Annotated in this window: 99 protein-coding genes, 1 tRNA gene and 1 pseudogene (2 of these 101 only partly in view); 54 read left to right on the top strand and 47 right to left on the bottom strand. The window is 37.5% G+C overall.

The window, feature by feature from the left end:
* The 8 genes from ileS to AAHF87_RS04240 all read left to right on the top strand — a co-directional run.
* A protein-coding gene (ileS, locus tag AAHF87_RS04275; protein ID WP_342147247.1) for an isoleucine--tRNA ligase crosses the window boundary here: on the top strand, positions 1–748 show its end. 2,096 nt of this gene lie to the left of the window's left edge; only the last 748 of its 2,844 coding nucleotides appear in the window; the start codon falls outside the window, past its left edge; its stop codon occupies positions 746–748.
* Between the two features lie 62 nt (positions 749–810).
* A complete protein-coding gene (gene lspA / locus AAHF87_RS04270; protein WP_342147246.1) occupies positions 811–1,374 on the top strand; it encodes a signal peptidase II in 564 nt (187 codons plus the stop codon).
* On the top strand, positions 1,374–2,810 hold the full coding sequence (locus AAHF87_RS04265) for an amino acid permease (RefSeq protein ID WP_342147244.1): 1,437 nt from the start codon (positions 1,374–1,376) through the stop codon (positions 2,808–2,810). Before lspA ends, AAHF87_RS04265 begins: the two co-directional genes overlap by 1 nt.
* A gap of 12 nt (positions 2,811–2,822) precedes the next feature.
* Positions 2,823–3,269, top strand: a complete 447-nt coding sequence (locus AAHF87_RS04260) for a lytic transglycosylase domain-containing protein (RefSeq protein ID WP_342147243.1) — start codon at positions 2,823–2,825, stop codon at positions 3,267–3,269.
* 21 nt (positions 3,270–3,290) lie between these two features.
* The gene (locus AAHF87_RS04255; RefSeq protein WP_342147242.1) at positions 3,291–4,637 is read left to right on the top strand and encodes a hypothetical protein; all 1,347 of its coding nucleotides are present in this window, start codon (positions 3,291–3,293) and stop codon (positions 4,635–4,637) included.
* 225 nt (positions 4,638–4,862) lie between these two features.
* Positions 4,863–5,852: a lipopolysaccharide heptosyltransferase I gene (gene waaC / locus AAHF87_RS04250; protein ID WP_342147241.1), complete on the top strand. Its 990-nt coding sequence runs from the start codon at positions 4,863–4,865 to the stop codon at positions 5,850–5,852.
* Between the two features lie 45 nt (positions 5,853–5,897).
* Complete coding sequence (locus tag AAHF87_RS04245) at positions 5,898–7,958, top strand: primosomal protein N' (RefSeq protein ID WP_342147239.1); 2,061 nt, start codon at positions 5,898–5,900, stop codon at positions 7,956–7,958.
* 72 nt (positions 7,959–8,030) lie between these two features.
* Complete coding sequence (locus tag AAHF87_RS04240; protein ID WP_342147238.1) at positions 8,031–9,422, top strand: L-serine ammonia-lyase; 1,392 nt, start codon at positions 8,031–8,033, stop codon at positions 9,420–9,422.
* An 81-nt stretch (positions 9,423–9,503) separates the two neighbouring features.
* Here AAHF87_RS04240 and AAHF87_RS04235 read toward each other — a convergent pair whose 3' ends face one another.
* From AAHF87_RS04235 to AAHF87_RS04220, 4 genes are all read right to left on the bottom strand, one after another.
* On the bottom strand, positions 9,504–11,525 hold the full coding sequence (locus AAHF87_RS04235) for an inverse autotransporter beta domain-containing protein (protein ID WP_342147236.1): 2,022 nt from the start codon (positions 11,523–11,525) through the stop codon (positions 9,504–9,506).
* A gap of 113 nt (positions 11,526–11,638) precedes the next feature.
* Positions 11,639–12,472 (bottom strand): CDP-diacylglycerol--serine O-phosphatidyltransferase, encoded by an 834-nt coding sequence (gene pssA / locus AAHF87_RS04230; RefSeq protein ID WP_342147234.1) that lies wholly within the window; start codon positions 12,470–12,472, stop codon positions 11,639–11,641.
* Positions 12,469–15,063 carry a DNA mismatch repair protein MutS gene (mutS, locus tag AAHF87_RS04225; protein WP_342147232.1) on the bottom strand — a complete coding sequence of 865 codons (2,595 nt, stop codon included), beginning with the start codon at positions 15,061–15,063 and terminating at the stop codon, positions 12,469–12,471. The genes pssA and mutS overlap by 4 nt, the downstream gene beginning before the upstream one ends.
* Positions 15,064–15,247: 184 nt before the next feature.
* Positions 15,248–15,613: a dihydroneopterin aldolase gene (locus AAHF87_RS04220; RefSeq protein WP_342147230.1), complete on the bottom strand. Its 366-nt coding sequence runs from the start codon at positions 15,611–15,613 to the stop codon at positions 15,248–15,250.
* A 90-nt stretch (positions 15,614–15,703) separates the two neighbouring features.
* On the opposite strand from AAHF87_RS04220, the gene AAHF87_RS04215 reads away from it, so the two are divergent.
* Positions 15,704–16,186: a PH domain-containing protein gene (locus AAHF87_RS04215; protein WP_342147229.1), complete on the top strand. Its 483-nt coding sequence runs from the start codon at positions 15,704–15,706 to the stop codon at positions 16,184–16,186.
* A gap of 70 nt (positions 16,187–16,256) precedes the next feature.
* Here AAHF87_RS04215 and gloB read toward each other — a convergent pair whose 3' ends face one another.
* From gloB to asd, 3 genes are all read right to left on the bottom strand, one after another.
* A complete protein-coding gene (gloB, locus tag AAHF87_RS04210) occupies positions 16,257–17,030 on the bottom strand; it encodes a hydroxyacylglutathione hydrolase (protein WP_342147227.1) in 774 nt (257 codons plus the stop codon).
* Positions 17,031–17,127: 97 nt separating this feature from the next.
* Complete coding sequence (locus AAHF87_RS04205) at positions 17,128–17,619, bottom strand: acyl-CoA thioesterase (protein WP_342147226.1); 492 nt, start codon at positions 17,617–17,619, stop codon at positions 17,128–17,130.
* 56 nt (positions 17,620–17,675) lie between these two features.
* The gene (gene asd, locus AAHF87_RS04200; protein ID WP_342147224.1) at positions 17,676–18,512 is read right to left on the bottom strand and encodes an archaetidylserine decarboxylase; all 837 of its coding nucleotides are present in this window, start codon (positions 18,510–18,512) and stop codon (positions 17,676–17,678) included.
* Between the two features lie 92 nt (positions 18,513–18,604).
* Between asd and AAHF87_RS04195 the strand changes: the two genes are divergently transcribed.
* The 5 genes from AAHF87_RS04195 to AAHF87_RS04175 all read left to right on the top strand — a co-directional run bounded on the left by AAHF87_RS04195 (position 18,605) and on the right by AAHF87_RS04175 (position 27,998).
* On the top strand, positions 18,605–20,188 hold the full coding sequence (locus AAHF87_RS04195) for an FAD-dependent monooxygenase (protein WP_342147222.1): 1,584 nt from the start codon (positions 18,605–18,607) through the stop codon (positions 20,186–20,188).
* Positions 20,189–20,317: 129 nt separating this feature from the next.
* The gene (locus AAHF87_RS04190; RefSeq protein ID WP_342147221.1) at positions 20,318–22,228 is read left to right on the top strand and encodes a glycoside hydrolase; all 1,911 of its coding nucleotides are present in this window, start codon (positions 20,318–20,320) and stop codon (positions 22,226–22,228) included.
* Between the two features lie 139 nt (positions 22,229–22,367).
* Positions 22,368–24,548 carry a hypothetical protein gene (locus AAHF87_RS04185; RefSeq protein ID WP_342147219.1) on the top strand — a complete coding sequence of 727 codons (2,181 nt, stop codon included), beginning with the start codon at positions 22,368–22,370 and terminating at the stop codon, positions 24,546–24,548.
* Between the two features lie 184 nt (positions 24,549–24,732).
* Entirely contained in the window at positions 24,733–26,544 is a 1,812-nt protein-coding gene (locus AAHF87_RS04180; RefSeq protein WP_342147218.1) for an SPFH domain-containing protein, read from the top strand.
* A 257-nt stretch (positions 26,545–26,801) separates the two neighbouring features.
* Complete coding sequence (locus tag AAHF87_RS04175; RefSeq protein ID WP_342147217.1) at positions 26,802–27,998, top strand: multifunctional CCA addition/repair protein; 1,197 nt, start codon at positions 26,802–26,804, stop codon at positions 27,996–27,998.
* Positions 27,999–28,027: 29 nt separating this feature from the next.
* Here the strand turns inward: AAHF87_RS04175 and aroC are convergent, their stop codons facing one another.
* Genes aroC through aroA form a run of 6 tightly spaced genes read right to left on the bottom strand, consistent with a single transcriptional unit; the run spans position 28,028 to position 34,356 of the window.
* Positions 28,028–29,101: a chorismate synthase gene (aroC, locus tag AAHF87_RS04170; protein WP_342147216.1), complete on the bottom strand. Its 1,074-nt coding sequence runs from the start codon at positions 29,099–29,101 to the stop codon at positions 28,028–28,030.
* 1 nt (position 29,102) lies between these two features.
* Positions 29,103–30,212: a 3-dehydroquinate synthase gene (gene aroB, locus AAHF87_RS04165; protein ID WP_342147215.1), complete on the bottom strand. Its 1,110-nt coding sequence runs from the start codon at positions 30,210–30,212 to the stop codon at positions 29,103–29,105.
* Positions 30,206–31,252 (bottom strand): 3-deoxy-7-phosphoheptulonate synthase, encoded by a 1,047-nt coding sequence (locus AAHF87_RS04160; RefSeq protein ID WP_342147214.1) that lies wholly within the window; start codon positions 31,250–31,252, stop codon positions 30,206–30,208. The genes aroB and AAHF87_RS04160 overlap by 7 nt, the downstream gene beginning before the upstream one ends.
* Complete coding sequence (aroE, locus tag AAHF87_RS04155; RefSeq protein WP_342147213.1) at positions 31,249–32,082, bottom strand: shikimate dehydrogenase; 834 nt, start codon at positions 32,080–32,082, stop codon at positions 31,249–31,251. The genes AAHF87_RS04160 and aroE overlap by 4 nt, the downstream gene beginning before the upstream one ends.
* The gene (locus AAHF87_RS04150) at positions 32,079–32,516 is read right to left on the bottom strand and encodes a type II 3-dehydroquinate dehydratase (protein ID WP_342147212.1); all 438 of its coding nucleotides are present in this window, start codon (positions 32,514–32,516) and stop codon (positions 32,079–32,081) included. Before AAHF87_RS04150 ends, aroE begins: the two co-directional genes overlap by 4 nt.
* Positions 32,509–34,356 (bottom strand): 3-phosphoshikimate 1-carboxyvinyltransferase, encoded by a 1,848-nt coding sequence (aroA, locus tag AAHF87_RS04145; protein ID WP_342147211.1) that lies wholly within the window; start codon positions 34,354–34,356, stop codon positions 32,509–32,511. The genes AAHF87_RS04150 and aroA overlap by 8 nt, the downstream gene beginning before the upstream one ends.
* A 76-nt stretch (positions 34,357–34,432) precedes the next feature.
* Between aroA and AAHF87_RS04140 the strand changes: the two genes are divergently transcribed.
* From AAHF87_RS04140 to rsmA, 13 genes are all read left to right on the top strand, one after another.
* On the top strand, positions 34,433–35,866 hold the full coding sequence (locus AAHF87_RS04140; RefSeq protein WP_342147209.1) for an anthranilate synthase component I family protein: 1,434 nt from the start codon (positions 34,433–34,435) through the stop codon (positions 35,864–35,866).
* A gap of 1 nt (position 35,867) precedes the next feature.
* Positions 35,868–36,488: an aminodeoxychorismate/anthranilate synthase component II gene (locus AAHF87_RS04135; RefSeq protein WP_342147207.1), complete on the top strand. Its 621-nt coding sequence runs from the start codon at positions 35,868–35,870 to the stop codon at positions 36,486–36,488.
* Positions 36,467–37,474, top strand: a complete 1,008-nt coding sequence (gene trpD / locus AAHF87_RS04130) for an anthranilate phosphoribosyltransferase (protein ID WP_342147205.1) — start codon at positions 36,467–36,469, stop codon at positions 37,472–37,474. The genes AAHF87_RS04135 and trpD overlap by 22 nt, the downstream gene beginning before the upstream one ends.
* Complete coding sequence (locus AAHF87_RS04125; protein ID WP_342147204.1) at positions 37,467–38,270, top strand: indole-3-glycerol phosphate synthase TrpC; 804 nt, start codon at positions 37,467–37,469, stop codon at positions 38,268–38,270. The genes trpD and AAHF87_RS04125 overlap by 8 nt, the downstream gene beginning before the upstream one ends.
* Entirely contained in the window at positions 38,263–38,898 is a 636-nt protein-coding gene (locus AAHF87_RS04120) for a phosphoribosylanthranilate isomerase (RefSeq protein ID WP_342147203.1), read from the top strand. Before AAHF87_RS04125 ends, AAHF87_RS04120 begins: the two co-directional genes overlap by 8 nt.
* The gene (gene trpB, locus AAHF87_RS04115; RefSeq protein ID WP_342147202.1) at positions 38,888–40,084 is read left to right on the top strand and encodes a tryptophan synthase subunit beta; all 1,197 of its coding nucleotides are present in this window, start codon (positions 38,888–38,890) and stop codon (positions 40,082–40,084) included. The genes AAHF87_RS04120 and trpB overlap by 11 nt, the downstream gene beginning before the upstream one ends.
* Positions 40,085–40,867, top strand: coding sequence for a tryptophan synthase subunit alpha (gene trpA, locus AAHF87_RS04110; RefSeq protein ID WP_342147201.1), 783 nt, complete (start codon positions 40,085–40,087; stop codon positions 40,865–40,867).
* A 57-nt stretch (positions 40,868–40,924) separates the two neighbouring features.
* A complete protein-coding gene (gene trpR, locus AAHF87_RS04105; RefSeq protein ID WP_342147200.1) occupies positions 40,925–41,215 on the top strand; it encodes a trp operon repressor in 291 nt (96 codons plus the stop codon).
* A 317-nt stretch (positions 41,216–41,532) separates the two neighbouring features.
* A complete protein-coding gene (locus AAHF87_RS04100; protein ID WP_342147199.1) occupies positions 41,533–42,576 on the top strand; it encodes an amino acid dehydrogenase in 1,044 nt (347 codons plus the stop codon).
* A 41-nt stretch (positions 42,577–42,617) separates the two neighbouring features.
* Positions 42,618–43,709: a pyruvate dehydrogenase (acetyl-transferring) E1 component subunit alpha gene (pdhA, locus tag AAHF87_RS04095; RefSeq protein ID WP_342147197.1), complete on the top strand. Its 1,092-nt coding sequence runs from the start codon at positions 42,618–42,620 to the stop codon at positions 43,707–43,709.
* Positions 43,702–44,685, top strand: a complete 984-nt coding sequence (locus AAHF87_RS04090; protein ID WP_342147195.1) for an alpha-ketoacid dehydrogenase subunit beta — start codon at positions 43,702–43,704, stop codon at positions 44,683–44,685. Before pdhA ends, AAHF87_RS04090 begins: the two co-directional genes overlap by 8 nt.
* Positions 44,682–45,845 carry a dihydrolipoamide acetyltransferase family protein gene (locus AAHF87_RS04085; RefSeq protein WP_342147194.1) on the top strand — a complete coding sequence of 388 codons (1,164 nt, stop codon included), beginning with the start codon at positions 44,682–44,684 and terminating at the stop codon, positions 45,843–45,845. Before AAHF87_RS04090 ends, AAHF87_RS04085 begins: the two co-directional genes overlap by 4 nt.
* An 8-nt stretch (positions 45,846–45,853) precedes the next feature.
* Entirely contained in the window at positions 45,854–46,663 is an 810-nt protein-coding gene (rsmA, locus tag AAHF87_RS04080) for a 16S rRNA (adenine(1518)-N(6)/adenine(1519)-N(6))-dimethyltransferase RsmA (protein WP_342147193.1), read from the top strand.
* Between the two features lie 143 nt (positions 46,664–46,806).
* Here rsmA and AAHF87_RS04075 read toward each other — a convergent pair whose 3' ends face one another.
* Together AAHF87_RS04075 and AAHF87_RS04070 are read right to left on the bottom strand one after the other, a co-directional pair.
* Positions 46,807–47,016, bottom strand: a complete 210-nt coding sequence (locus AAHF87_RS04075) for a CsbD family protein (RefSeq protein ID WP_342147192.1) — start codon at positions 47,014–47,016, stop codon at positions 46,807–46,809.
* A 145-nt stretch (positions 47,017–47,161) separates the two neighbouring features.
* Positions 47,162–47,917, bottom strand: coding sequence for an FKBP-type peptidyl-prolyl cis-trans isomerase (locus AAHF87_RS04070; RefSeq protein WP_342147191.1), 756 nt, complete (start codon positions 47,915–47,917; stop codon positions 47,162–47,164).
* Positions 47,918–48,009: 92 nt separating this feature from the next.
* Between AAHF87_RS04070 and mnmG the strand changes: the two genes are divergently transcribed.
* The 5 genes from mnmG (at position 48,010) to AAHF87_RS04045 (ending at position 55,272) form a co-directional block, all read left to right on the top strand.
* Positions 48,010–49,875 carry a tRNA uridine-5-carboxymethylaminomethyl(34) synthesis enzyme MnmG gene (gene mnmG / locus AAHF87_RS04065; RefSeq protein ID WP_342147190.1) on the top strand — a complete coding sequence of 622 codons (1,866 nt, stop codon included), beginning with the start codon at positions 48,010–48,012 and terminating at the stop codon, positions 49,873–49,875.
* A gap of 15 nt (positions 49,876–49,890) precedes the next feature.
* A complete protein-coding gene (gene mfd, locus AAHF87_RS04060) occupies positions 49,891–53,346 on the top strand; it encodes a transcription-repair coupling factor (RefSeq protein WP_342147188.1) in 3,456 nt (1,151 codons plus the stop codon).
* A 152-nt stretch (positions 53,347–53,498) separates the two neighbouring features.
* Positions 53,499–53,990: a hypothetical protein gene (locus AAHF87_RS04055; RefSeq protein ID WP_342147187.1), complete on the top strand. Its 492-nt coding sequence runs from the start codon at positions 53,499–53,501 to the stop codon at positions 53,988–53,990.
* Positions 53,991–54,085: 95 nt separating this feature from the next.
* Positions 54,086–54,562, top strand: coding sequence for a hypothetical protein (locus tag AAHF87_RS04050; protein WP_342147186.1), 477 nt, complete (start codon positions 54,086–54,088; stop codon positions 54,560–54,562).
* A 221-nt stretch (positions 54,563–54,783) separates the two neighbouring features.
* The gene (locus AAHF87_RS04045) at positions 54,784–55,272 is read left to right on the top strand and encodes a hypothetical protein (protein WP_342147185.1); all 489 of its coding nucleotides are present in this window, start codon (positions 54,784–54,786) and stop codon (positions 55,270–55,272) included.
* Between the two features lie 7 nt (positions 55,273–55,279).
* On the opposite strand, the gene AAHF87_RS04040 is transcribed toward AAHF87_RS04045, so the two are convergent.
* Genes AAHF87_RS04040 through djlA form a run of 5 tightly spaced genes read right to left on the bottom strand, consistent with a single transcriptional unit; the run spans position 55,280 to position 61,098 of the window.
* Positions 55,280–56,578 (bottom strand): peptidylprolyl isomerase, encoded by a 1,299-nt coding sequence (locus tag AAHF87_RS04040; RefSeq protein WP_342147184.1) that lies wholly within the window; start codon positions 56,576–56,578, stop codon positions 55,280–55,282.
* A 12-nt stretch (positions 56,579–56,590) separates the two neighbouring features.
* A complete protein-coding gene (locus AAHF87_RS04035) occupies positions 56,591–59,161 on the bottom strand; it encodes an LPS-assembly protein LptD (protein ID WP_342147183.1) in 2,571 nt (856 codons plus the stop codon).
* A 40-nt stretch (positions 59,162–59,201) separates the two neighbouring features.
* Positions 59,202–59,594, bottom strand: a complete 393-nt coding sequence (locus tag AAHF87_RS04030) for a hypothetical protein (protein ID WP_342147182.1) — start codon at positions 59,592–59,594, stop codon at positions 59,202–59,204.
* Between the two features lie 11 nt (positions 59,595–59,605).
* Entirely contained in the window at positions 59,606–60,271 is a 666-nt protein-coding gene (rpe, locus tag AAHF87_RS04025; protein ID WP_342147180.1) for a ribulose-phosphate 3-epimerase, read from the bottom strand.
* Complete coding sequence (djlA, locus tag AAHF87_RS04020) at positions 60,271–61,098, bottom strand: co-chaperone DjlA (RefSeq protein WP_342147179.1); 828 nt, start codon at positions 61,096–61,098, stop codon at positions 60,271–60,273. The genes rpe and djlA overlap by 1 nt, the downstream gene beginning before the upstream one ends.
* A gap of 136 nt (positions 61,099–61,234) precedes the next feature.
* Between djlA and waaA the strand changes: the two genes are divergently transcribed.
* Together waaA and AAHF87_RS04010 are read left to right on the top strand one after the other, a co-directional pair.
* A complete protein-coding gene (waaA, locus tag AAHF87_RS04015) occupies positions 61,235–62,503 on the top strand; it encodes a lipid IV(A) 3-deoxy-D-manno-octulosonic acid transferase (protein ID WP_342147178.1) in 1,269 nt (422 codons plus the stop codon).
* A 7-nt stretch (positions 62,504–62,510) separates the two neighbouring features.
* On the top strand, positions 62,511–63,164 hold the full coding sequence (locus AAHF87_RS04010; RefSeq protein WP_342147177.1) for a riboflavin synthase subunit alpha: 654 nt from the start codon (positions 62,511–62,513) through the stop codon (positions 63,162–63,164).
* 16 nt (positions 63,165–63,180) lie between these two features.
* Here AAHF87_RS04010 and AAHF87_RS04005 read toward each other — a convergent pair whose 3' ends face one another.
* Positions 63,181–63,843, bottom strand: a complete 663-nt coding sequence (locus tag AAHF87_RS04005; RefSeq protein WP_342147175.1) for an HAD family hydrolase — start codon at positions 63,841–63,843, stop codon at positions 63,181–63,183.
* 174 nt (positions 63,844–64,017) lie between these two features.
* Complete coding sequence (locus AAHF87_RS04000; RefSeq protein WP_342147174.1) at positions 64,018–64,989, bottom strand: hypothetical protein; 972 nt, start codon at positions 64,987–64,989, stop codon at positions 64,018–64,020.
* A gap of 77 nt (positions 64,990–65,066) precedes the next feature.
* Here AAHF87_RS04000 and phrB point away from each other — a divergent pair, with 77 nt between their 5' ends.
* Both phrB and AAHF87_RS03990 read left to right on the top strand, forming a co-directional pair.
* The gene (gene phrB, locus AAHF87_RS03995) at positions 65,067–66,488 is read left to right on the top strand and encodes a deoxyribodipyrimidine photo-lyase (protein ID WP_342147173.1); all 1,422 of its coding nucleotides are present in this window, start codon (positions 65,067–65,069) and stop codon (positions 66,486–66,488) included.
* Between the two features lie 58 nt (positions 66,489–66,546).
* Complete coding sequence (locus tag AAHF87_RS03990) at positions 66,547–66,894, top strand: hypothetical protein (protein ID WP_342147171.1); 348 nt, start codon at positions 66,547–66,549, stop codon at positions 66,892–66,894.
* Positions 66,895–66,904: 10 nt separating this feature from the next.
* Here the strand turns inward: AAHF87_RS03990 and AAHF87_RS03985 are convergent, their stop codons facing one another.
* Entirely contained in the window at positions 66,905–67,312 is a 408-nt protein-coding gene (locus AAHF87_RS03985; RefSeq protein ID WP_342147170.1) for a hypothetical protein, read from the bottom strand.
* A 285-nt stretch (positions 67,313–67,597) separates the two neighbouring features.
* On the opposite strand from AAHF87_RS03985, the gene AAHF87_RS03980 reads away from it, so the two are divergent.
* Positions 67,598–69,895 (top strand): hypothetical protein, encoded by a 2,298-nt coding sequence (locus tag AAHF87_RS03980; protein WP_342147168.1) that lies wholly within the window; start codon positions 67,598–67,600, stop codon positions 69,893–69,895.
* A gap of 374 nt (positions 69,896–70,269) precedes the next feature.
* Positions 70,270–71,010, top strand: a complete 741-nt coding sequence (locus tag AAHF87_RS03975) for an oxidative stress defense protein (protein ID WP_342147167.1) — start codon at positions 70,270–70,272, stop codon at positions 71,008–71,010.
* Positions 71,011–71,020: 10 nt separating this feature from the next.
* Here the strand turns inward: AAHF87_RS03975 and AAHF87_RS03970 are convergent.
* From AAHF87_RS03970 to dapB, 4 genes are all read right to left on the bottom strand, one after another.
* Positions 71,021–71,097 (bottom strand) — tRNA-Arg (locus AAHF87_RS03970).
* A gap of 84 nt (positions 71,098–71,181) precedes the next feature.
* Complete coding sequence (locus AAHF87_RS03965) at positions 71,182–72,489, bottom strand: hypothetical protein (protein ID WP_342147166.1); 1,308 nt, start codon at positions 72,487–72,489, stop codon at positions 71,182–71,184.
* Between the two features lie 118 nt (positions 72,490–72,607).
* A complete protein-coding gene (rsmG, locus tag AAHF87_RS03960) occupies positions 72,608–73,246 on the bottom strand; it encodes a 16S rRNA (guanine(527)-N(7))-methyltransferase RsmG (protein WP_342147164.1) in 639 nt (212 codons plus the stop codon).
* A 35-nt stretch (positions 73,247–73,281) separates the two neighbouring features.
* Positions 73,282–74,013 carry a 4-hydroxy-tetrahydrodipicolinate reductase gene (dapB, locus tag AAHF87_RS03955; RefSeq protein WP_342147162.1) on the bottom strand — a complete coding sequence of 244 codons (732 nt, stop codon included), beginning with the start codon at positions 74,011–74,013 and terminating at the stop codon, positions 73,282–73,284.
* A 176-nt stretch (positions 74,014–74,189) separates the two neighbouring features.
* On the opposite strand from dapB, the gene AAHF87_RS03950 reads away from it, so the two are divergent.
* Entirely contained in the window at positions 74,190–75,068 is an 879-nt protein-coding gene (locus AAHF87_RS03950; protein ID WP_342147161.1) for a DMT family transporter, read from the top strand.
* Between the two features lie 11 nt (positions 75,069–75,079).
* On the top strand, positions 75,080–77,719 hold the full coding sequence (pepN, locus tag AAHF87_RS03945) for an aminopeptidase N (protein WP_342147160.1): 2,640 nt from the start codon (positions 75,080–75,082) through the stop codon (positions 77,717–77,719).
* A gap of 30 nt (positions 77,720–77,749) precedes the next feature.
* On the opposite strand, the gene AAHF87_RS03940 is transcribed toward pepN, so the two are convergent.
* On the bottom strand, positions 77,750–78,652 hold the full coding sequence (locus tag AAHF87_RS03940; protein ID WP_342147159.1) for a DMT family transporter: 903 nt from the start codon (positions 78,650–78,652) through the stop codon (positions 77,750–77,752).
* A 216-nt stretch (positions 78,653–78,868) separates the two neighbouring features.
* On the opposite strand from AAHF87_RS03940, the gene AAHF87_RS03935 reads away from it, so the two are divergent.
* The 4 genes from AAHF87_RS03935 (at position 78,869) to AAHF87_RS03920 (ending at position 86,112) form a co-directional block, all read left to right on the top strand.
* A complete protein-coding gene (locus tag AAHF87_RS03935; RefSeq protein WP_342147872.1) occupies positions 78,869–80,380 on the top strand; it encodes an efflux transporter outer membrane subunit in 1,512 nt (503 codons plus the stop codon).
* 12 nt (positions 80,381–80,392) lie between these two features.
* Positions 80,393–81,544: an efflux RND transporter periplasmic adaptor subunit gene (locus AAHF87_RS03930; RefSeq protein WP_342147158.1), complete on the top strand. Its 1,152-nt coding sequence runs from the start codon at positions 80,393–80,395 to the stop codon at positions 81,542–81,544.
* A 34-nt stretch (positions 81,545–81,578) separates the two neighbouring features.
* Positions 81,579–84,662, top strand: a complete 3,084-nt coding sequence (locus AAHF87_RS03925) for an efflux RND transporter permease subunit (protein WP_342147157.1) — start codon at positions 81,579–81,581, stop codon at positions 84,660–84,662.
* A 73-nt stretch (positions 84,663–84,735) separates the two neighbouring features.
* Positions 84,736–86,112 carry an LbtU family siderophore porin gene (locus tag AAHF87_RS03920; protein WP_342147156.1) on the top strand — a complete coding sequence of 459 codons (1,377 nt, stop codon included), beginning with the start codon at positions 84,736–84,738 and terminating at the stop codon, positions 86,110–86,112.
* A 32-nt stretch (positions 86,113–86,144) separates the two neighbouring features.
* On the opposite strand, the gene AAHF87_RS03915 is transcribed toward AAHF87_RS03920, so the two are convergent.
* From AAHF87_RS03915 to AAHF87_RS03905, 3 genes are all read right to left on the bottom strand, one after another.
* Positions 86,145–86,708, bottom strand: coding sequence for a phospholipase D family protein (locus AAHF87_RS03915; RefSeq protein ID WP_342147154.1), 564 nt, complete (start codon positions 86,706–86,708; stop codon positions 86,145–86,147).
* Positions 86,709–86,776: 68 nt separating this feature from the next.
* A complete protein-coding gene (gene gmk, locus AAHF87_RS03910; protein ID WP_342147153.1) occupies positions 86,777–87,394 on the bottom strand; it encodes a guanylate kinase in 618 nt (205 codons plus the stop codon).
* 3 nt (positions 87,395–87,397) lie between these two features.
* Positions 87,398–88,264, bottom strand: a complete 867-nt coding sequence (locus AAHF87_RS03905) for a YicC/YloC family endoribonuclease (RefSeq protein ID WP_342147152.1) — start codon at positions 88,262–88,264, stop codon at positions 87,398–87,400.
* Positions 88,265–88,360: 96 nt separating this feature from the next.
* On the opposite strand from AAHF87_RS03905, the gene rph reads away from it, so the two are divergent.
* Both rph and AAHF87_RS03895 read left to right on the top strand, forming a co-directional pair.
* A complete protein-coding gene (gene rph, locus AAHF87_RS03900; protein ID WP_342147151.1) occupies positions 88,361–89,080 on the top strand; it encodes a ribonuclease PH in 720 nt (239 codons plus the stop codon).
* 348 nt (positions 89,081–89,428) lie between these two features.
* Positions 89,429–90,994 carry an APC family permease gene (locus AAHF87_RS03895; RefSeq protein WP_342147150.1) on the top strand — a complete coding sequence of 522 codons (1,566 nt, stop codon included), beginning with the start codon at positions 89,429–89,431 and terminating at the stop codon, positions 90,992–90,994.
* 6 nt (positions 90,995–91,000) lie between these two features.
* Here the strand turns inward: AAHF87_RS03895 and murB are convergent, their stop codons facing one another.
* The 7 genes from murB to cyoE all read right to left on the bottom strand — a co-directional run bounded on the left by murB (position 91,001) and on the right by cyoE (position 98,657).
* A complete protein-coding gene (murB, locus tag AAHF87_RS03890; protein WP_342147149.1) occupies positions 91,001–91,879 on the bottom strand; it encodes a UDP-N-acetylmuramate dehydrogenase in 879 nt (292 codons plus the stop codon).
* Positions 91,880–91,882: 3 nt separating this feature from the next.
* On the bottom strand, positions 91,883–93,298 hold the full coding sequence (gene murC, locus AAHF87_RS03885; protein WP_342147147.1) for a UDP-N-acetylmuramate--L-alanine ligase: 1,416 nt from the start codon (positions 93,296–93,298) through the stop codon (positions 91,883–91,885).
* A 131-nt stretch (positions 93,299–93,429) separates the two neighbouring features.
* Positions 93,430–94,578, bottom strand: coding sequence for a putative lipid II flippase FtsW (gene ftsW, locus AAHF87_RS03880; protein WP_342147146.1), 1,149 nt, complete (start codon positions 94,576–94,578; stop codon positions 93,430–93,432).
* 1 nt (position 94,579) lies between these two features.
* A complete protein-coding gene (gene murD / locus AAHF87_RS03875) occupies positions 94,580–95,935 on the bottom strand; it encodes a UDP-N-acetylmuramoyl-L-alanine--D-glutamate ligase (protein WP_342147144.1) in 1,356 nt (451 codons plus the stop codon).
* On the bottom strand, positions 95,922–97,007 hold the full coding sequence (gene mnmA / locus AAHF87_RS03870; protein ID WP_342147142.1) for a tRNA 2-thiouridine(34) synthase MnmA: 1,086 nt from the start codon (positions 97,005–97,007) through the stop codon (positions 95,922–95,924). The genes murD and mnmA overlap by 14 nt, the downstream gene beginning before the upstream one ends.
* 112 nt (positions 97,008–97,119) lie before the next feature.
* Positions 97,120–97,761 (bottom strand): SCO family protein, encoded by a 642-nt coding sequence (locus AAHF87_RS03865; RefSeq protein ID WP_342147140.1) that lies wholly within the window; start codon positions 97,759–97,761, stop codon positions 97,120–97,122.
* Positions 97,761–98,657, bottom strand: a complete 897-nt coding sequence (gene cyoE, locus AAHF87_RS03860; RefSeq protein WP_342147139.1) for a heme o synthase — start codon at positions 98,655–98,657, stop codon at positions 97,761–97,763. Before cyoE ends, AAHF87_RS03865 begins: the two co-directional genes overlap by 1 nt.
* Positions 98,658–98,974: 317 nt before the next feature.
* Here cyoE and AAHF87_RS03855 point away from each other — a divergent pair, with 317 nt between their 5' ends.
* From AAHF87_RS03855 to AAHF87_RS03840, 4 genes are all read left to right on the top strand, one after another.
* Positions 98,975–99,991 carry a hypothetical protein gene (locus AAHF87_RS03855; RefSeq protein WP_342147138.1) on the top strand — a complete coding sequence of 339 codons (1,017 nt, stop codon included), beginning with the start codon at positions 98,975–98,977 and terminating at the stop codon, positions 99,989–99,991.
* 57 nt (positions 99,992–100,048) lie between these two features.
* Positions 100,049–101,323, top strand: a complete 1,275-nt coding sequence (locus AAHF87_RS03850; RefSeq protein ID WP_342147136.1) for a hypothetical protein — start codon at positions 100,049–100,051, stop codon at positions 101,321–101,323.
* Between the two features lie 65 nt (positions 101,324–101,388).
* Positions 101,389–102,738: a hypothetical protein gene (locus tag AAHF87_RS03845; RefSeq protein WP_342147135.1), complete on the top strand. Its 1,350-nt coding sequence runs from the start codon at positions 101,389–101,391 to the stop codon at positions 102,736–102,738.
* A 39-nt stretch (positions 102,739–102,777) separates the two neighbouring features.
* A complete protein-coding gene (locus AAHF87_RS03840; RefSeq protein ID WP_342147134.1) occupies positions 102,778–103,218 on the top strand; it encodes a hypothetical protein in 441 nt (146 codons plus the stop codon).
* A gap of 10 nt (positions 103,219–103,228) precedes the next feature.
* On the opposite strand, the gene AAHF87_RS03835 is transcribed toward AAHF87_RS03840, so the two are convergent.
* The 8 genes and pseudogenes from AAHF87_RS03835 to AAHF87_RS03800 form a co-directional block, all read right to left on the bottom strand.
* A complete protein-coding gene (locus AAHF87_RS03835; protein ID WP_342147133.1) occupies positions 103,229–104,239 on the bottom strand; it encodes a COX15/CtaA family protein in 1,011 nt (336 codons plus the stop codon).
* 3 nt (positions 104,240–104,242) lie between these two features.
* On the bottom strand, positions 104,243–104,830 hold the full coding sequence (locus AAHF87_RS03830; protein ID WP_342147131.1) for a hypothetical protein: 588 nt from the start codon (positions 104,828–104,830) through the stop codon (positions 104,243–104,245).
* The gene (locus tag AAHF87_RS03825; protein ID WP_342147129.1) at positions 104,827–105,549 is read right to left on the bottom strand and encodes an SURF1 family protein; all 723 of its coding nucleotides are present in this window, start codon (positions 105,547–105,549) and stop codon (positions 104,827–104,829) included. The genes AAHF87_RS03830 and AAHF87_RS03825 overlap by 4 nt, the downstream gene beginning before the upstream one ends.
* 4 nt (positions 105,550–105,553) lie before the next feature.
* Positions 105,554–106,420 carry a cytochrome c oxidase subunit 3 gene (locus tag AAHF87_RS03820; RefSeq protein ID WP_342147127.1) on the bottom strand — a complete coding sequence of 289 codons (867 nt, stop codon included), beginning with the start codon at positions 106,418–106,420 and terminating at the stop codon, positions 105,554–105,556.
* 57 nt (positions 106,421–106,477) lie between these two features.
* Positions 106,478–107,056, bottom strand: a complete 579-nt coding sequence (locus tag AAHF87_RS03815) for a cytochrome c oxidase assembly protein (protein WP_342147126.1) — start codon at positions 107,054–107,056, stop codon at positions 106,478–106,480.
* A gap of 22 nt (positions 107,057–107,078) precedes the next feature.
* A complete protein-coding gene (ctaD, locus tag AAHF87_RS03810) occupies positions 107,079–108,662 on the bottom strand; it encodes a cytochrome c oxidase subunit I (protein WP_342147125.1) in 1,584 nt (527 codons plus the stop codon).
* Positions 108,663–108,672: 10 nt separating this feature from the next.
* A pseudogene (gene coxB / locus AAHF87_RS03805) lies at positions 108,673–109,449 on the bottom strand (cytochrome c oxidase subunit II); the annotation flags it as partial.
* A 211-nt stretch (positions 109,450–109,660) separates the two neighbouring features.
* Positions 109,661–111,199: a c-type cytochrome gene (locus AAHF87_RS03800; RefSeq protein ID WP_342147124.1), complete on the bottom strand. Its 1,539-nt coding sequence runs from the start codon at positions 111,197–111,199 to the stop codon at positions 109,661–109,663.
* Positions 111,200–111,490: 291 nt separating this feature from the next.
* Between AAHF87_RS03800 and AAHF87_RS03795 the strand changes: the two genes are divergently transcribed.
* From AAHF87_RS03795 to AAHF87_RS03785, 4 genes are all read left to right on the top strand, one after another.
* A complete protein-coding gene (locus AAHF87_RS03795; RefSeq protein ID WP_342147123.1) occupies positions 111,491–112,417 on the top strand; it encodes an L-threonylcarbamoyladenylate synthase in 927 nt (308 codons plus the stop codon).
* A gap of 125 nt (positions 112,418–112,542) precedes the next feature.
* Positions 112,543–112,695 (top strand): DUF5993 family protein, encoded by a 153-nt coding sequence (locus AAHF87_RS07290; RefSeq protein ID WP_425287994.1) that lies wholly within the window; start codon positions 112,543–112,545, stop codon positions 112,693–112,695.
* A 10-nt stretch (positions 112,696–112,705) separates the two neighbouring features.
* A complete protein-coding gene (locus AAHF87_RS03790; RefSeq protein ID WP_342147122.1) occupies positions 112,706–113,290 on the top strand; it encodes a disulfide bond formation protein B in 585 nt (194 codons plus the stop codon).
* A gap of 204 nt (positions 113,291–113,494) precedes the next feature.
* Entirely contained in the window at positions 113,495–114,412 is a 918-nt protein-coding gene (locus AAHF87_RS03785) for a LysR substrate-binding domain-containing protein (RefSeq protein ID WP_342147121.1), read from the top strand.
* 156 nt (positions 114,413–114,568) lie between these two features.
* On the opposite strand, the gene rho is transcribed toward AAHF87_RS03785, so the two are convergent.
* A protein-coding gene (rho, locus tag AAHF87_RS03780; RefSeq protein ID WP_342147119.1) for a transcription termination factor Rho crosses the window boundary here: on the bottom strand, positions 114,569–115,343 show its 3' portion. The gene runs 482 nt beyond the window's last position; the window shows 775 of its 1,257 coding nt (coding positions 483–1,257); its start codon lies beyond the right edge, outside the window; its stop codon occupies positions 114,569–114,571.

Here is a 115,343-nt window from a genome sequence, read left to right as displayed (position 1 = left end):
CTATGAGAATTTTCAATTTCATAGTATTTATCAGAAATTACAACATTTTTGTATTAGTGATTTAGGTGGATTTTACTTAGATATTATTAAAGATCGTCAATATACTTTACAAGAAAATAGTGTCGCACGACGCTCTGCGCAGACTGCACTTTTTTATATTGCAGAAGCTATGGTGCGTTGGTTAGCACCCATTTTAAGTTTTACGGCAGAAGAAATTTGGCAGTATCTTCCAGGAAAGCATGAAGAAAGCGTATTTTTAAATGAATGGTACTCTTTAGCTTTTTCGTTTGCAGAAGATCCATTACAAACAATTTATCAGCAAACTGATCGACAAACTTACTGGAATGAGATCATACAAATTCGCAATGAAGTTAACAAAGTTATTGAAAAAGCACGCATCAGTGGGGAATTAGGTTCTTCACTAGAAGCTGAAGTTGAACTTCATGTCAAAGAAAATTCTCAACTGTATAAAATACTTTCCGCTTTAAGGGATGAGCTTAGATTTGTATTGATAACTTCTGATGCAAAATTGCTGACTGGCGAGCCACCGAAAGAGGCTACATCGTTTACCATCCATGCCGAAGAATTAGGAATAAATGTCATTTCTACGGTAGGGAAAAAAACAAAATGTGCTCGTTGTTGGCATCGGCGTTCCGATGTAGGACAAGATCCAAAACATCCTGAGATTTGTCTACGCTGTGTCGAGAATCTCCCCGATGGTAAAGGCGAACAAAGAAACTATGCTTAAAACCCCAAATTTTTTCCAATTTATACTCACAGCAATGGGGTTTTTGGCAAGGCGCAGCGAGAATGAAGCAACCGGAGTGTATTATCATACATGAGGATTGCGAATTGAGCGGCAACACAGACAAAAATTCAAGTGCGAAGAGTATTATGCAAGCAAGAAAAGTTTCTCAGTTAGCCTGGCTGTGGTTAAGTGCATTTATTATTGCTCTCGATTACATGAGCAAGTTATGGATGGTGCATTGGTTAGATCAAACGAGCATTATTCCGGTATTTCCTTGCTTAAACTTTATTTTGACACACAATTTTGGCGCTGCGTTTAGTTTTTTAGGCCAAGCGGATGGTTGGCAACGATGGTTTTTTTCAGCAATTAGTGGCGTGGTTAGTATTTTCCTGGCGCGTTTGCTCTATCGAGGAGGCCTTAGCAATTGGGTAGCTTGTGCGATTGCATTAATAGTGGGTGGAGCCATAGGCAATTTATATGATCGGCTGAGTTTAGGTTACGTCATAGATTTTATTGATTTTTGTATTGGTTATTGGCATTTTGCTACCTTTAATTTGGCTGACACAGCCATTTCCATAGGTGCGGTTATGTGGATCATTGCCAGCTATAAATCCGGTAAAAAATAATGATAGGGGCTGTTAAAAATAGGATTATTAAAAAACCACTGGGTGTGTTTAGTTTAGCGATGATGAATGTGATTGCTGTTGACAGTTTGCGTTCATTACCTATCGCTGCTCAATTTGGTTATGCCTTAATATTTTTTTATTTACTTGCTGCATTGCTGTTTTTTATTCCGACGGCTTTAGTCACTGCTGAATTAGCCACTGCTTGGCCGAGTACAGGTGGTGCATATATATGGATTCGCACTGCATTTGGTGTGCGATGGGGTTGGTTTGCGATTTGGTTGCAATGGATATACAACGTCGTTTGGTATCCAACCATATTGTCTTTTGTAATAGCAGCATTTGCGTACTTAATTAATCCGCAATTGGTACAACATAAACTATATCTTTTAAGTACGATATTAATTATCTGGTGGCTGGTTACGGCGTTAAGTTGCTTAGGCTTACGTGTTTCGAATTGGCTGAGTAGTATTGGAGCTTTAGTGGGCACTTTAATTCCAATGCTCTTTATTATTGTTTTAGCAATCATTTGGATTAAAAGCTCGCGTCCGCTAGCAATACATTTTTCTTCATACTCGTTTTTTCCTAATCTGAATAATTTTAATAATTTGGCTTTCTTAACCACTATTATTTTTGGTCTGATGGGTTTAGAGATGTCTGCTGTGCATGCAGGGGATGTACATAATCCCCGAAAAGATTTTCCTCGAGCTCTATTTTGGTCAGCAAGTCTAATATTGATAAGCTTGATACTGGGCTCTCTCGCCATAGCGCTCATTGTTCCATCAAGTCAGCTTAGTGTATTGTCTGGTTTAACTGAGGCTTATGTTGCTTTTTTTAATAGTTATCATTTGTCTTTTTTTATACCGATCGTTATTTCTTTAATTATCATTGGAAGTTTGTGCAGTATTTCGACCTGGGTAATCGGTCCTACACGAGGCTTACTGATTGCCACTTCTGAGAGCCAAATAACCGGTTTGCATTGGTTGCTAAAGGTCAATCGGTTGGGTGCGCCCGTAAGCTTATTGCTAGTTCAGGGCCTTCTAGTTTCTTTATTAACGAGTCTTTTTATTCTAATTCCTAGTGTAAATGAGACTTATTGGTTATTGAGCGTGATGACAGCTCAATTGGCAGTGTTATTTTATATCTTTTTGTTTTTAACCGCGTTACGATTGCGCTATAAAGAGGCTCGCAGAAGTGATGCCTATCGTATTCCTGGGGGGGAATGGGGTATTTGGATAGTCTGTGGGGCGGGTTTAGTAGGCTGTTTGATTACATTTATACTCGGATTTATACCTCCTAGTGGTGTCAAAGTGAGTCAGCTATTAAAATTTGATATGATTTTGTTAGGGGGGCTTTTGTTATTTTGCTTGCCACCTATTATCTGCGCTAGGTGTGGTTTAGCTTTAAAGACTGAGAATAATAATCTTGCTAAAAGATAGACGAGGTTGCTTATGATAAGCGCATTAGAAATCCATGGCGTGCCTATCGAGTGTATTAATCAAGCGGCGATCACTTACCATGTTCCTGCCACTTTAATTCTTTCCGTTTTAGCGGTAGAAAATGGCAAGAAGGGTTCTGCTTCGCCGAATAGAAATGGTACTTTCGATTATGGTCCGATGCAAATTAATTCAATTTGGTTATCAAAAATTCGACGGTATGGTTATACTCAGCATCAGTTGCAATATGATCCTTGTATCAATGTAAACGTGGGGACTTGGATATTGAGCCAACAAATTGCAAATGATGCTTCAAGCCCTTGGCGAGGGGTTGGGAGTTATCACTCACATTCTCCTAACTTAAACCATAATTATCAAATCAAAGTTTCTGAAGTATATCTTTTATTAGCTAATTATTTATCCCACCCGAGTAACTCAATAGTACCTGCGACTAAGATTTAAATTTTTAACCTTAGATTAAATATGCAAAGGGTTTTTTATCTCTGTTTTTTGCTAAGCAATCTAATCATCGAAAAGATCAAAAAAAAAATAATCAACTTAGATAATGAACGTTTAGCGATTGGCCTTATTTCAATATTAGGTTTAGGCTTATTACTTCCTTTAATTATTATTGCACCGGGTTTATTTGAATCAGCATGGTTTTTAAATTTATTAACGGTTCCTGCTGAGTACGGGAGCTTCGTAGCCGATGGTGCCTATTTAGGTCGATTATGGAATCTGTTTACTGCGCTTCCCTGCGCCGATGGTGAGAAGACAAAGATTAGAAACTTTCTTAGTCGAGAAGTCATAATAAATCGGCAAATAGGCTATGCTGAAAAATTATTTACTCCTATTGGCATGTTGTTAGGGCTTAGTTTAGGAATTTTTTGTCTTTGTTTGCATGCAGTTATTCCTTTTTGGGAAACGTTTTCCTATTTCGCGTATATTTTGTTTATTTTAGGTTACACTTGTGCTTTGGGCGGTTTATTTAATCGTTTGGCAAGCTCGTTTGATGGAACGCGCTTAAAGCAGGAAAAGTTGGCGATTTTTATAGGAGTAGTTTTAGGTTTAATTATTGCCTTAAGTTTGTTTAGCGTATTAATACTGACTGGGACTATGCCTTTTGTTGCAGTAATAGGTATTAGTAAACCCTTTATTGATCTTTTGTTGTTACATAAATTTCTTTTTGCATTACCTTTCGTATTAAGCTTGACGAGTCTAACAACATCTTGTTTTGATTATTTTGCCAAAGCCTATTGCTTTTTGAAGTATATAGGTGGTACTCAAGATAAATCCATTAAGGAACGTATACAATCGCGTTATTATGAATATAAGACTGCTTTTTTAGGTATTAGTTTCGGTTGTTTGTTAGCCTTAGGTATCACCCTAGGTTTATGCTTGGCAGGAAGTTTAGTTGCAACACCTGTAGCCGTTGCGGCTACCATTTTTGCTACCATTATTATTTCTAATAATGTACTAGCGGCACTTTTTTCTAGATTGGGTCGCCTCATTGATGGAGTTAAACGTGTTTCTAGTATTCCAAATGCAGACTTTTGCCAAAAAGAGCTTTCACAAATAGAGGATGTGACTAGCTATATTAAAAATAGTTGCTGTACATCAAAAAGAAGATCATCGCTATTTTCATGCCACCTAGCTAGCCAACCAGCTAAAGATATTGATAACAAAATTAGATTTAAATTAAGGCGTACACAAAGTAGCCCCGCTTTTTTCTCTCTCTATAACTCAAGGCAGGAAACGGATGCTGATAATGAGTTGTTTTTTAACAATAGTTTATCGAATGCCGAGTCTTTGCCCATTTTAATAGCTTAAACTAAGACACAATTGTCAATTGTGCTAGGATGAGTGAAAAAGCGGTGCTTTTTGAGTACCGTAACAGAACATACTTACGGTATGTGAGTAACGAAACGCAGAAAAAAGATGCTTTTTCGCCATCATCGTGCAACTGTCAACATGCCCTTAAGGTTTAGTTGCTTGGGGTAGTCTATATTAAGGCATTCAAGGTGCTGGGTATCGCCATTTAATGAGAGTGAGTTTATGCGTGTTTTAATCATAAAAATGTCATCAATGGGCGATATTATTCATACATTACCCGCAGTTACCGACGCGGCTCAGGCTGTTTCGAATATTCAGTTTGATTGGGTAGTGGAAGAGGCTTTTACAGAAATTCCTAAGTGGCATACGCAAGTCCAACAAATCATTCCCATCGCTCTGCGGCGCTGGCGAAAAAATATTTGGCAAACGGCTCAAAATGGAGAAATAAAACAATTTTATAAACAACTATGTGCTCAACAATACGATGTTGTTTTAGATGCGCAAGGGTCTATCAAAAGTGCAATTACTGCGTGCCTAAGTCGAGGCTGTAGGCTTGGCATGGATAAGCATTCTGTTCGAGAAAGTTTAGCCCATCTGGCCTACCAACAAACCTTTTCTGTGCCCTGGCAGCAACATGCCATTGATCGTTTGCGTCAATTATTCGCCAAAGCCTTAAAATACCCTCTACCAGAAACGCAACCTGATTATGGTATTAATAAAGAAAGTTTAAGCCAAACTAAAATAGAATTACCTAAACATTATTTGATATTTATACCCAATACCAGTTGTTCCAATAAACTATGGTCTAATCATTCCTGGTCTTTGCTCATAGAAAAAGTGACTCGTCAGGGAGTAAGTATTTTTATTCCTTGGGGTAATGAAAATGAAAGAAAAAATGCTAAGCTACTGGCTAAGAAGAATCCTCTAGTACAGGTGTTGCCTTACTTAAGTCTGAATGAAATAGCGGCCGTTTTAAGTAAAGCTAAAGCAGTAGTCGCGGTAGATACAGGGCTGAGTCATTTGTCTGCAGCGTTGAAGATTCCTACGATAGTTTTATATGGCCCTACTAACGCTGCATTGATAGGAACCATAGGCCCTTCGCAATATCATATCAAAATGGCAACTAATGGAAATAGTAAGCAAGATGAAAATAATAATACGCTTGTCTTAAAAAAAATAACCGACAATTTGCGGCGTTTTTTAACACTTTAATTAAGCCTAAAAATTATAATTTTATTTAACCATGAGGATTATGAGTTGAGCGGTAACTCAGACAAAAATTCAAGTGCAAAAAATATCCTCAAAATTGCTATTCCGGCGCCCTTACATCAATATTTTGACTATTTGGCTCCATCCGACTTTCCATTAACACAATTAAAAAAGGGTTTACGTGTGCTGGTACCCTTTGGCAATCAGAAAAAAGTTGGTTTTTTAATGGAAGTAAGCGAAGTATCAGTCCGTCCGATATCTCAACTCAAACAAGCGCTTGCAATTCTTGATGAGCATCCACTTTTGCCTGATTCCATCCAAGAATTATTGGAATGGACCAGTCGTTATTATCATTGCCCTATTGGTGAAGTGTTTGCTAATGCTATGCCAAATGCATTACGCATAGCAAAAGACGCTAAACCTAAGAACTTTAAAAAACCGACTGAAGAAACTAAAGAAGATAAGCTCACTATTGTTGCTAAGAGTAATTTAAAATCGGAACAAATTCGATTGAACAGTCATCAGCAACAAGCTATAAAGACTATTGTTAATTCTTTAGATAAGTTTCAAGCTTTTCTCTTAAATGGCGTGACAGGAAGTGGAAAAACAGAAGTCTATTTGGAAATTATACAATCTGTATTTGATCGGGGGAAACAAGCATTAGTATTAGTTCCGGAAATCGGTTTAACACCGCAAATGTTGGCGCGGTTCCGCAATCGCTTTTCAGTTCCTTTGGTATTGTTTCATTCTAAATTAACCGATAAGCGGCGCTTAGAAAATTGGTTACTCGCTAAATCAGGTAAAGCATCGATTATCATTGGTACACGCTCTGCTTTATTTACACCTTTATTACGTCCGGGGGTTATCATCATCGATGAAGAACATGATAGTTCCTTTAAACAGCAAACAGGTTTGCGCTATCACGCGCGAGATTTAGCGTTAGTTCGCGGCCGTTTAGAACATATACCGGTAGTATTGGGTTCTGCTACGGCATCTTTAGAAAGCATTTTTAATGCTAAGCAAAATCGTTATCAAATATTACACTTACCGGTTAGAGCAGGGCTTGCCATTCAACCTAGCTTTCACTTCATTGACTTACGCCACCAAAAACTTGATCAAGGTTTTTCTCCAGTATTATTGCAAACCATGGAAAAACATTTGCAAAAGCAAGGCCAAGTACTTTTATTTTTAAATCGACGTGGTTTTTCACCAGTTACTATTTGTCATGATTGCGGTTGGACAGCCGATTGCCAGCGTTGCGAACAAAAAATGAATTTTCATAAAAAACCGGCACACTTACAATGCCATTATTGTGGCTATCGACGTCCTTTAGATGCTCGCTGTCCTGCATGCCAAGGCCAACAATTACTGGCTCTGGGTCAAGGTACACAACGTTTAGAACAAACCTTACAGAAATATTTTCCGGGTGTCGGCATAGTTCGAATTGATCGAGATAATACGCAACGTAAAGGAAGTTTAGATAAGTTATTAAAAAATATACATGAAGGTGAAAGCCAGATTTTGATTGGAACACAAATGTTGGCGAAAGGGCATCATTTTCCGAATGTTACTTTAGTGGGTATTTTAGAGGCAGATAGCGGGTTGTTTAGCGCAGATTTTCGTGCCTTGGAACGTACCGGCCAATTATTAACGCAAGTTGCAGGACGATCCGGCCGGGCCGATAAGCCTGGAGAGGTGTGGATACAAACCTATCATCCAGAGCATCCTTTGTTAAACCATTTGTTAGAACAAGGTTATCTTAGTTTTAGCGACATATTATTACAAGAAAGACAGACCTCTCTTTTACCTCCTTATAGTTATTTAGCACTTATGCATGCCGAAGCCTTAAGTTCAGCTTATCCATTTGATTTTTTAAATGAAGTAAAAAATCAGGCTGAATTGCTTGGGAAAGAAATCAGCTTATTAGGACCAGTCCCTTCTTTACACCCTCGTCGAGCGGGTTATTATCGTTGCCAATTATTGTTACAAGCAAAACGGCGTAACGCTTTGCAGCATTTATTAGAGCAGATTATTAAACCCATTAGCTTACTTGCCAGTAGTCGTCGAGTTCGTTGGTCGCTTGATGTCGACCCTATCGAGCTTTTTTGAGTGAAAAACTTCTTTTATACGGGGTAAAGGTCTAGAATGTAGGCAAATAATGAACTAAAAAATAATCTCTTTATGACTATTAGTGTGTTTGATTTGTTCTCCATCGGTATAGGTCCATCGAGCTCGCATACCGTAGGGCCTATGAAGGCTGCCTGCGCTTTTGTGGAAAAGCTAGCGCTAGATAATGAATTATTTAATCAAATTAGTCGTTTACAGATTGAGCTGTTTGGTTCGTTGGCCCTAACTGGCCGAGGTCATGGTACAGACATTGCGGTTTTAAATGGCTTAGCAGGGCAACTTCCTGAAACAGTTGATCCCGATGAGGTTGCGCCACGCGCCAAAACAATTATAGAAAGCTGTAAAATTCAGCTGGCAGATGGAAAAGTTATCTCATTTTCTGAAAAAACCGACCTATTATTTCTACAAAAAGAATTACTGCCATTGCATACCAATGGCATGCGTTTTAGTGCCTTTAATGCAGAAGGAGTTCTTTTAGGCAGTCAAATTTATTACTCCATCGGTGGAGGTTTTATTGTCACTGAACAAGCGTTTGGTCAGCATCAAAAAGATGCTGTTCCAGTACCTTATCCTTTTGCTACCGCCATAGAATTGTTCAACATCTGTGAAAAAAATAACTTAAGCATTTCAGAACTTATGTGGGCTAATGAACAGCAATTAGCGCCGGATAAAGAAATACGCGCTGATTTATTGAAAATAGCGGATATAATGCAAGCCTGCGTGGATAGTGGTTGTCATGCGCAGGGGATATTGCCGGGGGAACTAAACGTCAGACGTCGGGCACCTGAACTTTTCAGAAAAATGAGCGAAAAGACAGCTTCGAAATTAGCGACGTTTCCAGGCTCATTATTATGGCCAACTATTTACGCGATGGCAGTTAATGAAGAAAATGCTGCTGGAGGCCGCGTAGTGACAGCACCAACCAATGGCGCTGCCGGTATTATTCCGGCAGTATTAACCTATTATCGGCGTTTTTATGAAGATGTTAGTGAACTATCGATCACTGATTTTTTATTAACGGCTGGTGCTATCGCTTTACTTTATAAAATGAATGCATCGATATCCGGTGCAGAAGTTGGTTGTCAGGGTGAAGTTGGTGTGGCTTGTTCGATGGCCGCAGGAGCCCTGACTGCAGTATTAGGTGGTACGCTCGAGCAAATAGAAAATGCCGCGGAAATGGCGATGGAACATCATTTGGGATTAACCTGCGATCCAGTTGCAGGCCTAGTTCAAATTCCCTGTATCGAACGCAATGGTGTCGGTGCAGAAAAAGCCATTAAATTGGCTTATTTAGCGTTAATGGAAGATGGGAAAAATAAAAAAGTATCGTTAGATAAAGTCATCGAAACTATGTTTGCCACTGGAAAAGATATGATGGCGATTTACAAGGAAACCTCTTTAGGTGGTTTGGCAAAAACACTCGCTGTGAATATACCGGAATGTTAATGCTATTTTTCGCTTAACCGACCGGCTGTTATTAATGTAGATATTTTGGCAATATAAGCAGCCCAGGCAATTTCCGTCACATTAGCTACAAGTTACAGAGCTGCCATTTATACCACAAGAAGAATTAGTTATTGTAACGTTACTACTTGTAGGGGTTAATATACCGAAACTATCGCTATCCGATGTTACGTTTAAGGAGCTATTCTCAATACTAACTTCACCACCCGCACTACTATCTAAAGCATAAGCTGGGGTAGTGTCGATTATATTATTACTCTCTTGGATCACATTGATAGTTGATTGGTTGACCATTATGCTACTATTATTATTTACAGCTGTTAAGCCATTTATGCTTAACAGATTAGCAACGTTACTCTCTACTGTAATAGAGGATCTATTCATGGTTAGAGCTCCACTCACATCCGCGGCAGCACCTATTAAGCGTGCTTTAATTGTAGATAGTGGTGCATCAATAATTAGATTAAGATTGGAATCATTCATAGTTAGAGTTCCATGGTCCACTGTAACACCAACAGCATTTACCTCATTAATATCTGAACCAAGAAGATTAACCACGGAATGATTTACTGTTACTGTAGAGGATGACGATACAATACCTGCGAAAGGAGATCCGGGTGGCGGCTGAGTGAGCGTATTATTTAGAGTACTATCTTGAATAAGGATATTACTACTAGATAGTGCTAACATAGCTATACTGCTCGTATTAATCTCGCTTCCTATAACAGCCGCTTGGCTGCCATCAAATACTACTCCGTTATTAAAAGAATTATTCTGGCTACCAATTTGGCTGCCATTAATGCTAACATTTGTTGCATTAGTACTCTGTAAGCCAGTGCTTATCGTTGCAGCTGTTGGCAACAGGATAATATTGTTCAGCGCATTATTGCTATTGAGAATAAAGGCACCATTAAACGTAGAACGTGTTGTGCCTGTTGTAGGTTGTGTAAAATCGGCCGTGCGTGAAGAAACACTTTGACCGGATTGTAGAGTAACACCGCTTGTTCCGTTAACAACATTTAAAGCATTATAAGATCCACCATTAAAGTAAATTAGAGTATTGGGCAATAAGGTATTTAACATGCTAGCGCCCAGATCAGTGAGATCAGTGGGTCCACAAGGGTTTTCAAACGTACAATTTGTCAGCGTTAAACCTATTCCACCATTATTAGGCCCACCTGTTTCACTAAAAAAAGCAATGTTATTGCTTATTAGGAAAAAGTCACCCGGTATAAGTTGCGGGGTGCCAAATCGAGACGGAATGGCAGACCCATGACCTAGTTCCGCTAAATAACGCTGTACGGGGTCAGTCATCCGTTCTTCTATCGCAGGGTTACTACGATGGATATGCGTACCGCCAAACTCTATGCCTAAACCTACAGCGCCGGTACTATGGCTTGAATTATCGTAGGTATAACTGGCAAAAACTTTGAAGTTACGTGTTAGCCAATATTCCAGCCCAGCTGCTCCACCCCAGAGATTACTTGTATGTGATAGATTAAAAAAATAACTACCGACATAAGCTTTTAAAGAATTACCGGAAAAAAGCTGATAACCCAGGCTTATATCCGCACCGTTACTGGCATATTGCGATTTAGAGAAAAACTCAATAAATTCAGAATGGTTAGTTTCACGAACGACGGGGTATTCTATGTTTGTGTGGCGATCTCCCATTGGAAAATAAGCATTTAGATGGGCATCCCAACGTGAACCTAAGGCTTCTATACCCGGATTTGCTACCCATAAGCGCGCATTGTTATCAATGCGCGTATACCCGCCAAATAGGTATAAACCTAAGATAGCGGCATCATTTTTAATCCAGCGATACCCTAAACCTAAATCCGCATAATTTTGATTATCTGTACCGTAAGCAATAGCGGGGTCCAGATAAAAATTATGTCTAGTGTCACCTGCCATTGGCAACATCAGATCCGCTGTGCCCACTGTATAGTCACTCGCATAAACATTGGCTGATAAGCGGGGAGGTAAGGAGAAGGTGTTAGCATTAGCGGTTGCTGTCCAAACCCCTAAATTAATCAAAGCAGCTAGGTAAGAAAAAAATGTACGGTAACTGTAACGATGCATTTGACTTCCTTGTTAGCATACCATTCTGAATGGAGAGTTAGAGATAACGCTACACTTAACTAAGTGCCTAACTCTAGAATATTAATTCTTTGTAAAATTATACCGTAGTAAAGTTAGTTATTTTTTCGTAGCGATCGCTTTTTATGTAAGGTATACAGTGTCAAAATAGGACCGGAAAGGGCATAACAGAAAAAGATCAAAAATAATATTTTAGGTGGATCCAGTGAGATGCCAACAAAAGCTAATACCACTAATAAAATTGCTACAAAAGGTACGCGTCCTTTGAGATCAATTTCTTTAAAAGAGTAATAACGTACGTTACTGACCATTAAAATAGCAATGATGATCGCTAATATGGCTGTCATCATGCTAACACCATCACCCAAAATTTCTGAATCAACACATAACCATACCATACTGGCTAACACACCGGCTGCGGCAGGAATAGGTAGTCCTTGAAAATAACGTTTATCGGCCACGGATACCTGTGTATTGAAACGCGCTAAACGTAATGCCCCAGCAGCTGCAAATATGAATGCGGCTAACCAACCTAATTTACCTAATCCTTCTAAAGACCAACTATAAATAACCAGTGCGGGTGCGACGCCGAAAGAAACCATATCCGATAAACTATCTAACTCAGCACCAAAAGCACTTTGTGTATTGGTTAAGCGTGCAACACGACCGTCAAAAAAATCCATAATCATAGCCACAAAAATAGCTACCGCCGCATAATTAAAATAACCTTCCATGGCTGTGACAATGGCATAAAAACCTGCGAATAAACCGGCGATGGTAAATAAATTGGGTAGTAAATAAATCCCACGGCGACGGTAAGCTAATTTTTCACCTTCTTCATGGTCACCATTGTTGCTTGCTTTATCCTCAGAAGTAGCCAATTTTTCTTCAGTAGAATGGAAAAGTTTTGCGTCATTTAAATTATTCATACTGGAATTCCTTGCAAGGATTTTAGCCGATAAATGATCTCAAGCGCTTCTTTGGGAGCCAATTGATCTGGATCCACTTGTTCGAGTAGAGACATAATATCAGGATTGACAGGAAGTTTCTGCGAGTTGATGCGTGGATTTACCGGGTCGTGATTGGTATGTGCAGAGTTCTTTTCAAGTTCGTTAAGTTTTTCTCTGGCGCGCTGAATAACTGGTTTGGGGACGCCTGCTAATTGAGCTACTTGTAGTCCATAACTTTGATTCGCGGGTCCTTGCTTGACAGTATATAAAAATACGATGCTATCGTTGTGTTCTCTTGCATCGACATGACAGTTGCTTATGACAGTGTTTTCTTCGGTTAAGCTAGTCAGTTCGAAATAATGTGTCGCAAATAAGGTGTAGGCTTTAACTTGTTTTGCTAAATATTCAGCGCATGAAAAAGCTAAGGAGAGCCCGTCAAAAGTACTGGTGCCGCGTCCAATTTCGTCCATAATAATTAAGCTTTGCTCAGTTGCATTATGCAAAATAGCGGCAGTTTCTGTCATTTCTACCATAAAGGTTGAACGACCACTAGCAAGATCATCAGCAGCTCCGATTCGGGTGAAAATACGATCAATGGGACCTATCGTAGCGCTTTTTGCAGGAACAAAACAACCTATCATGGCTAATAGGCAAATTAAAGCCGTTTGCCGCATATAGGTCGATTTGCCGCCCATATTTGGACCGGTGATGATTAATAAGCGTTGCTCAGTAGTTAAGTGACAATTATTGGCTATAAAAGGCGTGTCTAAGCTTTGTTCGATAACTAAATGTCGGCCTTCTTCAATATGGATACCTGGATTCTTACTTAATAAAGGACAGGTTAAATTGAGCGTCGTCGCTCGTTCGGCAAAGCAAGTTAGCACATCTAACTCAGCTATGGCATTGATTGTTTTTTGTAGATCAGTTAAATAAATGCCTAGCTTGTCGAGTAATTCGTCATAAAGCTTTTTTTCCAAAGTTAATGCTTTAGAACGAGCGCTTAAGGCTTTATCCTCAAATTCCTTTAACTCAGGTGTAATAAAACGTTCTGCATTCGTTAGTGTTTGTCGACGAATATAATGTGGGGGCACATGTTTGGCTTGTCCACGACTTATTTCGATGTGATAACCGTGTACGCGATTAAAACCAACTTTCAGTGTGCTAATTCCGGAGTGCTCTCTTTCACGTTTTTCCAAATCAATCAGATATTGTCCAGCATGATCACTTAAGTTTTGTAACTCATCAAGTTCAGCATGATATCCTTTAGCGATCATGCCTCCTTCACGCGTAACCGCAGGAGGATTTTCAACAATAGCTTGCTGTAATAAACAAAATAATTGAGGAAAAGTTTTTATCTGTTGACTTAATAAAATCAATAATTCGGATTTTTTTTTAGAGGTTTGAGCATTTAAACAAGGAGCAAGTTTGTTATGAATGTCTGGTAAAATGGCTAAACTCAAACGTAATTGGCTTAAATCGCGCGGCCTTGCTGATTTTAATCCGACCCGTGTAACGATACGTTCAAGATCACCGAGTGATTTTAACAATGAGTGTAAACTGATATAGCCTGGTGTAGCTAGTAAATCTTTTATGGCTGTTTGCCGCGCTTCTATAGTGAATATCTTGCGTAAAGGACGATGCATCCATCGATTGAGTAGACGACTTCCCATGGGCGTTGCCGTTTTGTCTAGGATGGACATCACAGTATTGCTTTTCTTTCCCTGTAAATTGAGTGTTAACTCTAAATTACGTCGACTCGTGGCATCTAATACAATACTTTCTTCGCGTCTTTCTATGCGTATTGGTTGAATATGTTTTAGTTGAGCGCGCTGTGTGTCTTTGACATAATTTAATAAGCAGCCGGTCGCTTGTAGTGCCAAAGGCAAATCCTGGCAGCCAAAACCACTTAGATCGCGCACTTGAAATTGTTGGGTTATTAAATGAGTTGCAGTATTTAAATCAAATTCCCAGGGTGGTCTGCGGCGGACAGGTTTATAAGATTTCAATATTTGTGCGTTTTTATATTCTTCGCTGATTAACAGTTCAGAGGGGTGAAGTCTTGCTAATTCACTTACCAACGCTTCTTCACCAGTAATCTGTAGAATGTGTATTTGTCCGCTTCCCATATCAAAATAAGAAAGTCCAAATTGTTCATTGTGGTTATACAGTGCCAGTAATAAGCTTTGATTATCGTCTAATAATGCTTCGTCGCTGAGTGTGCCGGGTGTAATAATACGGGTTACCTGTCTTTCCATCGGACCTTTGGATAGATTCGGATCACCTATTTGTTCGCAAATAGCAATCGATTCACCCAGTTTCACTAGTTTGGTTAAATAGGTTTCGACGCTATGAAAAGGTACACCCGCCATGGGAATGTCTTGACTAGCGGATTGCCCTCTCTTAGTTAACGTAATATTTAATAATTTTGCAGCTTTGATCGCATCTTCATAAAATAATTCATAAAAATCACCCATGCGATAAAATAATAATTTGTCTTTATGCTGCGCTTTTAATTGCAGATATTGACGAATCATGGGCGTGTGCTGCGCTAAATCGATGCTATTTTTCATAAGTCCTCTTGCAAAACCTTTGCTTTTTATTGGATTGTTCCATTAATTCTAACTTTTGCAATGTTAATTATTCGAAAAAAAATTTTTAAAAACTGGAAATTAATAGCTTGAGAGAAATTCCTTAATTAATTAATAGTTTAACCAAAATATAAGTTTAATTATACCGTTGATTAAGCAAATAGAATTAGTCGCAGATTGAAAAACTAGATTGTTCTATTTTAGTTAATTGAGGGTTTTTAGTGATAGATAAGAAAATACTAATTTGATTATTCATTATTTTAGATAATTTTTCTTTAAGAAATTGATAAAGCTGGTAAGCTAAAGCTTCGATAAGTTTAAAGGAGTGATCATCACAGAACCGTTGCAATTCATCAGCAAGGATTGCATAGCAAACCGTATCATTTAATTGATCATTGATACAGGCGGGTGGGAGGCTATCAAAACCCAGCTTTATTTGTACTGCAACCCATTGAGGCAAGCTACGTTCTTCGATTGTATGGCCTAGTTTAACCAGTAAATTAAGTTTTTCTAGTATTAATTGTGAATTCATGTGCGAAAAGCATAGCAAACTCGTATAAGTTTGGCTACTATAACCTCATTCAGCTCATATATGAATTAAGCAAAATAATAAGAGGTCCTTATGAATTATATCGATAAAACACTCTTGCCGGAAGAAAAAGTTATATACCGAAGTCATCCACATTGGATCGTTGTTTTTAGATCGCTAGTGGGTTTGATTTTAATTGCCGCATTTTTGATGATGGGGGTTCGCCATACCCTATTGATCATTAGTCTTTTTTCTTTATTAGGTTTTGCGGCTTTCCTGTCTGGCCTGATCGTTTATTATTCTTCGGAATTTGGCATAACTAATAAACGTGTCATCATGAAATCAGGTTTTATAAGTCGCTATGCTTTTGAAAATTCGTTGGATCGGATTGAAGGGATAGAAATTAGCCAAAGTATTATGGGTCGTATTTTTGATTATGGGTCAATTCGCATTCGCGGAGTGAGTGGGACCAATGAGTTATTTTCTGCTGTACGTTATCCTTTTAGATTTCGGTATAAGGTATTAGAAGAAATTGAACGACAAAAAAAGCTCAATAGTTGCTTCGTACCTGAATAAGTGGCCGCGCAACTCGCAATCCGCATGTATCTTAAATACATTCCGTTGCTTCATTTTACTGTGAGTTAACTCATTTAAAATTATTTTTCCATTGACGCAGGTAAGCGAATATTTCAACCGGAGTTGCAAGTTTTTTTCCAGTTCTTTTTTCTATGCGCAACTTTATTTCTGAATTATCACAACGTAAAAAAGGATTACTCAAACGCTCTTCTGATAACAGACTAGGTACGCTCGCTAGGTTTTTTTGGCGCAATTCTCGCGTTTTTTCGAGGCGTTCTTTGATATGAGCATTATTGGGCTCTACTGCCTGTGCAAAATGTAGGTTTGCTAGCGTATATTCGTGACCGCAATAAATCTGAGTTTCACTCGGAAGCTGAGCCAATTTATTCAAAGAATTCAACATTTGTTCGGCAGTTCCTTCGAATAATCGACCGCAACCTGCGGTAAATAAGGTGTCCCCACAGAATAAAAGATGGTTTCCATAATAGGCGATATGTCCTAAGGTATGGCCAGGAATAGCAAGTACTTCGAAAGCAGGCCAATTTGGCAGCTCAATTTTATCACCTTCATCGACTGGGTTACTTACTCCAGCTATTTTTTCTTTTCGAGGTCCAAATACAGGAACATTATGTAGCTTTAAGATAGAACGAATGCCATTAGTATGATCCCAATGGTGGTGAGTGATGAAGAGAGCATCAAGTTTAAGATTTAACTGTTTTAGTTGCGTAAGAACGGGTTTAGCTTCACCTGGATCGACAATGATACAATGTTTGGTTTCCTCATTAATAAGACACCAAATATAATTATCTTTAAAAGCCAAAATAGGTGATATTTGTATCGTCATAATCTTTCCTTAAAATTCTTTTATTTTTGTTAATTGTCATCCTAGAACAGTTAACCGAAAGGTAGGTTCAAGAGGAATTAAATTATTGATTTAGTATTTATTTCTCAGTCAGCTTTCTTGATGCCTGATGTCGGCGCTCACGCCGCTTACCGGCTTCCTCGTAACGCCTTATTTCATCGCTTGTCTCAGGAATAACTTTAGGGACATGCGCAGGACGACCATGCTCATCTGTGCCTACAAAAGTAAAATAGGCAGACACTATATGTCGCCGTATACCAGTACGATAATCTTCAGCAAGAACACGTACGCCGATTTCCATTGAACTGGTCCAACTACGGTTAATAGCCGCTTGAAAAATTAAAATATCTCCTCGAGTTGCCGGTTGCAAAAAATGCATCGCATCCACAGAAACAGTGACACAAGGCCTTTGACTGTGTCTCTCTGCAACCACAGAAGCGACTCTATCAAGTGTAGACATAACTAAGCCGCCAAACACGGTTTCTGTTGAATTCAAATCATTAGGAAATATTTTATAAGTGTGATCATGCACAGCCGATGCTGAAACGGTTTTTTCTTGTGGGATAGTCATTGGCCACCTCAATTTTTTTTTCATCAAAAAAATATTATAACTAATATAAATACATCTTATATTGTCTCACCAATATTTTCACCAAATTTCACTTTTCTTCCTGATAAATGAGCTAACCATTTCATACGATCGGGCGCGAATAAAATAATAACGGTAGAACCTAATTGAAATTGACCCACTTCTTGTCCTTTAAGTAAGGAAATTTTGTTGTCCAGATAATGCCAATGATAGATATGTCGTTTGGAAGCAGGAGCGATAATTCCTTCCCAAGGAGTATTGATGCTGCCAACAAGCATGGCGCCGACTAAAATAACCGCCATTGGACCTATAGGCGTAGAAAATAAGGTAATAACCCGCTCATTACGGACGAATAAATTTGGAAGCTCAGTTGTAGTTTGAGCATCTACTGAAAATAAGCGTCCTGGAACATAGATCATTTCTTTCAATTCACCGCTATAGGGAATGTGTACGCGATGATAATCTTGAGGCGCTAAATATAGGGTCGCAAATTTTCCTCCTTGAAACTGAGCGGCTAATTTCGCGGAGCCACCTAATAAAGCTTGTAAGTTATAGTCTATTTTTTTTGCCTGGATCAGTTGATTTTGCTTAATATCGCCAATTTGACTAATAGTGCCATCAACGGGCGATACGATATCTGCCGCATTGTTGGAGATGGGGCGTTTTTCGGGTTTTAAAGATCGGGTAAAAAAATGATTAAAATTAATATAATTTTCGGGGTTTTCTTCCTGTGCTAACATCATATCGACATTATAATGCCGGATAAATCCATGGATTAATCTATTTTTTATCCAAGTTTGTTTGCAGTTAGCAATCCATCCAGCAAAGCGGGATAGACCATGTTGGGGTAGTAACGATTGATAGCGGGTATGCAATTAATGCTCCTTAAGAATTTTGGCAAGCGAAATATTTGACCATTATAGCGCGGTCATTTTACTTCATGAAAGTCTGGACTATAGTTTTTTTTATGGATACCGAAGTATTGATTATTGGAGCAGGTCCTACTGGGCTGATGATGGCCTGTCAGCTATGGCGATGTGACGTTAAATTCAGAATCTTGGATAAACAACAGGATCGAGCGCATGAATCGCGAGCATTCGCCATCCAAGCTAAATCGATGGAAATATTTCAGAATTTAGGTATTGCTGAGGAATTTCTTAAGCTAGCGCGTTCTAATGTGGATTTTGCATTTTTTATTAACGGAAAGAAGCAAGTAGAAATCAATTTTCAGCATTTTCAGCATCAAGACACTCCTTTTCCTTCGGTATATTTTCTATCACAAACGGAAACCGAACGTATATTGATTGAATTCTTGGAAAAAAAAGCTATTTACATTGAGCGTCAAAAAGAATTGATTACTTTTACACAAGATATTAAGTGTGTACAGGCGACTATTAAAGACAACATTGGCGGGAGCACGGAAAAAATTAAGTGTGCCTATATCATAGGTTGCGATGGCGCACATAGTAACATACGTCATACACTTAATTTTTCGTTTGAGGGAAATGCTTATCCTCAAATTTTTAATTTAGTTGATGCGAGTATTGAATGGCCTTATTCGCGAAACAAATTTCTTTTCTTCCTCGGAAAAAATGGCGTCTTCGTGCATATTCCGCTTACTGAGCAAATTAGTCGCATTATGTTGGCAAAACGCGCTGGTCATGCTGAAGAGAAGCTATCTACTCCGAACTTAGTTGAATTAGAGCATCTGGCCAGTGTGCTGACCCAAGTGCCGGTGAAATTAGTTAATCCAGTTTGGATTTCCCAATTTCGTTTACATCATCGTGGTGTAACCAAGTACTATCAAAACCGTGCTTTCCTTGTAGGGGATGCAGCACACATTCATAGTCCCGTAGGTGGTCAGGGTATGAATACTGGAATACAAGATGGCACTAATCTGGCGTGGAAACTCGCTTTAGTATTGAAAAAGGGTACTAGCGATAAATTATTGGATACCTATGAAGCAGAAAGACATCCAGTGGGAAAAATTTTATTAAAAACCACGGATCAGTTTTTTTCTTTACTCACAGCAAAAGGGTACTTAATTTCCAAGTTACGAAATTGGCTATTACCTTTTATTATTACATTTCTTTTTTCTAAGAAAAATTTAGAAAAGCGTTTATTCTGGTTCATGTCGCAGTTGAACATTCACTACGCTAAAAATCCGTTTAACTACGAGGTCATAGAAAAATCTTACCAAGTATTTAAAGGAGGGCCATGTCCGGGATATCGCGCGCCCAATGCACCCGCTAATTCATCGAACCTATTCAAATTAGTAAGCCACAAGCCTTTTAATATACTTTATTTTGAGACTAAAAAGGAACAAACCGATAAGCACATAGAAAAAATAAATGTTTTTATAAAAAATAATCGAGACTGGATGCAAGTTCATGTTTTCGTATTATCTCCAGCTAACCAGCTACTTTTCAAACGTTATGGTGTGATTTCATCTGCAATGTATGTTGTCAGGCCTGACGGCTATATAGGATTTCGAATTAATTCAAATAACTATTTTTTATTAGAAAAATATCTGAAGAATTTTTTCAAATAAAAGACAAACAGATTTTTTTAATTTTATCTCCCCCTAATCGAAAGCTTACAAATCTGTAAATATTTTGACCAAATACTCACTTCGCTATATAATTAGCGCATTTAAACCCGTTATTTGGAACATTAAACAATGTTTAAGAAATTCTGGCCTATTTTTCTAGCCTTATTATTGATCACCTCATTAACATCCGCTAAAGAAGCGTTTACCTTAAAGGCTAGAACCGGAGAATTTACTATTGATCCAGTAACTTTGGCTATTTCGGTTGCTCCTAGCGAAGATGCAGCAGCGATTAGTTTGACACAAGAAGAGCGTCCGTTTGACGAGGTAAAAGATCTAAAAGTCGATAGTAAAACAGCTCAATGGACTTACCCGCATCTTAAAATGCAAGTTAATGTTGTTGTAGATGAACAAGGCCTAAAATTTTCTTTCAAAACCAATAAAGAACAAATCTTTCAATGGCCTATAGCAGGATTAACCCCACAAGCTAAAGCTTTGGTTATTCCAGATGGAGAAGGTTTATATATTCCCAATCACGATACCTTCTGGCGTAAAGAATTTAATAAATATCCTAGTTTAACCTTAAGCATTCCTTTCTGGTCAATAGAATATCCTGATGAAAATTATGTAAGTTATATTTGGGGTGACCATGATGTTGATACTGATGCGCAAGTTCGTGAAAAACAAGCCCAGCTTTACGTGATAAACGAACACCATTTTTTAAAAAGATCACATTTCCCTGAATATACTTTATTAGTACATTTGACTGGGGATAGTCCGATTAGTCCCGCGTTGGACTATCGAAATTTACTAATAAATGAAAATAAATTTGTTTCACTCAAACAAAAAATTCTAGAAAATGCCAATGTGAATAAATTACTAGGCGCTTTCCATATTTGGGTGTGGGGTGACGGTAAAAGCTTAGCTATGTTGGATGAGTTGGAAAAATTAGGTATTAAGCATGCTTTAATAAATTATGATGCTAGCCCGGTTCAGGATGGCGCTAATATTGAAAAAGAATATATTCGTAAAGCTGAAAGCATGGGTTATTTAATAGGGCCTTACGATAGTTTTGATAATGCTCAAAACCCAAAAACTTCAGATAGTATAACTTCAACCTGGCCGAATCACTTGTGGCCAGAAGCCTGTATTCGAAATCCCAATGCATCTGTTCTAACTGGGTTTGCAAATCGTGGCTGCTATTTAAGTTCAGAGGCACTTCGGCTAAGAGAATCTAGGCAGAAAAATATCGCAAACCAAGTCGAAACAATGTTGAATAAAGGGGACAATACACTGTTCTTAGATTGTGATGCGGCCTATCCACTTTATGATGATTATTCAAAACATCATCCTATGACACGTGGGCAAGATTTAAACAATCGCTTAGAACGGATGCGGTTTATTTGTAGTACCCAAAAGATAGTGTTGGGTTCTGAAACAGGATTGTCTTGGGCAAATCCGACTATCGCTTATAATAATGGTGCTTTCTTGGCATTTCCAGAAGCCTTTTGGCCTGCTTTAAAAGATAAGCAACATTTTGGTGTTTGGTGGCCTAGCAATGCTCCAAAAGTTCTATTCCAACCTTATAATGCACCGGATAAATTCATTCGTGCCTCTTACAATCCACGTTATAGATTGCCATTGTACGAAGCGGTATTTCATGACTCAGTGATTACAACGGATAGATGGGAACTGAATGAATTAAAGATTCCTGCAATTAGAAAAACTAAAGCATTATTACAAAATCTTTATAATGTTCCTCCAATTTGGGTATTAGATCAAAAAACATTACAAAAAAATAAAAAATACTTTGCTGCTTACTATAATTTTTTCTCTCCGCTACATCAAATGACTGGTTTAGAAGCGTTGACAACATTTGATTGGCTAACTGATGATCATTTAGTGCAACAAACACAATTTGGAAATCGACTTATCTTAACCGCTAATTTTTCCGATAAATTCTATGAAGATATAGCGCCCCATTGTATTCAAGCCGAATGGAAAGAAGATGGTAGTAAATCTTTATTTTGTCCAAGAAATTAATTTTTTATACTAGATCTTTTTATTTATCTAATTTAATCTAAGCCACTTCAGTTTACTAAAAATAATAAAAAAATACTGAGTGGCTTGTCGTAACAAATTTATTTCAATCTGGAATGAAATAAAAAAATTTCCTAGCTTTATGGGTAAGACGACCGCAGTGGATCAGTTAAATGATACCACCGCCTTTCCTTGGTTTTTGAATTTCTCCAAAAATTTTTCTGCAGATTATCGTAAATGTAAGAGTAATAGTTGGGATTATTTAATTTCTATTCATGACTTTAAAAATTCTGATGAGTATATGAGTCCAATTGAACAGGATCCAGTATATAAAAGATTCTATTTAATACGAAAGTATAATGAACGCTTATTATTTTACTCTAAAGATAAAACCAATCCTTGGATCATTGACGATCGAGACGATGCTTGTGTAATTCTACATAGAAAAAACTATTTCGAATTTGAAAATAGTTTATCAATTATAATTGATAAAGAAATAGAAAAGAAAGTTTTTAATAAAACTTTATTAACCAAAAAAGAAATTCAATTAGAAAGAAGGCGGCTTTCTCATCTCGCAAAACTAGCGCTGTTAAAAACATATAAAGACGAGAGTTTAACAGAGTCTGATATTGCTACATTGATAACCAATTTGGATAGCCAAGCCGTTATTAACCAGTTTCAGTGGCTTATGAATTCAGAAGTAAATTATGGTTCGATTCAGAATGAAATAAAAAAATTAAAACAACAACAAGAAAAAATAGCAAAAGAATTAAGCGTTTATTTTTTAAAAGAAACTGAAGTTATAAAGATTTACTCGATTACGTCGATTTGGGAAAAAATAAACAAATTCGTAATTAAAAACAAGCCGATGCAATTTTTTTCGTTGTTTTGGTATGGATTGAGTACTCACGCCAATTTATTAAGTTGGATTAGTTTTTTACTGCTATTTTTTTGCTTATCATTATCAAACTATCCAATCATTTTTATAATATTAGGTATATCCTTAGGTAGTTATCTGATTTTCCGACTTGTATATTTAGTTAAAAAAGAATCAGTAATCTTTCCGAAAATATCCACAATCGAAGCCGAGCAGATTTTAGATCGGGTAAAAATAGAAGTATTCAATGAAGAAAAAAGCAAAAATGAATTTAAATTAATTCATCAGATAGTTTATGATTTATTCAAGAAAGACATAAATTTAAATGAATTTTTAAATTCACTTTCGAACATACAGAAGAATTTTGATCCCATTTATCGACCCTCATTAAATAGCTTAGAGTCCAAACTTTATCAGTATTTAACAGAAGTCTATCCTAAAACACAGTTTATAGCTTCATTAACGATTAATTTAAGCAGTATAGTACTTTATACTTATTTATTAACTTGGGCTATGCATAGTGTTTTAATGATCTTAGGCGCGATTAGTTTTGCAACTATTGTCGCTTCTCCTCTAGCGGTTGGGGTTTTAATTTTAATTACGGCTAGTTTTTTTCTGATAAGTCATCTTTGTGAATTTCGTTCGAGAGAAGATCTCTATCATCGAACTATTTCAAATAGAATTAGTGAGAAAAGTGAATATTCATTTAGAGATAAATATGGAACACAGCAAATTATTCGAATAGAAAAATGGAAAAAATTTGAATATCTACAGGATAATATCAATTTTTTAGAAATTGGGTTTAAAACTTTTTTTGAAAAAAATAAACTAGACAATTTAAATAATAAATTTTACTATTTATTTAATAGCTATGTGCTTAAAAAAAATGTTTATAATTCTTACGAACAAGATCAGGTATTAGGTGACGGCGGAAGTTTTTTCAAAAGTATTAAAAAGTTTTTGAATCGATTTTTCGCATTCTCTGGAGGAGGTTTTTATGGATATAACTTAACTCAACAAATTGTATGGAAGAGTAATCTAGGAATTCATACGCTTGTTAAGACGCTGACTTTACCTATTTTGTTAATATTCGTTCATTTAATTATTATAAATGGTATAGCTAATCTCATTACCTATCACTTGCATAGTAGACAGCGAAATCGTTTTGAAATGGCAAAAAATTTAGATAGCAGATTAGAAGTTTTAGAGCAAGCGAATAAAAAGCTATTATATCTAGCAAGCCTTTTAAGTTTAGAGCTTAAGCATTCACCTAATCCAGTTGTTGATTTGAGCGCTAATCTAGAAACAGCATCAGATTTATTGTTATCCAATACAAATATTCTCTCCCAAAAAAAAACTAATCATTTTTGTTTTTTTAAAGGGAAACATCAAGAAATAAATCCAAATAAAAAAAATGAAATATCACGTTCAATGCTAAATATATAGAACTTGAAGTTTAAAATATTAAAAATTAATTTTAAATAATCTTTTATAATACTAGTTTTATGTTAGGCTTAATTAATATGAATTCAGGATTTCTGCGACAGAAAAATTTTATTGCCCTTAGCTCTGAATTCGCATTATACTTTTTAATTAGAACATTATTAGTTTGCTAGATGAGGGATTTTCTATGGGATATACAATTACTGTTGGAGCTGATAAATCAGTTTTATTGTCAGACAACGACCAGATTAATAAAAATAAGATTCTTTTCTTAAAGAGTCCCAATAAGAATCTCAATGCTCTGGAGGAGAAGCTTTCTATTTTACAAGAGTCTCCTTCTATTCTAATTACTGAAAACACAGAATGGTTTTCTATAGAAACAGAAGAGCCTATTCAAGAATTTGTTGATTCATTAAAAAACTTGAATTTTTTGGAGCAAGATATCTACGAAAAATTACAGAGTTTGTTTCCCGTTAATCCAGTAGGCAATCAACTCTATAATGCGATTAAGGACTATGTTGTTAAAAGTTGTAACAGTGATGAACTTCATTTTACAACCTATTCGTTTGCAGAACGATGTTTACGTTTCCTAATCGCTTTATTAACTTTACCTATATCTATTTTTAGAATGCACCTAGTTAATGAAGGAGAGATAGCTTTAGTGTTATGTTCTGGAAAAGCTGAAATTCTACCGCCAGGGTGGCATGTCATGCTCGCGCCCACCACTGAATTTGTTGGTAAAAGAAGAATAGACGAGCCTTACATTCAGCATGGTGCAATGAAATTGGTTCGGGTTCAAGAAGGTCAGTTAGGTTATGCTCAGGATACTAAGGCGGGAAAGCATTTATTCTTGACGCCAGGGTTCCATATGATCCCCCTTGCTACGACCAAATTTATTAAATTTTTAGATTTAGAAAGGGAAATCAATGAACTAGATCCTGGCAAGTTGGTTTCAATTAGGACAGGAACAGAAGGGGTTGTTTATGATGAGGAAGGACGGCTAGTGATGAAAAAGCCAGGAGTTCATTTTATCGTCCCGCCTTCTAAACTAATAAAAATTATATCGACTCAAGATAGTATTATGGAATTGCCAGATGCTACTTATGAGAGTAGCGATTATGTGCCCCTGAAAATCAAGGCTGATGTATTTTATAGAATTACTAATACTGAAAAAGTATGTAAGAAAATTGATCCTAACCTGCTGGATAAATACATTCATGATACAGCGATAGCTACTTTAAGCGGTATTATTCGAAATTCTACCTTTAAAGAAATTGGCCAAAGTTCTACGCCTGCCTATAGTGGTTCTAATTCGAGTACTCAGCAAGATTTAAATAATTCAGAGTTATCCCCGCCCCCCTATTCTTTTTATTCAAAAGTGCATGATGCCTTTATTCGGGAATTGCAGCGTCATGGGATCCATGATTTAGGAATAGATATCTTTAATATTAGAATTGAATCGTTAAGCATACAGGATCAGGACTTAGCTAAGACTATTGCTTCACAGTCTCTCCTGTTTGTTGAAACGCAAGCTAAATTAGCTAATATGGAAGCTGGCAATCAAATTCAAGAGTCTGATGCTAAACAAAAGGCAAGTAGCCGACTTATTGAAGCACAAGCACAAGCAACGGCTATTACAATGCAAGCAAATGCTGAAGCAGAGGCTATTGAGATCAAAGCAAATGCCGAAGCAAAGGCTATTAGAGTAACAGGAGAAGCACACAATCAAACTTTAATAGGTAAATGGAAGGCTTTAGCAGCGGGGGGTAAGGCTGTGGAAGGTAATCCTACAGCGCAGCAAGCTGGGTTGATGCAGGTAAATAATGAACAACTAACAGGTGTGCAAAAGGTAATTTATTTACCAAGTACAATGAGGCAAGACATAACAGGAGGTCTTGTAAACTGTGGGATTTTTGGTGGGAATAATGATAATCCTGCATTGAATTCGGCTAGTTTTTTGCCGCAAAACACAGAGCATCAAAAGGTTTTTACACAGTAAATATATTCGAGTCTGTAAATAAAATTATGTAATTAGTAAGGCAGGTTCAGTAACTAAGGCAAATTGCGAGGTTATTGAAAAACACATATGGAAAAATTCGCCGCTTGTTAATAATCAAGGCGATTTATTGCCGACTTTAGAAGAAACAAAATTCATTAACGAACTCATAAATCAATAAATTTGGCAAAGTGGATAGTTTAGTTTATAACTTTCTTTAAGCTTTATGGGCAAGAAGTTAAATATTGAAGGAAGTTGTTTTGGAAATTTACTTAGTCGGTGGGGCAGTACGCGATCAATTATTGGGTTTTCCGGTAAAGGAACGTGATTATGTCGTCGTGGGCGCGAGTCCAGAGGAAATGTTAAAGCAAGGCTTTCGTTTGATTGGTAAGGATTTTCCAGTCTTTCTTCATCCTAAAACTCACGAAGAATATGCATTAGCGCGTACAGAGCGCAAAATTGGGCCTGGTTATAAAGGTTTTTCCTGCTATGCAGCGCCTGACGTTACGCTTGAGGATGATTTACAACGTAGAGATTTGACGATTAATGCAATGGCGCAAAATAGCAGTGGTCATATTATCGATCCTTTTCAAGGCCAGAAAGATATTGATAATAAGTTATTACGACATGTCTCTCCTGCCTTTAGCGAAGATCCGGTACGTATTTTACGCGTAGCACGTTTTATGGCGAGGTTTGCGCCATTAGGCTTTCGAGTGGCTAAAGAAACCATGGAGCTAATGAAAGCCATGGTATCTATCGGTGAAGTGCAGGCGTTGGTTTCAGAACGAGTTTGGCAAGAATTTTTCAAAGCGCTCACTGAACCTGCGCCACAAGCTTTCATTAAAACTTTGTATGAATGCGGCGCATTAGCGGTGTTATTTCCCGAACTGCAAGAATTATATGTGCAATATGAACGTATAGCGGATCCACGCTCTCTAGGGCAACATAGCTATTTAGCTGTTTTGGAAAAAGTGGTGGCGTTGACTGATGATCCGCAAGTACGTTTCGCAGCAATACTATGTGATTTAGGTAAGGGTGTTGCAAAAGAAGAAACCGAAGGGGGAATTCATAAGATACAAGCATTATGTCAGCGCTATCGTATACCTCGTGCCTATGCTTCACTTGCTGTCACAGCGGCAGCCTATCATCTACTTTGTCATCGCGCTTTAGAACTAGATGCTCAATCTTTGTATAGGTTACTAGAGAAAACTGATGCGTTTAGACAATCTTCCCGCTTAGATCAGTTTTTATTGGTTTGTGAAGCAGATTTTCAAGCTTATTCTGGACTAGGCAAAATTATTTATTTGCAAAAAGATAGAGTGTTAGCGGCTTTTGCTGCGGCTAAAAAAGTATCTGCAAATAGGATAAAAAAATCGGGTATTACTGGCGCAGCGTTAGGGAAAAAACTAGTTGAGCAGCGTGTTAAAGCCATATCAAATTTTTTGCGAGAAACTTAATACCGCTATCAAAAATTCAAGTGCGAAAATTATACTTGAGCTCTTAGATAATGATCCATAATGACTAAAGCCGCCATTGCGTCAACAATAGGGACAGCTCGCGGTAGAACACAAGGATCATGTCTGCCTTCAGTCACTAGCTCTACCACTTCGTTTTGTAAATTAAGTGTTTGTTGCGGTTTACTAATGCTCGAAGTTGGTTTAAATGCGACACGAAAATAAATATCTTCACCAGTGGAAATACCGCCTAAGGTGCCGCCGGCATGATTCGAAGTAAATGTTGGTTTACCATTTTTAATAAGCATTTGATCATTGTGTTCACTACCACGCATACCGGCTCCCTTGAATCCTGAGCCAATTTCAAATCCTTTTACAGCATTAATGCTTAGCATGGCTTTACCTAAATCTGCGGATAATTTATCAAAAACAGGTTCACCTAATCCTGGGGCGACATGACGTATCACACATTTGATAACGCCACCGATGGAATCACCTTCTTTTTTTACATTTTCCACTAATTGGATCATTTGCTCAGCTAAAATAGGGTCTGGACAACGAATCATATTGGTTTCAACTTGCCTTGGAGTTACCGTTTGATGATCGATCTGCGTAGACAAATGCCCGACTTGCTCTACGTAGCTAATAATTTCAATATTTAATTTTTGCTTTAAGAATTTTTTTGCAATAGCTCCCGCAGCGACTCTAGCCAATGTTTCTCTAGCACTAGCACGGCCACTGCCACGAAAATCACGTCGCCGATATTTCATCATATAGGTAAAATCAGCATGTGAAGGTCGATATATATTTTTTAATGTTTCATAATCTTCTGGCCGCATATCGGCATTATAGGCTAGCAGTAATATCGGTGTACCTGTGGTTTTTCCCTCAAATACACCGGATAATACATGAATGGTGTCGCGTTCATTTCTGGGGCTAGTAATATGACTTTGTCCTGGTTTGCGCCGATCTAACTCTAATTGAATGTCGTGTTCTGAAATTTCCAATCCTGGGGGACAGCCATCAATTATCACTCCCACAGCTCCGCCATGTGATTCGCCGCAGCTGGTTATTTTAAATAATTTTCCAAAAGAATTGCCGGCCATGTTATTCCTTAATTGTTTTTTTTATTGCTAGTTTAACGATTTTATCGGTAACAGGATGAACATAATTACCATTATTTATATAGATACTGCTAATGTCACTTAATAGTGTGTAATGTACTTTCCCTAATCGAACTTTTTTATCGATTTTTGTTGCTTGCAGGATTTCTGCTGGATTATATTTTTGTAGATCTTTTCCATAAATGCCTAACTGTGCGAGCAGTTTTTTTATTATTAATAAAGCTTTGCTATTTAATAAATCTAATAAATAAGAAATATTTGCTTCAACTAATATGCCATAAGCCACGGCATATCCATGCAATAAGGTATAATTTGATAGCTTTTCTAAGGCATGGCCGATAGTGTGGCCAAAATTGAGAACGCTACGCTCACCTTGTTCTTTTTCATCTCGACCTACAACAGCGGCTTTAATTTTAACTGCTTTGGTGACAATTTCTTTCAAATATATGGCGCTTCCTTGGATAAGATACCTAAGATGTGATTCCGTGTAATGCAGGCTTTTTGCATCATAAGTTAAAAACATTTTAATGGCTTCTATTAAACCATTAATTATATTTTTTTTGGATAAAGTTTTTAATAATATAATATCGATAACAACACACAGAGGTTGATAAATAACCCCTATCAAATTTTTACCATATATCGTATTGATGCCCGTTTTTCCGCCGATACTACTATCCACCATAGCTAATAAAGTAGTTGGAATTTGGATGTAAGGAATGCCGCGTAAATAAGTTGCAGCAATGAATCCAGTCAGATCTCCTACAATCCCACCACCTAGGGCAATAATTAACGTATCCCGATTACAACCATGTAACTGCATGTTATTTTCTAACATTTGTTTAGTTTTATAGGTTTTAAATTTTTCACCTGCTGGGAACGAAAATAATAAATTTTTGTAGCCTGCTTGCTGCAAACATTTTTGTAATTCTAAGCCATAAAGTTTTTTCACAGTATGGTCAGTAATAATAACTATTTGTTGGAATGCTAAGCTTGGTAACCAAGCAGAAAAATCATATAAATTAGCTCCAATAATAACAGGGCAGTTTATGCTTTGTTCGACAGGCATGGGCATAGAAATTTTATTTAACATGATTGTACTTCTTGGGCTAAGGTAAGTAATAGATTTTCGGTTTGTTCCCAATTTAAACAAGGATCGGTAATCGATAAGCCATTTAAGTCGATAGAAGTAGAATTACAAGCTTCAAGCTTTTGATTTCCTTCCTTTAAATAACTCTCTAGCATGAAGCCTTTCATTAAACGGCGTAATTCCGGAAACATTTTTAAGTACTGCATAATCTCAGAAATAGCAGTAAGTTGTGCTCGATGATCTTTTTTTCCATTAACCAAGCTATTATCATGGCTAACATCAATAACCACCGCTGGGTTTTTTATTTGCTGCGCCAGCATAGGTTGCTTTATAGATTCAAGATGTGCGCGCGAATAATTTGGCATTTTATTGCAACCACGCAAAACCAAATGGGCGTAGGGATTCCCAGGTGTTCGTATTTCATAGCCATGCATAGCAGCGATATGTGAATGCTGTGCAGCGACGACGCTGTTGATACTCACATCAATAGCACCATGTGTTGGATTTTTCATGCCTACAGGACAATCTGCAGCGGATGCAAAAATTCGATGTTCATGATCTTCACTACTTCTAGCGCCAATCGCAAACCATGAAACTAACTCTAGAAACCCGCGTGAATTATGTGTAAATAGACATTCATCAGCGATAGGTAATCCGATTTCCACAATCTTAACCATCATCTCGCGAACATAATGCATCCCTGCTTCAATATTAGGTTCAGCATACGGATCAGGTTGATTAAGCGGGCCGGTCCAACCTTTGGTGGTGCGTGGTTTTTGAATATACACCCGCATAACAATTTTTAATGATTGCTTGACGCGCTCATTCACTTTTAATAAACGTTCTGCGTATTCCAGCACCGCAGCCTTGGGCCATGCTGAACAGGGACCGATAATCATTAATAAGCGACGATCTTGACCGGCTAAAATATCCTTTATTTCTCGCCTGTCGAGCATAATTTTTTGGTGTCCTTCGGCAGATAAAGGACATAACTGAATAATCTCTTCTACGCGAGGTAATTTTTTAAGTTGTACATAATTCATAAAAAAATCGCTGTTTGGTCTTGTATTAATATTTTTCTAAGTTTTTTTATAATCGTCGGCGTAAGATATTGACCGGTTAGCAATTCGATTTGTTTCAATCCTTGACCTATAAACATATCTAAACCAGAAATAATGTTTGCGCCTTGTTTTTTTGCTTGTTTTAACAGTGGAGTCATTAACGGGTTGTAGACCATATCAAACACAACTTGCTTTGGATTAAATGCATATACTGGTAGCGGTGACGTATCTACATTTCGGTAAAATCCAAGGGGTGTCGTGTTGATGATGATATCGATCGACAGACCATCTAGTTCATTACTGGTAACAACTTTTCCACCAAATTTTTTTGCTAAAACCGTTGCTTTTTTTGATGTTCTATTTATCCAAAAAAGTTGGGCTTGGTTTTTTTTGAGAAAATAGGCCGCGCCTCGCGCCGCACCCCCTGCACCAATTATCAGAACTTTTTTATTGCCGACGGCGATATGGCGTAAGGCAAAATTGATTCCATCAATATCTGTATTGTATCCATACAATTTCCCATCACGTTGAATAATGGTATTGGTCGCTTGTAATTGCTTGACTTCATCACTGCAATGATCGAGATAGTTAATTGTTTTTTCTTTAAAAGGTGAAGTTACCGCTGTGAGTGTAATCCCTAATGTTTTTATTACAGTTATCAATGATTTAAGCGGTAGCAAGCGGGGCTGTGCTAAGAAAATTGCATTGATCCCGAGTAATTGATAGCTAAAAGCATGTAACATAGGACTTTGCGAATGTTCTAGTGGATAACCAATCACCATGTTTAATTGTGTTTTGCTGTTTATTTTCATGATTTTAAATATTCTATTAAGGTATTCAACGCTTCTCGATAACCTTGTTCTTTCTTACCGTTTATGACTTTTATACAAGCCGGTGCAATGACGGATTGTTTTCTCCACGCTTCGCGATGCTGCGTATCAGATAAATGTACTTCCACAACTGGTAAACCAGTATCAATTAGAGCGTCATGTAAACCATAGCTATAATGCGTAAATGCCCCTGGATTAATAATGATGCCCACGCAATATTTACTTTCCGATTGCAATTTATTAACTAAATTACCTTCATGATTTGATTGATAGGAAATGATTTTAAATCCGTGTTTTTTCGCTTCTTGAGTAGTGATAGCGTCAATATCTTTGAGCGTTAAATTGCCGTAATGCATGGCATCGCGTTGACCTAAAAGGTTCAGATTCACTCCATGTAATAGCAATAACTTAGACATAGTGGTTTTGTTCCGTGTTCATTTGCAGATGAAAAAGCGCCTCGTTGACAGCGTGATCGATAGAATGGTTGTTATTGATAGTAAAAGCTGCCAATTTTCGGTAAGTTTCACTGCGTTCATCCCATAAGCGACTAAATGATGTATAGCAATCTTCATTCGCATCAAAATAACTAGGACGACCTTCGATCATAATGCGCTCAAATACGATGCCACGTGGTGCGACTATATGCAGTAAACGATACGGTTTTAGCAGGTCTTGATTGGACTGACTTATCGTCGTGCCGCCACCTAAAGAAATCACGCAGGCCGGTAATTTAAGTGCTAAATGTAATGCTTCTGACTCTAATTGGCGATAATAATTTTCGCCATGTGATTGCATAATTTCGCGACAAGAAAAAGTTTCGAGAAAATATTTCTTATGTAACATTTCGACTTCTCTGTCGAGATCAATAAAGCGTTTATTAAGTGCTTTTGCTAAATGTCTACCTATCGTTGTTTTACCCACGTGTTTAAATCCGATCAGAATGATCGGGTTATTAGTGTCGGTGTTTTTCAAACTTATGTTTGCACCTATTTTTTGCATGGAGATAACAAAATCAGGATAGGTTTTGTTAATGGCTATTGCGTCTGTTATCAATGTTGTTCCGCTTGCGATCATTCCAGCAATTGTAAGTGCCATTACCGTACGATGATCACCAAATCCCTTTACCAAACTGCCTTTTAAATTACTTTGGTGTACGATGATTCCATCTGGATTTTCTTCGATTTTTGCACCCATTTGTCTTAGCCCGGATGTTATCGAATGAATGCGATCGGTTTCTTTAATTCGGGCGTGGATGACATTATAAATTTCAGTTTTGCCGGTTGCTTGTGTGCCTACGACGGCCAAGGTCGGTAACAGATCGGGTATATCATTGGCATCAATTCGTATTCCCGTTAATGATTTGTTGCCTCTAATTTTTACATTATTTCGACCCACCTCTATATTTGCGCCCATGTCCTGTAAAATACTTATTAATCGTTTATCTCCTTGACCATCATTATTGTTTAATCCTAGTATTTTCACTTCTCCTGGAATAAGCGCTGCAGCAGCAATCAGGTAAGATGCTGAGGAAAAATCGCCGTTGATCCGTGTATGAACAGGTTTATATTCTTGCTTTCCAGGGATATGAAAAATATCTATATTAGCAACATGTTGATGCGTGTAAATGATTCTTTGTCGTTGCAACCAATCCAGCGTCATATCAACATACGGACGTTCATGTAAATCTTTTACCGTGACGACACTATGGTTTTCAGCGCATGGTAATCCCATCAATAAAGCCGATAAATATTGAGAACTAATGCCTGCTATCTCAGTAACTCCGCCTTTTAATTTACCCCGCACTAAAAGCGGTAAATGCCCTTCGTCACCAATATACTGGATATGCATGCCCAGATTATTTAATGCATCGACCAATGGTTTAATGGGTCTTGCCTGCATTTGTTGGCCACAGCGAAGCAGGATAGGGCTAGTATAATTTTTACGTAATCCTAATAATGGCAGTATAAATCGCGTGGTTATACCTGAATTTCCGGTGTTAATTTCAGTGGCCGCAGGGCTGAAAGGAATCCCTTTGCTCTGTATAGTGAGCTTATGCGCTGTTAAATGAATGTTTGCTCCTAATGCCTTACATGTAGCGATAGCCGCTCGTGCGTCATCACAGCTCAATGGATTAAACAAAGTCGATTCTCCCTTGGCAAGTAATGCAAATAGCATGCCGCGGATACTTTGCGATTTCGAGCTAGGTGAGAGGATACTCCCACTTAAAGCTATGCTTGGATTTACGATAAGCGTCATTTTTCGTTACTCATTATTGACTATACTCTTGTAACGTTGTATCATTACAAAAGTATATCATAACGAGACTTTACGAATGATGCAAGCTTTACCCTTCGATGAATTTCAGCAGTACGCCAAAGATGCCCAGCGTGTAGCGGTTTTTAAAGAGATTCCTGCTGATCAGCTAACTCCCACCCAGATTTATAGTCTGTTGAAAAAAGTCTATGCGACAGAAGGGGCTATGTTTGAGGATCTCCATCAAAGAGATGTCGTTCGTTACTCTTTTATATGCTTTGAGCCTATTGCAAGCCTGAGTAAAAATGATGTCGATGATAATCATCCATGGGTAGAGCTTCGGGATTTACAGTCACGTCTAAGCTTTGCAACGCGATCCAAAGTTGCCGATTTAATTACTAGCGCAATAGGTTTTATTACTTATGATGCGGTGCGTTATTTTGAAGAAATATCTGCCCATCAAGTCGTTGATAATGGATTGCCATTAATCGAATTTAATTTTTATGCTCTAAATCTTAGTTTCAATCATGAAAAACAAACCTTGTTAATTAGTTACTTGGTTGCAGTAGGGGCCGATCCAGCGCAAGCCTATTATCAGGCGCAACAGAAAATAGTCACTATTATCGAACTTTTAAGCACAGCGGTTTATGAAATAAAGCTGCCGGCTACACGACAAATAACTGATTCGGTCGAAGTTGATATATCCGATGCGGATTTTATGCTTAAAGTAGAAAAAGCTAAGGATTTTATTATCCAAGGCGATGCTTTTCAGATTGTTATCTCGAGATGCTATAAATGTAACTATTTTGTTTCTCCTTTAGATATTTATACAACTTTACGCCGAGTTAGTCCTGCTCCGTTTATGTTTTATTTTACTAGCGGTGCAAATGTCATTATTGGTGCCTCGCCTGAGCGCTTGGTCAGTGTGCATAACAAAAAAATTACCGTAAATCCTATTGCAGGTACACGTAAGCGTATGAAAGATCGCAGTGATCTATCGACCGAAGAAGATTTATTAAATGACCCCAAGGAACGAGCAGAGCATATGATGCTGGTTGATTTAGCCAGGAATGATGTCGGTGCGGTCAGTGTTCCTGGTAGCGTGCAGTTAAAAGATTTTTTCCAAGTAAAACATTATTCTCACGTCAGTCATATTGCATCGACTGTCACGGGTGAGTTACAAGAAAAGTATGATGCTTTAGATGCTTTTGCAGCGGTTTTTCCAGCCGGAACACTCAGTGGGGCCCCAAAAATTCGTGCCATGCAAATCATTAATGAATTAGAGACTACTAGCCGAGGATTATATGGTGGAGCTATTTGTCGTATTGATGCATTAGGAAATTTAGATAGTGGTATCGCCATTCGAATGGCCATACTCCAAGAAGGTATAGCGACCATCCGAACGGGAGCGGGTATTGTGTATGACTCAAATCCTGCTGCCGAAGCGCAAGAAACCTATCAAAAAGCAGCTGCTATGTTGGATGCCATTAGCCAAGCACATGCGAGAGAATAAGATGTTATTAATTATAGATAACTACGATAGTTTTACTTACAACCTTTATCAAGCTGTGGCACCTTCTTATAGCGACGTCTGCGTTATTCGCAATGATAAAATTACTATCAATGATATTAAACGAATGTCACCGGCGGGAATTATTTTATCTCCGGGTCCTGGGCGACCTGAAACAGCAGGGATTTGCGTTGCTTTAATTCATGCTTTAGTAGCGGGTGAACTTTCAGCATCACTGTTAGGTGTTTGCTTGGGCCATCAAGCTATAACCATTGCTTTAGGCGGACGTGTTATTCAGTCGGAGGAAATTGTCCACGGTAAAGATGATATTATTTTTCATACGCAAATGGGTTTATATCAAAAGCTTACTCAGCCATTTAAAGCAGGTCGTTATCATTCATTGATTGTAGAGCGCGCAACATTGCCTGCTACATTGATCATTGAAGCTGAAAATAAGCAGCAAGTTATTATGGGCGTGCGGCATTACCAATTACCTATTTATGGTGTCCAGTTCCATCCTGAATCTATTTTGACACCAGCAGGATCACTTTTATTACAGGAATTTCTTGCCATCTGCAATAAAAAACTCAAAAACAGGCGCGCATGTTGCTTAAATCCAGTATAGAAAAATTGATGCGTGGTGAAGATTTGCAAAGCCATGTTTGTCAACAAGTGGTGGATGAGATTTTATGTTCGACTACTAATCCATTACAGATTGCTGCTTTTTTAGTGTTATTAAGAGCTAAAAATGAAACAGCAGATGAATTATCAGCTATTGTGAAAGTATTGCGTAACAAAATGGTAGTGGTGCCGACCGAGCATACGGTACTCGATATCGTCGGAACAGGTGGCGATGCCTCGAATACCATAAATATTTCTACAGGCAGCGCGATTCTTGCTGCAAGTTGTGGGATTAAAGTCGCTAAACACGGTAATCGTTCGATATCGTCATTAACAGGTTCCGCAGACGTGCTGGAAGCCTTAGGTGTGAATATTCAATTAACCCCGGATCAAGTTAGCAAAAGCATAGCTCAAATTGGCATTGGTTACTGTTACTCGCCTAATTTTCATCCTATGACCCAAGCGCTGCGCCTGTTTCGTAAAACATTAAATGTTCCTACCACCTTTAATATTTTAGGTCCGTTATTAAATCCTGCTAATGCCGCCCATATTGTTTTAGGCGTGCTTGATGAAGCATTGCTGCCGATTATGGCAGATGTGTTGTTACAAACAGGTAGTGATCGGTCAGCGGTGGTGCATAGCATGGGCTTAGACGAAATTAGTTGTGTAGGACCTACAAAAATTATTGAGCTGAAACAACAGAAAAAATTTGAATATATGATTGATCCGTTACAGTTTGGCTTGCAACGCTGCACGATTACGGATTTGCGTGGCGGAGATGCAGAAATTAATGCAAGTCTGTTGTTAGATACTTTCAATGGAAAACGTGGAGCTATTGCAAATACACTTATTTTAAATACAGCCGTTGCTCTCTACATTTATGGATTATATCCATCAATCTCGGAAGCTTTATTACACGCAAGTGATAATTTATATAGCGGAAAAGCCTTAAGATTATTAAATGACTGGATAGCATTTTCTCATGACTAACCGACTCACAACGATACTATTGGAAAAACAGCGGGAAATAGCTGCTTTGCACCAGCGATTAGCCGGTAATAACAGTCATCCCATCGCAAAGGTAATGCGTGGCGAATTACAACTTAAGCATGCATCAAATTTCAAGGAGGTGCTGAACACTCCCGTGCTTAGCATAATTGCCGAAATTAAACGTAAATCACCGAGTAAAGGCGAGTTGGCAGCTATTCGAGATCCTATCGGCTTAGCAGAACGTTATATTTCAGGAGGGGCTAACGCGTTATCGATTTTAACGGATAAGAAATTTTTTGCGGGTGATATTGCTGATCTGAGTCAAGTGGCAGAAGCAATAGACGATCGAAGCATTCCAATTATTCGTAAAGATTTTATTATCGATAAGATACAGATTGCAGAAGCCGCCGTTGCCGGAGCAAGTGCAGTATTGTGTATTATCGCTGTTCTTGGGGAAAAGACTAAAACTCTATTGGACTTCGCGCGTTCGATTAAGCTTGATGTACTTGTTGAAATTCATGATCAGCATGAACTTGCGTTCGCTTTAGATTGTGGCGCAGAGATCATCGGTGTTAATAATCGTAACCTTATGACATTCATTGTAGATACGCAGCATGCGCTGCAAATGGTCTCGGCAATACCGGATAACATTATTAAAGTTGCAGAATCTGGTATCACACACCCTGCTTTAGCAAGAGAATATTATCAGGCGGGTTATGATGCCGTATTAATTGGTGAGTCATTAGTTAGGTCTGATAATCCTGGACAATTTATCAGAGAATGTTGTCATGACTAATTATTTAGTAAAAATTTGTGGGGTTCGTGATGCTGAAATGGCATCGCAGGCAGCTATAGCAGGCGCCAACTTGATTGGAATTATTTTTCACCCTATTTCACCGCGTTATGTTGACATAGAACAAGCCATAGTTATTTCTAAAGCAGCAAGAGCATCAGGTGCATTGCCTGTAGCTATATTTGTTCATCATCCCGCGATTGAAATGCAGCGCCTTTGTGAACTTACTAATATCACTACCGTTCAGTTACATGGTGCTGTATCACGAGCATCCCATCATTTATTACCCCAAGAATATCAACGCATCTATGTGCAAACCGTTTCAAAGCAAGGTGAATTACAAATTGATGATGGTTTGCGCTACCTTGATGCTGATCGGGATTTAATTTTGATTGATCATAGTTACCCTGGACAGGGAAATAAAATTAATCAAGCCTTTTACTATGATTTACCTTTTCGCTGGTTATTAGCAGGCGGGTTGACAGCATTTAATGTGGTAGCAGCGATTAATGCTATGCAACCCAATGGCGTCGATGTATCGAGTGGCGTTGAGTTAAATAAAGGAAATAAAGATATTTTTCTCATTAAGCAATTTATTAAATCCGTAAGAGGCAATTTTCATGTTAGCTAAAGATGGCTTAGTCGATGATAAAGGTCGCTACGGAGAGTTTGGTGGCATATATCTTCCAGAATTATTAATGCAGCCTATCGAAGAGCTTATCGTTGCTTGGAATAACGCCAAAAAAGATCTTATTTTTAAAGAAGAATTGAACTTTGTATTAAAAAATTATGCAGGGAGACCCACTGCATTAACCGAAATCCCTGCTTTTGCTGCAAAAATTAATGGGCCGAGAATTTTTTTAAAACGAGAAGATTTATTACATACAGGTGCACACAAATTGAATAATGCTTTAGGTCAGTGTTTATTAGCCAAAAGAATGGGTAAAGCGCGTGTCATTGCCGAAACTGGAGCGGGTCAACATGGTGTAGCGACAGCAGCGGCCTGTGCACGACTTGGGCTGAAGTGCGTGGTTTATATGGGCAGTAAAGATATGCAACGTCAGTCAGCCAATGTATCGCGCATGCAGTTGATGGGCGCAGTAGTTATTGCTGTTGAACAAGGTTCAGCGACTTTAAAAGAGGCAGTGAATGAAGCACTGCGCGATTGGTCTGCATCATTTGGTAACACACATTATTGTTTGGGTTCTGCACTAGGTCCGCACCCTTATCCGGCGATGGTTGCAGAATTTCAAGCCGTTATTGGTAATGAATCTCAGCAACAATGTCAGCAACAAATTGGCGGCAATCCTAATGTAGTTATCGCCTGTGTGGGTGGGGGTTCTAATGCCATTGGATTATTTTCAGGATTTTTCTCTGATAAAGCGATACGCATGATAGGTGTAGAAGCCGGAGGGCATGGCAAGCAACTTGGGGAACATGCAGCACGATTTTACACGGCGAGTGCTGGTGTTTTGCATGGTTGTTATACTTTTATATTGCAAGATCAGCATGGACAAATTGCTCCGACGAGCTCGATTTCAGCCGGTTTAGATTATCCTGCAGTTGCTCCGCAGCATGCCGAACTCTTTAAGCGCCAACGTGTTGAATATGTGGCGGCTACAGATCATGAAGCCATACATGCATTAAAGTTATTAGCTAGAACAGAAGGTATTATTTGCGCGCTAGAATCCGCACATGCTTTAGCACATTTAATTAAAATTGCACCCACACTTCCGAAAGAACAGGTCGTGCTTCTGAATTTATCAGGTCGTGGGGATAAAGATCTGCCACAATTAATGGAAAAAGATGTAATTTAGATGAAAACCCTATCGCGAATACAACAATTATTTCAAAACGGTAAAGCATACACTGCCTATTTAACTGCGGGTGATGGTGGGACGGAATCTACACTGGATGCGGCGCTTGCATTAATTAATGGTGGTGTAAACATGCTAGAAATTGGCGTACCTTTTTCCGATCCTATTGCTGATGGACCTATCATTCAGCGTGCATCGCAACGATCATTGGCAAAAGGAACTTGCTTAGCAGATGTTTTATGGATAACAAAGCAAATTCGCCAACGGAATGATATCCCAATTATCTTATTTAGTTATCTAAATCCGATATTGTCTGTGCTGCAATCTGATTTTTTACCCGCAGCAAAAGAAGCAGGCATTGATGGCCTCTTATTAGTAGATTGTCCTTTAGAAGAATCAGATTCCATCCGCCAACAATGTATTAAAAATGACATAGCCCTTATTTATGTTATTGCACCAAGCACCTCCTTGGCGCGTATTAAGAAAATCGATGCCTATGCTCAGGGATTTTTATATTATGCTTGCCAGAAAGGCACTACGGGTCTGCGTAATGAATTACCTGAAGATTTTCAAGGAAAAATTAACGCGGTGAAATCTATGGTGGATCTACCCGTTATTGTTGGATTTGGTATTTCAAATCAAGAAACAATATGCCGAGTATTAAAGTATGCTGATGGAGTTGTTGTAGGGTCGTTATTTGTTAAGGCATTGGAAGAAGGGGCAAGTCCATCGACTTTAACAATACTTGCAGAAAACTTATATCCGAAGCCAGTACATAATTGATATACAGGGTTGCTTTTGCAATAATAGAGTATTAATCAATTTTTACAGGCACATTATATGAATCAAGCAGGTTGGCGCGATTTTATTAAATTGTGCTTAAAGACCGATAATGAAAAGGTATTATCTTCATTATTCGATTTTATTTTAACCCAAGAAGAAAAAGAGAGCATAGCTTTACGCTATTTGATTATAAAAGAATTACTTAAACAGGAAAAGACGCAGAGAGACATGGCTAAAGATCTGCAGGTAAGTATTGCCAAAATAACACGTGGATCGAATGAGCTGAAACGGACATCACCTAAACTTGTCGAATTTTTAAAGAAAAATATATATAATCTACGCACTTGATATGGTCTGCGCTGCCACGCAACTCGCAATCTTCATGTGGCTTGAATAAACGAAGCTTTGCTTCATTCTCGCGGCGCCTTACCAAAAACCCAATTGCTGTGAGAAAAATTTTCCATATTTGAAATGATAGATCTCAATTTATCCTTTATTTGCGCATTGAAATCGTTGCAAGCGATAGCAGAGTCTCTTAGAATGTCACTCACCTACGAGCGTCTGCATTGATGAGGTATCCTTTGTATATAGACCAAGTCTTCTATACAAATGCGATGAGTATTACTTAAAGAATAGGTTGTTATTTTAAGGACCAACATTTATTTATGTTAAGTGATGAGCTGCTAAGCTATGCAAAAAAACTCGGTTTTGGCGAAATTTTTTTTAAGATAGATCAGATTAATCAACTTTGTGCCATTGTAGCGATACATAGCACACGCTTAGGTCCTGCTTTAGGCGGCTGTCGTTTTATCGAGTATACATCCATAGACTTTGCTATTCATGATGCTTTACGTTTAGCACAGGGAATGAGTTACAAAGCAGCATTAGCTAATTTACCTTTAGGCGGAGGTAAAACTGTGTTAATGCGCCCTAAAGAATTGTCAGATCGCACCGCTTATTTCCGCGCACTAGGTCGCTTCGTTAATGAATTTAGGGGGCGCTATATCATTGCGATGGATAGTGGTGTGGTGATTGAAGACATGGATAGCATTGCCCTCGAAACACCCTATGTCGTGACTACTTCTAAGCATAAAGGGAATCCTGCTCCTTATACTGCTTTAAGTGTGTTATATGGTATTGAAGCAGCGGTTAAATTTAAACTTCATCTTGACCATTTAGAAGGTGTGCATGTTGCCATACAAGGGTTGGGACATGTGGGTTTTGCTTTAGCCAATGCATTGCAAAAAAAAGGCGCTCGTTTAACAGTTTGTGATAGTAATACCGAACTAATGCAACACTACGCAAAAGATTTGCAGGCTAAAATTGTGCAGCCTGAGGAAATTTATGCAGTAGAATGTGATGTTTTTTCCCCTTGTGCTTTAGGGGGTGTTCTGAATGATAATTCTATTTCTAAACTTAATACAGCGATAGTAGCCGGTTCAGCTAATAATCAATTAGCTGAACCGCGACATGCAGAAGTTTTACATCAAAAAGGGATTTTATATGCTCCGGATTTTGTTATTAACGCGGGCGGCTTAATTTATGCTTATGCTGAATATCAAAATCGCTTGAATCGGGAACATGTGGTGCAACACATATCAACAATTTATAGTACACTCTCTGAGATATTCAAATGTGCACATGATGAAAATAAACCCCCTAGTATGGTAGCTGATAGCTTGGCTGAGTCACGATTAAATAGTATTTAAAACTATTTCGATCAGATAGCACTTTTTAAAAGAGGTTAAATATGAGCGAGGTTGCGAGATTCTCTATTGAGTATACTCGTTTTCTGGGTCCTAACGGCGAAGCTCAACAAGATTTGCCAGCATTTACGCATAATGTTCACGAATTATTAAAATTGTACCAGCAAATGATGCTCACGCGTCTATTCGATTACAAAGCGGTGGCCCTACAGAGAACAGGTATGCTTAATACGTATGCTTCGACGCTCGGACAAGAAGCCATTTCTGTTGGTATAGGTGCAAGTATGCAAAAAGAGGATGTCTTATGTCCTTTTTACCGTGATTATGCTGCGCAACTGATGCGCGGTGTAAAAATGAGTGAAATTCTTAGTTATTGGAAAGGCAATGAATGGGGTAATCATTTTAGTGAATGTCCTCTAGATTTTCCTATTTGTGTACCGATAGCCACGCAACTTTTACATGCCGCAGGTGTTGCAACTGCGTTTAAACTTCGCAAACAAGCAAGAGTGGTTGTAGCAACCTGTGGGGATGGAGCGACATCTGAAGGTGATTTTTACGAGGCTTTAAATATCGCGGGTGTATGGAAGTTACCTATTGTATTTGTCATTGACAATAATCAATGGGCAATTTCTGTGCCGCGTAAATATCAGTCTCATGCACAAACTTTAGCGCAAAAGGCCATTGCTGCAGGAATTCATGGTGAGCAGGTTGATGGAAATGATATTATTGCCATGAAATTTGTGATGGATAAGGCGGTGGCTAAAGCTCGTGATGGACATGGCCCGAGTCTCGTTGAGGCCTTAAGCTATCGATTATGCGATCATACCACTGCCGATGATGCGAGCCGCTATCGTCGTGAGGAAGAATTACAGCAAGCATGGCAAGCAGAACCCTTAAGACGTTTAAAAAATTATTTAATTAATCGGAAAAGCTGGTCGGATGAACAAGAGGAGAACTTTAAAAAAGAATGTGAAAAAAAAATCGAAACTGCTGTGACTGAATATCTTTCTTTAGCTAAACCTGCAGTGACTGACATATTTGATTATCATTTTGCGGAATTGCCGCATGATTTAATCGAACAACGTATCGAAGCTGAGGCATTGTTTATGTTAAGCAAGGATTTTGTCGATGCTTGAAATAACCTTGATAGAAGCGATTACGCAGGCATTAGCCTACGAACTGTCAGTCGATAAAGAAGTTGTGTTATTGGGCGAAGATATTGGTATCAATGGTGGTGTATTCCGAGCAACAACTGAATTATTTAAAAAATTTGGTGCCGATCGGGTTTTAGATACACCCTTAGCCGAGTCGATGATAGCCGGACTTAGCATTGGGATGGCAACACAAGGTTTAAAACCAGTGGCTGAATTTCAATTTATGGGGTTCAGTTATCCCGCATTAGATCAAATTATCAATCATGCAGCGCGCTTTCGAAATCGTACGCGTGGACGTTTACATTGTCCTTTAGTGTTTCGCATGCCATACGGTGCAGGGATACATGCCCCTGAACATCATTCTGAAAGCACCGAAGCTCTTTTTGCGCATATTCCAGGCTTACGCGTGGTGATTCCTTCATCACCTGCACGAGCTTATGGCTTATTACTTGCCTCAATTCGAAATCCTGATCCAGTTATTTTTTTAGAACCAACACGTCTTTATCGTTTAAACAAACAAAAAGTAGTTGATACCGGTGAAGCGTTGCCGTTAGATCAAAGTTTTATTTTAAGAGAAGGGAATGATATTACTTTGATTAGCTGGGGTTCGATGTTGCATGAAACTTTATTAGCTGCAGATAAATTATTACAAGAAAAAAATTTGCATGCTGAAGTCATTGACGTTGCTACGATTAAACCTTTAGATATTAATACGCTTTTAACCTCCGTGGAAAAAACGGGCCGATGCGTCATTATCCATGAAGCAGCTCGTTTTTGTGGTGTTGGTGCAGAAATTGCAGCTCAATTGAGTGAAAAAGCATTTCTGTTTTTACAGGCACCCCTACAGCGTGTTACGGGTTATGACGTAACGGTTCCTTATGCGCAGTTAGAAAAACAATATTTACCCAGCGTCACTAGGATTTACAATGTGATCGAGCAAACATTGGAGTTTACATGACCACGTTTAATTTGCCTGATTTAGGGGAAGGTTTGCCGGATGCAGAAATTCGGGAATGGTATGTCCAGCCAAATGATGTGATTAAAGTTGATCAACCTATGGTTGCAATGGAAACTGCCAAAGCATTGGTAGATATTCCTGCGCCTTTTAGCGGTAAAGTAATGAAACTTTATGGTAAAGCAGGTGATATCATTAAAACAGGAGAAGCTTTACTTGATATTGAAGGTGAAAATCCAACTAAAAAAAATAGTGATCAAGCCACTGTTGTCGGAAATTTGCAATTAGGTGAGGCTATTCTTGAAGAATCTCCTTTAGGGATCCCACCTAATAAAACCTCGATATCGCATCAGTATGGGATTAAAGCAACGCCGGCTATTCGAGCCTTAGCAAAAAAATTCCAGATTAATTTAAACGATTGTAAGGGTACCGGTCCCGATGGACAAATTCTGGTAGCCGATATCCAAAAAAGGCTACAGCAAAAATCCAGCGAAAAAACAGTATCAATTTCAACCTCATCTCCGCTTCCACCCGGTTATGAACCATTACGCGGCGTGCGCCGTGTAATGGCAAGCACCATGAAACAAGCGCAGCAATCCATCGTGCCTGTAACTTTGGTTGACGATGCCGATATCCATGCTTGGCCAGAAAAAACAGATATTACTTTACGGCTTATTCGTGCGGTTATGGCTGCTTGTCAGCGTGAACCACGACTTAATGCTTGGTTTGATGAATCACAGTTAGCCTTATGTCAACATAGTCGGATTGATTTAGGTATCGCTATGGATGCATCCGAAGGCTTATTTGTTCCAGTGTTAAAAAATATTGCGCAAGAGAGTGCAGTTAATTTAAGAAAAGCCATCGATAAATTTAAACTTGAAGTAAAAAATCGTAGTGTTTCACCCGATGATTTACTAGGAGCAACTTTTGTATTATCCAATGTAGGTGTTTTCGCAGGGCGTTATGCAACACCCATTGTTATTCCGCCTATGGTTGCGATTCTAGCCGTTGGGCGGATTAATGAGAAAGTTGTTACTGAAGAGGGGAAAATAAGTGTACATAAACAATTGCCTTTATCTTTATCCGTGGATCATCGTGTCATTACCGGCGGCGAAGCGGCGCGATTTTTATCGGCTTTAATTATTGATTTACAAGCAGCGTGATGTAAATAATGCTTCCATTACCTGCGCGTAAACGCTTCGGCCAACATTTCCTGCATGAGAGTTTTGTTATTGATAAAATCGTGCAAGCCATTGTACCTAAAAAAACCGATCATATGCTTGAGATTGGGCCGGGATTGGGTGCTCTAACCGAACGACTGCTGCCACATCTTAAAAGCCTAACCGTGATAGAACTAGATAAAGATCTTATTCCACTGTTACAAGAAAAATGTGCGACTCTTGGAGAATTAATAGTTTATCAGGGGGACGTCTTAAAAGTTGATTTTCAGAGCTTGAGCAAAACTAAACAGGTTTGGCGTTTAGTGGGAAATCTTCCTTACAATATTTCGACGCCCTTATTGTTCCATTGTCTTGAACAAGCCAACATTATTCAAGACATGCATTTTATGTTGCAAAAAGAAGTGGTGGATAGGATCAGCGCTCGACCAGGACAATCCAGTTATGGGCGTTTAAGTGTGATGATTCAGTATTATTGCCAGGTACAAAAATTATTTAACGTGAGTTCAGGAGCTTTTCAACCGCCCCCCAAGGTAGATTCGGCAGTGATTCGGCTTGTTCCTTATAGATTATTACCATACAAAGCCAATGATCCCTTACTATTTGCTGAGATAGTAAAAAATGCATTCAATCATCGGCGTAAAATGCTGCGTAATAATCTGGCACATTGGTTACAAGAACAAGAGTTTGAACAATTAAAAATTAAACCAACGCTGCGACCTGAGCAACTGGCTATTAGTGATTATGTGAAATTAGCTAATTTTGTTGCTGAAAGAAATGAGCATTGTAGGGACAAAAAATAAAAAATAGTTTGTCAGGGCGAGACCGAAATGTCAGTGAGGCCGCGGGCATTCAGCAAAATAAGTTTTTTACCGAATGACCACGCGCTATGCGCTCACAAGGTCAAAAAATTCTTGACCATAATAGCTGTTTTTTTTAGTAGTTCTTAGTGATGGTCTTTATGCTTATTAAAAAATTCATGTAAATCTTTTTGCGCTTGTTCTTTGCTGATGCCATATCTTTCCTGAATTTTTCCGACTAATTTTTCTTTATCGCCATGCAATTGTTCCCAATCATCATCGGTTAATTTGCCCCATTGCTCACGAAGTTTACCTTTAATTTGAAGCCATTTTCCCTTTAGCTCTTCTGGATTCATAATTGCCTCCTTGAAGGAACGTATTAAAAAACTATTTCCGTTAATTTTTATCTCATCCAGTATAGCTTAAGTTCAAGGACATTCAAGCTGCTGTAATTAAGGAGATTATATTTTTAATCCATCAATACGATGGATTAAATTAAATTTACGCGTTTTTCTTTACTTCAATAAGATGAATAGTGAATACGAGCGTTTGATTAGGCCCAATCGCTTTATCAACGCCATGCTCACCATAAGCGAGTTGCGGTGGAATGACGACTTGATAAGTTGCGCCCGGTTTCATGATCTTTAAAACTTCTATCCAGCCTGGAATAACATTATTTAAAGGAAAAGTTACTGGTTCTTTTGATTTCTCAAAAACAGTACCATTAATATAGCTTCCGGTATATTCAACCTTAACCATGGAAGCGTCAGTTGGACTTTCGCCACTGCCGGCACTTATAATTTTATATTGAATGCCACTTTTAGTGGTTATAACACCCGGTTTGTTTTTGTTAACCGCTAAAAAAGAATCGCCTTGTTCTTTATTTTTAAGACTAATATCTTTAAATTCAGCTTGTTTTTTGTTAATTAATTCTTGTTGAAAGTTATGCAAAATATCCGCCATTTGTGCTTGGGTTAATAATGTTTTTCCGCGAGAACCATCGGCCAATCCTTTCTCCAAAGCGATAGGGTCGACATCGATACCTTGTTCTTTAAAATTTTCAGCCAAATCGGCACCGATACTATAGCTTATTTGCCCTTTAGTGGTCTTTAGCACCGGAGAATTGCTGATTATTTTGGGGAAAGTTGCTGTGGGTTTAAGTTGATTAACCGTAACTGGAGGGGTACTCTGTGCAGCCAGGACGTTTGAACTGATGAGTAAACTAGCCAGGGCAGTCAATACAGGTAATCTTGTCATTGGATTTCCTCTTGAGAGACGGTATTAAAAACCGATATATTGCCCTAAGTTTCGTTAGAAAACTATAGTTAATTAACAAAAATTTAAAAATTATGCCATTTTCTACAGAATATGATGTCATTATTGTCGGCGGAGGTCATGCCGGCACTGAAGCGGCTTTGGCAGCAGCGCGTTTAGGCGCGTCTACTTTATTATTAACCCATAATATTGAAACTCTAGGGCAATTATCTTGTAATCCATCCATAGGGGGCATAGGAAAAAGTCATTTAGTAAAAGAGGTTGATGCTTTAGGTGGAATCATGGCCTGCGCAGCGGATCTGGCAGGAATACAATGGCGTACACTGAACGCCAGCAAAGGTCCTGCAGTGCGTGCTACAAGGGCGCAAATGGATCGTAATTTATACAAGCAAGCAATTCGTTATACCTTAGAAAATCAAGCCAATTTATTTATTTTTCAACAAAGTGTTGATGATGTAATCCTTGAGTCTGATCGTATAGTTGGTGTGGTAACGCAAATGGGGTTGCGTTTCTGTGCAAAAACTGTGGTATTGACTGCCGGTACTTTTTTAGCCGGAAAAATTCATATCGGTTTGCAACAAGCACAAGGAGGCCGTGCCGGTGATTCGGCGGCTAACTCCTTAGCAGAGAAATTACGTCAGTTGCCTTTACGCATTAAGCGTTTAAAAACCGGAACGCCACCGCGTTTAGATGGTCGTACGATTAATTACTCCATTTTGTTAGAACAACCGAGTGATGAGCCTTTACCAGTATTTTCTTATCTAGGAAAGATCGAGCAACATCCTAAACAAATTAGTTGTTTTATTACTCATACCAATGAAAAAACTCATGCAATTATTCGATCCGGTTTAGATCGTTCACCTATCTATAGTGGCGTAATAGACGGCGTAGGTCCGCGTTATTGCCCTTCTATCGAAGATAAAGTGGTGCGCTTTGCGGATAAATTATCCCATCAGATTTTTCTTGAACCTGAAGGGCTTAATACTCATGAAGTTTATCCCAATGGTATTTCGACAAGTCTACCCTTTGATATTCAGTGCGACCTAATACATAGTATTAAGGGTTTAGAACAGGCACATATTATACGTCCAGGTTATGCAATCGAATATGATTTTTTTGATCCACGCGATCTATTTCCGTCCTTAGAATCGAGATTAATAGAGAATTTATTTTGTGCAGGTCAGATCAATGGCACAACCGGGTATGAGGAAGCGGCTGCGCAGGGACTTATAGCCGGTTTAAATGCCGCTTTAAAAGCGCAAGAAAAATCCGCTTGGTGTCCGCGTCGCGATGAGGCTTATATCGGCGTATTAATTGATGATTTGATTACGCAGGGTACGCTCGAGCCTTACCGGATGTTTACCAGTCGAGCTGAGTATCGTTTGCTGTTGCGTGAAGATAATGCTGATCTACGTTTGAGTGAATCAGCCTATCGGTTAGGACTCATCAATGAAGCTCGTTGGCAAAGCGTTAATGACAAGCGCAGTAAGTTAGAACAAGAGCAGCAACGCTTAAAACAACTTTCGATTAAACCCAACACGCCGGTAAGTAAGGCTATAGAAGTACATTTAGGACAAGCTCTAACACGGGATTATCGAGTTTCTGAATTATTAACACGACCGGAACTAAGTTACACTGATTTAATGAAAGTAGAAGGCCTAGGTCCAGGAATCGTCGACTCGAGTATTGCAGAACAAATTGAAATTCAAGCTAAATATCAAGGTTATATTGATCGACAATTAGTGGAAATTCAACGACAAGCACGTTATGAAAATATTACTTTACCACTTAACTTAGATTATAACTTTGTTAGAGGTTTATCTAATGAAGTGAGGGAAAAATTAATTCAACACAAACCATTAAATCTGGGACAAGCATCACGTATTCCCGGTATCACTCCGGCGGCAATTTCTTTGTTGTTGGTCTACATAAAAAAGTAAAATAAACTAAGCTTTATGTCTATTTCTGAGTTTTTAAATTTTTCTATTCCCACAGAACCAAATCAGCGTTTATGTTTGTATAATCTTAAGCAAGATAGTCTTGCCTTAGCGTTACATCAGATAGCCGATAGCTATGAAGGTACAATTTTAGTTGTTACACCCGATAACCAAATGGCAAATCGGCTCGAAGCCGCATTAAAGTTTTTTTCGCTGCAGTTAACCGTTCTGAATTTTCCTGATTGGGAAACTTTACCTTATGATCATTTTTCCCCGCATCAAGATATTATTTCGCAACGACTTTCGACTTTAGCTCAATTGCATGATGTTAAGCGGGCTTTATTGTTGGTACCTATTACCACCTTAATGCAGCGTATTGCTCCACTTAGTTATATAAGAGCGACAAGCTTGAATATTACTTGTGGCGAAAAAAGATCCATCGAGGAACTGCGAAAAAATTTACAATTAGGTGGTTATCACTGTGTATCGCAAGTTTTAACACGAGGTGAATTTGCTGTGCGCGGATCAATTTTAGATATTTTTCCGATGGGTAGTGATTTACCTTTTCGGGTTGATTTTGCGGATGATGAAGTAGATAGCATTCGCCATTTCGATCCCGATACACAACGCTCCATAGAGAAAATAGAAAAAATAAATTTACTTCCTGCACGTGAATTTCCTCTGTCAGAATCCGCAATCAATTTTTTTCGCCAACAATGGCGCGAAAATTTTGTCGGAAACCCCTTAAATTGTCCGTTGTATGAAGCGGTGAGCGAAGGGCGCGCGCCAGCAGGGGTAGAATATTATCTACCGTTATTTTTTCCGCAAACCCAATTATTAATTGATTATTTGCCAAAGAAAGCCTTAATTTTACAAGTTAATAACGCTCAACTAGCCGCAGAAAATTTTTGGAAAGAAATTAATGAGCGTTATGAACAGCTTAGACATGATATAGAGCGACCTATTTTAGCGCCCAAACAACTTTATGTGGAAGTCGATGCGTTATTTACTCGATTAAAAGAATTTCCAAGAATTGTATTGCAGCAAGCTCCTACACAGTCTGCTGATACCTATAATACACTCGTTAAGAGCTTTCCCAATTTAACGGTTGATCATAAGCTTGAAGAACCTTTAGAGCATTTAAATGCTTTTTTAAATGAATTTTTAAAAGATCCAGAAGCCCGCGTGTTATTTTGTGTGGAAAGCGCAGGTCGTAGGGAAGTGTTGTTAGATTTACTCAATAAATTTTCTATACCCGTCTATCGTTGTGAGACTTGGCAAGAATTTTTGCATGACTCTGAACGCATTCATATCATTATTTCACCATTAGAGGAAGGTTTCTATCTAGAAAAACCAGCTTTAGCATTAATTAGTGAAGCACAGTTATTTGGTAATCAAATTATCCAAAAACGGCAAACTAAAACTAAAGGTTTAGATGCACGCACCATTATTCGAAATTTAGCAGAATTAACTGAAGGTAATCCGGTTGTTCATATCGACCATGGTGTAGGACGTTATCGGGGTTTACAGCATTTAAAAATAGATGATCAGGAAAATGAATTTTTGATAGTCGAGTATGCTGGAAAAGCAAAATTATATGTTCCGGTATCTTCACTTAATTTAATTAGTCGTTATAGTGGAAATGATAGTGAGCATGCTCCTCTACATCAATTAGGCTCGGATCAATGGGAAAAAGCAAAACGTAAAGCCGCCGAGCAAATGCGTGATGTTGCCGCGGAATTACTCGATATTTATGCTCATCGCGCAGCCCACAAGGGTTATGCTTTTCGTTTGCCTGAGCATGATTATCAAGCATTTACCACGCAATTTCCTTTTACTGAAACACAGGATCAAGAACAAGCTATCCAGCAAGTTATTAAGGATATGACCTCAGAATGCACCATGGATAGATTAATTTGCGGCGATGTCGGTTTTGGCAAAACAGAAGTTGCCATGCGCGCTGCATTTTTAGCCGTGCAATCTAATAAGCAAGTCGCCATACTAGTTCCAACCACATTATTAGCCCAACAACATTATCAGAATTTTAGTGATCGTTTTGCTGAATGGCCAGTGCAGATTGAAATGATTTCACGTTTCCGCAGTGTTGCATTACAGAAAAAAATTCTAGAACGTTTGCAGATGGGAAAAATTGATATTTTGATTGGTACGCACAAATTACTAAGTAAAGAATTACAATTTCCTCGGCTCGGTTTATTGATCATCGATGAAGAACATCGTTTTGGTGTGCAACAAAAAGAGCGTTTAAAAGCTTTACGCGCAGAAGTAGATATTTTAAGTTTAACCGCAACGCCTATACCGCGTACCTTAAATATGGCTTTATCTGGTTTGCGTGAGTTATCGATTATTGCCACGCCACCAGCGCGACGTTTATCGATCAAAACCTTTGTACAAATGCGTAATACTAGTTTAATTCGCGAAGCCATTTTGCGAGAGTTATTGCGAGGTGGACAAGTTTATTTTTTACATAACCAAGTCGATAGCATTGAAAAAACAGCTAGAGAACTAGAGGCATTAGTACCAGAAGCACGTATTCAGGTGGCGCATGGTCAATTACGTGAGACTCAACTCGAGCGAGTGATGGCAGATTTCTATCATCAACGTTTTAACGTATTGGTTTGTACCACCATCATTGAAACCGGAATTGATGTACCGTCTGCAAATACCATCATCATTGATCGAGCCGATAAATTTGGTTTAGCGCAACTTCATCAATTACGTGGCCGAGTAGGACGTTCTCACCACCAAGCTTATGCCTATTTGATGACACCTCCGAAAGAAATTATGACAGCAGACGCTGTGAAGCGTTTAGAAGCCTTCACTTCTTTAGAAGATCTTGGCGCTGGTTTTACCTTAGCCATGCATGATTTAGAAATTCGAGGTGCAGGTGAAGTGCTAGGTGAACAGCAAAGTGGGAATATGCACTCCATAGGCTTCTCACTCTATATGGAATTACTCGAACAAACGGTTGCTGCACTAAAATCAGGGAAAGAGCCTGCGCTAAAACCAGTTAGCCAAACGGTAGAAATTGATTTGCAAATCTCAGCATTAATCCCAGAAAATTATTTACCTGATGTACACACCCGCTTAATACTCTATAAACGCATTGCTCACGCAAAAGACGCCCAAGAATTAGAGCAATTACAAGTCGAAATGATTGATCGCTTTGGTTTATTGCCACAAGCCGTGAAAAATCTATTTCAATTAAGCGAATTAAAATTACTCGCGCAAAAAATTGGTATTAAAAAGATTGTGTCTGGATCTCAGGGAGGCCGCATTGAATTTAATCAAAATCCAAATATTAGTCCTGAAGCTATCATCCAATTACTTCAAAAAAATCCAAAATTATACAAGCTAGAGGGCCCTACTCATTTACGTTTTAGTTTTATACAACCTACTCCCGAATTCAGAATAAAAAATCTTTATAACTTATTAAATAAGTTTATCTCAAAATAAAATCATCAATTTTCTTGTAAATTAGATTATTTTAAAATAGCCTTATTAATTAATTTTGTATTATTATAATAATTTAAATATTTGTTTAAAATATTATAATTAATTTTTTAATTAAAATTTAATATTCAAGCATGCGAACAAGGAAAGTTATCATGAAATTATTAAGTTATTCTACATGGAGTTTGTTTTTTATGACTATTCTGCGGTTGGTTAGCGGATATACCTGTCCTAGTGTAGGCATGATTAATTCAAGAATTGATGCAAATAAAACCATGCGATTTCCATTGGCGGAATGTGTTATACCGACGCGTCGAGGTTATGCTTGGCTTTATAGAGACAATACCAATCAAATACAAAAATTTTACAATGGAGATAGCCATGTGGCAGAGGTTGTTTCTATATATTATCAAAAACCCACTGCTTTAATGAGTCCTTCCTTAACTTGCTTTTATAAAGATAAAAACAAAAAGTTTTTTTCTTTAGTAATGGGAGATAAAGGAGCCTCACGAGTTAATACTTCAGCGATAGAAAGCAATTGTAGGTATTGGAAAATATTTCATAGTGATGGTCTCTATGTTTGTGGAGAGGAAACAGAAGTAAAAAAATATTTAAAAAATTGCAAATTTCATCTTAAATCACGTTGAGATATAAGGAGATTACGCTAAAAACAGATTAGTTAAACACGATATATTGTTATAAAAAATATTATCAAATATTAAAACTATTAAAAGGAAAACTTATGAAAATACTAAACTATTCTAGCTGGTATTTATTATTTACGACTATTATGCAGGCGGTATTGGGATACACTTGCCCCAATATTACCGAAATTAATAAAAAAATAGATGCTAAAGAACCGATGCGTTTTCCATTGATAGAAGGGGGTCGCACGTTTTGGCGTCACAAAAATTTAAATAATCAAATTGAAAAATTTTATGAAGGAACGGCAAGAACGACAGAAATCGGAGGAATATATTATCTAGCACCGCCAAATTCAACCCTAATGTGTATTTATAAAAAAGCTAGTCAAGTTATGTTTTTTTCTTTGGCAGCCGCAAAAAAAAGGGTTAATGAAGTGAATGCTTCATCGATTATTGGAGGCGAAAATTGGGTTCCATTTGATCTTAATCTTCCAGGAACATATTCGTGTGGAGATGATAATCAGCCAAAAGAAAATATAGAAAATTGTCAATTTAATCTTAAAATTTCTCGTTAATACTTGCCTGACTGTATAATAGTCAGGTAATTAAATTTAAAAATATCCAACAATATATAAATTTGCCGCCCCGCTTTGCACCTTAGCTTGAGTCAATCAACATTGGAATTAAAAATTAGAAAATTAGAAAATTAGAAAATTAGAAAATCTATAAAAAATCTTGGTAAATATTTCTTTTCGTGTTAAATTTTCCCAGCTTTAATTTTTTAAAAAAGGTTACTATGATTTTTACAAATATTTTTACTCCGGCCTTACAATTTTTCGCGGCAGTTCAATCAATTCTTATTGGTACAAAGTTAGATGAGTTTACTTGCCCAAGTACTCAACAGATTAATGAAAAAATAAAAGCAGGAGACAGTATGATATTTCCTGTTGAGGGAATAGCAGGTAATGGCTTTGAGTATCGAAATAATAATAACCAAAGGGTCCAGCATTATAATAGAACTAATGTAAAGAAACTTAATACTGTGTACTTTCAGACAAAACAAGACGGACTAAATGCATCCGCTAATTGCGATTATGTAGACAATAGAGGTATTCGTTTTAGTTTGGCTGCGTTACCAAAGACTGTTGATAGTGTAGATACCACTAAAATGAATAGAAATGCTTGGAGCGATTTTTTTGGTGGTGGTTTAAAGGATTGTGGTTATAGAAAAATGCCAGAAGAACAAATACTTGAAGAATGTAAATTCCCAATGAAAAATAACTAAGTTTTACTTAGGGCTGAATTTTTACATAAGATTGGTTGCGTATTTGACGTAACCAATTTTTTAATGCTTGTTGAAATTTACGTTGATAAACTAACTGTGCGGCTTGCTCGCGTGAAACATTTTGCTTAGTTTGTAATTTTTGTGCCCGCCCTAAAACTTGTACGATGTGCCAGCCAAACTGCGTTTGAAAAGGCAAGCTAATCTGATTGATGGTTAATTTTTTGATTTGTGCTTCAAAAGTAGGATCAAATAGGCCAGGTAAAGTCCAACCCAGATCACCACCTTTATAGGCAGAACCGGGATCTTGAGAATACTTTTTAGCAAGTGTTGCAAAATCACCGCCGCGCAAAATGTCCGCGCGAATTTCATTAAGGCGTCTTTCAGCTTGCGTATTATTAAGCAAAGGAGAAGTTTTAATTAAAATATGTCGTGTATGTGTAGATGTCACATAATGGGTCGCTGAATTGTCTCCATGCATTTCTAGTAAGCGAATAAGATGAAAGCCGTTGTCGGCTTGGATAGGCCCAGTTACTTCACCGGGTTTAAGTTTTTGCACAGGGGCTTGAAAGATATCAGGTAAATCATTTAGCGGGCGCCAACCTAAATCACCACCGGCTAGTGGAGGATTAAATTGCTTAGCTTTTCCTATCAATTCTTGAAAGGAAATTCCCTGCTTTGTTTGTTGTAGTAATGATAACGCTGTTGCTTTAACACGAGAAATATCAGCGGCGGATGGCTTATTGGGAAAAGGAATAAGCAAATCTTCAACATGGTAAGCGGTTTTTTGCGCAGCTGATTTTGGCATATGTGCTAACATATCCTTGGTTTCTTGATCCGTTACGGTAATCTTTGCAGCGACTTCATCTTGTTGCAGCCGATTAATGATAAGTTGTTGACGAATTTGTTGTCGGTATTTGGCATAAGGTATATTTTCTTGTTGTAATTTTTCACGCAATTGTTCTAGCGTAAAACCATTGCGTTGCGCAATACTCATAATGGTTTTATCTAATGCAGCCTCATTAATTTTTAATCCTGAACTAGCGGCTAATTGTAATTGTAATTCATTGTCTATCATCTGCTGGAGCACTTGCTTACGAAAGCTAGCAGCGTCTGGGATAGATTTATTTTCAGATAGCCACTGTTGTCGAGTCATTTCAATTTGTTCACTTAGCTGCTGCTGCGTGATGACATGGTTATTAACCACGGCGACAATACGATCCAAGGTTTCGATGGCATATAAGGGCTTAGCAGATACTAAGCAGCTGAGTAAAATAATAAATGGAAAAATTTTTTTAAGAAAGTCCATAATCGCTCGTTACTAAAAATGAGTTGCGCTAGACTGAAAATTATCAGTATAGCCAGGGATATTACTCGTTAAAAAGTTGGTTATATCACTGATACCTACGGTACTCAAGCCTTTGAGTTGAAATTGGAAATAAACAACATTATTAAATATTGGGCTACTGTTTTGATTTAAGGCAAAAAAAGTGCGGCCAGCGACAATTCGAAATGCCCAGCAACAACTATCATATTGTAATCCATAGAAAAAACTTTGGGAGTATTTATGACTAAAGTTATAGTTCCAACCACCAACTGTACTCCATTGATGCTTAAGTGGCGTTGCGAATGAAAAGCCTAGTCGATTAAAATCATTTTGATGGCTATTCGGTGGTGTAGGGGGGGTAGTGACAAACAGATCACCAAAACGGATACGCCCATAGTTAATATTAAACAACTGATTAGGGCGAGGATGATACTGTACGTTGGCGGCAGCGTTAATAATATCGTGACTGGTGGGATCCCAAGCAATGTTGGCAGTAGTGCTCCATTGCGGATTGACATTGTAGTTGATCTGACCTGCAATCGGCGAAAATTTTTCAGTAGGTGAAGTGGCTCCTACTACGGTGAATGGATTGGCACACAAGGTTCCAGGTACGCTTAATTGTCTTTCTAATGGACCACATAAAAAGACACGCCTATCTTCAAAATAATATATTTGACCAATGCTAGCTCTTAGTTTTTCTTCCCCCGTGTATTGGTCCAATAATCGAGTGGTTAACGCATAACTAATTTGATTCGCATCACCGATACGATCATAACCGCTGAAACGGTTGGTCATGAAAAGACTGTCATAACTAAAAGGCATAAGTGCGCTATCAAAAATTGGGATATTACTTTGATCACGATAAGGAACGTTCAGATAAAAAAGACGTGGCTCTAGGGTTTGTAGGTAGGCATGTTTACCCCATTGAGTTTGACGATCAAAATACAAACCACTATCGACACTAAATAGAGGCGTTGTGCGTTGGATTTCGCTTTTATACCCCGGCACTTGGTTCAATATATTATAGTGTGTCAGACTAAGTTGGACGCGTGGAATAAGATAGGCTTCTTTACTGCGCATGGGATAGCTGATGGAAGGGAAAAGATTAAGACGAAGTGCCTGCGGCGGTTTGACTAACTCACCAGGATTATTTAAGCGTTGAAAATAAGTCAGTTGATTGTTTATTTGTACATTAAACCCATGAAAATCTTGCGTGGTACTATTTAAATCGATCTCAGGTAAACTATTATAAGGATTGTTAATTGGCGATTGGTTTAAAGGATGCAGCGTTTGATAGCGATTGAAACTCGTCGTAAAATTCCAAATATCACCGGTATAATTTAATTGTGCTTGTTGAGCCAGCTGGTTAATGGCGATAGTAGGAGGCTGGTTAAAGTCCTGCAAATAATAATCATCACCGACCCAATTGAAGTTTACCGTACTGGTCCAACGTGGCGCCCAAAGCCGTTGTTCTTGCCAAGTAAACGCTTTTCGCGCAGTGTTTGGATAAATCAATGGGCTGGTGTTGGGGTAAAGCAACGGAATCTGATCCGCAAGCCGAGCTGCAGCTCGGTCATAGGGGAGATAATTAGCAATGATTATCCCGCGACTCTTGTGAGTTAGATAGCGAAATTGACCGCCTAATTGTACTCCGCGTTTGCTTAAAACAGTGGGCGTAAATAAAAAATCATAATTAGTCGCCACATTCCAATAATAAGGAAAACCAATGCCTAATCCTGATTGAGAAGAGGTCCCAAAGTTTGGGAATAAGAAACCAGATTCACGTCTATCATCAATAGGAAAGGCAAGATAAGGACTATATAAAATAGGTGTACCCCGAAAATCCAACCAGGTATTGTAGGCTTTGCCGCGACCGGTATCACGATTTAATATTATTTTTTTAGCAGAAAGTTTCCAAGTTGGATTAATGGGCGAACACGTTGAATAGGTACTATTATGTAAAATAATTAAACCAGGGTTGGTTTGCTCTACGGCACTTGCAGATCCCCAAGCATTAATCGGCATGCCTTCATTGGTGCCGAATAATATAGTGGTATTTCTTAATAAAATACGATAAATAATATCAGTCAGATAACCGCTTTGATTGTTTAAGTTTAAATGGGCCTTTTTTGCCTTGATTAAAAGATTAGGCTCTTGTAGCTTGATTTCACCGAGTAGATCCATATTAGTAATCTTCCCAGTTTTTGGATCACGATAAAAATAAACTTGATCGGCATACAATAACCGGCCTGGTTGTGTAATAACGACATTACCACTTAAAGTAGAAGTCCCTTCAAATGAAAAATGGGATTGCGCAGCATCAATATGTGTAAAAGCTTGATTAACTTTACTCAAAGAAATTCTTGTATAAGCCTGTAAAGGATCTAAATACTCTCCTTTGCAAATACCGAGTTTACTAGGCACCCAACCTAATTGTTGTGCCATAGTTTGTTCTGCCGCCAAACCGGGTGAGACAAAAGATAAAAAAGTAACATAAATTAAGCATCGAAGGCTTATGGAATCTTTTTTTTGGGGAGTTAGATTACTTTTTTTTCTATTGTTCATTAATTTTTTTTAGCTCCCTGGTGCTGTCTCAGTCCAGATTTTAAGGGAGAAAATTGCTTGATACACAATTATTTCCTTTAAAGCTTATATGGATAATACGGCCGTCGGCGGTTGTTTCAAATGAAGTTCGACAAGAACGAATGATGGTTTGGTGTGTATTCCAAGGCTCGTCATAACTAGAAAAAACATTTCCATTATTGCTAGGTACAGAAGTGCGTTTCGGATCAGGTATAGAATACATGGCTTTTTGAGTGTACTGATAGATTTTATGGCCATTTGGCAGTTGGATTCCTGCATCAGGCTCACCCCATTTTGACATAAGAGTTTGAATATTTTTTCCTTGCCATTTATCAATTTGTTTTTGATAGTTTGCTGTACTGGCGCAAGCACTTAACAAAAAAAACAGTACACAGGAGGTTAAAAAAAGACGCATATTATTTTTCCTTATAAATTTAATTCTGTTCGTAGTTCGTTTAAGGTGACGGAATAATTTTCAGTATTAAAAATACCTGAGCCTAAAATAAAAGTATCTGCACCGGCTTTGGCTATTTCGGCAATATTATTTTTTTTAACTCCTCCATCGACACCTAAACGAATGGTAGGTTTGTGGGTTGAGAGTAATTGTTTGGCGACTGAAATTTTGTTTAAAACCTCAGGAATAAAATGTTGTTCAGCAAAGCCCGGATTAACCGACATCATTAATATAGAATCTAAATGTTCCCAGAGTTTATCTAAACAATTTAATGACGTTTGTGGATTAATAGCCAAGCCTGCCTTACAGCCCAAACGGCGAATTTGTTTTAAATTTTTAGCGACATCGGCGCTGGCTTCGGGGTGAAAGCTGATTTGATCAGCTCCGGCTGCAGCAAAGGCATTAATTAAATGATCGACGGGATTTACCATTAAGTGCACATCAAGAAAAGTCTTGGGCAGATGCTTGCGTAAAGCGCTACAGACCAATGGACCGAACGTCAAATTGGGTACAAAATGATTATCCATAACATCAATATGTAGGCTATCGGCACCTGCTTGCAAAACTGCCGCCGACTCCTTAGCCAAGCAGCCCATATCGGCAGATAAAATAGAGGCGGAAATAATTAAAGCACGCATTATATCCCCTTAGCAGCGCAGATACGATCGTATGCAGCTTTGATATTTTGAGTTTTTTCAGTTGCTATTTTTATCATTTCTTCAGGTAAACCCTTAGCCAATAATTTATCAGGGTGATGTTGACTCATTTGCTTTCGATAGGCTTTTTTAATTTCCACCGGCGAAGCTTGCTCAGAGATGCCTAAGATAGCATAGGCATCTCTGAGATTCAGCTGATGGGATGAGCCCGATGATTGATAGTATCCTTGTTGTCTCTGACCAGAGGATTGTTGCTGACGGAAGGCTTGCTCAAAATTAAATAGATGCTCAAAAAAGCTGAAATTGAGTGGTGCAAAACCTAAATATTGACAAATTTTCTGCAATACTTTTTGTTTATCCGCAGTGAGATGACCTTCGGCTAAAGCCGTTTGCATCTGTATTTCGACAAAAAGCTTAAGTAATACCTTATTACGATGGCAGGCTAGCACCAGCTTTTTTAAGGTTTCTTCTAAATTAAACGAAACTTGTTTCCCTTGATTAAAAAGGTCGATAGCCTTTTGGCGCATGGTTTCAGTAAGGCCTAAGCGGTTCATGATGGCTCGGGCAGCTTGAATTTCTGCCTCAGAAACCCGTCCATCTAGTTTGGCGATATGTCCCATTACCAGAAATGTGCTATCAAAAAAAACTTGTTGTGCGACGCTTGGATTGGCAGAAGAAAAAGTCCAGCCTTGGTTTTGTGTAAGGCCACGATCAAACAGATGCCCAATAATGACGCCTAATATAAGACCGAACGGCCCTGCAAGAAGAAACCCAAAAAACCCACCAACGAGTTTGCCCCATATATTCATGCTTAAACCTAACCCATAAAAATTGCAATACGGCACATTACTAAGGGGTATAAGACTAACAGGATATCATCTTGTCTTAAAGTTGAATAAGCGATAAGCTCGCCCTTGGAATATCTAATTATAATTTTATTAAGTCATGCGATTCTTATATACAATAATTTTTTATTTATTGTTGCCGTTTATTCTATTGCGTTTATGGTTAAAAAACCGTAAAACTCCTAATGGTTTGCAATTTTGGCATGAGCGTCTCGGATGCGGCTTACGCCCGCTCTCACCCGGCGGGATTTGGGTACATGCCGTTTCAGTCGGCGAATCCATCGCAGCGATACCGCTGATCAAGCTTTTACAGCAACGTTACCCAGATATACCCATTACTGTAACCAATGAAACGATAACAGGGGCTGAACGAATTCGCGTTGGTTTGGGCAATAGTGTAGCCCAGCTTTATTTTCCTTATGATTTACCTTTAGTTTTAAAAAAATTCTTTAATGCCCTACAACCAAAATTATTAATTTTGCTAGAAACAGAACTTTGGCCTAATATCCTAGCAGCATGTCAGTTGTATCAAGTGCCTGTAGCCCTTGTCAATGCTCGTTTATCTGAGCGCTCCGCTAAGGCCTATCGACGTATTTTCCCCATCACGCAGCAGATGTTAAAAAGCATTGATGTCATTGCTGCACAGTTTCGAGCGGACGCCGATCGTTTTATCGACTTAGGTTTTCCAGCTGAAAAGATCCAAGTGACAGGGAGTCTTAAATTTGATCTGACGCTTCCCATGCAATTGTCAGAACACGCCCAGCGATGGCGGAAAATTTGGGGAGAAAATCGGCCCGTATGGATTGCTGCTAGTACGCATCCTGGCGAGGAGGAGCTTATTCTCCAAGCTTTTACGCAGGCACGTCGTTCTTTCCCAGATTTATTATTAATATCTATCCCACGACATGTGGATCGCGTCCCCCAACTTGAACAGCTTTATTCTAGTCAGGCCTATAAGCTTATCAAGCGTAGTGAGCATAAAGACTCTGAAATGAGTGATGTTGATATTTTTATCGGTGATACCATGGGGGAATTACTTATTTTTTATGCGGCCGCTGATCTGGCTTTTGTGGGCGGAAGCTTGGTGGAAAAGGGCGGACAAAATCCTCTAGAGCCTGCTGCTGTTGGCTTACCCATATTAACCGGCCCGTATACGTTTAATTTTGCGACTATTACCGAACAGCTTAAACAACGAAATATCGAAATTCAGGTAAATAACGCCACAGAGTTAGCCGAGCAAGTTATTGCTTTGTTATCTGACTCGGTGCGACGCGAGCAAAAGGGTCTTGAGGCGAAAAAGTTTGTGGCAGAGAATAAAGGTTCTGTGTTAAAACAAATGCAATTAATTGAAAATTTATTGGTAATTTAATTTCCCCATGTACTCTGGAATTACGCAAGGTTTATTTGTTGTAAAGTCACTCACTAAGCAACCTGGATTGTTCCATTATAGTGTTGTTTTAAATGATGAGTTGGCAAAAGATTTAAAAATAGGTTCCAGTGTCTCTATTGACGGTGTTTGTCAAACTGTAGTCGCGAAAGATGAATATGAAGTTAGTTTTGATGCCATGCAGGAAACATTAGCCAAAACTACTTTAAATGAGCTTTATATTGGTAGAAAAGTCAGTGTGGAAAGGAGCTTAGGCTTTGGCGATGAAATAGGAGGGCATGAACTGAGCGGCCATATATTTGAGACAGGGATAGTTGTCGATAAAAAAGTGAATGGGGAAAATTTGTGTTTATCTATTCAAACTTCTGAATCGTGTTTTGCTTTTATCAAGCCAAAAGGTTACATCGCAGTGGATGGTTCTAGTTTAACTGTAGGCTTGACGGATAAAAAAAAACGTAGTTTTGAAGTGCATTTGATTCCCGAAACATTACGCAAAACCAATTTTTCCAACCGAAATATGGGTGACAAAGTTAATATCGAACCTGATATGAAAACAATGGTGTTGGTGGAAACCGTGCAGAATTACTTTGCTAATATTGATGTCCGATTAACTGCCATAGAAAAAAAGCTACAGCAATCGTAACAAACTAGCATTAGATTTAAAGTAGAATTTCCAAAATATCAGCCAAGTGCTTAATCGTATAAGTGGGGTTAAGCGCTAGACACGTTGTTTCATCACCATATCCATATTCTGCCCAACAAGAATCAGCACCAATATTTTTTGCGAATAATAAATCGGCCGATGTATCGCCTACCATTAACATCTGCTTCGGATTTATATCCTTATATTTCGGTTTAATGAAATCAGTATATGCCATCGGATCAGGTTTTTTTCTTAATGTTTTAGTATCGCCGATAACGATAGAAATATATTTTTTTAATTGAAAACGTTCTAAGGCAGTATCAACCGCAGCAACCGCTTTGTTGCTGACCACTGTGAGTATTAAGCCAGCCGCATGCAGTTTCGCTAAGATTTCTGCGGCTTTAGGGAATGGCGCGCTTTTATCCTCTCCCTCAGCTAAATAAATTGTCTCGTAAGTGGTTAATAAATGATTAATTTGCTGCTGAGTGAGATCCGGACTAAGGGTTTTTAAGGATTTTTCCATGCCTAGACCTGCGCGTATGGTTTCATCGATGAAATCATGGTTTGGCATGGTCATATGTAGCGTTTCATAAGTGCGCTTAATGCAAAATAATATGGCATCGTGTGTGGCACAAAGTGTGCCATCAAAATCTAAGATAAGTAATTTATAATTATTCATGTTGCTCAGCTTATAATATAAAAATGATCAAAATTCATAATCACTCTAAAAGTGTAGCTTCATAAGTTTAATTGGTAAAGAAGAATAATAGTGGAGCTAAATTTTGATAATAACGCGTTTAAAACCCTATAGATTCAAAAATTTCTTAAAACCTGTAGAGATCGTCAAACAATTTTATCGAGCTTGGCGAGAAAAACTAGGTTCGGCTGGTTGACATGAGTTGTTTGGAAGCAATTTTCTTAATTCATTCCAAGCTAAGGCTGAATGAGTTTTGCCTTTAAAGAAAGCAAAAATTCCCCAGGGATCCCTGTGTTTTGAAAGAATTTCTACTTTGTCATATCTGTTCAAAAAATCTTTGATGTTGTCCAATGATTTCTTGCTACTGATCATTCCAGCAAGTTCTAGAAATATTTCAATTTTATCAGTGCTATTTTTTCCGAAAAATTTTGGCTTTTCTAGATGCTCAAGAATTTCACTAATGTTTTGTTGTAGTGTGAGATACATATCGCGATCAGAATGTGTATCTTCATCAAAATAAAGAATTTTAAATTCCCGGGTATTAGCTGGAAATTCTTTCATAGCTTTTTCATTTGCAAGATTTTGGATCGATCTAGAGCTATAAGGAAAAAGATAGATTTTATTAGTGGGTGTTTTCTGCCCAATAGAATAGATACAGCAATTAGGGGTGATATCTGTAGTGTTCGTTTGAGGGATTTCATAGCCGAATTGAATAGTATTTTTTGAAAAGGAAACTATTTTGTAAAAGTTTATAAAGTTTTTATCCTTAATTTCCTCAATTTTCTCCCCATCTTTTCTAAAAAAAATTTTATTATAAATGAATTCTGCATGTTGGTTTTCTGGAAATAACTTAAAAAGTTCTGTGGCCAGTCGGGTTTTATCCATTTTCGCTGGTTTATAGTCTGGATAATGCAGTATTCGTTTCTTATATGAGATTTTGGTGTTTTTTTCTAAATAGATTTTTAGTATTGAAAAATCAATTTTTTTGGATTCTTCATGGTTGTATCTAAATTGAAATTGAAAATTTTTATCAATTGAGTCGGTGACATTAAAGGTGTGGATGGATTGATTGCCGAAAATATCGTAAGAATTTTCAGAAAAAATTAAACAAGAGTCAGTTTTTGCCATAATCCACCTTATTATTTATATACTTATAATAAAACCATATCATATACTTTAAGCATCAACAACTTGGAAATTTCCTTATGAAAGGCCTAGTCTGGTTTCGTGAAGATCTAAGAGTACATGCTAATACAGCGCTGTATCATGCCGCTCAACAATGCGCAAAGGGAATTTTAGGAATCTACATCATAGATACCAGTTTCTGGAAAAAACATCACATGGCGGCTTGCCGCGTTCAATTTCTACTCTCTGGATTGTTAGTGTTAAGTCAGAATCTACAGGCTAGAGGAATTCCTTTATTAATTAAACAAGTTAAAAAAACCGGGGATATTGCTCAAGAATTATATCAATGCGCACAAAAACATAAGCTCGAAGGACTTTTTTTTAATAAACAATATGAAGTGGATGAAAAGCAACGGGACAAAATAGTATGTAACTATTTAAGCCAGTCTGGTATCAAATGTAATGCGTATGATGATCAAGTCATATTACCGCCGGGTGTAGTTCGAACTAAACAAGGTAAAACTTTTAGTATCTTTACGCCCTATAAGCGAGCTTATCTACAGTTATTATTAAATAATCAAAATATCATTCCACATTACTCACTCCCTAAACGACAAAATGGGTTAGAAATTCGATCGAGTAAAGTACCCCTTCATTTATCTGGTTTTTCCTCAACGATTATTTGGCCATCGGGTGAAGATGAGGCGCAACGCCGATTAAAAAAATTTATCACAAATGACTTATTTAATTATCATAAAACGCGTGATTTTCCGTCATTGGCAGGGACAAGTTTGTTATCACCGTATTTAGCAACAGGAATGATTTCACCGCGACAATGTTTGTTGGCCGCTTTAATGGCCAACAAGGGTGAATATGATTCTGGAAATAAAGGAGCTATGACATGGATTAATGAATTAATCTGGCGTGATTTTTATAAACACTTATTAGCTGACGTACCACGACTATCCATGCATCAAGCTTTTCGACTAGAAACTGAAAATTTAAAATGGCGATATAATCAAAAACAGCTATTAGCATGGCAACAAGGTCTTACCGGTTATCCGATTGTTGATGCGGGGATGCGTCAATTAAAACAATTGGGTTGGATGCACAATCGTTTGCGTATGATAGTGGCGATGTTTTTAAGCAAAAATTTATTTTTCGATTGGCGTTTAGGTGAGGATTTTTTTATCCGACATTTAATCGATGGAGATTTGGCCGCCAATAACGGAGGCTGGCAATGGAGCGCATCTACCGGTACTGATGCGGCGCCTTATTTTCGAATTTTTAACCCGACTCGGCAGAGTGAGCGCTTCGATCCAAAAGGAGATTTTATTCGTCAGTATTGTCCGGAACTCAGTGCATTTGATGTGCGTTCTATCCATGATCCACATCAGCGCGCGCCGACGCTCGCTTTACAAAGCGGTTACCCTAAGCCGATCATAGATTTTAAATCCTCGCGCATAGCTACGATTAAAGCTTTTAAAGCACTTTCAAAATGACTGGAAAACTTAATTGTTGTCGTCTATCTTAAAATTTTACTACATATAGGTGCTACCCATGCTGCAAGTAAAAATGCAAGGTCCATTTATTAAGCGTATGGCTTTTTTAATTTCATTGTCGCTGACTATCATAAGTACCAATTGCTTTGCTCAATCTAGCGTAATGAGTGTTGTTGTTCAAGGAATAGAGGCTAAAAAATTATTTAGCTATCTGACTGGTCCTAAAGTACATGCCGATGCAGGTATGAGTAAGCAATATTTACAAGGTATCAATATTGTTTGCCAATATGTCACGGCCCCTATCACGCGTAATGGCGTAAATGTACCCTTGAGTGATCCGTCACGATATTCTTGCACCAGTAATTTTGATTACAATGGTTTAGCTGCACCTACTACTCTGCCTTAAACGGTTTATTTTATAAATGGACTAGATGAACAGTCTGGTGAGATAAACTTGAAGATTGGCTATCGTCATTTTTTCGCCTAAAAAAACCAGCCGTTTTTTTTGGGAATTTTATCTGGTGAAGTTTAAGCTTTGATCTTTCGATTTCTTTTTTTGTTACTGTAACTTCGGCTCGAAGCTCGAGAATAAGAATTCTGCAATCCGTGCGTAAACATTTATCATCACGCAATTTTTCTGTTAAATGATTGATTTTCTCAACAGATGATTTTTCAAGATTTAACATCTGTTCTAATTGCTGTTCGGAATGTCTCACAAAGCTATTAATTTCATTTTTCAAATCGAATTGTTTGCTGAGTAAATTGCGTGTAGTCGCTAAATGCAGTCGTTGTAATTTTATTTTTTCTCTTAATTCCGTATACATATTTTTCCATTAATATTGAATTATAATTAACCTTACCTGCTAGTTAAAAGAACCAAATATTGTTTTAACTAGCATAGTCTATGTTAAATAATAAATAAATCAATTACTATTATTATCTAAAATTATTTTTATTTATAATATCTTATGCCTAAAAAGAAATATCCAAGTCCAAAATCGCCTATTGCCTACTCAATAGATCAATTAGAAATAGCCGCTGCTGATACGGCTTTTTTACTATTAAGTGAAAATAAAAAAATATCTGATCTGACTAATATACAAGTGTGCGTGTTAAAAAATTTTTTTATAATGTTTAAGTCAAATATAGCTTACGCTAGCCAAGATGCCCAAGATATTGGAATTTTTAGAGATCAAGTCAGTGTGGAGGGAATAAAAAAAATCTTTCGGACTTCCTTGTGTGTAAATTCGGAAGAAAAAATGTTAATTAACGTAATTGACGAAGATATTACAAAAGTTATTATATCAATTAAAATTCAATCGCTTATTCAAGATTTAAATAATAAAAAATATTACGATTTGACCAGTAAAAAAATTTTTTCATTAATGAATAGATTGCTTCCCTACTATCATCCTAGCATTCGAGCTTATTTTACTTTAGAAAATTTATTTGATTCATTTAAGAAAATGCGATTTAATTTTTTTAAAAATTTAAATGCGATTTTACTTAAGGAGCCAAAATCAAATTTAGCCGCCCAAATGCAAATTTCTTATTTATGTTCTATGTTAATGTGGGTTACTAACGTAAAAAATATCAGTTTTTTTTTAATCATAGACACTATATTAGTTTTATCAAAGTATAATCTGGTTAATTTTATGTTTAAGCAATATTACCTATCAGATAATGAGATAAGTTTTTTATTGCCAATGCCTTTTCGTGCAGTTAAGTTCTTAAGCAAACATTTTGCGCATGAAAAAAATAATAAAACACGTATTCTAATCGCGTTAAATAATGCAGAAAAAAATTTTGTTGAAGATTGGAAAAAAAATTCTTTGCAAATGTCATTAAGAAGAGAATTTATCTTTTTTATAGATATTTTATTGGATTTTGCTTTAGCAACAACCCAAGAAAATAGAACACTTATACTCGATCATTATAATGGTTTTCGGCCCTTAATCAGAGAAATCTTTTTAATTTTCACTCAGAATGTAATGAATCTCAACGAGCGTATTCAAAGCCTTAGCTTATCAGAATTTGAAAAGGCTCAGCTTGAGCATGAAAAGATTCCCAGTAAGGTAATGTGCGACAAGATATTAGCAATGATGGACAAATGGCAGGCTTGTATTCAAACCAATTTACAAATTTTTAAACAATCCGAAAAAATAGCATTAGCACTGACTGAACAAGAAAGAACAGAAATTGACAATAATCAAGCATTCTTGGCCCAAGCTATACAGCGGCCAAGTAAGCAAGCAATTCAAGCAGCACAACAGTTTGCTGAGAAACTAAAAAAGACTGCTGAAAAAGAAGCTTTAGAACAAAAAAAAACGGTAGCTGCAAACTCACTAAAGCTTGATTTAATTGATCAGTATCAACAAGAGTTAGCAAAAAAATTTTTAACTATTTCTAATCTACAAAATTTAGAACAAGAAGAGTTATTAAATAATAAGGAAAAAATAATTGTACAAGAGATTGTTAAATATATGAAACTAAAGCCTATAAAAAAATTGTTAGATATAGCTTTATTAACAGAATTAGAAGATTTTTTATTCTCTTTACCAAATGAGATTCAAGCCGATGAATTACATATTCTGTTATTGGCCTATATTAATTTACTGGATATCTTTTTGAGTAGAATTAATTATAGGATGAAAACCTATAAACAGGAATATGTACCGCTTATAGTAAAAATGTTGGATAGGCATGGCCAAAAGAATTTCTCTGGTGAAGATCATGTTCTTAGCCGAAAGATCAAACAAAACTCTAAGAAAATTCTAGCTAATCTAGCAGCAACTAATGATCATTGCGTATGCATATTAACGATTTTTGATAGTATTAATGTGTTGAAATCTAAAATAACCGATATTGAATTTTATAAAATATGGACTTTACCGATAAATTTTAGAAAAAGTGAGTTTAAAGATAGCTGTAATCATGCTTCCGATAATTTATCTCAATTTTGCAACTATCTGGAAATAAAAAAAAATGCATGTATAAAAACCGGAATAACTAGCAAAAATAAAAAAAATCGAGTGGAGATTAACGAAAAAGAGATACACCTAAAATTGGAAAATTTAAAGGATGCGATTTATAAAATAGATAGTCAAATTTCTGAAAATGATTGTTTAAGGCAACCTTTCCCTAACACCTTGCTAAGCAAAAATTCTCAAGTGCGAGAACTGCAGATACAAAATATTGTAATTAGTCAGGACAAATTGCGCGTCCCGATCCCTTACAACCCTGCTGAGTTGAGGCAAAGCCAAAGTATTGCAAATTTAATCTCAATTAAGGTTGCAAAAACTCAAGATCTTAGGTTTTTTTCCTCTAAAAAATCACAGATGGACACTAAAGAAGATAACGGTAGTCTTAGCGGTACAACTATGAGTCACAGAAGAATGAGTATCTAAAATATTAACGTTAAAGAAATGTTTATCTCATCTTTATGAATTTTATAAATTAGGTTGTAATGGAAATGGTTTTAGCTTCATTTTTAGCTATGCAACGAATTGCTATCTAGTTAAATTTCCAATTAAAAGAGTAGTATTTTTCCTGTATTTTTTGTCCCTTTGCAGAGGAAGAAACATCCACTAAGTCTCCTTAGTAATGCCTTAATCCAATTTCTATATTGCAGCTATTTGAAAGCCTATATAAGATAGAAAGCAGCATCCTTGTCCTAAATTAGTTTAGAAGCTTTTAACTGGTTGACTTCGTTGCTATCATCCATAGTAATTTCTAAACTTTTTTAAAATATCAGTCTCATTACTAGATATCCGGAGGCAATATGAAGTTGAAAACATTGACTTTAGCCATAATCATAGGATTAACAATGTGCACTTTGGCGTTGCCTATTTATGCTGACGAAATACTATCAGGCCCACATCTTAGCACGACAGGCATTGCCAGTATTGATGTAAAGCCAGATAATGCAACTATCACGATTGAAGTGAGCTACTCAGCTAAAGAGGCCACTGAAGCTAAAAGACAGGTGGATAAAAGAGTCACACACTATTTTGATTTTTTACGTAAAAACGGTATTCAGCAGAAAGATATTAATGCGGCTAATTTAAGTACACAACCAGAATATGATTATCAGAAAAGTGCAGCAGTGCTGAAAGGCTATCGTGCAGTGCGTCAGGTGCAAATAACAGTACGTCAGATAGATAAGCTTAATGAGCTATTAGATGGCGCATTAAAGATGGGATTGAATGAGATTCGTGCTATAAAATTAGGTGTCGCCAATCTAAATAACTATCGTGAGCAAGTGCGTAAAAAAGCCATTCAGACCGCCATTGTGCAAGCAAATTCATTGGCCGACGGTTTTATGGTTAAACTTGGGCCTATTTATAGTATTCATTATCAGGGAGATAATGACCAACCTATGCCAGTACCGGTTATGTTTTTACGAGCAGAAAATGCTTTAACAGCTAAGCCAGATCAAACTTACCAACAACAAACTATCCATTTTAAAGATCAAGTTGATGTAGTCTTTGAGCTGAAAACCGACAGCAACCCGTCCCGGTAAAAATAATTATTGGTGCGCCCGGAGGGACTCGAACCCCCGACACCCAGGTTCGAAGCCTGGTACTCTATCCAGCTGAGCTACGGGCGCTTAGACTTAAAGCGGCAGAATTCTAACAGTTTATAACTTATTCAGCTAGTTCCATTAGCTAACAATCTTTCGTTGCCTAAGTTTTTATACGCTAGAGCTATTGATGTTAGCATATGAATGTGGATAATCATCCAAATTCATATTTTCAGCAACATATGTTCTAAAAAAAACACTCACATTACCGCGTAATCCACTTCTAAAATCTTGCAAATTAGAAGAATCTAAATTTTTAATTTGGTCTTCAAGATTTTTCTTTAAGTCAGTGAGTTGGTTACTACCCTCGGCGGTATTCAAGTTATCCGCTAAAGCGAGCATTTGCGGTAAATTATAGATTAACGCCGCACCTAGATTGGCTATCCATTTCAATGCTTCAGCTATGTTTCCTGAATAGCCTAATTCTTTTAAACTATCTGCCATGGCTTTATGTGTAGTAAACCCGGAGAATAATGCCGGCAGCGCAAAAAATATGGCTAGTAAAGAAGGTTTTTCCATAGACATCAATTTTTTACTAGAGGAAAGAACTCCTTTAATAGTAAATCCTGCGCCAGGTATCCCATTACCAATGGCAGCTATAAAACCCAAGAACATACCGATTGTGTGACTACCCCCAAATTTTTTTTCAGATAAGTCACGCATACCAAAATAACTGATTAATAAATATGCGCTAAATTGTGGGATGCTGAACAAGCCAAGACCGGTATTAAGCGAATAATAGCTGATTTTTTCACGCAAACTTAAATCGTTATTGGCGGTAAGAAGAGAAATTAGCTGCCCCTGGGTGTCCAGATTTAATGGTTCAGTTGGATCTAAATCACAGTGTTTGCGAGTAAACTGTTCAAATGCAAGATTAATTTCTTCGATGAATTTTTCTTTTTGTAAATCGGTTTGATTTTTGAATAGGGCGCTAATTCCATTAATTAATTCCATGGATCCTACCACATTGACGCCGACGTTAAGTAACGCAGAAACTATCTGTAATGTCATTAACGGTGCATCAACATAGTTTCCCTCTTCGTCGACTATATTCATAAATATATTAGGTGCTACACACATAATAGAAAAAAAGATTGCTGCTGAAAGTTGCGCAGGCGTTTTAAGAAGTCTAGGACACTGTTCTAAAAGCTCTCGGTAAGCTTGTATATTAAAAAGGAAGTTGGTTCCAATTCCACTTGCGGCAGTAATTTCTTTTAATCCGTCAGCAACTGAAGCGCCTGCTTGATAAGCTGGATTATAATAAGTAACTACACTGACTGCGGATGTTACAGCTATACCGAATGATTTAGCGGTTAAATTTTCCCAGAATTTTTTTAAGGGATAAATTAGCTTTTGAATAAAACTATTAGAATGTTGTGCAGGAAGTAAAGGCATAGTTTCAGGGGCACGGCTTGGCATTTTATTATCCTTGTCGAAGGTAATTAACTTTATTGGATTAATAATTGTAAGATAGAATAATTAATCTTTTCTTAACTAACAAGAAATAAATAAAAAAACATAAAGAAATTTTTATTTATCAATTAGTTAAATCAATGATCAATAGATGTCTTTTTTCATCAAGACCTGAAATCTGTAAGGCTTTGGTGTCAATCAGTTTGAAATCGGTATCAAGTGTTTCGATCTCTTCAACAGGGTATTGTCCTTTCATCGCTAAAAAAATTCCATTTTTGCAGCATAAATGTTTAGTTTTATGCAAAAATTCATTAAGCTGACTAAAGGCGCGACTGACTATGCTATTAAAACAATTTTCCGGATAATATTTTTCCACTCGAGAAGAAATAATATCTACATTGTTAATCATTAAGGTCTGTATGACATGTGTTAAGAAACGAGTTTTTTTTCCGTTACTGTCTAGTAATGCAAAATGATACTGAGGAAGTGTAAGTGCTAAAGGAAGTCCCGGTAAACCCGCGCCAGTACCGACATCCAAAATGTTTGGACCTTGTAAATACGGGCTAATAACGAGACTATCGATAATATGTTTAGTGAGCATCTGTAAAGGGTCGCGGATGCTGGTTAAATTATGTATTTGATTCCATTTATGCAACAGCAACACATACTCGACTAATTTTTTGCTAATTATTTCATTAACACACAAATGATTTTGGCTTAACTGCTTTAAAAGCTCAGTATGTAATTGTTTGAAATCGACCATGTAGATTTTCCGTATGAAATTTTAGAGGTAACTTTTTATAAAAAATTTTCTAAACCATAAACTAATTTTTTTAGCGATATCACTTTTTTGCAAGCCAATAATACGCCGGGCATATAGGCATTACGGTCTATCGTTTCATGAGAGATAACCAGATTTCCACCAAGATGGCCAAATAGTATGTCTTGCTTGGCGAGAAATCCTGGCAGACGTAATGCATGTATCGGAACTTGATTTTTGACCGCGCCACGCGCGCCAGTTAATGTTTCATGAATTTTTTTAACACGTGGTTGGCTTGTTCTCGCAGAGCTAATTAATTCAGCGGTTTTTATAGCGGTTGCAGAGGGTGCGTCTAGTTTATTTTCATGATGTGTTTCTATAATTTCACATTCAGGAAAATAATGTGCGGCTTGTTCAGCAAAACGCATCATTAATAAAACACCCACACAAAAATTGGGAGCAATGATTCCACCTAAGTTTTTCTCAGCGCAAAGCCTTTGCAATTCTTTTATTTGTTCTGGAAGTAAACCACTCGTACCAATAACAGGATGAACTCCGGCCAGTATGATACTTTTAGCATTTTCAAAAACTACGGCGGCGTTGGTAAAATCAATAACCACATCCGCTTTGCTGGATAATAGTGATTTTTTTAGTTCGTCGCTATTATAAGTTTCTGCTACTAAATCGAAGCTTGGATCCTGTTTAATCGTTTTAACAGTGATTTGCCCCATACGGCCAGCAGCGCCATTAACGAGAACGCGAATTGGCATCGAAAATTCTCCTGTTGTTGCAAGGGATGGGAGTGACTATACTCTATACTCTTCGCACTTGAATTTTTGGCTGTGTTGCCGTTCAATTCGCAATCCTCATGTGTCTTGAATAAACGAAGGTTGCTTCATTCTCATGGCGCCTTGGCAAAAATCCAATTGCTATGAGTATATATTTTATGAAATTATCTAGTAAAGCAAATTTTTATCTTATTTTAGCTACCTTGATGTGGGGGATAACTTTTCCACTGACTCGAAATGCATTGACTGAAGTTGATCCGTTTGTATTTGTGAGTTTACGTTTTGCTTTAGCTGCATTGGTTTTGTTACCTAGTGTTTGGATTTTATTCCATAAGACCACCCGAGCTATTTTGCGTGGTAGCCTAATTATTGGCGTTCTCAATGCGGGGGCTTATCTTTGTCAAACTATAGGCTTAGAAACCGTGCATTCTGCGCGTGCGGCATTTATTACCGGCGCTAGTGTTATTTTAGTCCCTTTTCTAGCACCTTTGTTTAAGCTAGAAAAGCCGAGCCGCTTGGATTTATTGTGTTCGGGCATAGGATTTATAGGGCTTTATGTTTTGATGGATGTAAAGCACCTTTATTTCGGACATGGTGATTTGTGGGTTTTTTTAGGAGCTATGTTTTTTTCCTTACAAATTACCTATTTACAGCGCATTAATCAATTGATAGATAATTATCAATTATTAGCTTTTTATCAGCTCTTGTTTACCGTGCCTTTTGTATTTTTATTTACTAAAGGTCATAATTTTAGTGCGGCTTTGCAGCCGCAAGCTTTGATTGGCATACTATTTTGTGCTGTATTTGCTACCAGTTTGGCGTATTATTTACAGAATAAGTATCAAAAATTTACCAGTGCCCCCAAAGCCGCGTTGATTTTTGCCTTGGAGCCTTTATTTGCAAGTCTATTTGGCGTATGGATTAATCATGAAATGCTGGCAAAAACCACACTGGTTGGTGGCTCATTATTGTTGATAAGTTTAATTCTTCCAGCGGCAGTGAATATGAAAAAAGAGCCTGATCCTCTCATCAAATAATAGGTAATAAAATGACTGAATTAAAAACTACCTTTCTTAAAGATTACACCCCACCTAGTTTTTTGATAAATACCGTTGAATTAACCTTTAAGTTAGATGAAGATTTAACGCAAGTTAATTCTCGTTTGACATTCATTCGTAACTCGGTGCCAGAAAATAAAAATAAATCTCTGATTTTGCAAGGTGAAAATTGCGAATTGATTTTTATTAAACTTAATGGACGATCTTTATCAAGCAAAGAATATCAACTCAAAGATAATGAATTAACTATTTTTCACGTGCCCGATCAGTTTATTCTTGAAATTGAAAATAGAATTAAACCTAAAGAAAATACCGCATTAAGTGGATTGTATGTTTCCCGAGGAATTTTTTGTACTCAATGTGAAGCGGAAGGTTTTCGGCGCATCACTTATTTTTTAGATAGACCCGACGTATTAGCGCGCTACACCACTACTATTATTGCCGACAAATCAAAATACCCCATTTTATTATCCAATGGTAATAAAATTACAGAGCAAAATTTAGCGAATAATCAACATTCTATTACTTGGGAAGATCCTTTTAAAAAACCTAGTTATTTATTTGCTTTGGTTGCGGGTGATTTAGAATATATTCAAGATGAATTTTTAACTCAATCGCAGCGTAAAATAATTTTACAGATTTTTTCTGAAAAGGGAGAGAAAAATAAGTGCCATCACGCCATGGATTCTTTAAAAAAAGCCATGCATTGGGATGAGCAAGCCTATGGTCGCGAATATGATTTAGATATCTTCATGATTGCGGTTATCGATGACTTTAATATGGGGGCCATGGAAAATAAGGGACTTAATATTTTTAATGCACAGACTATTTTGGCGGATCCGAATTCAGCAGCTGACGCGGATTATAGCTATATTACTAAAGTGGTAGGACATGAGTATTTTCATAATTGGACCGGTGATCGCATTACCTGTCGTGATTGGTTTCAGCTGAGTCTTAAGGAAGGCTTGACGGTGTTTCGCGAACAAGAATTTAGTGAATCTATTGGCAATCCTGCTACTGAACGCATCAGTACAGTAAGACAATTAAGAGCTATGCAGTTTGCAGAGGATGCCGGCCCTCTAGCTCATCCCGTGCAACCCGACTCTTATATTGAGATCAATAATTTTTACACCATGACGGTGTATGAAAAAGGTGCTGAAATCATTCGCATGATGAAGGTCTTAGTGGGTCCAGAATTATTTCGTAAAGGTATGGATGATTATTTTAATTCTCATGATGGACAAGCCGTCACAATAGAAGATTTTGTTAAATCAATTGAGAAGGGGAGTAGTTACGATCTGCAACAATTTCGTCGTTGGTATAAGCAATCCGGCACACCCGAATTACAGGTTGATTATCATTATTCAGCGGAAGAAAAAACCTTTGACTTGATACTCAAACAACATTGTCCTGCCACACCGGGACAACCGACTAAAAAACCTTTTTATATCCCTTTGGTGATGGCTTTATTAAGTCCAGAAGGCCAAGCTTTTAATTTACAACTAGTCGGTGACGATAAGCCTATGGGGACACAATGCACATTAAAACTTAGAGAGTCTGAACATGTATTTCAGTTTATAAATGTCGATGCTAAACCAATTCCTTCTTTGCTGAGAAATTTTTCTGCACCAGTGAAACTTAAAGTTAAATATTCTGATGAAGATCTTGCATTTTTAATGCAGTCGGATACCGATGGTTTTAATCGCTGGGATGCTGCACAGGAGTTGGCGAGTCGAATAGTGTTGCGGCGTATTCGATCCTCAGCTGCTATGGAAGATTCAGCGGTTAATCAATTGATTGAGGGCTATAAAATTCTATTCGCTGATAATAAGCAGGATAGTAAGGATTTATTGGCAGAATTATTAAGCTTACCGAGTGAAGCTACTTTTGCCGAACAAATGCCTATTATTGATATCGATGGAATTCACGAAGAAAGAGAATGGTTACGCTTTCAATGCGTTAAAAAATTAGAAAATAATTTTTTACATTGTTATCAAGCCTGTCATGATTTAACACCTTATGTTTTTGATAAACAGTCGGTGACCAATCGACGTTTAGCTAACATAAGTTTAAACTATCTCATGTTATTGCAAGATCCTAATGTGCATCATCTCTGTGTGGAACATTATAAAAAAGCCGATAACCTAACCGATAGAATTGTGGCATTAAGCGAAATAGTTAGCCATAACTTATCGCAACGAGACCGCTTTTTAAAAGAGTTTTATGAAAAAAATTCAGCTAATTCTTTAGTGGTTTGTAAATGGTTAGCGATACAAGCGCGTGCTCCATTGCCAGATACCTTGCATCAGGTTAAAAAATTACTGAAGCATCCTGCTTTTGATTGGAAGAATCCGAATAAAATTCGATCCTTGATAGGTGTTTTTTGTTCAGAAAATCGTAGTCAATTTCACGATCGTTCAGGCGCAGGTTATGTATTTTTAAGTGAACAAATACAGCAGCTTGATCCTATCAATCCTCAGATAGCGGCGCGTTTAGTAAAACCTTTTACGCAATGGAAGCGTTTTGATATCGATCGTCAAACCTTGATGCATGATCAACTAGAAAAGCTCATTAAAATACCGGGGCTTTCTGCAGATGTGTATGAGATGGTCAGTAAGAGCTTACTATAAAATTTTTTATTATTTTTTGCTATGTACTATTTAAATGGTCTGTTTAGCTAAAAAGATACCTATTAAAGCGATTAGCATACCGATCATTTGACTGAAACCTAGATACTCTGAAAAGAAATACCAGCCTGCTATCGCAGCCACCATCGGTTGGATAAGCAAAGCAGTTGATGAGAAGGTCACCGGTAAATAGGGTAAGGCATATGCAATCAATCCTTGGCCTAAAATATGTGCAAACAAAGCTAAAGCAAATAAAATGATCCAGGCCGTTTCTGTTTGTGGGATGGCAAGTTCTCCGGATAGGCAGGTGATGATAAGCAAAGTGAGCATGCTGGCAAAAGTTGATATTGCCATACTTGAAAAGGCTGTAAATTTTTTACGCGCTCGATTTAGTACTAATAGGTAACCAGCATAGAAAAAAGCGGTGATAAAGGCTAATCCATCACCCATGCGAATATTTTTGTCCATATGCAAGCTAGGGTGAATTAAGACGGCAATACCTAAAATGGCTAATAATAAACCAACGACTAATTTTTTTTGTGGCGGCTTGCGTAAAACGATCCATCCCCATAAAGCGATAAGGATGGGCGAAAAGTTAGCAATTAAAGTCGAATTGGCGATGGTCGTATATTGAATAGAAAGATGCCAGGTGGCCAGATCGCCGCCAAATAAAACACCCGAAAATAATAACCAAAGATAATCTTTTAAAACCGGTGCATGCCTATCATCAGGGCGTGTATAACCTTGTCCTATAGATAGTAAGGTTAAAATAGGAAAGGCGATAGCTACCCGCCAAAACCCCGTCGCAATCGGACCTACTTCGCTTAATCGGACAAAAATAGGAGCAAAACCTATCGCTACAGCCCCTATCACTAAATACAAAAGGGCAAGTTTACGTTTTTTCGCTGAACCAATTCTTTTTAAATGCTTGACCATAAATTAAGCTCCAATAGAGAAACCTTCTTATTTTTTAAAGTTATCAACAGGAGAGAATAGGTTTCTAATTGTTTAATTAAAGCATAGTTTGCCGTGGGCGTACCGAGAAGTTTTAGATCGGCGCAATTTTTCACTAAGTTCTAAAAATATCGTCTATGATATGAAAGTACACTTAAAAAAATGCGTATATCCAAGTGAAAAATGGACAAATGTGTGATGTGGGTTTTTTACCGGAGCTGTTATCAATTTACCATGATTGCCATGATGTTGGGTAGCCTCAGTGCTTGCCTAGTGGGGCCTGATTTTCAAACACCTCAGCCCCCTAAGGTAAATCATTACACAAAACCTCCCTGGCCTTGTAGAACTGCCAGCGCGCCAGGGCATGGAGGAGCGTCGCAACAATTTATTCAGACTAAAACTATATCTGCAGAATGGTGGCGTTTATTTCACTCTCCTAAAATAAATAAACTTATTTGCCGAGGTATTGCTAACAGTCCTAATTTAGCGACAGCTAAAGCTACCTTACGTGAAGCGCAGGAAAATCTAAGTGCGGGCATAGGAAATGGTTTATATCCAAATATCTCAGCCCAATTGACAGCGCAGCGTGGTTCCAACACGGGATTTTTTTCAGGCAATTCTACAAATAATTCGATAACCACAACCTCAAGTGGAATTCCTTCTTCGGTATTTAATCTATTTAATGCGTCATTGAATGCTTCTTATGTACTGGATTTTTTTGGAGGAATACGCAGGCAAATACAAGGTTTACAATCACAAGTGGACTATCAATATTTTGAACTCCGCGCAGCATATCTGAGTTTAACATCCAATATTGTGACTACCGCTATTACCGTAGCTTCATTGCATAGACAAATTTGTGTGACTAAACAATTGATACGGGAGCAAGCTGCGCAATTGGCGATCATAAAAAAACAATTTTACCTCGGCGGCGTTTCGAAAATTGAGGTAGTCGCCCAACAAACGCAATTGGCGCAAACTCGAGCAACTTTACCGCCTTTACAAAAAAGTTGGGCGCAAGCACGTCATCTGCTGGCAATTTTAGTCGGTGCTTTCCCTAGCGAATGCCATGTTATTCCATCTTTGGATTTGAATGAATTGCATTTACCGACAGAACTTCCATTGAGTGTGCCTTCTGCTTTGGTTCGGCAAAGACCCGATGTACGTGCTGCTGAAGCGTTATGGGAGGCGGCTAATGCTCAAGTGGGTGTTGCAACAGCTAACTTATACCCACAATTTGCGTTGAGTGGTTCTTGGGGTAGATCGAGTTCAGTCGGAAGTCGGTTATTTAACTCGCAAAGCAACTTATGGAATATTGGTGGGGGATTACTTCAACCACTCTTTCGAGGTGGTGCTTTAATTGCTGAACGTCGTGCAGCTATTGCTGCTTACGATGTTGCTGCTGCTCAATATCGAGAAGTCGTATTGAAAGCTTTTCAAAATGTAGCGGATACTTTAAGAGCAATAGAAGCGGATGCTCGAGAAATGCGCGCACAAAAACAAGCCGAATCAGCGGCGTATACCAATTTATACTTGGTGGAACAACAATTTTCTCTAGGTGGTGTCAGCTATCTTTCTTTATTGGATGCACAACGACAATATCAGCAAACACGCATTAGTTTAGTCCAAGCAGAAGCCAGTCGATATGCGGATACTGCGGCCTTATTTCAAGCTTTAGGGGGTGGATGGTGGAACTCGAATTGTCAGTAGAGGATCACAACCGTGCATAGATTAAAAAAGCATTTTACTAGACCCATGATCATCATGTTGATTAGTGTTAGCGTGCTTTTTATTCTGGTTTTTGGTTATCAAACTATTAAGCATCTTCTTATTCGGCATGCAATGCAAAAAAATACTGCACCTGTAGTCACCGTTTCGGCGATGCGTATTGAATATTCATGGTGGCAACCTAAGATTTTAACTTATGGCAGTATGCGTGCGGTGAATGGAGTCTATGTCACCACCGAATTAGCGGGATTAGTGCGTGCGGTTTATTTGAAACCAGGCTCGGAAGTTAAAGAAGGAGATGTATTAGTACAGCTCAATGCCGATTCAGACATAGCTTTACTGCATTCACTAGAAGCGCAGGAGAAATTAGCCGAAATTATTTATCATCGTGATAGTGCGCAATTTGCTGTCAAAGCGATTAGTAAAGCCGTGCTTGATACGGACGAGCAGAATCTAAAAAATCTGCAAGCACAAGTGGCGCAACAAGTAGCTATAGTCGCTAAAAAAACCTTAACGGCACCCTTTAGTGGCCGTTTAGGTGTTTCGACGGTGAACGTTGGGCAATATCTCAACCCAGGCGATCAAGTTGTCACTTTGCAAGCTTTAGATCCACTGTATGCTGATTTTTTTATTCCGCAACAAAAGTTAGCGCAATTACAGATAGGATCTATAGTTAACATAAGAACTGATACTTATCCGGATAAAATTTTTACGGGAAAAGTGACCACGATTAACCCTATTGTGGATGTTAATACGCGAAATGTACAAATTGAAGCGACCATCGCTAATCCGCAGTCAGAATTATATCCTGGTATGTTTGTTTCAGCCGAAGTGCTCACTAGCCCAGTTAAGCAGTATTTAACTTTGCCTCAGACCGCGATTAGTTTTAATCCTTATGGCGAAATAGCTTATATTGTGCAGCAAAAAGGAAAAGATAAAAATGGAAAACCACAGTTGAGCGTACTACAAACCTTTGTAACCACTGGTGAAAAACGCGGCGATCAAATTGCAATTTTAGAAGGTTTAAAAGCAGGTGAAATGGTTGTTACCAGCGGACAACTCAAACTTAAGAATGGCAGTAGTGTGGTAATTAATAATTCAGTGGTACCGAATAATAATCCTGCGCCAGTAGCGATTGATGAATAAACTAACGGATTAGTTTAGGGATAGCGGTTTTTTTATGCGCTTTACGGATATTTTTATTCAGCGACCTGTATTAGCAACCGTGATTAGTTTATTAATCTTGGTGTTAGGAATACGTTCATTAACTTTGCTACAGGTTCGACAATATCCTTATACTGAAAATGCGGTGATCACTGTTTCTACGGTATATACCGGCGCCGATCCTGCTTTGATTGCAGGATTTATCACCACTCCGCTAGAAAATTCTATTGCCCAGGCGCAAGGAATTGATTATCTAACATCAAGTAGTACACAAGGTAGCAGTTCGATACAAGCCAATTTGTTACTGAACTATGATCCGAATAAAGCATTAACCGAAATTAATACCAAAGTAAATGCCGTTATCAATCAATTACCTAAGCAATCTCAACAACCGACATTAAGTATTGCTATTGGTGAAACCATCGATTCGATGTATATCGGTTTTTATAGTCCTAAGTTAGCAAGCAATCAAATTACGGATTATTTGACTCGAGTGGTGCAGCCGAAATTACAAGCCGTAAATGGCGTTCAGCAAGCTGAGATTGTCGGCCAACATTTATTTTCACTCCGCGCTTGGCTAGATCCCGCTAGGTTAGCTTCTTATGGTCTAGGTGCCGATGATGTGGCACATGCCTTAGCTAATAATGATTTTATTGCGGCTGTTGGACGTACTAAGGGCGATATGGTCACTGTCGATTTAACCGTAAACACCGGTTTAAACAACGTAGAACAATTTCAGAACTTAATTGTCAAAGCACAAAATGGCGCGATTATACGTTTGAAAGATGTGGCTAAAGTCACTTTAGGTTCGCAAAGTTATGATACCTCGGTAAAATTTGATAATAAGCCAGCTGTTTATATCGGCATTAAAGTGGCACCGACCGCCAATGTGCTTTCTGTAATAAAAAATATAAGAAAAGCGATGCCCGATATCACCGCACAATTACCACAGGGATTAAATGGAAAAATTGTTTATGATGAAAGTCGCTATATAAACAGTTCTATCCATGAAGTGATGACCAGTTTGATAGAAGCCTTAGTGATTGTTACGTTGGTTATTTTTTTATTTTTAGGTTCCATACGTTCAGTGATCATACCCGTTATAGCAATGCCTTTATCCTTAATAGGAGCATTTTTTATTATGCTTTTATTGGGCTATACGATAAATTTACTAACCTTGTTAGCCTTAGTATTAGCTATAGGCTTAGTTGTCGACGACGCAATTATTGTTGTAGAAAATATTTATCGGCATATAGAATCGGGGCAATCACCCTTTGAAGCGGCTATTAAAGGCGCACGAGAGTTGGCGATTCCCATCATCTCGATATCGGTAGTTTTAATTGCGGTATATGTGCCAATAGGTTTTATGGGAGGGTTAACGGGAGCACTGTTTACTGAATTTGCGTTTACGTTAGCGGGAGCGGTTGGGATTTCTGCCATTATTGCCTTAACGCTTTCACCCATGATGTGCTCACTCTCTTTAAAACCCAGCGTTAAAGATCAGCATAAAGGTTTTGTGGGTTTTATTGATGCTAAATTTGATAAATTACGTGAATTCTATGAGCGACTTTTGCATGGTTCATTAAATAATGTATCCGTGACCATTGTATTTGCATTAATTATTTTAAGCAGTATTTATTTTTTATATGCGACTTCTAAAAATGAATTAGCACCTCAAGAAGACCAAGGGCTCATTATCAGCTTATTAACGGCAGCACCTAATGCGACTTTGCAACAAACGCAATTATATTCCAATCAGGGGTTCAAAATTTTTGAAACTTATCCAGAGACCGATCATGTTTTTCAATTAGATGGTGTTAATGGGCTTAATACGAGTATTGGAGGGATGGTCTTTAAACCATGGAATGAACGCAAGCGTACCACCAATCAATTGCAACCACAGATACAACATTTATTTGATGGTATAGCAGGAGCACGCGTGGCGGCGTTTCAAAAACCTTCTTTGCCGGGTGGAGGGAGCGGATTACCCGTACAGTTTGTCATTACCACTACGGATGATTATGTTAAATTGAATGATGTTTCCCAAGCATTATTAGATGAAGCCCGTAAGAGTGGTTTATTTGTTTATTTAGATACCGATCTTAAATTAGATAAACCTCAAGCAGCTATACAACTTGATCGCGATAAAGCATCACAACTCGGTTTAACCATGGCTGATGTAGGCGATTTATTGGCTTCTGCGATGAGTGAAAATTACATTAATTATTTTAATTTTGATGGTCGTTCTTATCAAGTTATCCCGCAAGTGATGCGCGGTTATCGTTTGAATGCCAATCAATTACTTAATTATTATTTAAAAATTCCGAATGGTTCGGTGATTCCTTTATCAACGATAGCAAGCTTAAAAACCGTTGTAGTACCAGAATCGATAAATCATTTTCAGCAGCTTAATTCAGCCACTATTTCGGCAGTTCCTTTTCCTGGGGTCACTATGGGAGATGCATTGCAAGGTTTGCAAAATATAGCTAAAAAAATATTTCCGGAAAATTATAATATGGATTATGCTGCACAATCGCGCCAATACCAGCAAGAAAGTAGCGCCTTACTTTTAACTTTTTTCTTAGCGTTAATTATTATTTTTCTTTGTTTGGCGGCGCAATTCGAAAGTTTTCGTGATCCGCTCATTATTTTAGTGAGTGTACCCATGTCAATTTGTGGCGCACTTATTTTTATAAGTTTAGGTGTTGGCGGAGCTAGTTTAAATATTTATACCGAAGTGGGTTTAGTGACATTAATAGGTTTAATTAGTAAACATGGAATTTTGATTGTGCAGTTTGCCAATGATCTACAACAAGAAGGACATAAAAAACGTGAAGCCATACAAATGGCTGCCGGCATTCGGCTTAGACCCATTTTAATGACGACTGCTTCTATGGTGTTGGGCGTTATTCCCTTAATTTTAGCGTCTGGAGCCGGTGCTATTAGCCGTTTTAATATCGGCCTAGTGATTGCTTCGGGGATCTCTATTGGTACGCTATTTACTTTATTCGTCGTGCCAGCCATGTACTTGCTGTTGGCCCAAGATCATCAAGCAAACCCAGTGACTGATGTGCCGGGTGATCCGGTATTGAGTGGATAAGTCTATTTATTTGAGATATTTACTAAGAGTTGTTAAGCTTTAGCAAATGTGAATCTTTTATAGGGATATAGGTATGAGACTCAAGGTAGTTATTTTCTCCTTGTTAGCTTTAAGTGTCAGTTGTCCTGGTTTAGCTGCAGGCATCTATGATATCGACAGCGCCTATGAACAAGAAGTGATGCGTGCTCAAGTCAATGAGATGAATTGGTTATTAGGCAGAAACCAACCCGGCGGTTTTGACCAACCTTGTGGTTGGGTCTGTCGAATTAATGTGAGTGGTTGGATGAATACCGATGCTTACATTACTAATACCCCCCCAGTTTTTTTGGTTACCAATCCTTTATTTAATTATCCATTTGATAATCTTCCTCCTCAAGCAGCACCTTTTCGTATAAATACCAGCGGTAGAGCCAGCGATCTCATATTGAATAATGCCAATTTGTTTATAGATACGCGCGTAAATAATTGGATGAAGGCAAATATGTCATTGGTTTACACATCATTATCTCCAGTTGCGGGTGCACAGGGTAACTATGAAATACCTAATTCATTCTTGCTTTATCGACCAATAAGTAGAACTAATCTTGATACGGCCTATGCAACGCTACAGCATTTTAATGTTTCACCGGTCTATTTACGCGTAGGTAAAGAATATGTGCCTTTTGGTCAGTATGATCCCTATAGTTTTGTAACGAGTGAAAATCCTACACAATTGCTGAGTGAAATAAATGCAACCACCGCGCAGCTTGGTTTTACCATGCCCAGTGGACTTTATGGTTCTGTATACACTTTTGCAGGTCAACCTCGGTTGGCGGATGGAGGTTCGACGCGACGGATACAAAACGGTGGAGTTAATTTAGGCTATACCTATAGTGATTGTATCAGTAGTTTTAATATAGATGGTGGATATATTGGTAGTATTACCGATACTAATTTTTTATCCTCGTATTATACCAACACCAATGTCGAGTTTGCAGTTAATAATGTTCCTGGTTTGCCCAATCAAAAGGCACCGGCCTATAATATTAATGCCGAACTTCAGTGGGGGCCTTTAGATTTTAATGGTCACTATATTGCTACGACCCGAGATTTTAGAAAACCATTTCTTTTAGCTTTTCCTGTGCCAACCGAATTTTTTTTTAAAAAACCGAAGCTTTGGGGTTTTGAATTAGGTTTGACTTTTCCAGCTATCGCCAAACAAACTAGACTTGCAATAGGTTATCAAGCAACCAAACATTTACCAGGAATTTTACCCAACAGACGTATTTATGTGGATTATCTAATGAATGTAAGTCAGTGGTTTGATGTTGGAGTCGCCATCTTCCAAAACAAAGATTATAGTTTTGGAGAGGGGCAATTAATTGGTTTAAATGGTGCTGTACTGGCTGATGGTGGTTCAGGCAACAAATCCACCGTAGGTCAGATACGGGCAAGTGTCAAATTCGCTTAGTCTATTTTAAATTTTTTTTATGCTAGTTAATATTAAAAAAATCTATTCTGGTGAGGCCTAGTTTCTGGATTAAGATAGCTTGAGACAGCTCGGCGTCGTTGCCAATTTTTCATATAGATATTGGCTAATTGCGCATCGCGAATAATTAATAAATTTTCTGCATTTTTGTTTTGTGCTGCCTTAGTGAAGTTAAATGAGCCGGTAATCACTTCTTTTTCATCAATTATCATGATTTTATTGTGCGCAATAGCGGGTTTATAATCTATCCAACAGGGAATATGTTGGTTGACTAAAAAACGCGAAGCACTATATCTTTGTGTTTTTTGACTTTTATCCAGGATGACATTGACGTTTACGCCACGTTTTTTTGCTGCAACTAAATGAGCGGCGATGGGCGCAGACGTAAAGCTATATGCTTGGACAAAAATCGATTTTTTAGCGGCATCGATGACATCGGTTATTTCAGCGGTACAATTTTGACCTGGCGTAAAACAAACTTGTATTGTCGGGCAACTATTGGATTTACTAATCGCCAAACTGACGGAGATAGGACAAGCGCTGAATATGAAAAACACATATAATAATTTTTTTAACATAAATACTCTTTGTATAAGTTTTAATCTTGTTTTTACAGTTTTTTTACTAAATATGAAAATTAATGGAATTAACTTAATAAGGTTTGCAAAAGAGGTGCAAGTTCTTTTTTTTGTATGCTGCAACGTAAACGTCTTACTCTTAAGATAGCGTTCAAATCGGCGAGCGCATTAGAGAAGTTTTCGTTTACGATTAAATAATCATATTCATCATAATGGGTTAATTCAGCTTTTGCATCGGCCATGCGTTTCTTTATGACATCTTTTTTATCTTGTGCTCTGAGATGTAGTCTTTTTTCTAATACCTCCCAAGAAGGAGGAATAATAAAAATCCCTATTGATTCAGGCATTTTTTCTCTAATTTGCTGTGCACCTTGCCAGTCAATTTCAAGTATGATATCGATGCCGGCTTCAATTTTTTTTGTCACCCAATCGAGTGAAGTACCATAATAATGGCCGAAAACGATAGCGTGTTCTAGCAAAGATTTTTTTTGAATAAGCTCTTTAAATTCTACTTGATCAGTAAAGTGATAATCTACACCTTCTTTTTCACCGGGTCGCGGTGGGCGTGTTGTATAGGAAATGGAAACTTCTAAGTTAGATACGGATTCTAACAATGCATTAACGAGACTGGTTTTACCACCGCCGGAAGGTGCTGATATGATGTAAAGTGTGCCTGGTATATTCATAATTTATTCAATATTCTGCACTTGTTCGCGCATTTCCTCTATCAAAACCTTGATGTTAACGGCGGATAAGGTCAATTCTGCATTCAGTGATTTAGAAGCTAAGGTGTTGGCTTCACGATTCAATTCTTGTAGTAAAAAATCAAGTTGCTTACCCTGAGCTTGGTTCTTTTCCAATAAGTTCTTGAATTCATGCAGGTGGATCTGTAAACGATCCAGTTCTTCTGCTACATCCGTCTTCTGAGCAAATAATAACATTTCTTGCTCTAAACGGTTAGGGTCTAAACTAGTTTTAATTTCATGTAATCGACCTAGAAGCTTTTCACGTTGTAGGCTTAAAATATGTGGTAATTGAACTTGAACATGCTGCAGCAGATTGGCAAGTTTTACTAAACGTAGATTTAATAATTCAAATATAGCTTTACCTTCGATACTACGTACCCGACAAAAGTCTTCTAAAGTCTCAGAAAATAAAATCATTAATTCAGGTTGCATCATTTCAATACTTAACTCAGGAAACTTGAGTAATTGTGGCCAACGCAATAACTCTCCTGGGTTTAAGGGTGTATTGGTCTGGGCAAGATGCCCTATTTTCTTATAAGCACCGATAAGCGATAGCGTTAATTCTTCATCGACCTCAATCGGTATAGCTTTATTGATATAAGATTTATAACGTAACTTGGCTTCTACTCTGCCGCGTTGTAAGCGTGCTTGCATTTGTTTCCGAATCAAAGGTTCTAAATGACTGAAGGTATCGGGCAGAGAAAGAACGATTTCTAAGTATCGATGGTTGACACTACGAACTTCCCATGCGGCTTGACCCCATTCGGCTTGTTTTTCTTTTCTGGCAAAAGCCGTCATGCTATTGGTCATGGTAATTTTCAGGTTAAAAAGTATAATGCATGTTTTTACAGGCCCCATTTTAATCACTCTGCAAATAAAATCTAGTTTTATAAAAGGAAAGTAACCATGCGTGCGACACAACGTGCTAATGATGAGCTTCGTGTAATCAACATGACTCGTTCTTATACACAATATGCTGAAGGTTCGGTATTGATAGCATTTGGCAATACCAAAGTTCTTTGCACGGCGAGCGTGGTGCCTGGCGTGCCAAAATTTTTAAAAGGCTCCGGCCAAGGTTGGATTACTGCGGAATATGGTATGTTGCCTCGTGCAACGCATACGCGTTCCGAACGCGAGGCGAGTAGAGGTAAACAAACCGGTCGAAGTTTAGAAATTCAACGCTTAATCGGACGGGTTTTACGTGTGAGCGTGGATCTGAAACAGTTGGGCGAAAATACTATTTTTTTAGATTGTGATGTGATTCAAGCCGATGGTGGAACACGTACTGCAGCTATTACCGGTGCAAGTGTTGCATTGAGGGATGCCTTAACCGTAATGAAGCAAAAAGGTGAATTGACGCAAGATCCCCGGCGTTTTATGGTTGCTGCGGTGTCAGTTGGCATTTATCAAGGGCAAGTGCTCTTGGACTTAGATTATGCAGAGGATTCTCAAGCTGAAACGGATATGAACGTGGTGATGACAGAGCAGGGTGGCATATTGGAAGTGCAAGCCACTGCAGAAAAAAATGCTTTTTCTAAACAGCAACTGGAACAAATGTTAGCAGTAGCAGAGAAAGGAATAAATCAGTTGTTCGAAAAACAAAGAGAAGTTTTAGCGGTTAAGTAAAAGTTAAAATCTTTATTACATAAAATGCATTTTTTTATAAAAATAGCTTGTTGTGGGGGAGGCCGAAACGGTATTGAGGCTGTGGTCATCCAGAAAAATTAAGTTTTTCGCTGGATTGCCGCGCGCTACGCGCTCGCAATGACGAAAGATTCTTTATTATGGCCAAAAAACTAGCTGTTTTTTTTTCGATAGTTTCTGTCTTAAATTAGATCAAATTTAGTAAATTATATTTAGTGTTAATTTTATCCTATTAAATTCCAAGAATAAATTTCTGAATAATTGCTAAACTAGCACTATCAACTTACATTCAAATTTAAAAAATCTGTAGAGTTTGCAAGGATTTAAAAATTGCTAAAGCGTGATATTTCTACGACTAATATATTAATAGCTGCAGCCGGAGGCATGATAGGCTCTGCGTGGCTATTTACGCCTTTTATAGGTGCGCAGATGGCTGGACCGAATGCGCTCATCAGCTGGATCATCGCAGCATTTTTTATGTTATTCATAGCCCTACCGTTATGCGAATTGGGGACTATGCTGCCGATTTCTGGTGGTTTATCGAATTATCCAACCTATACGCACGGTAGAGAAGTGGGATTTTTATTTTCTTGGATTACCTGGCTGGCCTATGTGGTGATGACACCGATAGAAATCCAGGCTATTTTGCAATATAGCAGTCATTTTTTCCCTGTTTTGTTAACTAAGGAAGCCACTTATTTTAAATTATCACACACAGGTTATCTGGCCGCAGTAGTGATCATGTTTTTTATCGTGGTTTTGAATAGTTATGGCATTAAATTCTTAGCGGAATGTAACAAATACGCTAGCATAGTGAAATTTCTTTTGCCATCGATTGCCATTGTTACGCTCATACATGTCTCACCGACCCTACAAAACATCACACTTGATTTAACTAATAAAACCAGTTGGATAAACATATTTTCAGCTTTATCCGCAGGAGGTATAGCATTTGCGTTTACCGGATTTCAAAATGGTTTGATGTTAGCAGGTGAAGTAAAAAATCCACAAAAAAGTATTCCTATTGCCATTTTAGGTGCGGTATTGGTGGGTTTCATTTTATATTTTATGTTGCAACTTAGTTTTTTAATGGCGGTACCCAAAACTTATCTACAACAAGGTTGGCAGCATCTTAGTTTTCCTGGTGATAGTGGTCCATTAGTCGGTTTAACTTTGTTGTTAGGTCTTGGCGTCATAGCCGTATTATTGCTATTTGATGCTGCATTTTCTCCTTTAGGCACGACATTAGTTTATACCGCCGCCACCTCGCGAATTCTCTATGGCATGGCATTAAATAAACATTTACCACCATTTTTTTTAAAACTTAATCGTTATCAAATTCCGTACGTCACATTGTATGCGAATTTTTTAGTAGGTATATGTGCTTTTTTGCCGTTTCCAGGCTGGCAAAAAATGGTGGCATTTCTATCTTCAGCCAGTATACTTTCCTATGGAATAGGACCTATTTGTTTATTAGCATTACGCAAAATGCAACCTGAACAACATCGCCCATTCAGATTGTCTGGGAGTTTAATTGTCTGTCATATTGCATTTTATGTGGCTAATCTAATGCTTTATTGGTGTGGTTTTTCAGTAATATGGAAGCTTTATGCAGCCATTTTAGTCGGTTTTATTATCTATCTTTGTTATCAAAAACGTCGATTTTGGGAAAATAATTTTAGTTTATATTGGTTTTTTTCTTATCTATCGATTTTATTATTACTTTCTTATTTGGGTCCTTTTGACGGCATAGCACGACTAAAATTCCCCTTTGGTATGTTAGTAATATTTCCTTTTAGCGTATTGATGCTTTACTTATCACAATATTGCTTAGTCCGAGATCAAGCAGAAGAAGAATCGTTTGCATTGATGAATAAACAACTACAAGATTTATAAAAAAATTTAAGCTTCGCCGATAGTACGTACTTCAGGTACTAAACGTATATTAAATTTGTGGAATACACACTCAGAAATTTTTTCAATTAAGGCTTCAATGTCAGTGGCGCTGGCATGGCCGTTATTAATAATAAAATTAGCATGTTTGTTAGATACCATTGCACCCCCTATGGTTAAACCTTTAAGTCCACACGCTTCGATTAAGCGTGCGGCATGATCACCAGAAGGATTGCGAAACACGGAGCCGCAATTGGGTTCATTAGTAGGTTGAGTATCGGCACGATATTTAAGTAAATCACGAATTTTGCTTAAGGCTGTTTCTTTGTTGCCCGATTTTAATTGAAACTCTGCGGCCAAATAATATTCGTCGGCAAATGTACTGACACTTCGGTAAGCAATTTTATATTCACTAGGATAACGAATTTTTTTTTCGCCGCGCCGATTGACGGTAAGGACTGACTTAACTATATTCCAGGTTTCATTACCATCACAGCCGGCATTCATGACTAAAGCGCCGCCAATGGTACCGGGAATCCCCGCTAAAAATTCGGCACCGATTAAATTCTTTCTAGCCGAAAATCGAGCAAAGGCTGGCGAAGCAACACCTGCTTCTGCATAAAGTGTCACCGCGTCAATACTTTTTAATTTGTTGAGCGTGCCTTGTGTGATCACGACAGCACCTTTGATGCCGCCATCTCGTATCAATGTATTGCTTCCTAAACCCAAAAAAATCAAGGGTTCATGCTGAGGGATCTGTTTAATAAAATTAATCAAATCATCGCTATCAGCTGGTTTATAGAGACGATCTGCCTTGCCGCCGACCTGCCATGAAGAATATTCAGCTAATGTTGCATTTTCTATGAGTTGACCGCGCAAATTATGCATAGATCATTTACTGTCAATTGAGAGTGCTAGATTCTGAGCAATGCCGCCAATATCTCCAGCACCTTGTAATAACAATACATCACCGTCTTGTAAAACCTCATGTAAGGTTTCAGTAAGCTTTTCTTTATTTTCGATATGGATAGGACTAGCTTGAGTATTTAAACGTATCGATTTTAATAAAGCAGCACTATCCGCGCCAGGTATCGGTGTTTCTCCGGCCGAGTAAACATTTAATAGTAGCAAACGATCGACCCCAGACAAAATTTCTACAAAATCTGAAAAGAGATCACGTGTTCGTGTGTAACGATGAGGTTGGTAAGTCATGACTAAACGTCGATCTGGCCAGGCGCTACGAATGGCTTTTAAAGTCGCAGCAATTTCACGCGGATGATGTCCGTAATCGTCGATCAATAAAGCATGTCCTTGTTTACATTTTAGTTTTCCTAATATTTGAAAACGTCGATCCACACCACTGAAATGCGATAAAGCACCACCTATCACATCATCTTTAATCCCAAGTTCTGAGGCAACTGCAATAGCGGCGAGTGAATTTAATGCATTATGTTCACCGGGAAGATTTAAAGTTATATCTAATGGTTTTTTCTTCGGCCGACTAACGGTAAAGTAATTTTTAACACCTTTTTGCTGAAAAGAGGTGATGCGAATATCCGCATCCTCACTAAATCCATAGGTGACAATAGGGCGCATAATATCAGGTAAGATTGATCGAACAAACGGATCATCACAGCACATAATGGCTAAACCATAAAAGGGTAAATGCCATAAAAATTCCAAAAAGCTTTTTTTAAGTTGCTGAAAATCACCATCGTAAGTTCCCATATGATCCATATCAATATTAGTGACAATAGCAATCATGGGTTTTAAATACAGGAAGGAAGCATCACTTTCATCGGCTTCTGCAACCAAATAGCGGCCGGCGCCCAAACGTGCATGCGTACTAGTACTATTCAATTTACCGCCGATTACAAACGTTGGATCTAGTCCCCCCTCACCTAATAAACTGGCGACTAAACTGGTTGTAGTAGTTTTTCCGTGCGTTCCTGCGACGGCAATACTATAGCGAAAACGCATTAATTCAGCGAGCATTAAGGCCCTTGGAACGACGGGTATAAGGGCATTGTGTGCGGCCACGATTTCTACATTGTCGGGGGGTACTGCACTAGAATAGACAATCACATCGGCATCACGTATGTGTTTTTCATGATGGCCAAGCTGAATCTCTGTGCCTAATTTTCGCAAATGTCGCGTCATGGCATTTTCTTGAAGATCAGAGCCAGAAATAACATAGCCTTCATTTAATAAAATTTCAGCAATACCACCCATGCCTGCACCGCCTATTCCGACGAAATGCAGGTGTCGAATGCGTCCCATTTGATGGTCAACAAAAGGGATTTTCATGACTGAACAACCTATAGTGTATGTAAGGAGGCGTATTGTGGCACTAGTGGGCTATTACCTTCAACCTTTACTCTGTTATATAGCAGTTTTTGGTATAAGAGGATAAGGTGCTTATTGAATTTGAATGCTCGCTATTGATCGACTTTGAAACCAAATTGTACCAAGCGATATTCATAATCGATACGTAACAATAACGCCAGCATGATGCAGGTCATGAGTAAACTGCTGCCTCCATAGCTCATGAGCGGCAGCGTTAATCCTTTGGTTGGTAAGACACCAGTATTGACCCCAATGTTAATCATGACTTGTAAAGCGATGTTTAAGCCAATGCCATAGGCAAGATAGGCCGAGAAACGTTGGCCAATATTAAAACAACGGTAGCCTATATATAATGCTCGCCAGACCAATAGTGAAAATAATAGGATCATAAATAACCCACCGATCAAGCCTAGTTCTTCGGTAAGGACAGCAAACAAAAAGTCTGTGTGTGCTTCAGGAAGATAAAATAACTTTTGTATACTTTCACCCAGCCCGACGCCAACCCAACCTCCGCGTCCAAATGCAATTAACGATTGAGTTAATTGATAACCTGAGTCAAATTGGTTAGCCCAAGGGTTAAGAAAAGTCGTTAGACGTGCTAAGCGATAAGGTGAGCTAATCGCTAAGGTACCCAGAACAATCGCTACACCCGTTAACAGAATAATAAATTGCCAAATTCGCACACCGGCTAAAAATAACATTCCTAGACTCGTGACTAATATTACTGTAGCCGCTCCAAAATCGGGTTCGCGTAACAGTAAAAAAGTAATGACAGCTAGAACCATTAACGGCTTAAGGAAGCCACGGATTTGATTTTGCACCTGTTTTTCTTGGCGTAGTAGATAACCTGCCAGATAAACAATCATCGTTAATTTGACGAATTCAGAAACTTGTAATCCAAACGGGCCGAAACCTAGCCAGCGCATACTTCCGTTAACTTGCCTGCCAATACCTGGCAATAGAACTAAAAAAAGTAAACCGATACTCAGTACTAACAATGCAAGACTGACCTGTTGCCAGTAAGAGGTTTTAATTTGTACTACAATGATTCCGGCAGCGATGCCTAAGACTAAATAAAAAAGCTGATGGAAAAAAAAATGGAAAGGCTGACCATATTGATGTTCAGAAATTACGATCGAGGTTGAAGCGACCATCAATAGGCCAAAGGCAAGTAAAGTGGCAATGACGATAAGTAACCAACGATCATACAAAACGATGGATGAAACATCCGGTTTAAGCATATCAATGGATTCCTCGAGCTAAATCGCAAAAAATATCACCACGCTCTTCATAATTTTTAAACATATCCATACTGGCACACGCTGGGGATAAAAGTACAATATCACCGCGGGTTGCGGTTTGATGTGCTAAATGTACCGCTTGCTCTAAATCATCAGACATATCAATGGCCGTACTTTTTGCTAAAGTATTTTTTAATAAAGGGGCGTCGCGGCCAATTAAAATCATTTTTTTAACATAACGTTTTACTGGATCGTTCAGTAATGCAAAATCCGCGCCTTTGGCTAAGCCACCAGCAATTAAAATGATTTTACCCGAAATAGCTGGCCCTAATCCATTTAACGCAGCAACGGTTGCTCCAACATTAGTTGCTTTAGAATCATTATACCAAGTCACACCCGCATGTTCTTTAACCCACTGGCAGCGATGTGGCAAACCTTTAAATTGACAAAGTGTAGCTAGCATTGGCGGTATGGGTAGCCCAATCGCTTGGCCTATGGTTAAAGCAGCTAAGGCATTGGCCCAATTGTGTCGACCTTTGATAGGCATTTTTTCAACAGGCAGTAAAATTTGATTGCCTTTTGCAAGATAGGTTTTTTGATCAACAAGCTTCAAGCCAAATTCTTTTGAATTGGGTTTCGGTGATTCTAAACCGAAACTGATGGTTTTTTTTACTTTATGGTTGGGATAGGTATTTAAATCTTCTTGATTCCATAAAGCAATTTCACATTCCTGGTAAATCCGTTGCTTAGCTTGTATATAAGCGGCAAATGTTTGATGCCGATCTAAATGATCTGGACTAATGTTAAGTATGCTCGCTAATTTAGGACGTAAATGGTAAGTTGTTTCTAGCTGAAAACTTGAAATTTCTAATACATAAAAATCCGGTATCGGCCCTTCAAGTAAATCCAATGCCGGTTTACCGATATTGCCTCCCACCGCAACCTTAAGCTCTGCTTGAGCTATCATATCGCCGACTAAGCTGGTAACTGTACCTTTGGCATTGCTGCCAGTGATTGCAATGATGGGTGCCTGAGCATGTTGGCCAAATAATTCGATATCGCCCAGAGGTTTAAGTTTATATTGCTTGATCGCCGTGCTGATGTTTTTTTCCTGTAGATCAACGCCAGGACTGACAATTAATTCGTTACAATCTTGAAAATGGTTCGGGTCAAAAGGCCCTAGACGGTAGGCTGCGTGCGGAAATTCTTTTTGAAATTCAGCTAATTTTGGGGGATCTAAGCGACTGTCTAAGAGAGTAAAGGGTAATTTTAATCGATTAAAATAACGAGCACAGGAAAGTCCAGTTTCACCTAGGCCTATGATCAAGCGTTTATGCGTAGAATTAGAGTGTGGCATCGATAATTCCGCCTCCTAGACAGGTTTGTAGCTGATAAAAAACTACCGATTGACCTGGGGTGATCGCGCGCTGTGGGGCTTCAAATTCCACGTGGTATTTATCATCGCTAGCAGGTTTGATTAGGCAAGTGGTCTCCTGTTGTCGAAAACGCGTTTTCGCTGTGCAAGTTAGTGGCTTTGTGGGAGGGCAATCATTGATCCAATGCAGCTGCGTGCAAACCAGAGCAGGAGCAAAAAGCTTAGGATGGTTGTGTCCTTGTACCACTATTAATGTATTACGCGCGAGCTGTTTATCAGCAACATACCAAGGCGAAGCAGATTTTTCTCTTCGACCACCGATACGCAATCCTTGTCGTTGACCTATGGTGTAAAACATTAGGCCATCATGTTGTCCGAGTGTCTCCCCTGATAGTGTTTCTATATTGCCAGGTTGTGCAGGTAAGTAGGTTTGTAAAAACTGCTTAAATTTGCGCTCGCCGATAAAGCAGATGCCGGTACTATCTTTTTTAGTCGCATTAATAAAACCTGCTGATTTAGCAATTTCTCTCACTTCTGGTTTGGTTAGCTTGGCTAATGGAAATAAGGTTTTGGCCAAAGCTTCTTGGCCTAAAGTATATAAAAAATAGGTTTGGTCTTTATTTTGATCGGCACATTTGCGTAATTGATAGGTATTATCTACGTAGGATTTTCCTGCATAATGACCGGTTGCAATAAAATCCGCGCCGCATTGCAGAGCATAATCAAGAAAAGTTTTAAATTTAATTTCCCTATTACAGAGGATATCCGGGTTGGGTGTACGGCCTAATTGATATTCTGCTAAAAAATGCGTGAATACACGATCCCAATATTCCGCCGCAAAATTAATCGTATGCAGTGGAATCGCTAATTTATCACAGATAGCCTGGGCATCGGCAATATCGGCAGTGGCTGAGCAATAATCTTCAGTATCGTCTTCTTCCCAATTTTTCATAAACAGCCCTTCGACTTGATAACCTTGCTCTTTAAGTAATAAAGCAGTTACTGAGGAATCTACACCCCCCGATAGGCCGACCATAACACGTTGTTTTTTCATTGATTTTTTTTCTATATCTGGGCGCACAGGCTTATTATAGTGAAGAAGCTAGCTTAATTTACCTTCATACAGGCCAATTTTCTAGTTGTTTAGTAAACTATCGAAGAAATAATTATTGGCGAACTAAACTCTTATAGTCCTGTTTTATGCCTGCCTCATCATGTGGAGGTGAAAAAATGGCGGCTAATTTACCTTCTGGATTGATTAAGTATAAAGTCCCGCTATGGTCAATCTGATAATTATTTTCCGAAGCTTTACTTTGCTGAGCTTGTATATATACCACTCCCATTTGTTTGCTCAATTGATGGATTCCTGCAGATGGTCCTGAAAGACCGATAAAATTAGGATTAAACGCTTTAACATACGATCCCACTACTTTGGGTGTATCGCGTTTAGGATCAAGTGTGACGAAGATCACTTGCGGCAGAGGAAGTTTTTCGGTTTTTAATTCCGTATACAGTTGTGTCAACATAGCCATCGTCAGCGGACAAATACTTTGGCAATGCGTAAAGCCAAAGAACAGTAAACTGAAATGTCCCTTTAAATTGTGATTCGTGAAGGGTTTGCCTTGCCCATTAATTAGATGAAACTCAGGAATTAATTGGGGTTGATCGATGTTAGTGCCGGCAACGGGTGGAACAACGATCCGAGTCTTTGTAGAATGCCATAGATTGACACCTATGCCTAAGCCTAAAGCGAGTATGGCAAAAATGATAAAGGTTAAAAATCGTTTATTAGAGACAGGGCAGGTCATTAAATATTCCTCATTAAAGAATGGTCCATGAACAAACAAGCAAACAGCATAAGTAAATAAAAATTCGAATAATGAAAGGTTTTTATCCCTGCTGCGGCTTTAGTTTGCTTTAATAAATCGGCCGCAGCAACTATAAATCCCGTATTTAACAGTAAAGCAGCCACTAAATAAAAGAAACCACTCATACCTATGCAGAAAGGTAACAAACTAATTCCACTTAAAAGCAACGTATAAAGAAAAATTTGTTGCTTGGTATAAGCGATCCCATGCGTCACCGGCAACATGGGTAGTTTGCTTTTGGCATAGTCAGCATGTCTGGCAATCGCTAATGACCAGAAGTGCGGCGGCGTCCAAATAAAAATAATTAAAACCAGTATCAAACCACCGGGATCAATACTTCCAGTAACAGCGGTCCAGCCTAGTAAAGGGGGAGTTGCGCCCGCTAAGCCACCAATGACTATGTTTTGCGTAGTATGCTTTTTTAAATATAAAGTATAAATAAACGCATAAGCAATTAGACTAAAAAAACTTAAAAAACAGGTTAAAAAATTACTCGATAGGCTTACCACGACTAGCCCTAATAAACTAGTGATTAATGAAAATATTAGAACGTGAGAAGTTGAAATTTTTCCCCGTGGTAAAGGACGTCGTTCGGTACGCGCCATTAGACTATCTAAATGCTGTTCTAATAAATGATTTAGCGCCCCTGCGGAACTGGTTATTAAACCGATGCCTAATAACGTAAACAAACTTAATCGCCAAGAAACCGGTGTCGAAGTAGCGAGTGACATACCCACCCAAACGGTAACTAACATTAAACTAGTGACGCGCCATTTTCCTAGCTCCAAATAGATTAAAGCATTTTTAGCCAAGCGCATGGCAAAATTCTTTAGCATGATGTTCCTTATAGTTTTAAACTATCCCTCATGAAGCAAAAAAAATTATACGAGAATAATTCTATTAAAGGTAGAGTTTTAAGAAAAAATTTACTTGTTCATTATTATTATTTTGGTGAATACTAGTGATAGTATAAAGCAAATAAATTATTTTAAAATTTAAATTAATATTAAAAATTTTTATTTTAAAATAAATAAAAAAAATAACTAGACAAAATTATTTTATTAGTGATAGATTGTTTTCGATTAAAAATTAAATGAAATAAAAAATTTCTCATTTAATAAAACTAAAAATAATAAAAAAAGAGGTTTAATTTATGCCAACTGTCTATCTCGCTACCCCTAAAAACGCCACACCAATAATTGATGAAAAATTAAAATACGTAATAATAGGGGAAAATAATAAAATTAAGATTCTAAATAAAAAACAATACAATCCTGATTCTCCATGTATTTTAGCTTTGATGATAGATGCATCTAATACAAAATTTCTAAAAAAAGAAATAAAAAATCACATCGAAAATTTAAATCACCATTCTCCAGCTAAGTTTTTAGAGTTATTAGAAGACAAGTTTGATATACAAGAACAACAAGAACGTAAGCTTGACGGATCACAAGATCAGGAAAACAGTTTACTAGCTACAACGCCTAAATCAACTGTCGATGAAGAACATAAGCAACTAATAGAAGCTATTTCAAGTTCCCCACAATCTATTCTTAAACCTCGCCCAAACTCAATTCGTTACGGAAAGTTTGAAAACGGAGATTTAAGAAAGACTTTATCATTATATGATCCAGTGAATGGAGGTTCTATAGAAATACAGCAAGCAATATCTTCAAGCTTATCTTCATCAAACAATTCAATTCATAATCAAGATTCATTTGAAAATCTAAAACGAGCTCAGTTAATTGACGGTGCGCAAAAAATTCGTTCTTTTTTTACTGAAAAAGAAAAAAATAATAATTTAGCTAAAATAGAAAGACATGGATTAAATATTAAAGAGAGTTATCTTAATGGAAATGAAAAATCTAAAATTTTATTAAATATTACGAAACTGGCTGCACAGATAAGAGATAGCAGTGATAATATAGGAAATACATCATCTAACGAGCAAATACAATCATTAAAACAAAATGTTTCTGAGTTAGATAAAATTATTAATAACAAACAAAATCTTGATGCTCTATCTCGCTACCGCGGTTTTTCCCCATTTAAATGTTTTGCAACTCTTTGGGGTGGTGGAAAAGTGAAAAGTATTGAATATGTCGAACAACTACGTGATCAATTAAACACTTTAACCCAAGAAATAGCTCCGATCAGACCTGCTGTTTAATGACTATAAAACAAGGGCAGATTTTTCTGCCCTTTATAAAAATAATAAGGGGATAGTATGTATCCATTATCAAATTTACTACAAATTAAAGATGAAAATTTACAACAAGAGCTATCTGAATTGCAGAATAGAATAGCTGAATTAGAAAGATATCGAAATTTTTCAAAAGTTAATGAGCTTTTAGAATCAAGTAAAAATATACTTGCCACCGAAAAAAATATTGACGCGATAATTGGATGTTATAAAAAAATAGATGAGACAATTAAATTTTTTAGACAACCTATAGAAGAAAAATTTAGTCAATTATCATATTTAAATAAATTAATTGTGAAATTTTGTGATCCAATTGAAGCTCAAGGTATAAATAGTACTTTAGCTATTCAAAATAATAAATTAAAAACAGAAATAGATAAAGATTTGATTGATCCACAAGAAATAGAAAATCATCTATCTCAAATTGATTCTATTTTTTATATAAATTTTAAAAAAATATTAGGAAAGATAAAACAAACATTATCAGAGAAATCTTGGGATGCTCGATATAGAAATTATTTAGCTAGCCAATTAGAGTTAATCCACCTGTCAGAAAAAGAAATTAACGAAAAATCAACTGAAATATCGTCATGTTTTGACAGAATAAAATTTATAATTGAATCAATTACGGAATTCGAAACTTATCATGACAATTTTACTAATTTAGCAAAAAATTTTACTCTAGCTAAAGAATATTTTAGTAGCTTAACTAATATTTTACTTAATTTGGATACAGTAAATTCTTGCAAAGATGAAATAGAGTCTCAAATTAAAATTCTAAGTAAAGAATTTGCTGAATTTGATCCCAGATTAAACTCATTTGATACTTTGTGCGATGGTTTTCAGGATCTTAGTCAAAAATTAAATGAATTATATCAACTTAATCAGTGTGAATTACAAAAACAACAAGATGAGTTCATTCTACTTCTCAAACATTCTAAGCAGGATTTGATGGACTACGCTGATAAATTATCTTTATTAAAAAGTAAATGTGCTCACAATAAATCTGAACAGTTACAAAGCATTATTGAAAAAATTGATTTATTGTTAAATGCCGAAATAAAAATGGAAGAAAATGCTTCTAATAGAGATATTAGCTCAGATAAGATTTCAGATCTGAAAGAAACTCTCAAAAATGCTAATTCTATTTTATCTGAATATCGAGGCATATCTTTGCTACGTTGCTTCGCCACGCTTTGGGGTGGAGGAAAAATAACTAGTAAGTTATTAGTTAACACATTAGAAGAGCAATTAACAGATTTGCAGACTAATATGGCGAGGTTATCGCCTAGTAGATAAACACTTGCTAAGTTGAAAGGGGGCTTTTAAACTGTCCCTTTTTATTTAATGAGATTAATAACAAAATGCGCATTTTTAATCTTGATACGATATGTAGCTTTGCTCTCTATCCGGATGGAAATAAGAAACGTAATCGAAATAGTCAAAGTTACTGTTTAAATGTTGATCAATACAGTAAAAATGGTAGCGATGAAACGGATACTGGAACACTTAAAAATCATTTAAAAAACCTTAAAGTTTTATGTTTAGGCGTTTTAGCTAATGAATCTAAGAATAAAAATCAGACTGAGCTAGGTTCTGCAAAATTTCGTGTTAAAAAAACAGAGAAATACGAAGTCGACAAGGAATTTCTATCCCCGAACGAAAATACCCCTTTCCCTTTTTTCTTGTTCTACAAGAAGAAAAAAACTAAAGTTAATATAGCACTAACGGATATTTTACAATCATTTTTTTTTCAAATTATTAGTTTATACAAGGAAAAAAATATAAAATTAAAAAAACCAGAAATAAGCAAAAAATATATTAGCGACATAAATGCAAATTATCAAAATGAGGTTACACAAATCGCCAAAAGTATTATTAGCGAAATAGAAAAATATCGTCCAGAAGTAAAAATTATAGGTTTCTTTATCGACCCTTATTTTATAAGAAAAGGAGATGGAAATTTGATTTTAGAGGATACAAGACCTAAAGATACTCTTCCCAAAAAAACTATTTCTATTTCACACGAACAGATTCCTTTGGACAAAAATTTGGAATTTATAGAATCTGAATCAGATAGTTGTGAGTCTAGTGCATCTACTAATCTTGATAATATCAGTATTAATGATATTTTCGGATCCTCCGCTCTAATTTCTGCCAAAGTTATGCAAAAAGAATTAAAAACCCTATCCCCCTCGATAGCTGATGAATCTGCTATAGATGTAGTTGATGGTGTCCAGCAGGATTTAGAAACAGACAAAGATATAAGTTTAGAATTAACTATTAGGCCACAATGTGAAAAGAATGTAACGAATTCTGCACAATCAATTTATAATCCGATTGCTCCGATACAGGATAAATCTGATGTTTGGAATCCAGAAACCAAAAAGAAAATAACAAACTTGCTTGAAGCGTATCAAAAGCATTTAGCAACGAAATATTTTTTCCGCTCTAATGATTACATAACTGAAAGTAAAAAATTTATTACTACCACATTATTAACTAACCTGAAAAGTTTTATGCCTGGAGAATTCTATGATCACGTCTATGGATTTAGCACCAGTGACATTCTTCGTAAACATAGAGATACAACTATTATTCAAAAAATTGGTCATTTTTTTAAACGTCATAACAAAACGGAGGGCACGTTGTTGTTAAAAAATATATTCTCTGCGTTAGAGAATAATCATATGAAAGACACACTGTCTGTTTAATGTTACTAATAAACTTTAAAATAAAAATAAGGATCAACCATGAAAAAAAGTTATGATTTACCTAAAGCATTTAAAGCTAACATACCTTCTGAGCTTAAAGGTTCTTATACTAAAATTGAGGAATTTCGATTTTTAAAAAATTCTGATCGGCTAACTAATGGAGTTTGTTTAGCCTATATTGGCTTTCCGTTTTTTAAAACGCCAACGCACTCTGTTTCTACATTATCTAACATTCTTTCACAAATATCCGGCCATGATCAGGGGTTAAATCCATTACTAAATTCCATTCCAATTCAAGCAAAAAAATCTGAAAACACTTCTAATATCTCTAATTTAAGTTTAAAAAGTACGGAAAAAGAAAAATGGAATGGTTTTGTAAAGTTATCTGCCAAATTCTTTTCTTTTAATAGAAAAAAATTTACAAATGGAGTTACAAATTGTAGTGATGAATTTATTTTTTTGAGTGGAAATAAATTATAATTACTGAAATTTAAATTTTAGATTGATATTTGTATAAGCTAATATTTAATGTAATGAGCGTTAACAGCAATAGCGCCGCTACTGCATTATGTGCAATAGCAATAGGTAAAGGTAACACCCATAATACATTGAATGCACCTAAACTAATTTGTAAACCTAATAAACATATCAGTAGTACAGCGAGTCCGCGTAGATAGATTCTTTTCGTCGCATTAAATAGTTTATAAACCAGTAAACCTAGGTAGATACTCGTAATCACCGCCATTATCCGATGACTCATTTGTATGGCGGTGCGTGCGATTTGCGGCAAGATGCCACCTTCGTAATTAATATTTGTATTTAACCAAAGATGAAAACCTTCTGAGAAGTTCATCGTAGGCCACCATAGGCCTTGGCATGTTGGAAAATCGGGACAAACAAACGCCGCGTAATTTGCACTAGTCCAGCCGCCTAGGCAAATTTGTAGTATAACAAATAATAACCCGAGCACGGCCCACTTCTTCAATTGCTGTTCCGACTGTGAAGTTGGCTTAATGGAGAATCGACTGAGACGTAATATTAATATCCATAGTAGACTTAATAATGTTAATCCACCGAGTAAATGCGACATGACCACCAAAGGGTGCAAACGTAACGTGACAGTCCATTTGCCTAATAAACCTTGAAAAAATAATAAAAAAAGTAGAATTGTTGCAATCCATACCGGTTGCTTTGATGATTTGTGTTTATAAATAATTAGAATTACAGCAGCGAAGCTTAATAGTGCTAAGCTAGCGGCCGCATAGCGATGCAGCATTTCCGGCCAGGCTTTTGCAGGATTTAGCGTTTGACCCTTATAAGGTGCATCGTTCAATGTGCTAGATTGTTTGGGTAAGGTTAACTTTCCGTAACAACCTGGCCAGTCCGGACAACCTAACCCAGCATCTTTCAATCGTGTGTATGCGCCAAGTAATATAACCATGAAGGCCAATAAAAAAGCGATACATAAAAAACAAAAAGCGGATTTGTTTTCCGATAACATGTTTTACCCTGTTGTTGAAATTGTCAATAAACGCGTTAAATCTTGGTGTATATTCTCTCCTGAGGTCTTGCTAGGATAATATAAAATAATTTTTCCAAACGGATCAGCTAAGTAATAGCCTTCGGTTGAATTTTTAATCTTTAACGTCGAAAAAAAGTTTTTTAATTCTGGTTTTGAAATCGTGAAAAATATTAAATCAGTATCCTTATTAATAAATGGCTGAGTAATTAATGATTTTTCATTGGTTAGGATTAAGCCATACTTCATACGATAACGATTCTTACCCAGCGCTAATGTAATTTGTCGCATAGTATGCAAATTTTTATGACATAATTCGTGACAACCTGATTCTGCTAAATAAAATAAAAACCAGGAACCATTAATTGAACGTAATTTTGTTATATGCGGGATTAATTTTATCTGTTGTAGATTCAACCGAGAATAAATGAGCGTGCCTTTATTGACGGTATTGTGCTGTAACCAAAGTGGATGGTTATTATAAAGTATGACAGCTACTATTAAAGGCGTTAAAAATATGATTAGTAACAGCGCAAAAATAAACAGATAATTTTTTGTTTTTTTGTGTTTCATAAATGACGGATATGTGTACTAAAAAAAGCAATAAATAAGGTTAAACTTAGACCAAACCACTGAAAAGCATAAGCATAATGTCGGGTGGCTTGCAAAGATATGGGTTGCCAGAGTGGTATAAAACCATAATCTTGCTGGGTATTAATAATGAATATATAAGGCTGAAATTTATTTTTTTTTAAAAAATCTGGATTAATAGATTGGATACGCTGTGGCCATACAATTTCATCTTTATGTTTGAAGCTGAAAGTTTTATTCGGAAATACAATTAATCCACTTATTTTTAATTCATTATCTAAAAACAGTATTTTGGGTATTTTCTTCCTATCCTTACCTTGTGGGATCCAGCCTCTATTAACTAATATGGTTTCCTGCCCATCTTTTAAAATAAATGGAGTTAGTATTTCATAGCCGACTTGATGTAAATATATTTTATTTTCTAATAAGAAACTACGTTGATTATCGAAATGGCCTTGCATCGTCCCAGGAAAATAATTTTTTTCTAAATCAATATTTTTGTACTGATTTAAATCGATAGGTAGGGATAACGATCGTTGGTTAAATATTTTTTGAATATGACTTTTAATATCACCGCGGTGGATTTGCCAAAATCCTAAGTAAACAAGTAAAGGGAATAAAAATATTAGCATCAAGCTAGGGAATAGAGTGGGTGCAAAGTAATAATTATTAAATTGTATGTAAACAAAATTTTTTTTCATAATTTTAAAAAATCCAAAAAAATCCCAATGCCCAAATTGCTGCAAGGAAATCCCACCACCACACGGCAGCATCAAAGGAAAATGTGTCTTTTTCTAATAATTTATTTTTGTAGATACGAAAACATAAAATGCATAAAAATAGTATTGCTGCAGTAATGTTTAATAAATGTAGTCCTAAGAAGGCGATTAAAAAACTACCATAAACACCACTTTTAGCAATGATATGAGCATGAATAAGATGTGAAAAATAATAGCTTTGCGAAATTAAAAAAATGAATGCTAAAAATATGGCACTATTTAAAGTAATGCGACATAATTTATAGCGTAATTTTTTCAAGTGATAGAGAGCATCTGTTAAAAGTAAGGCACTAGACAATAGAATAATTAAATTAATAAGTGGTAGCTGACGCATAGAGGCTAAACTCGGCATGCTTGTTGCAACGGTAGCGCTTGGTGTTTGCATTAATGGCCAATGCTTAGTAAAATCGGGCCACAGTAAATAATGGGTTAATTGGGATGCATCGCCACTTTGTCCTGCTAGCCAGGGTGTAATTGAAAATCGTACATGAATAATAGAACCGATTAACAGACCAAACAAAAATAATTCAGAAATTAAAAACCACCACATGCCCCAACGAAAGGTTTTATCCATTTGTTGATTGTATAATCCAGCATTACTTTCTTGTGTCACGTTCCATAACCAGCCACTTAGCATAAATATTAATCCAGCTACACCTATTATAAACGCGATAAGCCCCCAGTTTTTTTCAAAGTTAAGTGAGCCAAATGCTAAAAAGAGTAAAGCTAATGCACCAATAATGGGCCAAGCACTTTGCTCAGGAACATAATATGCAGAGTCTTTGTTTTTCATTCGCGTTTATCCTTAAACGTGATCTTGGGTTGAGCTTTTATCCCATAAGGGATTTTTTCAAATTGGAATATGTCCAAAAGTTTGCGGTGCTATTTTTGCATGTTTTAAACCGCTAGTGTCGAATAAGGTATAGGCTAAAGTAATGGTATTAATATTTTTGGGTAAATGTTGATCAATATGAAATAAAACGGGCATATCTCGTTGTTGGCCTGGATTAAACGTTTGTTGAGTAAAGCAAAAACATTCAGTTTTTTTTAAATAACGTGCGGCTAATCCTGGAGAAACACTGGGAATTGCTTGTACCGTCATCGGGTGATTTGAATTATTTTTAGCTGCAAAGTAAATCAAAATATTTTCGCCGGGATGTAATTGTATATGCTGAAGCCTAGGGTAAAAATCCCAGGGAAGATAGTTGTTGTTATTGGTCATAAATTCCACACGAATACTCCGTGTCAAATCAACTTCATTCGAAGTTATATAAGCATTTTTATCGGTTTTTCCATTAATGCCTAAATTTTTACAAAGTACGTTATAAAGTGGAATCATAGCAAAACCAAATCCAAACATACCTATCGTTGTAAACCCCAGCATGATTAAAATTTTTTTATTTGATAATTTTCCTATTTTAATTGTCATGCTTTTCCATGCGAAGAGTATATTACTCAAATTTGGGCGGTGTAGTAAAACTATGTAAAGGAGGAGGTGAGCTTAACGTCCATTCTAATCCTTCTGCGCCTTCCCAAACCTGAGCAGTGGCTTTTTTTCCTTTTCCACGCATGGCTTGAATAATAATATACAGAAAAAATAATTGGGCGAAGCCAAACAAAAAAGCGCCTAAACTGGCAATCATATTAAAGTTTGCAAATTGTAATGAGTAATCGGCTACTCGCCTTGGCATACCGGCTAGGCCTAAAAAATGCATCGGGAAAAATGTCAGATTGACGCCGATAACCGACAGCCAGAAATGACATTGACCTAAGCGCTCCTTGTACATAACACCGGTCATTTTAGGTAACCAAAAATAAGTTCCAGCAATAGCGCCAAATAAGGCACCTGGGACTAAGACATAATGAAAGTGTGCGACCACGAAATAGGTGTCTTGATATTGAAAATCCGCTGGAACCATGGATAACATAACCCCTGAAAAACCACCGATGGTAAATAAAATAACAAATGCTAAAGCAAATAACATCGGGGTTTCAAAACTTATCGCGCCTCGATACATGGTTGTTACCCAATTGAAAACTTTAACTCCGGTGGGAACAGCAATCAGCATCGTGGTGTACATAAAAAATAACTCAGCCGCTAAAGGCACACCGGTTACAAACATATGATGTACCCACACAATAAAAGATAAGAAAGCAATGGCCAACAGCGCATACACCATAAATCGATAACCGAAAAGTTTTTTACGGCTAAACGTGGGAATAATTTGCGAGATAATACCAAAAGCCGGAAGAATAATAATATAAACTTCAGGGTGCCCAAAAAACCAAAAGAGATGTTGATAGAGCAATGGATCGCCTCCGCCCGCAGCACTAAAAAAACTCGTAGCAAAATGTCTATCCATGAGCATCATCGTCACCGCAGCCGCTAAAACGGGCATCACACCGATAAGTAAAAAGGCTGTCACAAACCAACTCCAACAAAATATCGGCATTTTCATCATCGTCATACCAGGAGTTCGAAGATTGAGTATCGTGACAATAATGTTAATAGCGCCCATTAATGAAGAAAGTCCCATTAAATGGATCGCAAGAATTAAATAATCGGTGCTGGCGGGTCCGTAAGTAGTGGATAGGGGAGCATACATCGTCCAACCAAAATTAGGTGCTGAACCATCCATAAATAAAGTGCTAAAAAGTAAAATGGCCGCAACAGGTAAGATCCAAAATGCCCAATTATTCATGCGCGGCATGGCCATATCAGGCGCGCCTATCATTAATGGGATCATCCAGTTCGCAAAACCAGAAAAAGCTGGCATGATGGCAAGAAATAACATCACTAGTCCATGTAGTGTCGTCATTTGATTAAAAAACTCTGGATTAAGTAAACGCGCTCCCGGTTGAAATAATTCTGCGCGGATTAATAAAGCAAAGACTCCACCGATAAAAAACATGAGTAAACTAAAAAGAAGATACAATGTTCCAATTTCTTTATGATTGGTTGTGAACAGCCAACGTTTAATGAAGGCTAAAAAACCTTGAGGAGCCGGATGTTCCAAATCAAGTGTGTGTTCCATGAGGTTCTCCTGATTGTTGTTTGGCCCATAGGTTAAATGCTGTAGTACTGACTGCTTTAACAACGATAGGCATAAATGCATGGTTGGTACCGCACAATTCAGCGCATTGGCCACGATAAGTACCTTCTGCCTCTATTTTTGCCCAGGCTTCATTAATAAATCCTGGGATAGTATCGCGTTTAATGCCTAAAGTTGGCACCCACCACGAATGTATGACGTCATTCGAAGTAAATAAAAATCTAATTTTTTTATGTATCGGTACGACGAGTGGATGATCTACTTCTAATAAATACCATTGATTTTTCTTTGCTTGATTTTGTAACTCTTCTGCTGGTGTAGAGAGATTACTAAAAAAATCAATTCCTTGATCTAAATAGGCATAGCGCCAGCGCCATTGATATCCAGTAACTTTTATCGTTAGTTCAGAATCACTATTGTCATTCATTTTGATCAAGGTTTTAGTGGCAGGGATCGCAATAACAATTAATATAATAAATGGTACGATAGCCCAAGCCACTTCTAAGGCAAAGTGTTCATGAAATTGCGCAGCTTGGACGCCTCGGGATTTTCTATGCCGAATTAATGAATAAATCATGATGCTAAAGACTACGACAGCAATTCCCACGCAGATCCAAAATACCAACATATGTAAATGATAAATGGCATGACTGATAGGTGTTACGCCCAGCGGCATATTAGTTTGCCATGCCGCGAAAGCTAATCCAGGAGTTACTAGAAAATTAAGGCATATAAAAAAAACTAAAAAAAATCTTTTAACATGGTCCATGTCAACGCTGTCCTTTTTTGGGATGCTTTTTATCTAATCAATTCTTAAATATAAAAGGAATACACAATTAAAAATGCTTATACTCACAGCTGGCTTTTTGGCAAGCGGACCGCGTTGTGAAGCAACCTTCGTTTACTCAAGATACATGAGGATTGCGAGTCGAGAGGCAACGCAAACAAAAATTCAAGTGCAAAGAGTATAGTTTAAAACTTTACCATAGGGAATAATTTCCAGTAGTTTTGCTTTGTTCTACCATATATTTTACGCTCGCTTCCAATTCAGAATTACTACAATTTTTGCAGTCACCTTTTGCCGGCATTTTTTTATACCCAAAAATAGTATGCGCAAATAACACATCAATATTTTTTGCTATGATGGGTTTCCAACTCATCTTATCTCCTAATATCGGCGCGCCTAATTTCCCATTATCGTGACAGACGGCACAATGTTGTTGGTAAATTTGTTTTCCTACTTCTAGACTGAGTGGAATTTCTTGTAAAGGAATAGAAGCAGCCGTTCCACCCTGATCATTTAGGATGAGATAATCAACCGCAGCTTTTACTGCATCATCTGAGCAGCCGGTGCAAGTACCTTTAGGTGGCATCGAGTTAAAACCGTGTATGGCCCTTTCATAAACAATATTTTTTCCTTGTTTTAGACGTTTTTTCCATTCAACGGTATCACCTAACTTAGGAGCGCCGGCTGCTCCGCTGGCATGACAAACTGCACAATAAGACTCATAAACTTTGTGACCGGTTTTGGGTGTAATAGGTCCACTGAAAGCTGAATAAGGCATTTTACTTTTTACAGTTTTTAAATAAATGGCCATCGCATTTAAATCGTTAATGGTTAAATACTTAAGACTGTTACTATTAACCTCTGCCATGGGGCCCGCGACGCTACCTGAATTTCTTAACATTTTGTTTTGCGTAAACACCGCGCGGATATCATCGATGCTGATGTTTTTTAAGCCGCTTGCACTAATGTTAGGCGCATAATAACCTTGAATAAAACCACCCGTTAGATAGTTTTTCTTTTTTTCTGCGCCTAATAAATTTAAAGGAGTATGGCACATGCCGCAGTGACCTAAACCTTGGACTAAATAAGCACCCCGATTCCATGACTCGATTTGTTGGTGATCGGTTTGATAAGCCCCTGGGCGAAAAAATAAAATTCGCCAGCCTAATTGCAAAAAACGCCAATTAAATGGCCACATCATTTCATTGGCCTGGTTAGCTTTTTTGACAGGAGTTAAACTAAATAGATAGGCTTTGATCGCTAATAAATCGTTGGTATTGATTTTTGTGAAGCTAGCGAAAGGAAATACAGGGAAATAATAGCTTCCATTCGGAGCGATACCTTCATGCATGGCACGAATAAAATCTTTATCACTCCATGCTCCTATGCCAGTAGTTTTATCTGGTGTTATATTGGGAGAGTAGATGCTTCCGAAAGGCGTATAAATTCCCAGCCCACCGGCAAAGGGTCTACCTTGATGCTTAGTATCGGTATGACAAGCGATACAATCGCCGGCTTTACTTAAATATTCACCACGCTTAATCAGTTTGCGTACTGCAACGTCTTTAGGATAATTAATAGTTGGGTAGGGGATATTGAGTTCAGGATTTTTTTTTGCTGTATCAGCATTTGAGCCGGCAAATGCTAAGTTTGATAGTAATGTGAATGATATCACTATAAAAAATAAATTTTTAAAAAATTTATAGATAGTGCTTAAGATTATTTTATTCATAGTCCTTTACGAATCCAATCTTTTTATACGCTTCGCATTTGACATTGTCTGTGTTGCCGCTTAATTCGCAATCCTCATGTATGTCTAATACACTCCGATCGCTTTATTCCGGCACTTGTCAAAAGTTCAATTGCTGTGAGTAAGATCTATTAAAGACTTAAATGCGTTGCGCTTCCTATAACGCTCGCTTCAAGCAATTTGTTCAAATTAAGGTAAGACATTATAATCTATTTAGTAGCGTGGCGGATAACTTTTTTACGTATGGGGGCTTATTAATTTGAGCTTTACCAAATGATTAATGCAAATGAACTAGCTAAGGCTATCAAGCTTTTAAAAGAAGGAAAACTGATAGTCTTTCCTACGGAAACGGTTTATGCCTTGGCAGGTGACGCAGGAAACTTATTGGCCATCCAGCAAATTTTTGCGCTGAAAAAACGTCCCGCTAATCAACCGTTAAGCGTTTTATTAGCAAAAGAACATCCACTGGATAGATGGGCTCGCGATATTCCTCCAGTGGCTGAAAAATTAGCTCAGCATTTTTGGCCAGGCCCTTTGACGCTCATTTTACATAAAGAAAAATCTGTTTTGACCGCATTAACGAGTGGACAAGATAAAATAGGTTTGCGAGTTCCCGATCACCCTATTGCACAAGCGATCTTAAATGCTTTTGGCAGTGGATTGGCCGCACCCTCGGCGAATCGTTCCGCGCATCTTAGCCCTACGCAAATCGAACATGTCCGACAGGAATTTGATAGTAAACTTGAACTTGTTATTGATGGTGGACCTTGTGCTATTGGCATTGAATCGACAATTATTGATGTCACTTTTGACGTTCCGCGAATACTTAGATTAGGTGCCATTTCTTTAGAGCAACTAAAATCCGTCATTCCTTACGAAATTGAAACAGCATTATCTCATCGCTTATCTAAAAAGCCATTATTAAGGCAAGTTTTCAAACAAGAATTAGAATGCCTCATCGATAATTATTTAAATCAGCATAAAACATTAACGGTGCTTGGATTGAGTCCAGCAAAGAAAAAATACAAAAAGTTAACTTGGATTTGTATGCCCACGGATGCTAGCCTATATGCCCAGGTGCTTTATAAATACTTGCATGAGGCCGAGCACCAGAGCAGTGATGAAATTTTGGTGGAATCGGTGCCCAAGCTCAAGGCATGGACTGGGATACAATCGATATTAGATAAACATTCTGCTTAAGGTAATCTTTTAGTAAGTGCTTTTTCTTAGCTCTGATAACATCATCTTCTAGGTATTTTATAGTAATAGAATAGATTTTTTTTTAAAACTAAGCTAGATTAGAAGCACTTATATAGTTGGCGATTATGTTAGCACTATTCTTTTTCTATAGTCTTTGTGTGCTCTTGGCCTGGTGCAAGCAGCGCAGGCTTGCTATAGGTTTATTTATCGTCTTTTTGTTTTTAACAACGTTTGTGTTTATTCATCATATAAGCAATCAGTTATCGCTACAATTTTAGGGATATTATTATGCAGCCCTCTAAAGTAGCCAACATTATTAAAGCCCTCAACGCTATAGATGCTTTGGGCTTAGCTTTTTTATTGTTAGTCGCCTTCATCTTACAATTACGCTATCACGAGTTACCTTGCCCCTTATGTTTGCTGCAACGGATTGGCGTCTTAGCCATAGCATTTGGATTTTTACTAAATGTGCAATTTAAGATCCGTCCGGCCCACTATACTTTATCGCTTTTATCGGCAATATTGACGGCATCTATTTGTGTTCGACAAATCTTTCTTCATGTAATCCCAGGTGATCCAGGTTATGGCCTGCCTTTATTTGGCTTACACCTCTATACCTGGCTGTTTCTCTTATGTGTGGGTGTTATTATTTATATCTCTATTATTTTTAGTGTCTTTCCACAGTATGAGTATAATGAGCCATCCAAAACCAAAGGAATGCAATTATTAGCCCATATTGCTTTTGCTTTAGTTTTCCTTTTATCCATTCTCAATGGAATTTCTACTTATTTAGAATGCGGAATAAAAGCTTGTCCAGAAAATCCAGTCAAATACGAGATTCAATTAGTTGCGTCTCACTCTAACCATACTTAATTTCTGTTCTTAACAATGCTAAAAAAGCCATAAAAAATTAGAGGGTTTTACAATTGCACGATGCTGGCCAAAAAGCGCTGTTTTTTTGTGTTTCGTTACTCACATACTACGTGTATGCTCCGTTACGATACTCAAAAAACAACGCTTTTTCTCAGCCTAGCACAATTGTAAACACCTTCTAGCTTGTTTCACTCTCGAGGTATTATGAATCTGAAAGATCTTAAATATTTATTAGCTTTAGCCGAATATCGTCATTTTGGAAAGGCAGCTAAAGCGTGTTCGGTGAGTCAACCGACTTTAAGTATACAATTAAAAAAACTAGAGCAAGCATTAGGGGTGCAATTGTTTGAGCGCGGACAAAAAAAAGTTCTAATTACGGCGCCAGGTCTGCGTATTGTTGAGCAGGCAAAACATGTATTGAGCGCGATGAATGAACTCGAGAGATTGGCAAAATTAGCTAAAGATCCATTCTCCGCTGAATTACGTTTAGGGCTGATTCCTAGTTTAGGCCCTTATTTACTTCCGCATATTTTACCTGTCATCAAGCAACAATTACCGAAACTTGCGTTATATTTATATGAGGATAAAACCGAGGATCTTTTAACGCAATTGAATCAGGGAAACTTAGATGCCGTCATATTAGCATTACCGGTTCAGCATAAAGGCATGACTATGCAAACTTTATTTAAAGAACCTTTTTTTCTGGTTATGCCTAGCTCGCATGCATTACAGAATACTAAAGAATTGCATTTAAAGGATTTAAACCACGATAATCTGCTTTTATTGGAAGAAGGGCATTGCCTCAGAGACCAAGCATTAGAGGTTTGTCATAAAAAAAGTAATCTTAAAGAAAAGACGAATTACCGAGCTACGAGTTTAGAAACTTTGCGAAATATGGTGGCAAGTGGTGCGGGAATTACTTTGCTGCCTTTATTAGCTTTAGAAGAGCATCCTTTGATAGTCAATAAATCTTTTTCTGCTCCAGCACCAGAACGAAAAATTGGGATTTTATGGCGTAAAGATAGTGCTTTAGAGCCTTGTTGCAAAAAATTAGCAACACTCATTGAAAATACGCTTCCTGGGGTACTAGCTGATTTAGAACAAAAACTTAAAAATAGCTAAATCTACGCTTCGTACTTGAAGAAACGAAACTCAAATAACTTATTCGTTATTGCGCGCGCGAATAGTTTACTCGTCATTGCGAGCGCGAAGCGCGCGGCAATTTAAACATTTGTTCTCCCTATGAAATGCAATTTTAAATCCTGTATTTGAATAAGATTATTTTTTCATTGAATCAAAAAATTCATCATTGGTTTTGGTGTTTTTTAAGCGTTCAATTAAGAACTCCATAGCGGTTACTTCATCCATAGATTGTAAAATTTTCCGTAATATCCACATTTTTTGTAATACATCGGGTTTAGCCAGTAATTCTTCACGTCGAGTACCGGATCGATTCAAATGGATAGCAGGGTAAATACGTTTTTCAGCTATTCTTCTGTCAAGATGAATCTCCATATTTCCTGTTCCTTTAAATTCTTCATAAATAACATCATCCATTTTTGAACCCGTATCAACCAGTGCGGTAGCGATGATGGTTAAACTACCACCTTCTTCAATATTACGCGCGGCTCCAAAAAAACGTTTAGGCCGCTGTAGTGCATTTGCATCGACACCACCGGTTAATACCTTTCCAGAAGAAGGAATAACGGTATTATAAGCGCGTGCTAAACGGGTGATAGAATCTAATAAAATAACCACATCTTTTTTGTGTTCGACCAATCGTTTCGCTTTTTCAATAACGATTTCTGCCACTTGTACATGCCGTGTTGCCGGCTCATCAAAGGTACTTGCGATGACTTCGCCACGAACAGAACGTCGCATATCGGTTACTTCTTCAGGACGCTCGTCAATTAATAAAACGATCAAATAGCAGTCTGGACAATTATGCGAAATTGATTGCGCAATGTTTTGCATCATCATCGTTTTCCCGGCTTTCGGAGGAGATACAATTAAACCTCGTTGTCCTTTTCCGGTGGGAGCAACTAAATCAATA

Source organism: Rickettsiella endosymbiont of Aleochara curtula, from assembly GCF_964030935.1.
Taxonomy (GTDB): Bacteria; Pseudomonadota; Gammaproteobacteria; order Diplorickettsiales; family Diplorickettsiaceae; genus Aquirickettsiella.
The sequence above is the reverse complement of the archived record's forward strand: the minus strand, read 5'-3'. Positions and strand labels throughout refer to the sequence as shown.

Bases quoted from the DNA above. Each gene is read 5' to 3' on its own strand.
- lspA (WP_342147246.1), top strand. From the start codon at position 811: ATGAAGCAACCGGAGTGTATTATCATACATGAGGATTGCGAATTGAGC.
- AAHF87_RS04265 (WP_342147244.1), top strand. From the start codon at position 1,374: ATGATAGGGGCTGTTAAAAATAGGATTATTAAAAAACCACTGGGTGTG.
- AAHF87_RS04260 (WP_342147243.1), top strand. From the start codon at position 2,823: ATGATAAGCGCATTAGAAATCCATGGCGTGCCTATCGAGTGTATTAAT.
- AAHF87_RS04255 (WP_342147242.1), top strand. From the start codon at position 3,291: ATGCAAAGGGTTTTTTATCTCTGTTTTTTGCTAAGCAATCTAATCATC.
- waaC (WP_342147241.1), top strand. From the start codon at position 4,863: ATGCGTGTTTTAATCATAAAAATGTCATCAATGGGCGATATTATTCAT.
- AAHF87_RS04240 (WP_342147238.1), top strand. From the start codon at position 8,031: ATGACTATTAGTGTGTTTGATTTGTTCTCCATCGGTATAGGTCCATCG.
- AAHF87_RS04235 (WP_342147236.1), bottom strand. From the start codon at position 11,525: ATGCATCGTTACAGTTACCGTACATTTTTTTCTTACCTAGCTGCTTTG.
- pssA (WP_342147234.1), bottom strand. From the start codon at position 12,472: ATGAATAATTTAAATGACGCAAAACTTTTCCATTCTACTGAAGAAAAA.
- mutS (WP_342147232.1), bottom strand. From the start codon at position 15,063: ATGAAAAATAGCATCGATTTAGCGCAGCACACGCCCATGATTCGTCAA.
- AAHF87_RS04220 (WP_342147230.1), bottom strand. From the start codon at position 15,613: ATGAATTCACAATTAATACTAGAAAAACTTAATTTACTGGTTAAACTA.
- AAHF87_RS04215 (WP_342147229.1), top strand. From the start codon at position 15,704: ATGAATTATATCGATAAAACACTCTTGCCGGAAGAAAAAGTTATATAC.
- gloB (WP_342147227.1), bottom strand. From the start codon at position 17,030: ATGACGATACAAATATCACCTATTTTGGCTTTTAAAGATAATTATATT.
- AAHF87_RS04205 (WP_342147226.1), bottom strand. From the start codon at position 17,619: ATGACTATCCCACAAGAAAAAACCGTTTCAGCATCGGCTGTGCATGAT.
- AAHF87_RS04195 (WP_342147222.1), top strand. From the start codon at position 18,605: ATGGATACCGAAGTATTGATTATTGGAGCAGGTCCTACTGGGCTGATG.
- AAHF87_RS04190 (WP_342147221.1), top strand. From the start codon at position 20,318: ATGTTTAAGAAATTCTGGCCTATTTTTCTAGCCTTATTATTGATCACC.
- AAHF87_RS04185 (WP_342147219.1), top strand. From the start codon at position 22,368: ATGGGTAAGACGACCGCAGTGGATCAGTTAAATGATACCACCGCCTTT.
- AAHF87_RS04180 (WP_342147218.1), top strand. From the start codon at position 24,733: ATGGGATATACAATTACTGTTGGAGCTGATAAATCAGTTTTATTGTCA.
- aroC (WP_342147216.1), bottom strand. From the start codon at position 29,101: ATGGCCGGCAATTCTTTTGGAAAATTATTTAAAATAACCAGCTGCGGC.
- aroB (WP_342147215.1), bottom strand. From the start codon at position 30,212: ATGTTAAATAAAATTTCTATGCCCATGCCTGTCGAACAAAGCATAAAC.
- AAHF87_RS04160 (WP_342147214.1), bottom strand. From the start codon at position 31,252: ATGAATTATGTACAACTTAAAAAATTACCTCGCGTAGAAGAGATTATT.
- aroE (WP_342147213.1), bottom strand. From the start codon at position 32,082: ATGAAAATAAACAGCAAAACACAATTAAACATGGTGATTGGTTATCCA.
- AAHF87_RS04150 (WP_342147212.1), bottom strand. From the start codon at position 32,516: ATGTCTAAGTTATTGCTATTACATGGAGTGAATCTGAACCTTTTAGGT.
- aroA (WP_342147211.1), bottom strand. From the start codon at position 34,356: ATGACGCTTATCGTAAATCCAAGCATAGCTTTAAGTGGGAGTATCCTC.
- AAHF87_RS04140 (WP_342147209.1), top strand. From the start codon at position 34,433: ATGATGCAAGCTTTACCCTTCGATGAATTTCAGCAGTACGCCAAAGAT.
- AAHF87_RS04135 (WP_342147207.1), top strand. From the start codon at position 35,868: ATGTTATTAATTATAGATAACTACGATAGTTTTACTTACAACCTTTAT.
- trpD (WP_342147205.1), top strand. From the start codon at position 36,467: ATGTTGCTTAAATCCAGTATAGAAAAATTGATGCGTGGTGAAGATTTG.
- AAHF87_RS04125 (WP_342147204.1), top strand. From the start codon at position 37,467: ATGACTAACCGACTCACAACGATACTATTGGAAAAACAGCGGGAAATA.
- AAHF87_RS04120 (WP_342147203.1), top strand. From the start codon at position 38,263: ATGACTAATTATTTAGTAAAAATTTGTGGGGTTCGTGATGCTGAAATG.
- trpB (WP_342147202.1), top strand. From the start codon at position 38,888: ATGTTAGCTAAAGATGGCTTAGTCGATGATAAAGGTCGCTACGGAGAG.
- trpA (WP_342147201.1), top strand. From the start codon at position 40,085: ATGAAAACCCTATCGCGAATACAACAATTATTTCAAAACGGTAAAGCA.
- trpR (WP_342147200.1), top strand. From the start codon at position 40,925: ATGAATCAAGCAGGTTGGCGCGATTTTATTAAATTGTGCTTAAAGACC.
- AAHF87_RS04100 (WP_342147199.1), top strand. From the start codon at position 41,533: ATGTTAAGTGATGAGCTGCTAAGCTATGCAAAAAAACTCGGTTTTGGC.
- pdhA (WP_342147197.1), top strand. From the start codon at position 42,618: ATGAGCGAGGTTGCGAGATTCTCTATTGAGTATACTCGTTTTCTGGGT.
- AAHF87_RS04090 (WP_342147195.1), top strand. From the start codon at position 43,702: ATGCTTGAAATAACCTTGATAGAAGCGATTACGCAGGCATTAGCCTAC.
- AAHF87_RS04085 (WP_342147194.1), top strand. From the start codon at position 44,682: ATGACCACGTTTAATTTGCCTGATTTAGGGGAAGGTTTGCCGGATGCA.
- rsmA (WP_342147193.1), top strand. From the start codon at position 45,854: ATGCTTCCATTACCTGCGCGTAAACGCTTCGGCCAACATTTCCTGCAT.
- AAHF87_RS04075 (WP_342147192.1), bottom strand. From the start codon at position 47,016: ATGAATCCAGAAGAGCTAAAGGGAAAATGGCTTCAAATTAAAGGTAAA.
- AAHF87_RS04070 (WP_342147191.1), bottom strand. From the start codon at position 47,917: ATGACAAGATTACCTGTATTGACTGCCCTGGCTAGTTTACTCATCAGT.
- mnmG (WP_342147190.1), top strand. From the start codon at position 48,010: ATGCCATTTTCTACAGAATATGATGTCATTATTGTCGGCGGAGGTCAT.
- mfd (WP_342147188.1), top strand. From the start codon at position 49,891: ATGTCTATTTCTGAGTTTTTAAATTTTTCTATTCCCACAGAACCAAAT.
- AAHF87_RS04055 (WP_342147187.1), top strand. From the start codon at position 53,499: ATGAAATTATTAAGTTATTCTACATGGAGTTTGTTTTTTATGACTATT.
- AAHF87_RS04050 (WP_342147186.1), top strand. From the start codon at position 54,086: ATGAAAATACTAAACTATTCTAGCTGGTATTTATTATTTACGACTATT.
- AAHF87_RS04045 (WP_342147185.1), top strand. From the start codon at position 54,784: ATGATTTTTACAAATATTTTTACTCCGGCCTTACAATTTTTCGCGGCA.
- AAHF87_RS04040 (WP_342147184.1), bottom strand. From the start codon at position 56,578: ATGGACTTTCTTAAAAAAATTTTTCCATTTATTATTTTACTCAGCTGC.
- AAHF87_RS04035 (WP_342147183.1), bottom strand. From the start codon at position 59,161: ATGAACAATAGAAAAAAAAGTAATCTAACTCCCCAAAAAAAAGATTCC.
- AAHF87_RS04030 (WP_342147182.1), bottom strand. From the start codon at position 59,594: ATGCGTCTTTTTTTAACCTCCTGTGTACTGTTTTTTTTGTTAAGTGCT.
- rpe (WP_342147180.1), bottom strand. From the start codon at position 60,271: ATGCGTGCTTTAATTATTTCCGCCTCTATTTTATCTGCCGATATGGGC.
- djlA (WP_342147179.1), bottom strand. From the start codon at position 61,098: ATGAATATATGGGGCAAACTCGTTGGTGGGTTTTTTGGGTTTCTTCTT.
- waaA (WP_342147178.1), top strand. From the start codon at position 61,235: ATGCGATTCTTATATACAATAATTTTTTATTTATTGTTGCCGTTTATT.
- AAHF87_RS04010 (WP_342147177.1), top strand. From the start codon at position 62,511: ATGTACTCTGGAATTACGCAAGGTTTATTTGTTGTAAAGTCACTCACT.
- AAHF87_RS04005 (WP_342147175.1), bottom strand. From the start codon at position 63,843: ATGAATAATTATAAATTACTTATCTTAGATTTTGATGGCACACTTTGT.
- AAHF87_RS04000 (WP_342147174.1), bottom strand. From the start codon at position 64,989: ATGGCAAAAACTGACTCTTGTTTAATTTTTTCTGAAAATTCTTACGAT.
- phrB (WP_342147173.1), top strand. From the start codon at position 65,067: ATGAAAGGCCTAGTCTGGTTTCGTGAAGATCTAAGAGTACATGCTAAT.
- AAHF87_RS03990 (WP_342147171.1), top strand. From the start codon at position 66,547: ATGCTGCAAGTAAAAATGCAAGGTCCATTTATTAAGCGTATGGCTTTT.
- AAHF87_RS03985 (WP_342147170.1), bottom strand. From the start codon at position 67,312: ATGTATACGGAATTAAGAGAAAAAATAAAATTACAACGACTGCATTTA.
- AAHF87_RS03975 (WP_342147167.1), top strand. From the start codon at position 70,270: ATGAAGTTGAAAACATTGACTTTAGCCATAATCATAGGATTAACAATG.
- AAHF87_RS03965 (WP_342147166.1), bottom strand. From the start codon at position 72,489: ATGCCAAGCCGTGCCCCTGAAACTATGCCTTTACTTCCTGCACAACAT.
- rsmG (WP_342147164.1), bottom strand. From the start codon at position 73,246: ATGGTCGATTTCAAACAATTACATACTGAGCTTTTAAAGCAGTTAAGC.
- dapB (WP_342147162.1), bottom strand. From the start codon at position 74,013: ATGCCAATTCGCGTTCTCGTTAATGGCGCTGCTGGCCGTATGGGGCAA.
- AAHF87_RS03950 (WP_342147161.1), top strand. From the start codon at position 74,190: ATGAAATTATCTAGTAAAGCAAATTTTTATCTTATTTTAGCTACCTTG.
- pepN (WP_342147160.1), top strand. From the start codon at position 75,080: ATGACTGAATTAAAAACTACCTTTCTTAAAGATTACACCCCACCTAGT.
- AAHF87_RS03940 (WP_342147159.1), bottom strand. From the start codon at position 78,652: ATGGTCAAGCATTTAAAAAGAATTGGTTCAGCGAAAAAACGTAAACTT.
- AAHF87_RS03935 (WP_342147872.1), top strand. From the start codon at position 78,869: ATGTGGGTTTTTTACCGGAGCTGTTATCAATTTACCATGATTGCCATG.
- AAHF87_RS03925 (WP_342147157.1), top strand. From the start codon at position 81,579: ATGCGCTTTACGGATATTTTTATTCAGCGACCTGTATTAGCAACCGTG.
- AAHF87_RS03920 (WP_342147156.1), top strand. From the start codon at position 84,736: ATGAGACTCAAGGTAGTTATTTTCTCCTTGTTAGCTTTAAGTGTCAGT.
- AAHF87_RS03915 (WP_342147154.1), bottom strand. From the start codon at position 86,708: ATGTTAAAAAAATTATTATATGTGTTTTTCATATTCAGCGCTTGTCCT.
- gmk (WP_342147153.1), bottom strand. From the start codon at position 87,394: ATGAATATACCAGGCACACTTTACATCATATCAGCACCTTCCGGCGGT.
- AAHF87_RS03905 (WP_342147152.1), bottom strand. From the start codon at position 88,264: ATGACCAATAGCATGACGGCTTTTGCCAGAAAAGAAAAACAAGCCGAA.
- rph (WP_342147151.1), top strand. From the start codon at position 88,361: ATGCGTGCGACACAACGTGCTAATGATGAGCTTCGTGTAATCAACATG.
- murB (WP_342147149.1), bottom strand. From the start codon at position 91,879: ATGCATAATTTGCGCGGTCAACTCATAGAAAATGCAACATTAGCTGAA.
- murC (WP_342147147.1), bottom strand. From the start codon at position 93,298: ATGAAAATCCCTTTTGTTGACCATCAAATGGGACGCATTCGACACCTG.
- ftsW (WP_342147146.1), bottom strand. From the start codon at position 94,578: ATGCTTAAACCGGATGTTTCATCCATCGTTTTGTATGATCGTTGGTTA.
- murD (WP_342147144.1), bottom strand. From the start codon at position 95,935: ATGCCACACTCTAATTCTACGCATAAACGCTTGATCATAGGCCTAGGT.
- mnmA (WP_342147142.1), bottom strand. From the start codon at position 97,007: ATGAAAAAACAACGTGTTATGGTCGGCCTATCGGGGGGTGTAGATTCC.
- AAHF87_RS03865 (WP_342147140.1), bottom strand. From the start codon at position 97,761: ATGACCTGCCCTGTCTCTAATAAACGATTTTTAACCTTTATCATTTTT.
- cyoE (WP_342147139.1), bottom strand. From the start codon at position 98,657: ATGCTAAAGAATTTTGCCATGCGCTTGGCTAAAAATGCTTTAATCTAT.
- AAHF87_RS03855 (WP_342147138.1), top strand. From the start codon at position 98,975: ATGCCAACTGTCTATCTCGCTACCCCTAAAAACGCCACACCAATAATT.
- AAHF87_RS03850 (WP_342147136.1), top strand. From the start codon at position 100,049: ATGTATCCATTATCAAATTTACTACAAATTAAAGATGAAAATTTACAA.
- AAHF87_RS03845 (WP_342147135.1), top strand. From the start codon at position 101,389: ATGCGCATTTTTAATCTTGATACGATATGTAGCTTTGCTCTCTATCCG.
- AAHF87_RS03840 (WP_342147134.1), top strand. From the start codon at position 102,778: ATGAAAAAAAGTTATGATTTACCTAAAGCATTTAAAGCTAACATACCT.
- AAHF87_RS03835 (WP_342147133.1), bottom strand. From the start codon at position 104,239: ATGTTATCGGAAAACAAATCCGCTTTTTGTTTTTTATGTATCGCTTTT.
- AAHF87_RS03830 (WP_342147131.1), bottom strand. From the start codon at position 104,830: ATGAAACACAAAAAAACAAAAAATTATCTGTTTATTTTTGCGCTGTTA.
- AAHF87_RS03825 (WP_342147129.1), bottom strand. From the start codon at position 105,549: ATGAAAAAAAATTTTGTTTACATACAATTTAATAATTATTACTTTGCA.
- AAHF87_RS03820 (WP_342147127.1), bottom strand. From the start codon at position 106,420: ATGAAAAACAAAGACTCTGCATATTATGTTCCTGAGCAAAGTGCTTGG.
- AAHF87_RS03815 (WP_342147126.1), bottom strand. From the start codon at position 107,056: ATGACAATTAAAATAGGAAAATTATCAAATAAAAAAATTTTAATCATG.
- ctaD (WP_342147125.1), bottom strand. From the start codon at position 108,662: ATGGAACACACACTTGATTTGGAACATCCGGCTCCTCAAGGTTTTTTA.
- AAHF87_RS03800 (WP_342147124.1), bottom strand. From the start codon at position 111,199: ATGAATAAAATAATCTTAAGCACTATCTATAAATTTTTTAAAAATTTA.
- AAHF87_RS03795 (WP_342147123.1), top strand. From the start codon at position 111,491: ATGATTAATGCAAATGAACTAGCTAAGGCTATCAAGCTTTTAAAAGAA.
- AAHF87_RS07290 (WP_425287994.1), top strand. From the start codon at position 112,543: ATGTTAGCACTATTCTTTTTCTATAGTCTTTGTGTGCTCTTGGCCTGG.
- AAHF87_RS03790 (WP_342147122.1), top strand. From the start codon at position 112,706: ATGCAGCCCTCTAAAGTAGCCAACATTATTAAAGCCCTCAACGCTATA.
- AAHF87_RS03785 (WP_342147121.1), top strand. From the start codon at position 113,495: ATGAATCTGAAAGATCTTAAATATTTATTAGCTTTAGCCGAATATCGT.